General features: G+C 50.2%; 107 protein-coding genes, 5 tRNA genes, 5 pseudogenes and 1 riboswitch (1 of these 118 running past the window's edge). Of the genes and pseudogenes, 87 read left to right on the forward strand and 30 right to left on the reverse strand.

Features of this window, described 5'->3' with window-relative positions; genetic code table 11:
- On the reverse strand, positions 1-302 hold a 302-nt coding region (locus tag Pmgp_RS03355), incomplete at its 3' end, for a transposase (RefSeq protein ID WP_192902760.1).
- A gap of 398 nt (positions 303-700) precedes the next feature.
- Positions 701-935, forward strand: a riboswitch (cyclic di-AMP (ydaO/yuaA leader).
- A gap of 120 nt (positions 936-1,055) precedes the next feature.
- On the opposite strand from Pmgp_RS03355, the gene Pmgp_RS03360 reads away from it, so the two are divergent.
- Complete coding sequence (locus Pmgp_RS03360) at positions 1,056-2,885, forward strand: APC family permease (RefSeq protein WP_134212563.1); 1,830 nt, start codon at positions 1,056-1,058, stop codon at positions 2,883-2,885.
- Between the two features lie 65 nt (positions 2,886-2,950).
- Here the strand turns inward: Pmgp_RS03360 and Pmgp_RS03365 are convergent, their stop codons facing one another.
- Entirely contained in the window at positions 2,951-4,198 is a 1,248-nt protein-coding gene (locus tag Pmgp_RS03365) for a glycosyltransferase family 4 protein (RefSeq protein ID WP_134212564.1), read from the reverse strand.
- Between the two features lie 143 nt (positions 4,199-4,341).
- On the opposite strand from Pmgp_RS03365, the gene Pmgp_RS03370 reads away from it, so the two are divergent.
- Positions 4,342-4,557: a hypothetical protein gene (locus Pmgp_RS03370; RefSeq protein ID WP_134212565.1), complete on the forward strand. Its 216-nt coding sequence runs from the start codon at positions 4,342-4,344 to the stop codon at positions 4,555-4,557.
- Positions 4,558-4,865: 308 nt separating this feature from the next.
- On the opposite strand, the gene Pmgp_RS03375 is transcribed toward Pmgp_RS03370, so the two are convergent.
- Entirely contained in the window at positions 4,866-5,393 is a 528-nt protein-coding gene (locus Pmgp_RS03375) for an HD-GYP domain-containing protein (RefSeq protein WP_134212566.1), read from the reverse strand.
- A gap of 152 nt (positions 5,394-5,545) precedes the next feature.
- Here Pmgp_RS03375 and Pmgp_RS19630 point away from each other — a divergent pair, with 152 nt between their 5' ends.
- The 5 genes from Pmgp_RS19630 to Pmgp_RS03395 all read left to right on the forward strand — a co-directional run bounded on the left by Pmgp_RS19630 (position 5,546) and on the right by Pmgp_RS03395 (position 8,948).
- Positions 5,546-5,713 (forward strand): hypothetical protein, encoded by a 168-nt coding sequence (locus Pmgp_RS19630; protein WP_192902761.1) that lies wholly within the window; start codon positions 5,546-5,548, stop codon positions 5,711-5,713.
- Between the two features lie 165 nt (positions 5,714-5,878).
- The gene (locus Pmgp_RS03380) at positions 5,879-6,757 is read left to right on the forward strand and encodes a DNA adenine methylase (RefSeq protein WP_134212567.1); all 879 of its coding nucleotides are present in this window, start codon (positions 5,879-5,881) and stop codon (positions 6,755-6,757) included.
- A 76-nt stretch (positions 6,758-6,833) separates the two neighbouring features.
- Complete coding sequence (locus Pmgp_RS03385; protein WP_134212568.1) at positions 6,834-8,186, forward strand: bifunctional diguanylate cyclase/phosphohydrolase; 1,353 nt, start codon at positions 6,834-6,836, stop codon at positions 8,184-8,186.
- A 17-nt stretch (positions 8,187-8,203) separates the two neighbouring features.
- Complete coding sequence (locus Pmgp_RS03390) at positions 8,204-8,509, forward strand: hypothetical protein (RefSeq protein ID WP_134212569.1); 306 nt, start codon at positions 8,204-8,206, stop codon at positions 8,507-8,509.
- Between the two features lie 244 nt (positions 8,510-8,753).
- Positions 8,754-8,948: a hypothetical protein gene (locus tag Pmgp_RS03395; protein ID WP_134212570.1), complete on the forward strand. Its 195-nt coding sequence runs from the start codon at positions 8,754-8,756 to the stop codon at positions 8,946-8,948.
- A 139-nt stretch (positions 8,949-9,087) separates the two neighbouring features.
- Here the strand turns inward: Pmgp_RS03395 and Pmgp_RS19635 are convergent, their stop codons facing one another.
- From Pmgp_RS19635 to Pmgp_RS03410, 4 genes are read right to left on the reverse strand one after another with little or no spacing between them, the layout of a single operon-like run.
- Entirely contained in the window at positions 9,088-9,258 is a 171-nt protein-coding gene (locus Pmgp_RS19635; protein ID WP_192902762.1) for a hypothetical protein, read from the reverse strand.
- Positions 9,255-10,562: a Ger(x)C family spore germination protein gene (locus tag Pmgp_RS03400; RefSeq protein ID WP_192902763.1), complete on the reverse strand. Its 1,308-nt coding sequence runs from the start codon at positions 10,560-10,562 to the stop codon at positions 9,255-9,257. The genes Pmgp_RS19635 and Pmgp_RS03400 overlap by 4 nt, the downstream gene beginning before the upstream one ends.
- Positions 10,549-11,646 (reverse strand): GerAB/ArcD/ProY family transporter, encoded by a 1,098-nt coding sequence (locus tag Pmgp_RS03405; protein ID WP_243119719.1) that lies wholly within the window; start codon positions 11,644-11,646, stop codon positions 10,549-10,551. The genes Pmgp_RS03400 and Pmgp_RS03405 overlap by 14 nt, the downstream gene beginning before the upstream one ends.
- Complete coding sequence (locus tag Pmgp_RS03410; protein WP_134212573.1) at positions 11,639-13,363, reverse strand: spore germination protein; 1,725 nt, start codon at positions 13,361-13,363, stop codon at positions 11,639-11,641. Before Pmgp_RS03410 ends, Pmgp_RS03405 begins: the two co-directional genes overlap by 8 nt.
- Before the next feature lie 189 nt (positions 13,364-13,552).
- Between Pmgp_RS03410 and Pmgp_RS03415 the strand changes: the two genes are divergently transcribed.
- Positions 13,553-14,050: an HIT family protein gene (locus tag Pmgp_RS03415; RefSeq protein WP_134212574.1), complete on the forward strand. Its 498-nt coding sequence runs from the start codon at positions 13,553-13,555 to the stop codon at positions 14,048-14,050.
- 58 nt (positions 14,051-14,108) lie between these two features.
- Here Pmgp_RS03415 and Pmgp_RS03420 read toward each other — a convergent pair whose 3' ends face one another.
- The 5 genes from Pmgp_RS03420 to Pmgp_RS20510 all read right to left on the reverse strand — a co-directional run bounded on the left by Pmgp_RS03420 (position 14,109) and on the right by Pmgp_RS20510 (position 17,713).
- Positions 14,109-15,245, reverse strand: coding sequence for a geranylgeranyl reductase family protein (locus Pmgp_RS03420; protein WP_192902765.1), 1,137 nt, complete (start codon positions 15,243-15,245; stop codon positions 14,109-14,111).
- 43 nt (positions 15,246-15,288) lie between these two features.
- Positions 15,289-15,861 carry a flavodoxin family protein gene (locus Pmgp_RS03425; protein ID WP_134212687.1) on the reverse strand — a complete coding sequence of 191 codons (573 nt, stop codon included), beginning with the start codon at positions 15,859-15,861 and terminating at the stop codon, positions 15,289-15,291.
- A gap of 221 nt (positions 15,862-16,082) precedes the next feature.
- On the reverse strand, positions 16,083-16,328 hold the full coding sequence (locus Pmgp_RS03430; protein ID WP_134212576.1) for a hypothetical protein: 246 nt from the start codon (positions 16,326-16,328) through the stop codon (positions 16,083-16,085).
- A 707-nt stretch (positions 16,329-17,035) separates the two neighbouring features.
- Positions 17,036-17,356, reverse strand: coding sequence for a DUF1657 domain-containing protein (locus Pmgp_RS03435; protein WP_134212577.1), 321 nt, complete (start codon positions 17,354-17,356; stop codon positions 17,036-17,038).
- A 222-nt stretch (positions 17,357-17,578) separates the two neighbouring features.
- A complete protein-coding gene (locus Pmgp_RS20510) occupies positions 17,579-17,713 on the reverse strand; it encodes a hypothetical protein (RefSeq protein ID WP_282432869.1) in 135 nt (44 codons plus the stop codon).
- A gap of 69 nt (positions 17,714-17,782) precedes the next feature.
- Between Pmgp_RS20510 and Pmgp_RS03440 the strand changes: the two genes are divergently transcribed.
- Positions 17,783-17,956 carry a site-specific integrase gene (locus Pmgp_RS03440; RefSeq protein WP_205077934.1) on the forward strand — a complete coding sequence of 58 codons (174 nt, stop codon included), beginning with the start codon at positions 17,783-17,785 and terminating at the stop codon, positions 17,954-17,956.
- A 97-nt stretch (positions 17,957-18,053) separates the two neighbouring features.
- On the opposite strand, the gene Pmgp_RS03445 is transcribed toward Pmgp_RS03440, so the two are convergent.
- The 4 genes from Pmgp_RS03445 to Pmgp_RS03460 all read right to left on the reverse strand — a co-directional run bounded on the left by Pmgp_RS03445 (position 18,054) and on the right by Pmgp_RS03460 (position 18,538).
- Positions 18,054-18,139: transfer RNA gene (locus Pmgp_RS03445), tRNA-Leu, on the reverse strand.
- 49 nt (positions 18,140-18,188) lie between these two features.
- Positions 18,189-18,264 (reverse strand) — tRNA-Lys (locus Pmgp_RS03450).
- A gap of 111 nt (positions 18,265-18,375) precedes the next feature.
- Positions 18,376-18,451: transfer RNA gene (locus tag Pmgp_RS03455), tRNA-Gln, on the reverse strand.
- Between the two features lie 10 nt (positions 18,452-18,461).
- Positions 18,462-18,538: transfer RNA gene (locus Pmgp_RS03460), tRNA-His, on the reverse strand.
- Between the two features lie 481 nt (positions 18,539-19,019).
- Between Pmgp_RS03460 and tig the strand changes: the two genes are divergently transcribed.
- From tig to clpX, 3 genes are all read left to right on the forward strand, one after another.
- Positions 19,020-20,423 carry a trigger factor gene (gene tig, locus Pmgp_RS03465; protein WP_134212579.1) on the forward strand — a complete coding sequence of 468 codons (1,404 nt, stop codon included), beginning with the start codon at positions 19,020-19,022 and terminating at the stop codon, positions 20,421-20,423.
- A gap of 75 nt (positions 20,424-20,498) precedes the next feature.
- Complete coding sequence (clpP, locus tag Pmgp_RS03470; protein ID WP_134212580.1) at positions 20,499-21,089, forward strand: ATP-dependent Clp endopeptidase proteolytic subunit ClpP; 591 nt, start codon at positions 20,499-20,501, stop codon at positions 21,087-21,089.
- Between the two features lie 13 nt (positions 21,090-21,102).
- Positions 21,103-22,353: an ATP-dependent protease ATP-binding subunit ClpX gene (gene clpX / locus Pmgp_RS03475; protein WP_134212581.1), complete on the forward strand. Its 1,251-nt coding sequence runs from the start codon at positions 21,103-21,105 to the stop codon at positions 22,351-22,353.
- A gap of 108 nt (positions 22,354-22,461) precedes the next feature.
- Here clpX and Pmgp_RS03480 read toward each other — a convergent pair whose 3' ends face one another.
- Entirely contained in the window at positions 22,462-23,052 is a 591-nt protein-coding gene (locus Pmgp_RS03480; protein WP_134212582.1) for an acetate uptake transporter, read from the reverse strand.
- A 374-nt stretch (positions 23,053-23,426) separates the two neighbouring features.
- Between Pmgp_RS03480 and lonB the strand changes: the two genes are divergently transcribed.
- From lonB to yihA, 3 genes are all read left to right on the forward strand, one after another.
- On the forward strand, positions 23,427-25,148 hold the full coding sequence (gene lonB / locus Pmgp_RS03485; protein WP_134212583.1) for an ATP-dependent protease LonB: 1,722 nt from the start codon (positions 23,427-23,429) through the stop codon (positions 25,146-25,148).
- A gap of 337 nt (positions 25,149-25,485) precedes the next feature.
- Positions 25,486-27,903 (forward strand): endopeptidase La, encoded by a 2,418-nt coding sequence (gene lon / locus Pmgp_RS03490; RefSeq protein WP_134212584.1) that lies wholly within the window; start codon positions 25,486-25,488, stop codon positions 27,901-27,903.
- Positions 27,903-28,493, forward strand: coding sequence for a ribosome biogenesis GTP-binding protein YihA/YsxC (gene yihA / locus Pmgp_RS03495; RefSeq protein WP_134212688.1), 591 nt, complete (start codon positions 27,903-27,905; stop codon positions 28,491-28,493). The genes lon and yihA overlap by 1 nt, the downstream gene beginning before the upstream one ends.
- A 273-nt stretch (positions 28,494-28,766) precedes the next feature.
- Here the strand turns inward: yihA and Pmgp_RS03500 are convergent, their stop codons facing one another.
- Entirely contained in the window at positions 28,767-29,387 is a 621-nt protein-coding gene (locus Pmgp_RS03500) for a hypothetical protein (protein ID WP_134212585.1), read from the reverse strand.
- A gap of 123 nt (positions 29,388-29,510) precedes the next feature.
- Positions 29,511-30,593: an ABC transporter substrate-binding protein gene (locus tag Pmgp_RS03505; RefSeq protein WP_134212586.1), complete on the reverse strand. Its 1,083-nt coding sequence runs from the start codon at positions 30,591-30,593 to the stop codon at positions 29,511-29,513.
- A 191-nt stretch (positions 30,594-30,784) separates the two neighbouring features.
- Between Pmgp_RS03505 and Pmgp_RS03510 the strand changes: the two genes are divergently transcribed.
- The 4 genes from Pmgp_RS03510 to Pmgp_RS03525 all read left to right on the forward strand — a co-directional run bounded on the left by Pmgp_RS03510 (position 30,785) and on the right by Pmgp_RS03525 (position 36,805).
- A complete protein-coding gene (locus Pmgp_RS03510) occupies positions 30,785-31,213 on the forward strand; it encodes a TIGR04086 family membrane protein (protein WP_134212587.1) in 429 nt (142 codons plus the stop codon).
- Between the two features lie 377 nt (positions 31,214-31,590).
- The gene (locus Pmgp_RS03515) at positions 31,591-34,251 is read left to right on the forward strand and encodes a valine--tRNA ligase (protein WP_427910008.1); all 2,661 of its coding nucleotides are present in this window, start codon (positions 31,591-31,593) and stop codon (positions 34,249-34,251) included.
- A 127-nt stretch (positions 34,252-34,378) separates the two neighbouring features.
- Complete coding sequence (locus tag Pmgp_RS03520) at positions 34,379-35,680, forward strand: bifunctional folylpolyglutamate synthase/dihydrofolate synthase (protein WP_134212589.1); 1,302 nt, start codon at positions 34,379-34,381, stop codon at positions 35,678-35,680.
- Positions 35,681-35,986: 306 nt separating this feature from the next.
- Complete coding sequence (locus Pmgp_RS03525) at positions 35,987-36,805, forward strand: alpha/beta fold hydrolase (RefSeq protein ID WP_153189181.1); 819 nt, start codon at positions 35,987-35,989, stop codon at positions 36,803-36,805.
- A 103-nt stretch (positions 36,806-36,908) separates the two neighbouring features.
- Here the strand turns inward: Pmgp_RS03525 and Pmgp_RS03530 are convergent, their stop codons facing one another.
- Entirely contained in the window at positions 36,909-37,589 is a 681-nt protein-coding gene (locus Pmgp_RS03530; protein WP_134212591.1) for a DUF421 domain-containing protein, read from the reverse strand.
- Positions 37,590-37,785: 196 nt separating this feature from the next.
- Here Pmgp_RS03530 and Pmgp_RS03535 point away from each other — a divergent pair, with 196 nt between their 5' ends.
- From Pmgp_RS03535 to Pmgp_RS03730, 40 genes are all read left to right on the forward strand, one after another.
- Positions 37,786-37,992, forward strand: coding sequence for a DUF1657 domain-containing protein (locus Pmgp_RS03535; RefSeq protein ID WP_134212592.1), 207 nt, complete (start codon positions 37,786-37,788; stop codon positions 37,990-37,992).
- Between the two features lie 110 nt (positions 37,993-38,102).
- Positions 38,103-38,309 carry a DUF1657 domain-containing protein gene (locus Pmgp_RS03540; RefSeq protein WP_134212593.1) on the forward strand — a complete coding sequence of 69 codons (207 nt, stop codon included), beginning with the start codon at positions 38,103-38,105 and terminating at the stop codon, positions 38,307-38,309.
- A 25-nt stretch (positions 38,310-38,334) separates the two neighbouring features.
- On the forward strand, positions 38,335-39,195 hold the full coding sequence (locus Pmgp_RS03545) for a DUF421 domain-containing protein (protein ID WP_134212594.1): 861 nt from the start codon (positions 38,335-38,337) through the stop codon (positions 39,193-39,195).
- 14 nt (positions 39,196-39,209) lie between these two features.
- Positions 39,210-39,689, forward strand: a complete 480-nt coding sequence (gene spoVAC, locus Pmgp_RS03550; RefSeq protein ID WP_134212595.1) for a stage V sporulation protein AC — start codon at positions 39,210-39,212, stop codon at positions 39,687-39,689.
- 1 nt (position 39,690) lies between these two features.
- Complete coding sequence (gene spoVAD / locus Pmgp_RS03555; RefSeq protein WP_134212596.1) at positions 39,691-40,701, forward strand: stage V sporulation protein AD; 1,011 nt, start codon at positions 39,691-39,693, stop codon at positions 40,699-40,701.
- An 11-nt stretch (positions 40,702-40,712) separates the two neighbouring features.
- Positions 40,713-41,066, forward strand: a complete 354-nt coding sequence (gene spoVAE / locus Pmgp_RS03560; RefSeq protein WP_134212597.1) for a stage V sporulation protein AE — start codon at positions 40,713-40,715, stop codon at positions 41,064-41,066.
- A 15-nt stretch (positions 41,067-41,081) separates the two neighbouring features.
- Positions 41,082-41,540 carry a YhcN/YlaJ family sporulation lipoprotein gene (locus tag Pmgp_RS03565; protein WP_134212598.1) on the forward strand — a complete coding sequence of 153 codons (459 nt, stop codon included), beginning with the start codon at positions 41,082-41,084 and terminating at the stop codon, positions 41,538-41,540.
- Positions 41,541-41,546: 6 nt separating this feature from the next.
- Positions 41,547-42,701 (forward strand): amidase domain-containing protein, encoded by a 1,155-nt coding sequence (locus Pmgp_RS03570; protein ID WP_134212599.1) that lies wholly within the window; start codon positions 41,547-41,549, stop codon positions 42,699-42,701.
- 293 nt (positions 42,702-42,994) lie between these two features.
- Positions 42,995-43,252 (forward strand): DUF4321 domain-containing protein, encoded by a 258-nt coding sequence (locus Pmgp_RS03575; protein ID WP_134212600.1) that lies wholly within the window; start codon positions 42,995-42,997, stop codon positions 43,250-43,252.
- A 1-nt stretch (position 43,253) separates the two neighbouring features.
- A complete protein-coding gene (locus Pmgp_RS03580) occupies positions 43,254-43,832 on the forward strand; it encodes a Maf family protein (RefSeq protein WP_134212601.1) in 579 nt (192 codons plus the stop codon).
- Between the two features lie 119 nt (positions 43,833-43,951).
- Positions 43,952-44,647, forward strand: a complete 696-nt coding sequence (gene radC, locus Pmgp_RS03585) for a RadC family protein (protein ID WP_282432870.1) — start codon at positions 43,952-43,954, stop codon at positions 44,645-44,647.
- Between the two features lie 62 nt (positions 44,648-44,709).
- Positions 44,710-45,741, forward strand: coding sequence for a rod shape-determining protein (locus Pmgp_RS03590; RefSeq protein ID WP_134212603.1), 1,032 nt, complete (start codon positions 44,710-44,712; stop codon positions 45,739-45,741).
- Positions 45,742-46,074: 333 nt separating this feature from the next.
- Entirely contained in the window at positions 46,075-46,932 is an 858-nt protein-coding gene (gene mreC / locus Pmgp_RS03595) for a rod shape-determining protein MreC (RefSeq protein ID WP_134212604.1), read from the forward strand.
- Positions 46,933-47,424: a rod shape-determining protein MreD gene (mreD, locus tag Pmgp_RS03600; protein ID WP_134212605.1), complete on the forward strand. Its 492-nt coding sequence runs from the start codon at positions 46,933-46,935 to the stop codon at positions 47,422-47,424. It begins immediately after the preceding gene.
- 309 nt (positions 47,425-47,733) lie between these two features.
- Complete coding sequence (gene mrdA, locus Pmgp_RS03605; protein ID WP_134212606.1) at positions 47,734-49,689, forward strand: penicillin-binding protein 2; 1,956 nt, start codon at positions 47,734-47,736, stop codon at positions 49,687-49,689.
- 123 nt (positions 49,690-49,812) lie between these two features.
- Positions 49,813-50,259, forward strand: a complete 447-nt coding sequence (gene minC / locus Pmgp_RS03610; RefSeq protein ID WP_134212607.1) for a septum site-determining protein MinC — start codon at positions 49,813-49,815, stop codon at positions 50,257-50,259.
- A gap of 93 nt (positions 50,260-50,352) precedes the next feature.
- Entirely contained in the window at positions 50,353-51,144 is a 792-nt protein-coding gene (gene minD, locus Pmgp_RS03615) for a septum site-determining protein MinD (RefSeq protein ID WP_134212608.1), read from the forward strand.
- 20 nt (positions 51,145-51,164) lie between these two features.
- On the forward strand, positions 51,165-51,434 hold the full coding sequence (minE, locus tag Pmgp_RS03620) for a cell division topological specificity factor MinE (RefSeq protein ID WP_134212609.1): 270 nt from the start codon (positions 51,165-51,167) through the stop codon (positions 51,432-51,434).
- A 323-nt stretch (positions 51,435-51,757) separates the two neighbouring features.
- Positions 51,758-52,903, forward strand: a complete 1,146-nt coding sequence (gene rodA, locus Pmgp_RS03625) for a rod shape-determining protein RodA (protein WP_134212610.1) — start codon at positions 51,758-51,760, stop codon at positions 52,901-52,903.
- A gap of 151 nt (positions 52,904-53,054) precedes the next feature.
- Complete coding sequence (locus Pmgp_RS03630) at positions 53,055-53,804, forward strand: M23 family metallopeptidase (protein WP_192902766.1); 750 nt, start codon at positions 53,055-53,057, stop codon at positions 53,802-53,804.
- 33 nt (positions 53,805-53,837) lie between these two features.
- Positions 53,838-54,719, forward strand: coding sequence for a M50 family metallopeptidase (locus Pmgp_RS03635; RefSeq protein WP_134212612.1), 882 nt, complete (start codon positions 53,838-53,840; stop codon positions 54,717-54,719).
- 762 nt (positions 54,720-55,481) lie between these two features.
- The gene (locus Pmgp_RS03640) at positions 55,482-57,335 is read left to right on the forward strand and encodes a TIGR03960 family B12-binding radical SAM protein (protein WP_134212613.1); all 1,854 of its coding nucleotides are present in this window, start codon (positions 55,482-55,484) and stop codon (positions 57,333-57,335) included.
- Positions 57,328-58,005 carry a TIGR03936 family radical SAM-associated protein gene (locus tag Pmgp_RS03645; RefSeq protein ID WP_134212614.1) on the forward strand — a complete coding sequence of 226 codons (678 nt, stop codon included), beginning with the start codon at positions 57,328-57,330 and terminating at the stop codon, positions 58,003-58,005. Before Pmgp_RS03640 ends, Pmgp_RS03645 begins: the two co-directional genes overlap by 8 nt.
- Positions 58,006-58,065: 60 nt before the next feature.
- The gene (locus Pmgp_RS03650; protein ID WP_134212615.1) at positions 58,066-59,757 is read left to right on the forward strand and encodes an Rne/Rng family ribonuclease; all 1,692 of its coding nucleotides are present in this window, start codon (positions 58,066-58,068) and stop codon (positions 59,755-59,757) included.
- Positions 59,758-60,010: 253 nt separating this feature from the next.
- Positions 60,011-60,322: a 50S ribosomal protein L21 gene (gene rplU / locus Pmgp_RS03655; RefSeq protein WP_134212616.1), complete on the forward strand. Its 312-nt coding sequence runs from the start codon at positions 60,011-60,013 to the stop codon at positions 60,320-60,322.
- Positions 60,323-60,358: 36 nt separating this feature from the next.
- A complete protein-coding gene (rpmA, locus tag Pmgp_RS03660; protein ID WP_134212617.1) occupies positions 60,359-60,628 on the forward strand; it encodes a 50S ribosomal protein L27 in 270 nt (89 codons plus the stop codon).
- Between the two features lie 297 nt (positions 60,629-60,925).
- Entirely contained in the window at positions 60,926-61,060 is a 135-nt protein-coding gene (locus tag Pmgp_RS20775; protein ID WP_427910009.1) for a transposase zinc-binding domain-containing protein, read from the forward strand.
- A 1,271-nt stretch (positions 61,061-62,331) separates the two neighbouring features.
- Complete coding sequence (locus Pmgp_RS03670; protein WP_134212619.1) at positions 62,332-62,907, forward strand: sensor histidine kinase; 576 nt, start codon at positions 62,332-62,334, stop codon at positions 62,905-62,907.
- 89 nt (positions 62,908-62,996) lie between these two features.
- Entirely contained in the window at positions 62,997-64,265 is a 1,269-nt protein-coding gene (gene obgE / locus Pmgp_RS03675; RefSeq protein WP_134212689.1) for a GTPase ObgE, read from the forward strand.
- Positions 64,266-64,403: 138 nt separating this feature from the next.
- Positions 64,404-65,531, forward strand: coding sequence for a glutamate 5-kinase (proB, locus tag Pmgp_RS03680; protein WP_134212620.1), 1,128 nt, complete (start codon positions 64,404-64,406; stop codon positions 65,529-65,531).
- 96 nt (positions 65,532-65,627) lie between these two features.
- The gene (gene nadD, locus Pmgp_RS03685; protein ID WP_134212621.1) at positions 65,628-66,254 is read left to right on the forward strand and encodes a nicotinate-nucleotide adenylyltransferase; all 627 of its coding nucleotides are present in this window, start codon (positions 65,628-65,630) and stop codon (positions 66,252-66,254) included.
- A gap of 100 nt (positions 66,255-66,354) precedes the next feature.
- Positions 66,355-66,627 (forward strand): RNA recognition motif domain-containing protein, encoded by a 273-nt coding sequence (locus Pmgp_RS03690; protein WP_134212622.1) that lies wholly within the window; start codon positions 66,355-66,357, stop codon positions 66,625-66,627.
- A 107-nt stretch (positions 66,628-66,734) separates the two neighbouring features.
- Entirely contained in the window at positions 66,735-67,271 is a 537-nt protein-coding gene (locus Pmgp_RS03695) for a PaaI family thioesterase (RefSeq protein ID WP_134212623.1), read from the forward strand.
- Between the two features lie 77 nt (positions 67,272-67,348).
- Positions 67,349-67,705, forward strand: a complete 357-nt coding sequence (rsfS, locus tag Pmgp_RS03700; protein WP_134212624.1) for a ribosome silencing factor — start codon at positions 67,349-67,351, stop codon at positions 67,703-67,705.
- Between the two features lie 231 nt (positions 67,706-67,936).
- Positions 67,937-68,011, forward strand: a tRNA-Ala gene (locus Pmgp_RS03705).
- Positions 68,012-68,116: 105 nt separating this feature from the next.
- Positions 68,117-69,778, forward strand: a complete 1,662-nt coding sequence (locus tag Pmgp_RS03710; protein ID WP_134212690.1) for an AMP-binding protein — start codon at positions 68,117-68,119, stop codon at positions 69,776-69,778.
- Between the two features lie 353 nt (positions 69,779-70,131).
- A complete protein-coding gene (gene leuS / locus Pmgp_RS03715) occupies positions 70,132-72,615 on the forward strand; it encodes a leucine--tRNA ligase (protein ID WP_134212625.1) in 2,484 nt (827 codons plus the stop codon).
- Between the two features lie 610 nt (positions 72,616-73,225).
- Complete coding sequence (aroF, locus tag Pmgp_RS03720) at positions 73,226-74,260, forward strand: 3-deoxy-7-phosphoheptulonate synthase (protein ID WP_134212626.1); 1,035 nt, start codon at positions 73,226-73,228, stop codon at positions 74,258-74,260.
- Positions 74,253-75,077 (forward strand): prephenate dehydratase, encoded by an 825-nt coding sequence (gene pheA / locus Pmgp_RS03725; protein ID WP_134212627.1) that lies wholly within the window; start codon positions 74,253-74,255, stop codon positions 75,075-75,077. Before aroF ends, pheA begins: the two co-directional genes overlap by 8 nt.
- An 83-nt stretch (positions 75,078-75,160) precedes the next feature.
- Positions 75,161-75,679: a Ger(x)C family spore germination C-terminal domain-containing protein gene (locus Pmgp_RS03730; RefSeq protein ID WP_486644358.1), complete on the forward strand. Its 519-nt coding sequence runs from the start codon at positions 75,161-75,163 to the stop codon at positions 75,677-75,679.
- An 18-nt stretch (positions 75,680-75,697) separates the two neighbouring features.
- On the opposite strand, the pseudogene Pmgp_RS20780 reads toward Pmgp_RS03730, so the two are convergent.
- The 3 genes and pseudogenes from Pmgp_RS20780 to Pmgp_RS03745 all read right to left on the reverse strand — a co-directional run.
- Positions 75,698-76,175 (reverse strand): annotated as a pseudogene (locus Pmgp_RS20780) (Tn3 family transposase); the annotation flags it as partial.
- Positions 76,176-76,535: 360 nt separating this feature from the next.
- A pseudogene (locus tag Pmgp_RS20785) lies at positions 76,536-77,021 on the reverse strand (DUF4158 domain-containing protein); the annotation flags it as partial.
- 36 nt (positions 77,022-77,057) lie between these two features.
- Entirely contained in the window at positions 77,058-77,288 is a 231-nt protein-coding gene (locus tag Pmgp_RS03745; protein WP_134212630.1) for a hypothetical protein, read from the reverse strand.
- A 394-nt stretch (positions 77,289-77,682) separates the two neighbouring features.
- Between Pmgp_RS03745 and Pmgp_RS20655 the strand changes: the two genes are divergently transcribed.
- The 5 genes from Pmgp_RS20655 to Pmgp_RS03770 all read left to right on the forward strand — a co-directional run bounded on the left by Pmgp_RS20655 (position 77,683) and on the right by Pmgp_RS03770 (position 82,942).
- Complete coding sequence (locus Pmgp_RS20655; protein WP_345789122.1) at positions 77,683-77,787, forward strand: hypothetical protein; 105 nt, start codon at positions 77,683-77,685, stop codon at positions 77,785-77,787.
- Between the two features lie 497 nt (positions 77,788-78,284).
- Positions 78,285-79,916 carry a spore germination protein gene (locus Pmgp_RS03755; RefSeq protein ID WP_134212631.1) on the forward strand — a complete coding sequence of 544 codons (1,632 nt, stop codon included), beginning with the start codon at positions 78,285-78,287 and terminating at the stop codon, positions 79,914-79,916.
- A 3-nt stretch (positions 79,917-79,919) separates the two neighbouring features.
- Entirely contained in the window at positions 79,920-81,029 is a 1,110-nt protein-coding gene (locus Pmgp_RS03760) for a GerAB/ArcD/ProY family transporter (RefSeq protein WP_134212632.1), read from the forward strand.
- Positions 81,019-82,317 carry a Ger(x)C family spore germination protein gene (locus Pmgp_RS03765; RefSeq protein ID WP_134212633.1) on the forward strand — a complete coding sequence of 433 codons (1,299 nt, stop codon included), beginning with the start codon at positions 81,019-81,021 and terminating at the stop codon, positions 82,315-82,317. The genes Pmgp_RS03760 and Pmgp_RS03765 overlap by 11 nt, the downstream gene beginning before the upstream one ends.
- Positions 82,318-82,498: 181 nt before the next feature.
- Entirely contained in the window at positions 82,499-82,942 is a 444-nt protein-coding gene (locus tag Pmgp_RS03770; RefSeq protein WP_345789120.1) for a Ger(x)C family spore germination C-terminal domain-containing protein, read from the forward strand.
- A 127-nt stretch (positions 82,943-83,069) separates the two neighbouring features.
- Here the strand turns inward: Pmgp_RS03770 and Pmgp_RS03775 are convergent, their stop codons facing one another.
- The 5 genes from Pmgp_RS03775 to Pmgp_RS03795 form a co-directional block, all read right to left on the reverse strand.
- The gene (locus Pmgp_RS03775; RefSeq protein ID WP_134212635.1) at positions 83,070-84,854 is read right to left on the reverse strand and encodes a sigma-54-dependent Fis family transcriptional regulator; all 1,785 of its coding nucleotides are present in this window, start codon (positions 84,852-84,854) and stop codon (positions 83,070-83,072) included.
- A 200-nt stretch (positions 84,855-85,054) separates the two neighbouring features.
- Positions 85,055-85,600 (reverse strand): 2-oxoacid:acceptor oxidoreductase family protein, encoded by a 546-nt coding sequence (locus Pmgp_RS03780; protein WP_134212636.1) that lies wholly within the window; start codon positions 85,598-85,600, stop codon positions 85,055-85,057.
- Between the two features lie 4 nt (positions 85,601-85,604).
- Positions 85,605-86,432, reverse strand: coding sequence for a 2-oxoacid:ferredoxin oxidoreductase subunit beta (locus Pmgp_RS03785; RefSeq protein WP_134212692.1), 828 nt, complete (start codon positions 86,430-86,432; stop codon positions 85,605-85,607).
- A 9-nt stretch (positions 86,433-86,441) separates the two neighbouring features.
- Positions 86,442-87,584, reverse strand: a complete 1,143-nt coding sequence (locus Pmgp_RS03790; RefSeq protein WP_134212637.1) for a 2-oxoacid:acceptor oxidoreductase subunit alpha — start codon at positions 87,582-87,584, stop codon at positions 86,442-86,444.
- Positions 87,577-87,798 (reverse strand): ferredoxin family protein, encoded by a 222-nt coding sequence (locus tag Pmgp_RS03795; RefSeq protein ID WP_192902769.1) that lies wholly within the window; start codon positions 87,796-87,798, stop codon positions 87,577-87,579. The genes Pmgp_RS03790 and Pmgp_RS03795 overlap by 8 nt, the downstream gene beginning before the upstream one ends.
- A gap of 210 nt (positions 87,799-88,008) precedes the next feature.
- Here Pmgp_RS03795 and Pmgp_RS03800 point away from each other — a divergent pair, with 210 nt between their 5' ends.
- Positions 88,009-88,677, forward strand: coding sequence for a DUF421 domain-containing protein (locus Pmgp_RS03800; RefSeq protein WP_243119717.1), 669 nt, complete (start codon positions 88,009-88,011; stop codon positions 88,675-88,677).
- Positions 88,678-88,694: 17 nt separating this feature from the next.
- Here Pmgp_RS03800 and Pmgp_RS03805 read toward each other — a convergent pair whose 3' ends face one another.
- Both Pmgp_RS03805 and Pmgp_RS03810 read right to left on the reverse strand, forming a co-directional pair.
- On the reverse strand, positions 88,695-89,153 hold the full coding sequence (locus tag Pmgp_RS03805; RefSeq protein ID WP_134212638.1) for an HIT family protein: 459 nt from the start codon (positions 89,151-89,153) through the stop codon (positions 88,695-88,697).
- 15 nt (positions 89,154-89,168) lie between these two features.
- On the reverse strand, positions 89,169-90,236 hold the full coding sequence (locus tag Pmgp_RS03810; RefSeq protein ID WP_134212639.1) for a helix-turn-helix domain-containing protein: 1,068 nt from the start codon (positions 90,234-90,236) through the stop codon (positions 89,169-89,171).
- Between the two features lie 137 nt (positions 90,237-90,373).
- Here Pmgp_RS03810 and Pmgp_RS03815 point away from each other — a divergent pair, with 137 nt between their 5' ends.
- From Pmgp_RS03815 to Pmgp_RS03920, 22 genes and pseudogenes are all read left to right on the forward strand, one after another.
- A complete protein-coding gene (locus Pmgp_RS03815) occupies positions 90,374-91,633 on the forward strand; it encodes a purine-cytosine permease family protein (protein ID WP_134212640.1) in 1,260 nt (419 codons plus the stop codon).
- A 208-nt stretch (positions 91,634-91,841) separates the two neighbouring features.
- Positions 91,842-93,320 (forward strand): annotated as a pseudogene (locus Pmgp_RS20790) (stalk domain-containing protein).
- Positions 93,321-93,324: 4 nt separating this feature from the next.
- Complete coding sequence (locus tag Pmgp_RS03830; protein ID WP_134212643.1) at positions 93,325-94,569, forward strand: hypothetical protein; 1,245 nt, start codon at positions 93,325-93,327, stop codon at positions 94,567-94,569.
- A gap of 27 nt (positions 94,570-94,596) precedes the next feature.
- A pseudogene (locus Pmgp_RS20795) lies at positions 94,597-94,674 on the forward strand (hypothetical protein); the annotation flags it as partial.
- 75 nt (positions 94,675-94,749) lie between these two features.
- Positions 94,750-94,809, forward strand: a pseudogene (locus Pmgp_RS20800) (zinc-ribbon domain-containing protein); the annotation flags it as partial.
- 15 nt (positions 94,810-94,824) lie between these two features.
- Positions 94,825-95,307, forward strand: a complete 483-nt coding sequence (locus tag Pmgp_RS03840; protein ID WP_134212644.1) for a hypothetical protein — start codon at positions 94,825-94,827, stop codon at positions 95,305-95,307.
- A gap of 47 nt (positions 95,308-95,354) precedes the next feature.
- Complete coding sequence (locus Pmgp_RS03845; RefSeq protein ID WP_192902771.1) at positions 95,355-96,389, forward strand: TolB family protein; 1,035 nt, start codon at positions 95,355-95,357, stop codon at positions 96,387-96,389.
- Positions 96,390-96,556: 167 nt separating this feature from the next.
- A complete protein-coding gene (locus tag Pmgp_RS03850) occupies positions 96,557-97,198 on the forward strand; it encodes a ComEA family DNA-binding protein (RefSeq protein WP_134212646.1) in 642 nt (213 codons plus the stop codon).
- A gap of 39 nt (positions 97,199-97,237) precedes the next feature.
- Positions 97,238-97,909, forward strand: a complete 672-nt coding sequence (locus tag Pmgp_RS03855) for a lytic transglycosylase domain-containing protein (RefSeq protein WP_134212647.1) — start codon at positions 97,238-97,240, stop codon at positions 97,907-97,909.
- 64 nt (positions 97,910-97,973) lie between these two features.
- A complete protein-coding gene (locus Pmgp_RS03860) occupies positions 97,974-100,442 on the forward strand; it encodes a DNA internalization-related competence protein ComEC/Rec2 (protein ID WP_134212648.1) in 2,469 nt (822 codons plus the stop codon).
- Between the two features lies 1 nt (position 100,443).
- A complete protein-coding gene (locus Pmgp_RS03865; RefSeq protein WP_134212649.1) occupies positions 100,444-100,785 on the forward strand; it encodes a hypothetical protein in 342 nt (113 codons plus the stop codon).
- A 610-nt stretch (positions 100,786-101,395) separates the two neighbouring features.
- Entirely contained in the window at positions 101,396-103,156 is a 1,761-nt protein-coding gene (locus Pmgp_RS03870) for a formate--tetrahydrofolate ligase (protein ID WP_134212650.1), read from the forward strand.
- 44 nt (positions 103,157-103,200) lie between these two features.
- Positions 103,201-105,177: an FAD-dependent oxidoreductase gene (locus Pmgp_RS03875; RefSeq protein ID WP_134212651.1), complete on the forward strand. Its 1,977-nt coding sequence runs from the start codon at positions 103,201-103,203 to the stop codon at positions 105,175-105,177.
- A 37-nt stretch (positions 105,178-105,214) separates the two neighbouring features.
- On the forward strand, positions 105,215-105,886 hold the full coding sequence (locus tag Pmgp_RS03880; protein ID WP_134212652.1) for a methylenetetrahydrofolate reductase C-terminal domain-containing protein: 672 nt from the start codon (positions 105,215-105,217) through the stop codon (positions 105,884-105,886).
- Positions 105,883-106,830: a methylenetetrahydrofolate reductase gene (locus tag Pmgp_RS03885; protein WP_192902772.1), complete on the forward strand. Its 948-nt coding sequence runs from the start codon at positions 105,883-105,885 to the stop codon at positions 106,828-106,830. The genes Pmgp_RS03880 and Pmgp_RS03885 overlap by 4 nt, the downstream gene beginning before the upstream one ends.
- Positions 106,831-106,873: 43 nt before the next feature.
- Complete coding sequence (locus tag Pmgp_RS03890; protein ID WP_134212653.1) at positions 106,874-107,725, forward strand: bifunctional 5,10-methylenetetrahydrofolate dehydrogenase/5,10-methenyltetrahydrofolate cyclohydrolase; 852 nt, start codon at positions 106,874-106,876, stop codon at positions 107,723-107,725.
- A 29-nt stretch (positions 107,726-107,754) separates the two neighbouring features.
- Complete coding sequence (locus Pmgp_RS03895; protein WP_134212654.1) at positions 107,755-108,387, forward strand: cyclodeaminase/cyclohydrolase family protein; 633 nt, start codon at positions 107,755-107,757, stop codon at positions 108,385-108,387.
- A gap of 152 nt (positions 108,388-108,539) precedes the next feature.
- The gene (locus tag Pmgp_RS03900; protein WP_134212655.1) at positions 108,540-109,304 is read left to right on the forward strand and encodes an ATP-binding protein; all 765 of its coding nucleotides are present in this window, start codon (positions 108,540-108,542) and stop codon (positions 109,302-109,304) included.
- Positions 109,305-109,377: 73 nt separating this feature from the next.
- The gene (gene cooS / locus Pmgp_RS03905; protein ID WP_134212656.1) at positions 109,378-111,393 is read left to right on the forward strand and encodes an anaerobic carbon-monoxide dehydrogenase catalytic subunit; all 2,016 of its coding nucleotides are present in this window, start codon (positions 109,378-109,380) and stop codon (positions 111,391-111,393) included.
- A gap of 26 nt (positions 111,394-111,419) precedes the next feature.
- On the forward strand, positions 111,420-113,618 hold the full coding sequence (acsB, locus tag Pmgp_RS03910; RefSeq protein WP_134212657.1) for an acetyl-CoA decarbonylase/synthase complex subunit alpha/beta: 2,199 nt from the start codon (positions 111,420-111,422) through the stop codon (positions 113,616-113,618).
- A gap of 36 nt (positions 113,619-113,654) precedes the next feature.
- Positions 113,655-114,992 (forward strand): acetyl-CoA decarbonylase/synthase complex subunit gamma, encoded by a 1,338-nt coding sequence (acsC, locus tag Pmgp_RS03915; RefSeq protein ID WP_134212658.1) that lies wholly within the window; start codon positions 113,655-113,657, stop codon positions 114,990-114,992.
- 44 nt (positions 114,993-115,036) lie between these two features.
- On the forward strand, positions 115,037-115,343 hold the beginning of the coding sequence (locus Pmgp_RS03920) for an ASKHA domain-containing protein (RefSeq protein ID WP_134212659.1). Its footprint extends 1,640 nt past the window's final position; only the first 307 of its 1,947 coding nucleotides appear in the window; it begins with the start codon at positions 115,037-115,039; the stop codon falls past the right edge of the window.

The following is a 115,343-nucleotide window of genomic DNA, read 5'->3' on the forward strand; positions in this document are numbered from 1 at the left end:
GAAGTCTTTTCATATTTGCCGATAATTCTGGGCTCGAATTCACCATTTCGATCCCGGGGGATTTCAATTTCTGATTTGCCAAACTTGGTTTGGATAGTTTTTTTGTTGTAGCCGTTACGGCTATTACCGGTATTATTGCCTTCAATACTGTGTTTTTTATACCCGAGGTGCTCTTCCATTTCAGCTTCAAATATTTGCTGCAAAGTGTCTTTGAATAGGTTTTTGAGCATCTCATGTACGTCTTCTACACTGTGGCATTCCTTTGCTAATTCTTTGATGGTCTTGTCTTTTAAATCTTGCATAAATGGTCATCTCCTTTATTGGTAGTATTAACCATTTACACGTAACTTATTAATTCTGTATAGCGCGTCTGCCGCTGACGCTTTATAAGGCAGAAAAAGCAAAAGAGAGCTTATTAATATAAAGGAAATTACTTTAATCATAAAATTCACCTGTTTAATTGAAATGCTATCCTGTAGCATTGGCTTTATTTTACATTAGTTGAAGCCATTTAACAATATTGGTTTTAAAAGCCTAATGGAGGGGGGGTAAACCCACGGGAGCGAGTGGCACTGGACTGCATCCCGGCCGGCCACGCCAATGTTATCAGCAAGAGTTACACATTGCTTTATAGAAGGAATTAACAGTATAAAATTTATCTTTTCTTTTTTCAAACTAGGAATATAATATAAACAGTTAATTTATATTATCGCTGAATTCCCGTCAGGGAAGCGGGGGACCCAATATTTTGGGGTGAATCAACTTCAGAATTCAGAAGTCAGAATTCAGAAGTCAGAATTTAAGAAGGAATTCGCCAAGGCGAATTCTAATAAAAATCTGACATCCGACATCTGACGACCGACTTCCGAATTGTAGGGCTAAATCTTTCGGCCCGAATCCGTCAGCTAACCTCGTAAGCGTTGAAAGGAAGGGTGTTTCATTATGTAGATATTGAAGCTCAGGTTTGCTTTGCATTTCCTGAGCTTTTTTATTTTGTTATTAAACGGGACAACTGAATTTACTTGTTTAATTGACTTGTTAATGGGGGTTTCGAGATGGCTAATTTTAAAAGGATATTGATCGGTAAGCCATTACACAATGAGGAAATGATCAGGGAAAAACTTCCTAAATGGAAAGCCATGTCTATTTTTTCTTCTGACCCGCTATCCTCCATAGGATATGGCCCCGAACAAATTGTATTGATTCTGACTGTTCCCTGGGCAATTACCTATGGTTTTGCCTGGTATGTGGCGGTCGCCATTGTAGCACTTATGGGAATCGTAACTCTCTCTTATGCTCAGGTTGCCAAAGTGAATCCGGGCGGCGGCGGTTCATATTCCGTGGCTAAAAAGAATTTCGGAGAATTGGCGGCACTTACGGCGGCGGCATCCTTGTTTATAGACTATACTCTCACTGTGGCGGTCAGCATATCCTCCGGCACAGACGCTATTGTATCAGCATTTCCTACTATGACTGACCACAGGATGAGTTTAAACCTGTTTGTATTGTTCGGAGTGCTGATGCTTATTAATCTAAGAGGTGTCAGGGAGTCCTCCAATACTTTCGTTTTTCCAACGTATGCCTTCGTTTTCGGTATCCTGGCCTTGGTTGCCTCGGGTGTTTTTCATATAATCAGCGGCGACACACTGGTTATTCCCCAGGCATCCCTGGAGAAGCAGCCATTAAATTGGACGGTACTCTATTTAGTCCTGCGGGCTTTTGCCAGCGGCTGCAGCTCAATGACAGGTATTGAAGCAATCTCAAACGGTGTTCCCATGTTTAAGCCGCCGGAAGTAAAAAATGCGCAATTAACAACCTATTGGATGTCCTCATTACTGGTTGTTATGTTCGCGGGAATTACACTCTTAATCATGCATAACCACCTGCTGCCTGTCGAGAATGTAACCATGCTGTCTCAGCTTGCCGAGGCGACATTTGGCAGAAGCTTTATGTATTATTATATCCAGTTCGCGACTATGCTTGTGCTGTACTTGGCTGCCAATACCGCCTATAACGGGCTTCCCCCGCTTCTTTCCCTGCTGGCGCGAGACAAGTATATGCCCCGCTACCTGGCAGCCAGAGGAGACAGGTTAACCTTTAACAACGGGATTATCCTGCTGAGTGTCATCGCCGCCGTTTTTATCGTTCTTTACCACGGCAATACGGAACATCTCATTTCCTTATACGCCCTGGGAGTTTTCCTGTCTTTCACTATTTCCCAGGCCGGCATGGTGGTGCACTGGCACAGGGAAAAGGATTCAGGCTGGGTCTTGCGGGCATTTTTAAACAGTCTCGGTGCAATTGTGACGGGTATTGTCGTGCTCATCATTATGGTGGCAAAATTCCTGTACGGGGCGTGGTTAATCCTAATAGCCATACCGCTGCTGATTTACATCTTCAGGCTTATTAACAGCCATTACGAGGATATGCGCTTGCAGCTTGCACTGCCGCCGGATGATTTAATCACTCCCTCCGGGGGCCGCAACATTGTCATAGTCCCGGTGGCAGGGGTCACACGGGTTGTGGCCAGTACGTTAAAATACGCCAAAGAGCTTTCTGAGCAAATCGTTGCCGTATTCGTCGCAACAGACAAAGAAACTGCCAAAAAAGTTGAAGAGAAATGGAAGAACTGGAATCCGGGGGTGCGGCTTATTGTCCTATATTCTCCACACCGGTCCATCCTTGGCCCGCTGTTTAAGTTCATTGAAAAGGTCGAGAGTAAAAAAGGTCCTAACGATTACATTACCATACTCGTCCCGGAATTTGAGACAAAGAAATGGTGGCACCGCCTGCTGCATAACCAAACAGGTTTATTATTAAGAAATTTGTTGGTATTCAGAAGAAATATTGTGGTAACGGTAGTTCCTTATCAACTTGAAAAATAATGTCGTTACTATCTGGTAAAGGGTCAAAAGTATGTCCGGCTGGGGCTGCCCCAGCCGGACGACATTTATTCCGTAGGGGGCTCTGTACGGAGGTGAGCATAGATTTTCTCTATCCTTGAAAAAACCGCCTCCCACGAGTATTTTCTGAACATCTCTTCCCAGCCCGCCATCGGCACACCGGTATACAGTTTCGCCCTGGCCAGCTGCCTGAGGATACCATCCGTCAGCCTTTTTTCGTAGGCCGGCAGATCTTCCTCAAAGGGAATGTCTGTAGAGCGAAGCCGGGGTAAAGACACGTACTCAACGATTCCTGCCTCTTCCAGCCTGGGACCCACCCATTCGCGCATCCCGGGCAGTTCGCTGGCTACCACCCACAGCCCCGAGGCCAGGGCTTCTATAGTGACCAGTGAGAGACCCTCATAAAAAGAAGGGATAATAAAAATTTGACACTCCCTCATCAGCTGTCCCAGCCAGGCCTGGGGAAGGGAACCGGTGAAGATTGTTTCAAAAGGGCAGGCACTGGCCAGGGATAAGATTTCCTCATATTCAGAGCCGCTGCCTGAGCCGGCCAGAATGAGTTGGAAATCTGCCATGGACACAGGCAGTCGGGAAACAGCCCTGAGCAGGGAAGGGACACCTTTGGCCGCGCTGAGCTTCCCCGCGTAGAGCGCTTTAATCCTGCCTCTTGCCCTTTTTACCGGCGGGTAAAAAATTTCGCTGTTAAAGCCGGAGCCGGTAATGTCAATCCGTTCGCCTTCAATTCCATATGCAGCCTCGATCTTTTGCTTCTGAAAAGAAGAGAGTGCGGCAACCCTGTCGACCTGCCTGCATCCCCGGATCACCTCGGTGCTGAATTGAGCGGCGTTGACTAACTGCCTTAATTCGGTGCCATGACATACTGCGATTACCGGGTGATGCGGGAAAAGCTTTCTGACCAGGACAGCCAGGAGCCACAGGTGGTGTACAATAATCAGGTCCGGCTGAAAGGACGCTGACTCCTTTAAGACACGGGTGAACGCCTGCTCCCAGAGGTGGACCATCTCACTGTTCATCTGGCGGTAGCGGGTGCTCGGGTAGGGCATCTCGTCGCTCATTCCCGGCACAGGAAAAGGAAGTTCCTCTGTTTCAAACAGCACCGGCAGAAAAAGAAGGTCCTTAGGCATATCTTTGCGGTAAACCCCGTCCCTGGCGGAAATGCCAGCCACCAGGCACTGCTCGTGACCTCGTTGAGCCGCTACCCGCATCAGGTTCAAAAGATAAATCCCGCTCCCCGTTTGTCCCGGCTTTTGGGCGAGTACATGCAGTATCCTCATGGTTTCTCCTCTAGAAGATGCCTTTCTATTAATAAATTATACCATTTATCATTTTTTATTGGCAAAATACGATCTTTTTATTTTATAGACTAAATTCAATTGACAAGGTATAATTTGTCCAGGTAAAAAGGAGGAGTTTAAATATGGAAGGTGCTAAATTTTGCCCTGTGGCTAAAGCTGATTGCAGAAAGGAACAGTGTGCCTGGTGGGATAAATATTTGAGTGAATGTGCTGTTTTATCAATAATGTTTGCTTTATGGGCGGACGTAGACGAAGACGAGGATGAGGAAGACGAAGCGGAAGAAAGCGGAGAAGAGGGTACTAAGGAATTCAGAGTCAAAATAAAAAGAATGGAATAAAAGATTCCCTGCTTCCATTTTACATAAGATGGTTATGCCGGCGGTTATAAACAATACAACATCATTTCTGCCGGAAATCATCAGCCAGTCCATCTGCCGCTGCCAGGACCAGATCGAGATATGACACCAGTTGATCTTGACTCAGGCCTAAAGGTATCTTGGCCTGCAGCTCTAATGATGAAAGCAGCTCTTCACTGCCGCCGACCAGGTTGAGGGCATTGTTTTTCAGGTATGATCAAAGCTAATATAAGTAGTATCCTCAGCGAGCGCACGGCCAGGCATCTCCAGTCTTCGTTTTTCAAAAAAGATTACTTCCAGACACATTGGGTGAGTGCCTCTACAATCTGCCGGGGGGCAAATTTACTGACTTCCTGCAGAGCATATTCCACAGGCAGTGCCTCGCCGCAGGGATACTCTTTGTTGTGGGTAATGGCGTCGTAAGTATCGCAGGCAGCCACAATCAGCAGTTCCAGCCCCGGTTCAAGCAGCCCGTCAGGGTAACCGCCGCCGCCGGGCCTCTCATGGTGGCCCCGTACAACCGCTTTTACCTCCGCCGGCACCGCCGGAAATATTTCATTCAAGATGTTTTCACTGGCTATGGGGTGTGCTGTGACCAGCGACCATTCAAAAGGCAGCAAAGGGTGTTTGTGAAACAGTTCCGGCGGCCAGGTCGTTTTGCCGAGGTCATGGATATATGCGGCAAAGGCCAGTTGTTTATAATTAGGCAGGTTTAAGATGACAGATATTCCTTTTGCCAGAGACGCCACTCTGCGGCAGTGCTGCTCAACAGCCGGGTATTTGGCCAAAATACTCCCGAAGACTTCATAATAATTCATCTCTACCACCCCCATATTTGATTACATATCTCACATTTTCCATTATATTACTTCGGGGTTTAAAAAATCAATATAAAGAAATTGCATGCATAATATCAGCCTTTTTCTTTTATATATAATAACATCGAGAAAAATAATAAGGGTGATTGATTGTGGGCTGTACTATAGAAAAGGCAAAACAGGCAGCGATACGGAGGAAAGAGCGGGAAAGAGTGCTTAAGATTTTAATCGATCAGGGTTACTGCACCAAAAAACTTGGCCAGCCATGCTGTGATAATTGTTTTGACTGCTGGGAAAAATTTGTGAGCAAAACAAGTTGAATTAACGCAAACGGGAGATAATGATCATAACAACGATCTAGATCAAGGCAGAAGGAGATGATCTGCCTAATTAACTCCTACTGATCAAAAATGATCGAGATCGATCCTTTTTGAAGTTTGTAAAACCCCATACTATGTAATATATTAAGCTGGGGTGTGCGGTTTGTGAGTAAATTATTTGTAAAGCCGGTAGTTAAATGGGCCGGCGGCAAAACAAAACTGCTTAATCAGCTGTCCAGGTATTTGCCTGCTGCTTTTAATAACTACCACGAGCCCTTTTTAGGCGGGGGCGCGTTATTTTTTTATTTATTTCCTGAAATAAAAAAAAGAAATGCCCGCGCTTATCTGTCGGATTCTGTTGAAGAGTTAATAAACCTTTACAAAGTAATCAAAAATCAGGTGGAAGAACTTATCACCATCTCTAAAAAGCATATATATGATCAAAAATATTACTATGAAATAAGATCCTTAAACCCTGCCCAGCTTAGTGACCTGCAAAGGGCGTCGCGTATGCTGTACCTGAACAAAACCTGTTTTAACGGGCTCTACCGGGTTAACAGCAAAGGCCAGTTTAATGTTTCCTTCGGTGATTATACGGACCCTGTTATAGTTAACAGCGAGGCCCTGCGCAATGCCAGTATCGCTTTTCAATCAACACAACTGGCTGCCGGCGATTTTGAGCAGGTTTTAGATAATGCCGGGGCTGGTGATTTTGTCTATTTAGACCCGCCTTACGTGCCTCTCTCCGCAACTTCAAATTTTACCGGTTACACCGCCGGTTCCTTCAGCATGGCGGACCACAGGCGTTTAAGAGAGGTTTTTGAAACCCTCAGCGCCATGGGATGTTACGTTATGCTCAGCAACTCAAATACCGATTTTACTCGGGAACTGTTCCAGGGGTGCAATATCAAGACCATAAACGCCTTGCGCGCCATAAATTCAGATGTCAGGAAGCGGGGCTCGATTAAAGAGCTTGTTATACTTTCATACCCTGACAGGGATATGTTTGGAGCCGGCCAGACATGCCAGGAATTGTCCATTTAAGAGAAGTGTCCGCCTAAGGCTTCTCTTTAATTTTTAGTAACCCTATATAATACGTAGGGGGTCGCAATACAGCAATATGAACAATTTGACTGAAAAACCGGAAGCCGTACAAAACAAGAGCAATGGGATCTTTTACAGGGATGTAAGGTTATCTTTAGCCAATACCCTGCCCTTTGTTATCGGCATTACGGTTTTTGTTGCGTTATACGAGGTTTGCAGGGACAGTTTTTACGCCTATCTTTCCAAGCCGGGTGTCCATATTTTCAGTATCATTTTAATGGCACTGATAAGCTGTGCTTTTATCTTGTGGTTTTACTATTTCACCAAAAAGCGGAGCAATGAGGTCAAAGCTGCCAACGACGAGCTTTTACGCGAAATCATTATGCGCAACCAGACAGAAGAACGGCTGAAATATCTGAGCTTTCACGATCACCTCACCTGTCTCTATAACCGGGCTTTTTTTGAAGAGCAAATGCAGCGTTTTGCAGGCGCTCGCTTCAGTCCGGTCAGTATCATTGTTTGTGATGTTGACGGCCTGAAGTTTGTTAATGACACGCTAGGGCATGAGCTGGGGGACGCCCTGCTGGTGGCGGCGGCAAATATCATCAAATCTTCCTTCGACGAAAGCGATGTGGTGGCCAGGACCGGTGGTGACGAGTTCGCCATACTACTCCCGAATTGTGATGAAAAGGCCGCTAAAAAAGCCTGTGACAGGATCACAGCCGAGCTAAAAAGCTATAACAGAGAGAATAACGAACTTCCTTTGAGTATATCCATCGGCAGCGCGACAAGTTGTAACCAATCAAGTATGAACGACCTTTTCAAAGAAGCGGACAACAACATGTACAGGGAAAAACTGCACCGCTCCCAGAGCGCGCGCAGCTCTATTGTACATACTCTTAAAAAGGCGCTGGGGGCGAGGGACTACATCACCGAAGGACATGCCGACCGCATGCAGGACCTGGTCACAGATTTGGCCAAATCTCTCTCCCTGCCTGAAAGGAAACTGGCGGACCTGCGCCTGTTGGCCCAGTTCCATGACATCGGCAAAGTGGGGATCCCGGACAGCATTCTGTTTAAGCCAGGCCCTCTCTCACAAGAAGAATATACCGAGATGAAACGGCACTGCGAAATTGGTTATATTATCGCCATGTCACCGCCGGATCTGGGCCCGATTGCAGATTTTATCCTCAAACACCATGAGTGGTGGAACGGCAAGGGCTACCCGCTGGGACTGAAAGGAGAGGAAATCCCGTTGGAATGCCGCATACTGGCTGTCGCTGACGCTTATGACGCCATGACCAGCGACCGGCCTTACCGCAGCGCACTGCCGCGCCACCGGGCCCTGGCGGAGCTTAAAAGGTGCTCCGGTGTTCAGTTCGATCCTTTTATAGTTGAAAAATTCGTTAACCTGTTAGCAGCGAGTTAAGGAGACCGGGGTGACAGATGGACGGGGCACTTTTGGTCACGGCACTATTCATATCAGCAGCCGGCCTTTTCACTTTATTTATTATTTTTTTTAAAACAGGTGGTAAGGGTGGTAAAAAACAGTTTGGTGTTTCAAGCAAGGACAAGGATGTTGCCAAAGTAAGAGATATGATCGAAAAAATAGAAAAGGAAAACCCAGATTTGGTAGCCAAAATAAGGAGCCAGCTGGCTGCGGAAAAAAAGGTTGAGGTTATCAGCAAAGCAGAGGATGAAGATATTGGCGGTGCAGTTAAACACTGGTTGTCAGAAAATGAAAAAGAATAAAAATCAATAACCCGGCCTGGCCGGGTTATTTCCGCTTTTATAAGCGGCCTTATATTGTCGGGTAAAGATATACCCTGATCTATCATATGCGGGATTAGTTGATTTTTGCTCCTTTTCGCCAAGGTTTTATAAATGCATTTTTTCATACCTAAAAATTATCCGCTCCTGTTACCTTTGCCGTGTTTTATACATAGCTTATAAGGAGATGAAATACGCATATTTCCAGTGGGAAGGGGTGGAAAAAATGATACGCCTGTTATATCCTCTGATATTTACGATGGCTTTCATTCCGGATTCGGAAAAGCACCTGGAGAATTTGCATTCCATTGCCCAGGTGACTCAGTCTACTATTAAGAACATAAAGGACGGACTTGACGGTTTTCACAGCAACATAATCCAGCTGCGCCAAATTTTTGAACAGCAGAATGTTCAAAAATAGAACTTCCTTTTAAACATAAATATGCCGGGGCCGCATATTTGCGGCCCTCAGATTAATGGAAAGGGTGTATTACAAAAAATAGTTTGGTTCCAACCAGCCCGGGTTTAAATCCCGGGTTCTGTTATGTATGTGCAATTATCTAGAATTCAGGCTTGAAGTAGATGGCGTACAGGGAGATGGCAAGAACCAGGGCAGCCAGAATAAAAACTCCAACACCGCCGCGTTTGTATCCCTTTTGCAGCGCCCACCGGCCATAAGTACAGGTGTAATAACAAACGGTCAGGGGGAAAAGCAGTAGCAACCATTTCATTGACCCTCATCCCCCATTAACATAAACGGTGATGTTTTTAAAAGCAAGCCGGTCCTTCTGATCCTGGTGTGAACCGTGACGTTCACCTGGGCGTCGGGATAGCGGTCCATCCACTTGAATTCTTCCCAGGACGGTATGGTCCAAAAGTTACGCTTGACTTGATAGCCGAAGCCGAAGATATCCGACTTGAATTCTTCCTGGGTGCGTTTGACCAGGTTATTGCACCCCTGCTCGATATATCTTGAAAAAGTCTCTTCCAGGACCGGTTTCAAGTCAGGCCTTTCAAAACTGACAGAGCTTGTGGAAGCGATGATCTCCGGCTCTAGAAAAATTTCCGCGTCAATGCTGACATTTCCCTCCTCGTCAATATGCGTCGTGTATTTCGGGCCGCGCCCCTGGTGGATTTGAAAGCCAATATATGTGGTGCTTTGTTCAGGTCCTTCGGCAAAAGGGTCAAGTATGCTGGTAAACCCGCGCTCGAAAAGGCCTCTCAGCATCAGGTAATACCTTGTTTCCTGGCCGTTCAAGTAGCCGGCCATCTTGTCCCCGCGGAACACCGCCGTGCCAATAGCCTGGACCTTGTTGCCCCCAGAGACCGGCACTTCTCCCGCGATGTATTTGCCCACGGCTATATCTCCTCCCTTGCTTACCCCCGGTTTGGCTGATTCCAGCCCGCCTTCGTGCACGGCTACGAGAGGCGCCGCAGCCTCTATGACTTTGGATTTTATATCATTATAAAAATTCTCGAACCGGACGCTCGGATACAGCCCGTTGCTCCTGGACAGGCTGGCGATAAGTTCAAACTGCTTGGTGGGGTTAAGCTCCAGCGCAGGGTTGTTCTTTTCAATAAAGTCCCTGGCCTTGCCGCGGCAGACAAATACTTGGGCGGTGCCCCTCACCTCGCGGTAGCGGGCGAAGGTAAGAAACCATTTGCCGACACCCTCCCTGGCCAATTCTTCTGAAAACACGAAAGCCCTGGTATGCGACAGGGATATCTGCCTGTCAACCACTGTGTTGAATAAATTAAGCATGGCAGCCGGAGCGTACGTCTCAAGGCTCAAAGTCATGGTGCTCGCACCGTCTCCGCCGCCTCCGCCGCCTCCGCCGCCCCCGCCGGAAATACCCGCGATGGTCCTGGGGTTGGCAATATTCACGGTTACAACAAGGTTGTCCTTTTCCCCCTTGTCGAAACCAGCCACCAGCACGTAGGCGACCTCGTCGGTCTCCCTGCTGCCCCAGCAGCCCGGCAGGGTGAGGAGCAGAAATGCCAGAGCCAGGAGTGCGCATAGTTTAACCGCCCGCACGCTTACCCCTCCCTTTATACCACCAGGCGGCAAGTATCAGCGGTGGTATCAGATAATTGGGTAGCAGGGCCAACGGTCTTAAGAACTCCATATCCAGTTTAATTGCAAGCGGCAAGTCCGGCGGCAGGAGGCTGGTGACAAAAACAGCCAGGCCCAGCGGCCAGATTAAAGGGCGGTAATCCGGCAGTTTCAGCGTCCTGGCCAGGGCTACGGACGCTCCATACAGGGTCATGGCTATTTTCAGCCCACCGACAATGCTCCAGATGATTACGAATAACGCCTCAACCCGCTGAAAAAAACGGCCGAGATAAATGTCCCTGGAGAGATTGTAGAAAGGCAGCGTGGCTTCCGATGAGGCGTTTCTGCCCAGGGTCATTACCGTGGTCGCCATGAGCGCCATTAAAAAAATAAAGCCGATCAGCATGGAGCGGGAGCCGATCCTGCCAAAATTTTCGGCACCCCCGAATGTCTGGACGATCACAGCGGCGAAGATAATCTCGGTAACCGCAGCGGTGCTGTACGTCCCCAGGCCGAAGACATTCAGCGGGCCCATACCCAAAAGAGGGAAAAGTTCGTTAATGTTCCACTGCGGGATTAAGGCGAGAAGCAGGACGGCTATGCCGCCCAGGATATAGAGGTAAGTGAGGCGGGCTGTCCGGGCCAACGCTTCTATGCCGAGGTACGCCCCCAGCAGGCCGACAATGAGATAAGAAGAAGATATGACACTTAAAGGTGTGCTGGGCAGGGCGGCGATAATCAGCGCTTCGCTGAATTCCCTTATAAAAAGAGAGCATACAAACATAAAAAACACAACCGTCACGAGGTTTAAAGCAATTCCTATGACAGGGCCGCAGGCCTGTTCAGTTATTTCGATTATTGTACTCCCGGGTCTTTTTTTTAGAACCAGCGATAAAACGTACACACCGGTAAAGGCAACCGCCAGCCCCCCCAGCGGGGCCAACCAGGCCGCTGAGCCGCATAGTTCGACCAGAGACCTGGGATAAGGCTGAAAGATCCTGGCCATGTTGGAAATGGCCAGCAGGATTATCGCTTCCGCCGGACCTACCGTTCCCTCTTTAACCATTCTTTTCACCGCCCTTCCGCCTGAGCCAACCCCTGGAAACCCTGGGCTGGCGGGTGATATCCTGCGGGTTGACATAGTCTGGCCGCTTCTCATGAAAGAACGCCGGCAGTCTGGTCACTATATCCGGACCTCCCATAGTCTTGGGCCCGGTTGGGGCCAGGTAGGGAACGCCGAAGGATTTAAGGTTGGCCGTCAGAGCCACCTGGGCGAAGATGCCCATGGAGATCCCGAAAAAGCCCAGTGTCGCTCCCAGGGCTATGTAGATAAAGCGGTAAATCCGCAGGGTGAAGGATAGCGAGTAGTAGGGTATGGCAAAAGAGGAAAGCCCTGTTACGGCGACTATAATTACCAGGATGGGGCTGACGATGTTTGCCTGCACTGCCGCCTGGCCGAGGATCAAGGCGCCTACGATGCCTATGGTAGATCCCATTACGCCGGGTATCCTCAGGCCGGCCTCGCGGATTAGTTCAAAGGAGAATTCCATCAGGAGAACCTCAACTACCGAGGGGAACGGTACCTTTTCCCGGTTTCCGGCAATGGCCAGGAGTAGTTCCGTCGGGATCATTTCCTGGTGAAACAAAACCACAGCCAGGTAGAAACCTGGCAGTAACAATGACAGCAAAAAGGCCAGGGCGCGCATCCAGCGGATAAATGAGCCGAACTGCCAGCGGTGGTACATTTCCTCCCCGGTGTGCAGCATCTCGTACATCGTAGTCGGCATAACCAGGGCAAACGGGCTGCCGTCGATCAGTACCGCCACTCTGCCCTCAATAATGTTCGCCGCGACGCGGTCCGGGCGCTCCGTGGCCAGGACCGTCGGATTTAAACTATAGGGGTTGTCCTCGATAAATTCCTCTAAAACCCCGCTGTCGGCGATATAATCGGTTTTAATATTTTCTATGCGCTTTTTAACCTCCGCCACCAGGTCTGGATTGGCCAGGTCCCGCAGATACATGATGGCTACGGTTTTTTTACCGCGAGTTCCCACCACCATGAATTCGGTTGTCAGTTTTTCACTTTTGATAGACTTTCTCAGGAGTGCGGTGTTGGCTCTGATCGTTTCAGAAAAGCCTTCCTGCGGCCCGCGGACAATCTGTTCGGTGGTAGGTCTCTCGATGCCGCGGTGTTCCCAGCCTTTTGTCTCAACCAGCACAACTTCCGCGCAGCCTTCCAGAAACAAAGCGGTATCCCCGTAGTTGACCGCGTCCAGGATATCTTGAAAACCGGATACGATTTTTACCTGATTGCCCGGCAGCAGGGCATCTTTAACCACTCCTGCCAGTTTTCCTTTGTCAGCGGGCGCAGGTTCATCGGCGAAAGCCATTAAGGACTGGAAAAGAAGGTCTTGAAGAGTTTTGTCAGTTATGCCGTCTATGAAAACACAGAAGCAATCAACTGGCACTTTAGTGCCGATGACCAAATCCCTGACAATAATGTCTTTGTTGTCCGGCAGGCCGTATAGTTTTTCAATGATCTTTTTGTTTTCCCGCAGAGATGCGCTTACTGAACTGTTATCCGGCAGATGTTCATCCCGGTTTATCTCGGCAGGCCGTACCGGCTTCTTGAAAGAGCGCTTGCCGCTTTGAGGCGATGTGGTTTTTTTATCTTCAGCTGGTTTGTCTTTTTGATCGTCTTTTGTTTCTTTGAGGACAAAGCCCTCACGGTTCAAGTTTTCCCTGTAGGAGATCACTTCAAGGAGAGTTTTCAGGATATTCATGCCACACCTGCCAATTATCCGTCATCAAAGCATATTGTATCCTGCCGTGGTGGATATATACTCCAGGTAGTTTTATTTTAGTGTTTGTTTGTTCTAAATAAAGGAGATACTATGATATTCCGTCGAAGAAGAAAGGACTGATATTTTACTGGTAAAGAGATAAAATATCTGATGTCAGGAGGGTAACAAATGAAGCAAATCTGGGCGCCTTGGCGCATGGTTTACATCGGCGGGGACCATGGCGACAAGTGTGTTTTTTGTGAAAAGGCGGCGGCGGACCCGGGTGAGGATGAAGCAAACCTGCTCCTTTTGCGCGGGGAAAAGACTTTTGTGCTCATGAATCTTTATCCATATATTAACGGGCACCTTTTAATTGTTCCCAAAAGACATGTCGGCGAAATTGAGGACCTTACCGATGATGAGATGATGGAACTCTTTAAAATGACTCAAAAAATGGTCAAAGTGCTCCGTGCTTTCAACCCGCAGGGCTTTAATGTGGGAGTAAATATCGGCAGGGTGGCCGGGGCGGGCATGCCAGGGCACTTTCACATCCATGTGGTGCCCCGTTGGAGCGGTGACACCAATTTTATGCCGGTATTCGGCGACGTTAGGGTGATCTCGGAATCCTTGGAAGGGACTTATAAGAAGCTGAAACAGTCCCTTGCCGACCTTGAGGGACAAAAATAACAGGTTTTCTGACTGTCCTGAAAACTATATATAGGTGCGGCCAGAGACAACTGGGGGATTAACGCCGGAAGTGCAGCGACTCTTTCAGGCGGCTTCTGAAATACTGAAGGAAACTGCTGTAGGACAGGTTACCCCCGGCTACCTCCATAAAATCTTCAATAAGATCCTGGTGGCGGTGCAATACCCGGTGGATGAGTCCGGAGATAGGGGGTATCCAGCGCGTGAGGCGGAAGGATCCGGCCAGGTCCGGGCCTATTTTTTCCTGTACCAGGGCGGTGTATCCCCGCAGGTCAGGATCAGGCCGGCTGATTTGCCCGGAGATTATTTCAGCTGCCAGTCTGGCGCTGTAGACAGCGGGGTAAATACCTTCTCCGGTAAAAGCGTCCGCCAGGCCGGCGGCATCTCCCAGCAACAGCGTGCGGCTGCCGTGTAAATCATCCGGCTGCGGATTCACAGGTATGAGCCAGCCGCGCGTTTTAACACGGGCTTCCAGGCTGTTCAGACCTTCCGACTGGATATAATACTCCAGTTGGAGGCGTAGTTTTTTAGGCCTTGGCGCGTTGGTCCAAACACCCGCCGAAAGGTGGTCGGCTTTGGGGAACACCCAGGCGTAGCCGTAAGGAACAAGCCCGTATTCTATTTTTATAGCGCTGCGGTATTGTTCCAGTTTCTCTGGAGCGGCGGGGATTTCAGTTTCCAAACTGGCTGACAGCTTTCTGCGCCTGCCGAGGCCCAGGCTGCGGGCCACTAAGCTGTTCGCGCCGTCAGCCCCAACCAGGATGTCCCCCTGCCACTGGGAACCATCTGCATAAACAGAAACCTTACTGCCGGTAACTTCCACCCGCTGCACCCGGATTCCTTCGAGGAATTTTGCTCCAGCTTCTTTTGCCCTTACCGCGAGGAGTGCGTCAAAGCGTTCCCTGGCAACCATATAGGCCAGTGGTTTAGGGGCGGTGAACTCAATCGGCCTGGTTAAACGGTAGGAAAAAATGACCTTTTGGATGGTGTCTTCAATTACCGGACTCAGGTCAAAATCCAGAAGGTTGACAACTTTGGGGGTTATTCCTCCCCCGCAGGGTTTATACCGTGGAAACCGTTCTTTTTCCAAAACCAGCACATCTATGCCTGAACTGGCCAGCAAGTAAGCCAGGTAGGAGCCGGAAGGGCCCGCGCCGATTATAATTACCTGGTTCATACAATAACTCCCCCCGCAAAAACACCGAAACATTAAATCTGCTTCAGCAGATCTTCTTTAAAAGATTTGCCATGTTCAGGCCAAGTTTCTTGAAAGTTACTATCCCTTCCTGATCGTTTAAAACATCACCAGGCATCAGGCCGATACCCACGTTCCAATAAGCTGAGCAGGGGATAACCATCTGTGAGATGCCAAAAAACATGTTAATGGCTGAATATACAAAGGTTGCCCCCGCGCGCCGGACGGAAATTACACCCGCGCCAGCTTTGCCCCGCAGCATGTCATCATTTTGTTTGGCCACCATGCCGCAGCGGTCGATAAAAGCTTTGACTTCAGTAGTAACATTGCTGAAATAAACCGGCGAGCCGATAAGAATACCGTCTGCGGCCAGAGCCTTTTCAATAAAGTAATTCATCTCGTCATTTTTTAGAAAGCAGCGCTTGTCTTTAGTTTGCCCGCATTTAAAGCAGGCCCTGCACCCGGACAGCATTTTACCCCCCAACTGGAAGATTTCGCCCTCAATACCTTCCGCGGACATGACATCCAAAACAGTTTTCAGGGAGTGATAAGTATTGCCCCTGGGGCGGGGGCTTCCGTTAAAGGCTGCGACCCTGATGGACATATAGCCAACCTCCTGTATTTTTTGGGGTAAGTTCGATATTGACCCTCAAAAACCCTTGCTTAGCGAGTTAATTTTATTAGCAACTCAAGCTTAATCCACAGAATTATTCACAGGCTTAAACTTTATGTTGATAAATTATACATTTTTAAAAGATCTCTTTTCAATTAATTTTTTTGTATGTAATGCTGAAAGAATAAAAAAGAGCTGTTAACAGCTCAAGCCAGCATCTCTAAGTAAACTTTTGTTATTGTTAGTTTTTTTGAGTTCACTGCTGCAGCAAAGCCGGTGATATGTTTGGACTCAAAGACTTTATTATCTGTTTTAAAAATATTATATACCAGATTTCTGGCCTCAGGTATGGTAGTATTCCTTAAAGCTTCGGTTTCTAAACTTAAAACAGCGCGCAGGTGCTCTCCCAGGCCAGCGGCGATGTCCCTGTCGGCAAGTATTGTGTCTGACAAAAACGCAGACCGGTCATTAATTTCGCTTTCCAGATTAGTCGCTTCGGGTGGCTCAAAGCCTCTGTCCTTAAAAAATTTCCGGATTGCCTCTAAGATGAGTTTTTATATTATAACCGGAAGAAATCTTTCTTACCCTTTTTATATTAAGTCACATGTAAATATTTCTAATCTTTTTTAGGCTGATTATTAGTCTTGATATCAGTGAGAATATTTGTCCGCAGGCATAGTTTGTTAGGGCTGTGGAAAATATAACAACAAATTTGTCAGGAGGGATCCTACTTGGAACAACAGACAGTGGTGGAAGGTGACTTCCTCCCCTCACTGAATTAAGGGGCATCCAGGTTCGTAGACCATAGGCTTTCGCCAGACTACGGGCGCTGTCACCGCGCCACTACTCCGTGGGTTGCCCCAGGGAGATACGTTATAGGACACAGTTAACCTTTGAGCCAAGAACATTTTACGTATATAAGGACTTGTGTATACAACCCGATATGTTCACTTTTCAAAGAACTGTAGTTCTATTATACCATGAATGGATTTATTTGGGTAGTAACCCGGCTGTATCCCTCGTTTAAAAATGAGGGGATTATCCGGAGTTGTATCTAAATGTAACAGAACTTCGACGACAACAAAGCAGTAATTTATACCGTTCGTAAAGAGCGTTGGGGTGTAAAACCCTAACGCTTATTTTCTAAAAAAATATGGGTTTACCAATTCCGGGGAAATTGCTGTTGTTGCGGCTGCATCCGGAAAAATTGCTGTTGTTGTGGTTGCCAATACTGGGGTTGCTGTTGGAACATTCCCTGTTGTATCATTCCAGGTTGCATCATTCTATACTGGGGCTCTTGCTGTTCAATATAGTTAACACGACTTCTTAGTACATGACAGACGCCTTCTATTTGTTTGTTTAAGCTAAAAAACATTTGTTTAGCTGCTTGATCCTGTGTATCCAATCCAAATGTCATTAAATTTGCAGCCGCTCCTTCAAGACTTGCCAGAGTTTGGTGCATTTTGCTACCTATTGTCATCTAGTTCAACATCCTTATAGTTTTAAATCCCTATATATAATTTTTACCGAATGTCCTTTTTTAAATCTGGAAAATTAATACAGTAAGACCATGGAGGGAAGGCAGGGTGGCGATAGAAAATCAGATTGTTGCACAGAATTTAAGGAGAGAGCCGTAAAAGGCTCTTTTCTTTACCACCTCCAAACCTGACCCGGATAAACACCGAAGGTCTTTTTAAACGCCTCATTCCGGCGTTTTTCTTCTCTCTGGCGCTGCTTTTCTTTTTCTACTTAGCTGCCAGTCTGACATATTCTGGCGCCGCTCCCACTCGTAGAGCCCACGGACGATTTCTTTACCGATAAAACGGCCAAAGCTCATGATGTATCCCCTCGTTAAATTATCAGCCTGTTTAAAAATACTTATATGTTTATGCCTGTGTTCTTGGCAGTGACGACCGGAGCCCGCCGCGCCGAAATATTGGGGCTGACCTGGAGTGACGTTGATTTGAAGAAGGGGATTATAAATATCAGGCACGGCCTGTATGTTACCAAGGAGCAGGGATTATTCTTTAAGGAACCCAAAAACAAAACCAGCCAAAGGGCAGTAACCTATTCTATTTAAAAAGAGGACCTAAAAACAAATGTTACCGAAATGTTACCGAAAACTTTATCAAGGCGAAATAAAAAAGCTCTCCAATCCCTGGAGGGCTTATTTTTCATGGTGCGGGCGAAAGGACTTGAACCTTCACGGGATCACTCCCACTGGATCCTAAGTCCAGCGCGTCTGCCGTTCCGCCACGCCCGCTTCTTTTTAAAATGGGTTGGAACCGCCTAAACTGCTCCAACCCTGAAACTGGTGAGCCATGCTGGACTCGAACCAGCGACACCCTGATTAAAAGTCAGGTGCTCTACCGACTGAGCTAATGGCCCATAACTCGAAGTTCGAAGTTCGAGGTTAGAGGTTCGACCATTGTTGGAATTCGGCTATGCCGAATTCCTTCTTAATCGAATTTCGAACTTCGAACTTCGAACTTCTAAAATTGGCTGGGGCGGCTGGATTCGAACCAACGAAATGCCGGTTCCAAAGACCGGTGCCTTACCACTTGGCGACGCCCCAAAAATGTAAGTGGGGTGGATGATGGGACTTGAACCCACGGCCCCCAGAGCCACAATCTGGTGCTCTAGCCGACTGAGCTACACCCACCACGTTGTAAAGAGCAGCACGGAAATTTACTGAACTTCCCGCACAAGATATGTTAGCAAATATAATGGGTGTTGTCAAGGACTGTCGCGGCAGTTTGAAAACTCTGCCGGCAGCGGGCTGCGGCAGTATCAACTAAGATCATATTAAACGGGCAAAATCTTCATATTTTTATCTATATTTTTATTGATAATTAACTGTCTCCCAGATATAATGAAAAGATACATCAGCGTCGCATTAATTAAAATCAGTTTAATTGCAAAGCCCCATCATGTTAAAAAAACAGTACAGCCAGGGCTTTTTAAAAAGCCTTGGTATTTTTGGTTTTTGCAAGGAAATAAATTCCTGACCTCTAGAATAAATCATTAAAATTGGTTACAATATTAATACGGCGTTGGTTGGGGTTTATTGTTAAAACGGCCGGCACAATGGTTCTTTTAATAATAAATACCGTATATAACCAAACGATACAAGGGGGAGCATAATGAAAGCTAACGCTGAGAAGATTGAAAAAAACACTGTATTACTGGAAATAGAAATTGATGCTGAAAGTTTCTCCCAGGCAGTGGACAAAGCCTTCCGGAGACTGGTGAAGAAGGTTAATGTGCCGGGTTTCCGCAAGGGCAAAGCACCGAGGCAGATTTTTGAGCGGATGATGGGAAAAGGGGTCATTATTGAAGAAGCTATGGAGTCGGTTGTTCCCGATGCTTATTATAAAGCGGTAGAAGACACCGGGATTGAACCCATAGACCAGCCCAAAATAGATATAGTCCAGGCTGAAGAAGGCCAGCCGGTTATATTCAAGGCCACGGTTCAGGTGAAGCCGGAAGTGACCCTGGGACAGTATAAAGGTCTGGAAGTGAGCAAACATCCTGTTGACGTGCCGGAGGAGGAAGTAGACAGGTCGCTGGAGAGGCTGCAAAACAGGCACGCCAAACTGCTGACCATGGAAGAGGGGACTGTTGAGAAAGGCGACACAGCAGTTATTGACTTTCTGGGAAAAGTGGACGGAGTGCCCTTTAAAGGAGGAGAAGGCAAGGAATATTCTCTGGAGATAGGTTCCGGTTCCTTTATACCTGGATTTGAGGATCAGTTGGTCGGGCAGAAGGTTGGAGAGACAAGAGATATTTTTGTTACATTCCCTGAAAATTACCAGGCTGAAGAACTGGCCGGTAAAGACGCTACTTTCACCGTTACTGTAAACACTATTAAGAGAAAAGAAACGGTCGCGCTGGATGACGAGTTTGCCAAAGACGTCAGCGAGTTTGACACTCTGGAGGAATTAAGGGCTGATATAGCGAATAAGTTAAAGGAGAATGCGGAAAGCCAGGCCAAATACGGGTTAAGGCAGGAAATTGTCAATAAAGTTGTTGATAACGCCGAAGTTGAAATCCCTGACGTAATGGTTGAAAACCAACTCAGAGACATGATGGGCAACTTTGAAAGGCGCCTGGCCACCCAGGGCATGACTCTGGACAGTTACCTTCAATTCGCCAAAACCACTCGCGCGGATTTTGAGGAGAGTATGCGCCCTGATGCTATTTGGAGCGCCAAATCTAACCTGGTAATGGAGGCTATAGCCAAGCAGGAGAATATTGAGCCAACTGCTGAGGAAATTGATGCGGAAGCGGCTAAAATAGCCCAATACCTGAACCAGGACCTGGAACAATTTAAGGCGGCGGTAGAGAGTAAAGGGCAGATTGATTATATTAAAGACCAGATTGTCAGGGAAAAGACTTTGCAGTTCCTGGTGGATAACGCCGTAATTATTGAGGGCGCTTCCGGTGAGCCTGCATGGGAGGTTATCGAATCTAAGGAGGAATTCCGCGAGCCTGCGGGGGACACCAAAGAACCTGCCGGGGACACCAACGAACCTGCTTCGGAATAGAGTAATATAATTTATAAGTTTTTTTGCTAGCAGTATATAGTAGCACACAAATATGTTAATAAGGAGCGATTGCACTTGAACCTTGTACCTATTGTCGTAGAACAGACTAATCGTGGTGAACGTTCATATGACATTTACTCCAGGCTTCTAAAAGATCGTATTGTGTTTTTAGGTGGGCAGATAGATGACACTGTTGCCAATTTAATCATTGCGCAGATGCTTTTCCTGGAGGCGGAAGATCCGGAAAAAGACATTCAGTTTTATATTAATTCACCGGGTGGGGTGGTTACTGCCGGGATGGCTATTTATGACACGATGCAGCATGTCCGGCCGCCGGTTGCCACTATTTGTATCGGTCAGGCCGCCAGCATGGCCGCACTGCTCCTCGCTGCCGGTGAGAAGGGCAAACGTTATTCACTGCCTTACTCAAGGATCCTGATTCACCAGCCGATGGGCGGCGCGCAGGGTCAGGCTACCGATATAGAAATCCACGCCAAGGAAATCCTGCGGATGAGGATGTTCCTAAATGAAATACTTTCCCGTCATACTGGCCAGCCTTTAGAAAAAATTGCTCAGGACACCGAAAGAGACTACTTTATGTCGGCTCAGGAAGCTAAAGAATACGGCATTATTGACGAGGTGTATAATGTCAGGAGGCAAAGGTAAAAGAGGTGGGAATATGTTTAGCGATAAAGGGCAGTTGAAGTGTTCCTTTTGTGGCAAACTTCAGGATCAGGTAAAGAAACTGGTCGCCGGCCCGGGTGTTTATATCTGCGATGAATGCATCGAGCTTTGCAACGAGATTATTGAGGAAGAACTCAGCGAGGATCTGGGGTTAGAGGTAGGTGACATACCGAAACCCAAGGAAATCAAAGAGATCCTTGATCAGTATGTCATCGGGCAGGAGAGCGCCAAAAAATCCCTGTCTGTCGCTGTGTACAACCATTATAAGAGGATCAATCTGGGCGGCAAGATCGATGATGTCGAATTGCAAAAAAGCAATATCGTCATGCTGGGGCCGACCGGCAGCGGCAAAACCCTGCTGGCGCAAACCCTCGCCCGCCTGTTAAACGTGCCCTTTGCGATCGCTGACGCTACTTCTCTTACTGAAGCCGGATATGTGGGAGAGGATGTGGAGAACATCCTGCTCAAACTGATCCAGGCTGCCGATTATGATGTGGAGAAGGCCGAAAAGGGTATCGTCTATATCGACGAGATTGATAAAATCGCCCGCAAGTCGGAAAATCCTTCTATTACAAGGGATGTTTCCGGTGAGGGCGTGCAGCAGGCCCTGTTGAAAATACTGGAGGGGACCGTGGCCAGCGTGCCGCCGCAAGGCGGGCGCAAGCACCCGCACCAGGAGTTTATCCAGCTTGACACCACCAACGTCCTGTTCATTTGCGGTGGTGCTTTCGACGGTGTGGAAAAGATTATCTTAAACCGCATCGGGAAAAAGGTAATGGGCTTCGGGGCGGAAATTAAAGCCAGGAAAGAGCAGAAAATCGGTGAGATTCTCAGTAAAATCCTGCCGGAAGATCTCTTGAAATACGGCCTCATCCCCGAGTTCGTAGGCAGGCTGCCGATTATTGTGACCCTGGACGCCCTTGATGACGAAGCTCTTATCCGTATCCTTACCGAGCCGAGGAACGCCCTGGTGAAACAATATGAGAAGCTGTTCGAGCTTGACGGCGTGACGCTGGAGTTTTCTCAGGAAGCTTTAAAGGCCGTTGCCCAGGAAGCGCTGAAGCGCAACACGGGCGCCCGCGGCTTGAGGTCGATCCTGGAAGAAGTGATGCTTGATGTCATGTACGATATCCCGTCCAGGGAGGATATCGCCAAGTGCATAATTACCGGAGAAACCATATTAAAGAAAGAGCCCCCGCGGATCATCGCCATGGACCGCAAGAAGAAAAAAGAAGAAACAGCATAGTGGGATGTGGGACGTGAGTCGTTGGACGTGGGATTCATGCATTTCTTTTGAGCCCTTCAATAAAAAATAAAAATCCTGACCGGTGCGGTCAGGATTTTTGCGTAATAATTACTTTTTGCAGGGGCCGACTGGTAAAACTACCTTGCCGTAAACAGTGTTGAATATTCCGGCGGCGGATGTGTACCAGGCGACGATAGCCGTGGCGATGCCCACGTAACCGCCCCAGGTGTGGGCGGCGTGGTTGCCAGCGGCTCCGATGGTCAGAAGTATAAAGGCCAGTAAAAGTAAAGTGAAAGTAACAACCAAGGCTTTATTGGTGCCAAAGCTGCCGATCCACATATAGAAAGTAAATATAGTCCATGCCAGCAGGAACAGCCAGACGCCTTGAGAAGGCACTGTAACCAGCTTTAATGTGGCAAGAAGATCAAAAATACCGAGGGATATCCAGAAAGCGCCATAGGATGAGAAAGCGGTGGCTCCAAACACGTTGTTCTTTTTAAATTCCCACATGCCGGCCAAAATTTGTGTGGCGCCTCCATAGACCAGCGCCAGGGCAATCACCACGATGGTTGCTGCCTTGTCCACCAGACCAGCGTTAATCATGCTGAGGCAAAAGGTAGTCAGGGCGAAACAGGCCAGACCAAGCGGCCCGGGATCGGCAATGGCCGATTCTTTAATCTCATAAACATTGTTCGACATAAGACTCCACCCCCCCAAAAAAATCAAAATAAACAGGATTAAAAAGACCTAAATTCTAAAAAAACTAACTAGCTTGGCCAGTAAACACCCCCTAATAAGCTTTTTGAATATGCGCATAAACAATTTATAAATTAAATTATATATATATTTACAAGGATTGTCTATGACCATAGGTACAATGTAAATGGATTAGCCATGACCTTAGGTACAATATGGTTGTACTGTATATGACCATGGTACAATATTTTGCCCTTGTTTTTGAACAAGTTTTGTTCTTTTTGCTGCATTTTTAGTCATTTTTGATTGGAATAAGGTTAAAATTTGACAAACTTAGTAATACTAATGGTCAGAACCATCTTTAAGGAGGAGTAAAAATGGGGGAATTTCCTTTAGGAATAGGAAGTTTTCTGACCTTTATTCAGGTTTTTTTCGCGGTAATTATAGGTCTTTATTTCTGGAATGCGCTCAAGTCGCAGCAGGGCAATAAAAACGCTGTTGAAAGGGAATCAAAAAAAGAGATGGAAAAACTGCAGCGACTGCGTTCAATTTCGCTGACCGAACCGCTGTCTGAAAAGACACGGCCGACCTGTTTCAGTGAAATCATCGGTCAGACCGAGGGGCTAAAATCCCTGCGGGCGGCATTGTGCGGCCCGAACCCCCAACACGTGATTATCTATGGCCCGCCTGGTGTGGGCAAAACCGCCGCCGCCAGGCTGGTGCTGGAAGAAGCCAAGAAAAACACCAATTCTCCTTTTAAGGAAGACGCTAAGTTTATTGAGATTGACGCAACCACGGCCCGTTTTGACGAGAGGGGTATCGCCGACCCGCTGATCGGTTCGGTGCACGACCCCATTTACCAGGGAGCCGGCCCCATGGGCATGGCCGGTATTCCCCAGCCGAAAGCAGGTGCGGTTACCAAGGCGCACGGGGGTATGCTTTTCATTGATGAAATCGGTGAACTTCACTCTGTCCAGCTAAATAAGCTTTTAAAAGTTATGGAAGACCGCAAAGTCATTTTAGAAAGCGCTTATTACAGCTCTGAGGACAACAATATCCCGTCTCACATCCATGACATTTTTCAGAACGGCCTGCCGGCTGACTTTCGCATGGTAGGCGCTACAACCAGGGACGCCGATCATATCGCCCCGGCCATCCGCTCGCGCTGTCTGGAAATCTATTTCCGGCAGCTTCTGCCGGATGAAATTGAAATTATCGCGGCCAACGCTGCTAAAAAAATTGACATTCCGCTCGAGCCAGGCGCCCTGGAAGTGATTAAAAAATATGCCACCAACGGCAGGGAAGCGGTCAACATCATTCAGATAGCCGGCGGGATTGTCATTACTGAAGGCCGCGGGGAAATCCGCGCCGCCGACATCGAATGGGTTGTCCAGAGCGGCCAGTACACACCAAGGCCTGAAAAGAAGGTGCCTCCCCGTCCCCAGGTCGGCCTGGTCAACGGCCTTGCCGTTTACGGCCCGAACATGGGAGTCCTGCTGGAGGTGGAGGCCAATGCCATTCCGGCCGGGCGCGGGCAGGGAAAACTCACTGTGACCGGCATGGTGGATGAGGAAGAAATCGGCAGCGGCGCCAGGACGATCCGCCGCAAGAGCATGGCCAGGAGTTCCGTCGAAAATGTCCTGACTGTGCTCCGCCGCACTGTGGATGTTGACCCGCGCGATTACGACATACATGTGAATTTCCCCGGGGGCGCTCCCGCCGACGGGCCTTCCGCGGGTGTCACCATAGCTACTGCTGTTTACTCCGCAATCACAGGCAAGCCTGTTGACAACAGGGTGGCCATGACTGGGGAAATATCTATCCGCGGTCTGGTAAAACCAGTCGGAGGAATTGTGGCGAAAGTTGAAGCGGCCCGCCAGGCCGGGGCGGTAAAAATACTGATTCCGGCTGAGAATTACCAGGAGCTTTTCAAAGAGCTGCCGGAAGTGGAAGTGATCCCGGTAGAACGCCTGGAACAGGTCTTCCGGGTTGCCATGAAGTCGCGTCCAAAAGGAAAGAAGGTGGAACTCAACACCTCGTCGCCCCTGGATGTACTGAGTGCTGCCGGGTTCGGAGCCGGGCACAGCCTATCAAAATAGCTCGATGTGCCTGTTAAACAAGCCGGTAAAAATAGAATTTGCCTGGTTGGACGATATTTTTTGAATTTAGTGTTATAGGGCTTTAGAGTATGCGCGGATATATCTGCTGTTCAGGTCCCTGCCGCTTCAAAATTTGAGCTGGAATGAACTAAACGGCGTAAAACTTCGCATTTGATATCCATTTCTTCTTAAACAACCCGGCAGAGGCCGGGTTGTTATGTTCCCGGTAATTATTGCTATGGCGGTGTTTTTAATATTTGTGATAAAATAAATATATATATGTTTGTACTAAAACTTGCCATTAAAAGCAACACAATACAGAAAAGGGGGTGCAGCTTTGAGATCTGAATTTAAGGTATTGCCCTTATTGCCTTTAAGAGGTATCCTGGTTTTCCCTTACATGGTCATACACCTTGATGTAGGCCGCGCTAAATCAGTGCAGGCTATTGAGGAGTCAATGATCAGGGACAGGGTGATTTTTCTCGCCACTCAGAAGGAAGCGCAGACCGATGAACCAGGAGAGAATGATATTTTCCAGATCGGCACCGTTGCCGAAGTAAAGCAGCTTTTGAAGCTGCCCGGCGGCACCATCCGGGTCCTAGTCGAAGGCATAGCCAGAGCCAAAGTGCGCAGTTTTATATCTGACGACCCGTACTTCCTGGTGGAAGTTGAACAATATTCCGAAGAATTTGAGAAAGACAGCGAGATTGAGGCGTTAATGCGCAGCTTGGTTTACCAGTTTGAACAGTATGTCAAGCTGTCAAAGCGTATCCCTCCCGAAACCGTTGTTTCTGTGGTTAACCTTGAGGAGCCGGGGCGGCTGGCCGATATAATCGCCTCCCACCTGGCGCTGCGCATAGAAGATAAGCAGAGTATCCTTGAGGCCGCGGATATTGTTAAACGTCTTGAAAAACTTTGTGCTATAGTGGCCAAGGAGCTTGAAATTGTTGAGCTGGAGCGCAAAATCAATATACGTGTGCGCAAACAGATGGAAAAGACCCAGAAGGAATATTACCTGCGCGAACAGATGAAAGCCATCCAGCGGGAACTGGGTGAAAAAGATGAACGTATGGCTGAGGGCGAAGAACTCAGGGAGAAAATCGCCGAGGCTAAATTCCCTAAAGAGGTGGAGGAAAAGGCGCTTAAGGAAGTAGAGCGGCTGGAAAAAATGCCGCCAATGGCTGCGGAGGCGGCGGTTGTGCGCAACTACCTGGACTGGCTGCTGTCACTGCCGTGGAATAAGAGCACGCGGGACCGCCTGGACCTTAAGACTGCTGAAAACATTCTGGAAGAAGACCACTACGGTCTGAAAACTGTAAAGGAACGCATCCTGGAGTACCTGGCCATCCGCAAGCTGGCTAAAAAGATGAAGGGGCCGATTATTTGCTTTGTAGGGCCGCCTGGTGTGGGCAAAACATCACTGGGAAGGTCCATCGCCCGTGCCCTGGAGCGGAAATTTATCCGGATGTCCCTGGGTGGTGTGCGGGATGAGGCTGAAATTCGGGGGCACCGGCGCACTTATGTCGGCGCCATGCCGGGCAGGATTATCCAGGGTATTCGCCAGGCCGGTTCCAAGAACCCGGTTTTCCTGCTTGACGAAGTTGACAAGATGAGCATGGACTTTCGTGGAGACCCCTCAGCGGCCTTGCTGGAAGTGCTGGACCCGGAGCAGAACAATACTTTCAGCGACCACTATATTGAGGCTCCTTTTGACCTGTCCAACGTAATGTTCATCACCACCGCCAATGTGCAGCAGAACATACCCCGTCCCCTGCAGGACAGGATGGAGATTATTTATCTCTCAGGTTACACGGAAGAGGAAAAAGTTCAGATAGCCATAAGGCATTTGATCCCCAAACAGATTAAAGAGCACGGGCTGACCAAGGATATGCTTAAGTTATCGGAAAATACCATCCGTAAGATTATACGTGAGTATACCCGTGAATCAGGCGTGCGCAACCTGGAAAGACAGATCGCCTCAATCTGCCGTAAGACCGCCAGGCAGGTAGTGACTGACAAAGTGAAAAAGGTGCAGGTTACCGCTCAGAGCCTTAACCAGTTTTTAGGGACGCCCCGTTTCCGCTATGGCGTAGCCGAGATGGATGACCAGGTGGGTGTTGCTACAGGTCTGGCCTGGACGGAAGTAGGCGGAGACACCCTGGCGATTGAAGTTTCGATTTATAAAGGCAGCGGCCGGCTGACCTTGACCGGCAAGCTGGGCGACGTGATGAAGGAATCGGCCCAGGCGGGTTACAGCTATATCCGCAGCCGGGCTGCTGAGCTGGGCATTGATGAGGATTTGTACGACAAACAGGACATCCACATCCATATTCCGGAGGGAGCGATACCCAAGGACGGGCCATCGGCGGGTATAACCATGGCTTCGGCCTTGGCCTCAGCCATTACCGGCCGCAAAGTGCTCCACAATGTGGCCATGACCGGTGAAATCACCCTGCGGGGCAGGGTGCTGCCCGTCGGGGGAATCAAGGAAAAGGTGCTGGCGGCCCACCGGGCAGGTATTAAAACTGTGATCCTGCCCAGTGACAACAAAAAGGACATGGATGAAATACCGAAAAAGGTGAAGGATAAGATCCACTTTATCCTGGTTGATCATATGGACCAGGTCCTGGAGTCAGCTTTGACCGCGAAGCCGTATGTGCCGGTGACTCTGTCGGCTGACACTCCTATTGTCCCGCCCACGCCTCCTTATCAGCCCGCAATTGTTAACGAGGAAGGGACCCACATACCCTCATGATCAAAGTTACCAGTGCTCAATTTGTGACCAGCGCGGTTAAAGCCGCTGACTACCCGGCCGGGGAGCTTCCAGAAGTAGCCCTGGCCGGGCGTTCTAATGTGGGGAAATCATCGCTTTTAAACAGGCTGATGAACAGGCGGGGTCTGGCCCGCACCAGCAATACGCCGGGCAGGACCCGCCTGATCAATTTCTTTTTGGTAAACGGTCTGTTCCACCTGGTCGATTTGCCCGGCTACGGCTATGCCAAGGTTCCGGCTTCCGAGCGGGAAAGCTGGCGCAAGATGGTGGAAGGCTACCTCACCACCAGGAAGACCCTGAAAGGGGTTGTGCTTTTGGTCGACAGCCGGCACCAGCCCTCAGCCCTGGACCTGCAGATGTACGGCTGGCTCAAACACCGCGGCATCCCAGCCGTGGTGGCAGCCACCAAGGCGGACAAGCTGCCCCGCATGCGGCTGCTGCAGTCCGTCAAGGTGATTCGCGCAACCCTGTCTTTAACTGAAGGAGACCGCCTGATCCCTTTTTCCGCCGAAACCGGCCTGGGCCGAGAAGATCTGCTCGAGGTAATAGCGGGCTGGGTCAACGGGACGTGAGAATTGAGACGTGAGACGTGGGAAGTGGGCCGTGAGAAAAACCATGCTGTAAGCCATAAGCCGTAAGGCGTACGGCGTAGGTATGCATGTGATTTTCTTAGCTCGAAGACCTGTTAGGAATGCAGGATATACCTACAGCCAACGACTTACGGCCAACGACTAATAGGAATGCAGGATATACCTGCGCCCTACAGCTTACGGCCTACAACTAAATTGTAGTAATAAGTGAGACAAGAGAACCGTTCTCTTGCCTCACTCTTTTCAATATGTATGTTATTGTTGGGTCTTCCGCTCCGTTCCGTTTGAAGGGGTTTGTTCTTTTTTCGCCGGCGCCGGTGTGGTTTTATTTTCTGTTGTTGGCGCCGGTGTAATTTTAGGCGCCGGCGTCACCGGAGCGGGTGTCGTGGGCGCCGGGGTTGGCGTGGTTTGAGTGGTTCCCGTGGCTGCGGTTTTGGTAAGCTCAAACCCGACACCATTGATAGTCTTGTTCTGGAGGTTGAGGCTGATTACTGTAACCGGGCTGCTTTTTTCGCCTTCTTTAAGGCTTGTGTATTTACCCGCTACCTCAATCCAGATGAAATCCTGCGCCGGGACTTTCTGAATGACGTCACTGATCTCCACTTTGTTTGTTGCGTTTTTGCCTACACTGACCAGAATGTAATTAACACCGTTGACCTGAGCCCAAGTTGCCGCCTCTCTGTCTGAAATAGCCGAGGCGATATTTTTGATCACATCCGGCGCCTTGTTTAAGTCGACCGGGCTAAAGCCCACTTTGGATGTTTCCGGGATTACCGACGGCGCCGGCGCGGGTGTGGGCTCTACTTTTCGCGCCGCCGCGCAGCCTGCGCCCAGGCAGAAGAAAACAAGCAAAATGAGGATTAGAATTTTACGCAACTAAAGAACCTCCCATCGAGTTTTTCATATTGTTTTCTGCTGCGGTTCAATTAATACATTGGGAAAACCAGTTTGAATTTTGCACATAAAGAAAACCTCCTGCTTTGGAGGTCTCAAAACATTTTACCGGCTAAAAAGGTTGAACAGCGTTTTTTTCTTTGGCTGTTCATCGTTACGGACGTATGTCACAGTTTCTATAGCCTGACTGGCGAAACTGGTAACAACTGCTGACTCATAAGGGATTGCGGCGGCAATTTCGCCGGCTCCTTTGGCCGCGGACTGGAACCTTTCATATGATTCCCTGGACAGCAGCGGGCTGCAGTTCCATACCCCAAGCGACCGGTAGCGCTCAATGGATTTTTGCAGGATTATTTTATCCAGGCTGGGGAAGGAAGGAGCCGCGGCTTCCGCAGCTTCTTCCGCACTGTGCTGGCTGAGCCAAAGCTGGGCTTTATAGATGGCGTTGGTGAAGCGCTGAATAACCTCCGGGTCTGATTCGACATAAGCGGGCAGGGCGGCGTAGGCGGTCACTACCATGTCACCCGCGGCGCTTCCTACCGATGCCACCACATGTCCGTAGCCTTTTAATTCCGCCAGTGAAGCGTCCGGCTCCAGCAGTTGAATATAATTGCCGGTGCCGGTGCGGAAGGCGCCCATACGCAGCGTGTCGGGGATATTGTTATAAATAGTCACCTCCCGGTAAGGCTGCAGGTTATTGCGCCTTAAGACATCCTCCAGAGCTATTTCGGAGCTGTCGTCATGCGACCCGCCAATAATGGATTTTCGCTTCATTTTTTGCCATTGGAAGTCTTCCGTATCTTTGCCTTTGCGGGCTAAAAGCAAAGACCCGTCTCTGGCTGCCGCCGCCGCAAACACAACCGGCCGGGGCGCCTTGTTATCGGGGTTGAATATTACCTTCTGCATGCCGCAAATTACTATGTCCGCCCTGCCGTCCGCTAAAGCGGCGCGTATCGCCTCCGGGCTGGTAGTGCTTATGCTGACCTGCAAATGCTCTTCTTTGAAGAAACCAAGGTTTTGCGCCAGGTACTGCGGCAGGAAATATGGTGAGCGGACCGATTCTAGCACGCGGACCGAGACAACCCGCTTGACCGCGGCCGGCCTCATTAATCTTGGTGCGGCGGCTATAGCCGCTCCCAATAAAACTACTATCAGCACAACCAGAGCTAGTTTAACCCGGTAACGCAAGTTCCAGACCCCCAGTAACTTGTGATCTTTTTATTTCTATTTAGAGCAAAAGGTTTTCATACTAGAAAAAAGTCCTCCTTGGCCACTCAATCTGACAGCCAGGCAGGCAAATATTGCATAAAATGGCAGCCGCGGCATAGTAATTAATTAAAATTTTTGCAGGGGGTGTTGGATTGAGGGGGTTAACATTTATGATCTGGCCGGGGCAAGCACCAGCGTTTAGGAGGTTAAAAGCAGGGGCTGTATTTTGGGGACTGGCCTGGGCTATGGGCTCGGCACTGGCTGTTTGCGTCCTGATGTTTGCCTGGGTGGCTCTTTCGGCAGGCCCGGTTTATGATGTCAGAGTCTTTTTGGCAGCCGGTTCAATAATCGGCGCTGTCCTCGGCGGGGCGGCATGCGGCCGGGCGGCAGGCACAATGGGGCTGCTGCATGGTTTTCTAGCAGGTCTTTGTTATGGCCTGCTCCTGGCCGGCTTGTTTTTAGCCGGCCATATGGAAAGCATCGCGTTTGGCGACCTGTTTTGGCGCATGTTTGCGCTGGGTGTGGCGGGTTCAATCGGCGGGTTGGCCGGAGTGAACTGGCGCGACCGTAAAAAAGCCCGTTCAATGATGGGAAAGTAAAAATTGCAGCGGTTGACACCAGCCCATAAAATCTTTATTATATTTTTTGTAAGTTATATTTAAGAAGCAATGAAAGGGAGGGGAGGGTTCCCCGGGCAAGGCCGAATGCCGCTAGAGAAGGAAGCCCCAGGCTGCAAGGTTTCCTGCCCGCGCCTGTCACCGTCGCCCCGGAGCTCCCGCGCAGAAATAGAAGTAAGCTCGGGCGGGTCAGCCCGTTACAGCGAATTAGAGCGGCCAGTATGAGACGTGGGACGTGGGATGTGAAGATCACATCTTGCGTTCGTTTGCGTTCTTTCTGGAATCAGGGTGGTACCGCGGATGAACCCCTCGTCCGTCCTTGAAGACGGAGGGGGTTTTTTTGTAATACTTTACGAGGAGTGAAAGCATTGTCCACAGCAGAAATCCCATCCACATACGATCCTCGCCTGGTGGAGGATAAATGGTACAGCTTCTGGGAAAAAAGCGGGTTTTTTCACACTACTGTCAATGCGGAACAGGAGCCGTTCAGTATTGTGATGCCACCGCCCAACGTAACGGGCCAACTGCACATGGGACATGCCCTGGACAATACACTCCAGGACATTTTGACCCGCTGGAAAAGGATGCAGGGTTACAACGCGCTCTGGCTGCCGGGTACGGACCATGCGGGAATCGCCACGCAGGCCAGGGTTGAGGAGTCACTGGCCAAAGAAGGGTTATCCCGTTACGAACTCGGCCGGGAGGAGTTCCTAAAAAGGGTCTGGGTCTGGAAGGAGCAGTACGGCAGCCGCATTACAACTCAGCTGAGAAGGCTCGGGGCGTCCTGCGACTGGCGGCGGGAGCGCTTCACGATGGACGAAGGCTGTTCGGAAGCTGTCCTGGAAGTGTTCATTAAACTTTACCAGAAAGGGCTTATCTACAGGGATTATTATATTACCAACTGGTGCCCCAAGTGCCACACCACCATTTCAGACATTGAGGTTGAACACCTTGACCAGCCCGGGCATTTTTATCATATAAAATACCCGTTTAAGGACGGCGGCGGCCATGTTACCCTGGCTACTACCCGCCCGGAAACAATGCTTGGCGACGTGGCTGTTGCGGTGCACCCCGGTGACGAGCGCTACCGGGACCTGGTGGGCAAGATTTTGATCCTGCCTCTGGTGGGAAGGGAAATGCCCATTATTACAGACGAGTATGTGGACCCCTCCTTTGGCACGGGGGTTGTGAAGATTACTCCCGCCCACGACCCCAATGACTTTGAGGTTGGCAGGAGGCATGACCTGCCCCAGGTCATAGTCATTGACAAGGAAGGCAAAATGAGCGAGGAGGCCGGGCCGCGCTACCAGGGCCTGGACCGCTACGAATGCCGTAAAAAGATCGTGCGCGATTTGGATGCGCAGGGCTATCTCTTAAAAACGGAAGACCACGCTCACGCGGTGGGACATTGCTACCGCTGCAACACTGTTATTGAGCCGATGCTGTCCCGGCAGTGGTTTGTAAAGATGAAGCCCCTGGCCGAGCCGTCCATTGAGGCTGTGAAAAACGGGCGGATCAGGTTTATTCCCGAAAGGTTCACCAAAATCTATTTAAACTGGATGGAGAACATACGTGACTGGTGTATTTCACGCCAGCTGTGGTGGGGGCACCGGATACCGGTATGGTACTGCCGGGACTGTGAAGAGATGACAGCTTCCAAAGCGCCGGTAAAAAAATGCGCCCGCTGCGGCAGCTTAAATGTTGAACAGGACCCGGACGTCCTGGATACCTGGTTTTCCTCGGCGCTCTGGCCGTTTTCCACCCTTGGCTGGCCCAGGCAGACCCTGGACCTGGCTTACTATTACCCCACAACGGTCATGGTGACGGGCCGCGATATCATCTTTTTCTGGGTAGCCCGGATGATTTTCTCCGGCCTGGCCTTTATGAATGAAGTACCTTTCCGCGATGTTTTTATTCACGGGCTGGTAATGGACGCGCTGGGGCGTAAAATGAGCAAATCACTCGGCAACGGTGTCGACCCTATTGACGTGATTGAGTCGCACGGGGCGGACAGCCTGCGTTTCATGCTGGTCACCGGCAATACTCCGGGCAATGACCTGCGCTTTCATTTTGAGAGGCTTGAAGGCGCCCGTAATTTTGCCAACAAGCTCTGGAACGCTTCCCGCTTTACCCTGATGAACCTGGAGGACTTCGACCCTGAGGGCAGGCCCGGCGCCTATACTCTGGCCGACCGCTGGATTATCAGCCGTTATCAGGCTGTGATCAACGATGTCACCGGCTACCTGCAGGCCTATGAACTGGGCGAAGCGGCCAGGGTCCTCTATGAGTTTATCTGGAGTGAGTTTTGTGACTGGTACATTGAATTGGCCAAGCCACGCCTCTACGGCAAAACAAACCAGACGGACAGGTATACGGCGCAGAGCGTCTTATCTTCCGTTTTAAAAGGAGCTCTCGAACTGCTTCACCCCTTTATGCCTTTTATCACTGAGGAAATCTGGCAGCACCTGCCGGGTCACGGGGTGACAATCATGCGGGCGCCCTGGCCGGCAGCCCGCGGGGAACTGATTGACCAGGATGCTGAGCATGAAATGGGTGCACTAATGGATGTGATCAAGGCCATCCGGCATATCCGCGGTGAAATGAACGTGCCGCCGGGGCGCAGGGCGGAAGTACTGCTGGTCGCGCCTGACAAGGCGGTCAGGGCAGTTCTGGAAAAAGGAACCGGATATATTGAGGCGCTTGCCGGAGCGGCAATAAAAACGCACAAGTCGCTTGAGCAGCCGCCGGAGCAGGCTGCCCATGCCGTAACCAGGGGTGTTGAAATTTTTGTTCCGCTGAAAGGCCTTATTGACGTGGACAAGGAAGTGGCCCGCCAGGAAAAAGAACTGGCCGCCGTGGAGAAGGAACTGGCCCGCGTGCAGGGCAAGCTCAGCAACCCCGGATTTTTAAGCAAAGCCCCGGCGGACGTGGTGGAAAAAGAAAAAGCCAAAGAAGAAGAACTGTCCAGCAAGCAAACGGCCATTAAAGAAAGGCTGTCTATGCTGACCGGAGGCAAATAATATGACGTGAGCCGTGAGAAGCGAGACGTGAGCATGAAAGACAGGCTCAAGGGTTAAAATCTCAAGAGGAATGCCTGAATCCCACTTCCCACGTCCCACTTCTCACTTCCAATTGTGAGGCGAGCAGATGAACTTTAATGAGGCTATAGCATTCCTGAACAACCTGACTAAATTCGGTATTAATCTGGGATTGGGACGTATTGAAGAGTTGCTTAACCGGGTGGGCAACCCGCATCGCAAGTTGAAGATTGTGCATATCGGCGGTCCCAGCGGTAAGGGTTCCACTACCGCCATACTGGCGTCAATACTGCAAGCAGCGGGTTACCGGGCGGGTGTGTTTACTTCGCCCCACCTGCACTCTTATACCGAGCGGTTCCGGATCAATGGTGTTGAGATAAGCCGGGAACGGCTCGCCGGGTTGATCGAGGAGCTTCGCCCCCACCTGGAAGATATGGTGGCCGGCGGTTTTGAACATCCCACCGAGTTTGAAGTGGGTACCGCCCTGGCGTTTTTATATTTCAGCCGGGAAATGTTGGATTTTGCGCTGATGGAAGTGGGTCTGGGAGGAGCCATCGATTCAACCAATGTGGCTCCTTCCATGCTTACGATAATAACCAACATAGCTATGGACCATATGGATTATCTGGGCCATACGATTGAAGAAATTGCCCGGGTGAAAGCGGGTATCATCAAACCGGGGGTTCCGGTGATAACCGCCGCTTCCGGGGAAGGACTGAGCGTGCTCGAGGAGACCTGCCGGCAAAAAGGCTGCCGGCTGACACAGGTAGGGCGTGATGTCACCTGGGAGCACATTTCGCACTCTCTGGCAGGTCAAAATCTAACCATCCGGGGGGTCAGGGCGACTTACCATGACCTGGCGCTTCCCTTACTGGGCAGTCACCAGCAGGTGAACGCGGCGACCGCGGTTGCCGCGGCTGAAGTTTTGATGGAAATGGGTGTGGATATAAGCGCCGCTGCCGTCCGCAGCGGTCTGGCGGCGGCAAACTGGCCAGGCAGGTTGGAAATCATGCGCCGGGAGCCGCTGGTAATCATAGACGGCGCCCATAATTACGAAGGCGCCAGGAGCCTGCGCCTGGCGCTTGAAGAATATTTCCCGTCCAGGGGTATAATCCTGGTTATTGGCATGCTTGGAGATAAGGAGCGGTCTAAAGTCGCCGCGGAACTTGCATCAACAGCCAGGGCGGTGGTGGTGACCAAACCTAACAGCCCCAGGGCGGGCAACTGGCGTGAATTGGCCGGGGCAGCCGGGCTTTACGCGCCTGAGGTGCACCTGGAGGAGGATATTGGAAAAGCGGTGGAAAAAGGCATCTCCCTGGCAGGCCCGGAGGAAATTATCTGCGTCACCGGCTCCCTCTATATGGTGGCCGAGGCGAGAGAATATCTGCTAAAACTAAGGAATGCGGATTAAGGATAGGCGCCTGATGACGGTTTTGTCCATTAGGCGTCTTTTTTATCTTATGAAAAAATGTGTAAATGTTGTATTTTGATGTACTGAAGTATATTTAAGGGATAATTACAAAAAATAAGATTATTTCATAATAATTTAGATATTCCATTAAAAAAAATTTTAGTCAAAGAGGTAATTTTTATACTGTCTCTAAATAAACGCCTGTTAGCTTTATCTGTAGTTTTGGTAAATATTTTTATAATAGTGTACTTAATAGCAACAATAAATCTAAAATCAGATCCGCTGATTCCATTTGAGAAATTGGCATTGCCGGTTAATGAAAAAGAAACTTATGTTATTTTCCTGTCTGGACTTGATTCCCATTGTGACGGCACACCATATAACCAGATGGGATTTGAATATATTCGCAGTAAATTTAACCAGGTAGGACTCACATATAATGATGAACGTTTTTTAATGTATAGCTATACCGGCGGAAAAGTAGAAGCAGGCCGGTGGGATCCAAATCCATATGAACCGGTAGATACCGGTCAACCCATTCAGTTTAGTGTTATGCACTTAAAAAACATGATTGACGAATTTACCCTGCATCACCCGGACGCCCGGTACGTACTGGTGGGTCATAGCCTCGGTGGCAGGATTGCCTTTGATTACGTTATAAAGTACCATTTGGAGAAACCGGAACCCATTAAGGGGGTTATAACTCTTAACTCTCCTCTGATCGGTATATCATATTATCGGATTGTTAATATCCTTGCAACTTTCCGGAGCGTTTGGGGTTCTTCTGTGGTCAAACAATTAGCGGCCGAATACCAATTGAGAAATGAGCTGGGAATAGTAGAAAAAAGAATTGAAGCTGCCCGCAGGATGACTGAGGCAGGTATTTATCTGGCTACATTCGGAACCAGACAGGATATCGTTGTTAACCCGCTGTTGTCCTGTCTGACAGATGAGTATGGATATACGTTAAACAGGGGATATATAATATCCGCCAATTTATTACGCGGGGTTTTTAAAGATTTGGGGAGTCATATGCAAATATTATGCTTTGAAAAAGTGGCAAATTATATAATTTTAGTTTATTGCTGTCCGTCTGATCCAACCCGCACAAATAATAACCATTGATACCCCTGCCGGAGAGGAGGTAACAAAATTAAACCCGTTCTTACAATATATTTTTGAGTCTTATGGCTTCAACCTCATAGTCGAAACTCCTTTGGAGGAAATTTTATATCGCTTTTGACTTGACCTGATAGAATAACTTCCCTTCGGTGTCGAGACTTGCATAAAGTACTTCCTTAAAGCTGTTTACACCAAATTTTTGCAGTTCTGATTTTAACCAGCCCTCATTAAGGTTGATTTTAGCCAGATTTTTGTTGAATACATAGCCGTCAATAATAAGTGTAATAGGCAAGCCCTCATACCTCGTAGGCAAACTCATATCCGCCGGAACTATGGGCCTTTTCTGGGATTTTGGAATAACACTCAACTCACCGCTGGTTTCCAGAATAGCAAATTCCACGTCGGCAATATTGGGCATGTTTTTGGCTCTCAACTGCTCCAGTAAATCGTTAATATTGTAGCGAATCCGGGCCAGTTCTTTTTCGATAATTTTTCCGTTTTCAATCAGCACACTGGGAATACCGCAGATAACCCCCCTGGCCCGCTCGCTTTTTAAGGAGACATACGATAGTGCAACCTGAGCCACTAACAAAGTAAAAATCGGAAAAAGGCCGCTGGCCAGGGGCACTCCGGTATTTTCCATTGGAATTGCAGCCAACGCTGAAAGCATAATGACGATTACCAGTTCGTATGGCTGGAGCTGACTTACCTGCCTCTTTCCCATTAACCTCAAACCAATAACTACTACAGCAAACAAAATTATTGTGCGTATAATCCCAAGGAGCATATTATCCTTCCTTTGCAAATTAATCTCTATAATTATTCCCCGGCGTTATTAATTATATTTTGTCTGTTTCTACCAATGCTCTTCATATGTTCTTACTATTGGCTCCTTTAATACCATTAAAAATCTATGAATAAAATTTTATTGTGGGGAGACCATTATATTTGCAAAAAAGTCCGTAAACGGGGAGGTAAACGCAATGACAGTCGGAACCCAGGTAAAGCAGACACTGGCCAACCTGAAAAGTTGCCAGGCAAACCTTGAGACATTTGCTCTCCAAACCCAGAATCAGCAGGCAAAACAGCTTTTTACCAGCGCCGCCCAGCAAACTAAAGCAATTGTTGACTCCCTGGAGCCAAGGGTTACCCAAATCGAAAATGAAGAGCCCCAGTATAAAGGGTTTTAACATTAAGGGTATCCAGCCCGGAGACCGGATCACCAGGATCCGGTTTCGGTTTTTGTATATAAACTTATTTAGATATACAGAATACTGTCAAGGCAGAGGTGTAAATAAGTATGACAATCAGTGCGCAGGTCAAGCAAACCCTGGCCAGCCTTAAGGGCGTTCAGGGCACATTAGAAACCTTTTCTTCATCCGGGGGAGACCCGGAAGCAAAGGAAATACTGAACCGCAATTCGCAAAAGATTGCTATTATTATAAAGAATTTGGAAAAGAGACTCGGTGTTTTAGAATTTGAAGAGCCGCAGTACAAAGGCTTCTAGCCAATACGTTGAAGGAGTAGCCCAAATGCCTGAATGGTTAAACATTTTGCTCCGCACGACCGGTTTATTTATGCTCACCTTGCTTCTTGTCCGTCTTATCGGAAAAAGGCAAACCTCCCGGTTGACCTTTTTCGATCTGGTTACCGGCATTGCAATCGGAGTGATAGCCGCCGCCATATCTTTGAATCTGGCTGTTAACCTGACCAACGGTCTTATTGCCCTGGTTGTTTGGACCGGGTTTCCTGCGTTAATCTACCTTTTATCAATAAAGTACAAAGCGGTTAGGGACATAGTTCAGGGAAAGGAAACAGTCCTTATCAACCACGGGAAAGTCCTGGAAGATAAGCTGTTGGAAGCCCGTTTTACACCTGAAGATTTGTTGAGTCAGCTGCGAAAAAAAAATGTATTTAATTTCGCTGACGTGGAATTCGCCGTGCTTGAACCTACCGGAGAGGTAAGCGCGCTTCTTAAGAAAGATAAACAACCTCTCACCCCCAAGACCGCAGGATTAAACGTCGGGCAGGAGAGCGTACCCCAGACGGTTATGCTTGACGGAACTATAATGGACGAGCCGCTCACGGCAATGGGACTGAACAGGCGTTGGCTGCATACAGAACTGGAAAAAGCCGGGGTGGCGCCTGAAAACGTCTTTATTGGCCAGGTGGATTCCGTGGGACAGTTATATCTTGACCTTTTTGACGATACCATTCAGGTTCCCAAACCCAAAGCGAAAGAGTTGGCTTTTGCTACCCTGAAAAAATGCCAGGCTGATTGTGAACTATACGCTTTGGGTACAAAGCAGCCGGAGGCTAAGAAGATGTACGGGAAATCTTCCAAGATATTGTCAGAAGTAATCCAGGAATTAGAGCCTTTGCTAAAAAGGTAGAGGGGTGTTTAAGATTGTCCAATAAGAAAAAGAAGAAATTAACTCCGGTGCAACAGCAGTATCATTCCTTTTCTAAAGCGAGGGAGCCTCAACGACCGGTTCTTCTAAATGTTGTCAGGGCTTTTTTAGCAGGAGGGACAATTTGTCTTCTCGGCCAATTTATTCAGGATTTTTTCCTCTGGAATTTTAATTTTACTGAAAAGACGGCAGGAGATCCGACTGTTGCTGTCCTGATTCTACTCTCAGTCATTCTAACGGCTTCAGGTGTGTATGATCATATCGCCCAATGGTCCGGCGCCGGAACAGCGGTGCCGGTAACCGGGTTTGCCAACTCCATTGCCTCGGCGGCTATCGAACACCGAAGCGAGGGGTTTGTGCTTGGTGTTGGGGCAAGTATGTTTCAACTGGCAGGTTCAGTAATTGTCTTTGGTGTTTTTGCCGCCTTTGTGGTTGCCCTCATTAAAACAACACTGGCGCTGTTAGGGGGATCCTAGTATGTTGCGCGGGCGCCAGACCTGGGTTTTCCCCAACAGGCCCACTATTATATCCACGGCAACCGTTGGAGGACCCTTTGAAGCAGAGGGGCCACTGGCGGAGGATTTTGATCTTCTGCACGGCGACTTATGGCTAGGGCAGGACAGTTATGAAAAAGCAGAAAAAAAGATGCTGGAAGTGGCCTGCGAAATGGCTGTTCAAAAGGCCGGTTTACAAAAACAGGACATTCAGTTCTTTCTAAGCGGGGACCTGATGAACCAGATTATTTCCAGCAGCTTTACCGCCAGAACACTGGCGGTACCCTATCTTGGGCTTTACGGAGCTTGTTCCAGTTCGATGGAGAGCCTTACTTTAGGTAGCTTGATAGTAGACAGCGGGTCCGGCAATTATGTTCTCTGTGGCACCTCCAGTCACAATGCGGCAGCTGAAAAACAATACAGGTATCCCACTGAATATGGATCTCAGAAACCTCCCACCGCCCAGTGGACGGTGACCGGCGCCGGTGTCGCCCTCCTTGGCTCCAAGGGGGAAGGTCCAAAGGTTACCTCTGCCACCATCGGTAGAGTAGTGGATATGGGAGTGACCGACCCTTTTAATATGGGGAGCGCCATGGCGCCGGCCGCGGTGGATACTATTACAGCTCATTTCAGGGACTTGCGGATTTCACCCCGGGATTACGATCTTATAGCCACCGGGGACCTGGGACGGGTGGGGCACAGGATTGCCGTCGATCTGTTGAAAAAACACGGCCTGGAGATACCGGAAGACAGATTTACAGACTGCGGCATACTTATTTACAACCAAGACCAACCTGTGGTGTTGGCCGGGGGCAGCGGTTGCGGCTGCTCGGCGACCGTCGCCTACGGGCATATATTAAACAGGATGAAAAAGGGGGAACTGAAAAAGGTTTTGATTGTCGCCACCGGGGCACTTCTTTCTCCCTTGTCCTACCAGCAAAAAGAGAGCATTCCTTGCATCGCCCACGCTGTTTCTATTGAATATGACCATTAGAGGTGATTTTTGTGGAAGCTTATTTTTGGGCTTTTGTGGTTGGCGGGCTTATCTGTGTTATAGGGCAATTGTTATTGGACGTTGGAAAGTTCACCCCGGCCCATACCATGAGCATCCTTGTAGTGTCAGGCGCCGTCCTGGACGGCCTGGGTTTATACGAACCCCTGATTGATTTTGCCGGAGCCGGCGCCACTGTTCCCATAACTAGTTTTGGGAATGCTTTAGTCCACGGGGCCTTGGCTGAAGCCCAAACAACAGGAATCATTGGGATTCTCACCGGAATTTTTGAAGTTACCAGCGCGGGGATATCCGCGGCCATAATTTTTGGCTTTCTCGCCGCTTTGCTGTTTAAGCCTAAAGGATAGAAGAAAGGTGACACCGTGAAAACTATTCTGAGAGTTATTGTTTTTTCTCTTATCTTATTAATAACGGCGGGTTGCGGCACGCAAAACCATTCTTTTAAAAAGCCGCAACCGGGACAGCAGTTAATCCAGGATGAAAAACAAATCCAAATCAACACCGATCTTGCCGAAAAAGCAAAGAAAACAGCTGAAACGGTTAAGGGTGTCAAGGAGAGTACGGCTGTGGTTATTAATAATGAAATATCGATTGCTATTAAAGTAAGTGGTTTTGACAGGTTGCGTTTAAAGCCAATTAAGGCCGAAGTACATGATAAAATCAAAGAATTTAATAAGGATTATAATGTCTATATTACTTCTGACAAAAAGCTTTTTAAGCAGCTGCGGCAAATAGAAAACCAAATTAGAGGTGAACAGGATAAGCCGCTTATAGATTTACAAAAGAAGGTTAATAAAATTAATAAAGATATGCAGGGGTAAGTTTTTATGGATTTGCGAAAAATAGCTGTAACATTAATGATTATTACTATAACAGGAATTGTTGGAATATCAAATTGTAAAGCCGCTGGCTCACCTTCCATGGAAATAGAACTGGAAAAGGAATTACAGACCAAGGTCAATGAAATTTTCGACACCTGTGCCCTTGCCATTATTACCGACGCTGATCCTGGACCGGCCCTTGCCTGTTATGACACTACGGCCGAACTGGGTCGCTGGGCCCTTTCTCATGAGCAAACCAAGCTAAATTATATACAATTATGGGCTAAAAAGCGGGGAGTACGTTTCACTGAAGCCAATTCCTCGCTAGACATTCCCTGGTCGCGGGTACAGGGAGATACCGCCGAATTTATCGTCTACCAAACCCTCCAACTGGGGTATGTTTATCCCGACGATCCTACCGTAAACCGTTTTGGTATCGGTACCCGGCATTGGATGAAGCTGGCGCGTAAGGATGAAAACTGGCTTATCAGGCAAGATTTTTATACCGATGGCCTGTTTGATGATGCCAAAGCGCCCGACCCCTCACCGGCAGACGGTACTGCCTTTATAGAACCGGTGGAAAAAAACGCTTCTACACAAAACGATCCCCCAGGTATTTTTGACCGGGAGGGGGCGGCCCGGTATGCGGATGAATATGCCGGCCTGGCCTGGGGGGCCGGCAACAACCATAATTATAATCCGCGTTACCTCAACCTGAATGGCAATGGGGGGGACTGTACAAATTTTGTATCCCAGTGTCTGGGGGATAAGACAGGAGGCAAACTCCCCATGGACGGCGCCTGGTACTGCCGCTATGACCGGGAAGGAGGTTCAGGAAGTCGGGCCTGGGTACAGGCAGAAGCCTTTGCTGATTGGCTCTTATCTAACGGTTGGGGGCAGCTGTTAGCCCGGGGTGCCTTCCCGGAAATGAATCAACCCGGCTCGAAATTTTCCCGTGGAGCCGTTCGGGAACTGCTGAAAGGGGATGTAATCGGTTATGAAGAGAAGGGGTATATAGAACACTTTGCTATTGTAGTTGGGACCGACTCGAAGGGATATCCGGTTGTAGACGCCCATACGGTGGACCGCTATCATTGCCCCTGGGATATGGGTTGTGATAAAACTACCATTTTTCACCTTTTTCAAATCAAAAACAGGTGATTACCAACGCATACCGACACAAACGTGTGCCGGTTTTTATTTTTTAAGGAAAAACGTCAAGGTCACTCCTGCTAGCCCAGGCACAAAGCCTCTGTAAGTCAAATTAAGAGAAAGGGGAGTTGTGCTCCCAGCAGGACAATGAATGGCAGTAAATGGTCGGCATGCGGATTGCGTCAAATTTTTAAAATTTTCACCACAGCTTGTCATAAAAAACTTAAAATGATAAACTAACATAGTAATATCACTCTTTTTTTCCAGGCGGAGAATCTATCTCATATCCGGGAGAAGAAGCTATGGCTAAAAATTTTAAAAGCTACGGCAATACCTGGATTTTGGTTCTTCTCATATTGATCGGGGGACTGACAGGCAGTGCCGTTGGCGACACCCTGACACCTGTCCTGCCCTGGTTGAAGTCTACTTCCCAGATAGGGTTGAAGCCCTCAACACTGGACCTGGGGTTTCTCAACCTGACCTTTGGCTTTACCTTTTCCCTCGGGCCGCTAACCGCGCTCGGCATGATTCTGGGCTATGTTGTCTATCGCAGGATTTGAAATGAACAGAGAAATTATTCTTGCATCGTCATCACCACGCCGGGTGGAATTATTAAAACAAATAGGTTTACCTTTCCGGGTTTTTTGCTGTGAAGTGGATGAAACGCCGCCCCCGGGCTTAAATCCCGGCCAGTTGGTCGAACTGCTGGCTGAAAGGAAGGCTGCGGGCATTGCAGGTAAGGTTGACAGAGGGATCGTGCTTGGCGCTGACACTGTGGTCGTATGTCAGGGGCAGCTGCTGGGCAAACCATTGGATGCGGAGGACGCTGCCAGGATGCTCGGCAAATTGCAGGGCGGCGCTCATGAAGTATATACCGGGGTGGCCCTGGTTGAGGCAGAGAGCGGCAGACGTTCGGTTACTCATGAAAAGACAGTGGTTTATTTCAGGCCGCTGGGGGAAAATGAAATCAGACGCTACGCAGCAACGGGGGAGCCGCTGGATAAAGCCGGCGCCTATGCGGTTCAAGGTTTGGCCGCTGTTTTTATTCACAGGCTGGAAGGCTGTTACACCAATGTTGTCGGTCTTCCTTTAGCCAGACTTGCGGTAATGCTCAAAGAGTTTGGCTACGAGGTACTATAAGGGGTAGAATACAGAATTCAGAATTCAGTAGTTAGAATAAAAGTTTTTTGTATTCTGACTCCTGACTCCTGTATTCTTAAAGAATGCCTCCTGTATTCATAGGTTCGGAGTTGGTTATCTTGGATACCGCTGGTTACCGGCCTACCATGAAGGATCTTCCTGAGGATATGCGGCCGCGGGAAAGGTTGGCAAAGGAGGGAGCGGATGCTCTTTCTGAAGTGGAACTATTGGCGATACTCCTTGGGACAGGTTCCAGGCAGGCGACCGCACTGGATTTGGCCGCGCTGATCATGGCGCATTTTAAGAGCCTGCGTTCTCTTTTGGGCTCCACAATAGAAGAGTTGAGCGGGATCAAGGGTGTAGGGCCGGCCAAAGCATGTCAGATCAAGGCCGCACTGGAGTTTGCCAGAAGGATTTCTCAATATTCCGATAGCCCGCGCCCTGTGATTAAGTCGCCCGAAGATGCCGCAAACCTGCTGATGGAGGAAATGCGTCACTTTGACCGCGAGCATTTCAGGGCGGTTTTGTTAAATACCAAAAACCAGGTTATCGGGACCGATAAGGTTTCTGTCGGCACACTTAATTCATCAGCAGTACACCCGCGTGAATTATTTCGCAACGCCATCAAAAGGAGCGCCGCGTCAGTGATTCTGGTGCATAACCACCCCAGCGGCGACCCGACTCCCAGCAGGGAGGACCTGGATATTACCGAAAGGCTCCGGGAAGCCGGAAAGATTATTGGGATCGAAGTCCTAGATCACATTATTATTGGGGATAATAGATTTATAAGTTTTAAGGCCAAAGGATTCATATAAGTAAAGGCTGTTGGTTGGTTTTATGACAGCCGCAATATTAATTTTAAGAGAGGGGCCGGTAAATGCGCGTCGGTCTGTTTTCAAAAGATATGGGGATGGATTTGGGCACTGCCAACTCCCTGGTTTATGTCAAGGGGAAGGGGATTGTAATCCGAGAACCATCTGTGGTGGCGATCCAGAAGGATACCGGGCAGGTTCTGGCTGTCGGTGAAGAGGCTAAAAGGATGATCGGCCGCACACCAGGCAATATTGTTGCCATCAGACCTTTAAAGGATGGTGTGATTGCTGATTTTGACGTAACCCAGAGCATGATCAAATACTTTATCAATAAGGCTTTACGGGGACGCACCTTCCTGGTGCGGCCGAGGGTTGTCGTGGGGGTCCCGTCCGGTGTTACCGCCGTGGAAGAAAGGGCGGTGCGTGAAGCCGCCCTGCAGGCGGGCGCCAGAGAGGCTTACCTTATTGAGGAACCCATGGCGGCTGCGATAGGGTCAGGGTTGCCTGTGCACGAGCCGACCGGCAACATGATTGTCGATATTGGCGGCGGGACTACCGAAGTTGCTGTTATTTCCCTCGGAGGAGTTGTTACCAGCCGGTCGATCAGGATAGCCAGTGATGAAATGGACGAGGCTATTATCAGCCACGTCAAACGGACTTACAATTTAATGATTGGTGAACGCACAGCGGAACAGATTAAAATTCAAATCGGCACCGCCTATCCCACTGACAATGTGGAAACTGACGAAGTGCGGGGGCGTGATCTTGTCACCGGACTGCCTAAAACGGTTCAGATCACGTCAGTGGAGATTTATAAGGCGCTTTCAGAACCGGTATCCAGTATTATTGAAGCGATTAAGGCAACTTTGGAGCATACCCCGCCCGAACTGGCGGCTGATATTATGGACCGCGGCATTGTCATGGCCGGCGGTGGTTCCCTGCTGCGCGGTCTGGACCGCCTGGTCAGTGAAGAAACCGGAATGCCTGTGCACCTTGCCGACGAGCCTCTGCTGGCCGTGGCCTACGGGGCCGGCAGGGTCCTGGAGAATATCGACGTGCTGCGCAAAGTGCTGATCCAGCCAAAAAAACTAGCCTAGTTAGACGTGGGATATGAGACGTGAGACGTGAGGAAAAACGGGGCTATACGCTTTCTATAGGATATAAGTAAGATAAGTCGTAAGCCATAAGGAGTAAGGCGTATGCCAAAAACGGTTAAAACCTTAAGCCCAAAGGCTTTATCCAAAATAAAACGTAAGCATTAAAATAGTTTGACAGGTATAAGACCTATTAGGAACGCAGAATATACCTACGGCCTACAGCCTACGACCTACTACCTGTATCGCAACGGCTTGCTACCTGCTACTAAAACTATAGATGCGAATTGCTCGCATAAAACACCAAGAATATTTTTTGTGGGAGTGAGGTACGGGGTGCGTTGGGTTACTGCCAAAAGACTGCTTTTCCTGATTGTGCTGATTGCGGTCACCCTGGCGGCAATGCGCTCTACAATTCCTGAGCGGACCCGGCTGACACCCCTGGGATCAAAATTCAGGGATGTTATTGAGCCAGTGCAGACGGGATTCACCTGGGTGGGCAGGCAAGTGCATCACTTGATCTCTTTCCCGGTTTCCATGATCGGCGCAACAGCGCGCAGCCAGGCTCTGGAGGAAGAAGTAGAGCGCCTTAAGAGTGAAATTATCCAGTTGAATGAGTATAAAATGGAAAACCAGAGGCTGACCGGCCTGCTTAACTACAAACAGGTAATGGCCCAAAAATTCAACCTGATTACAGCGTCTGTGATCAGCAGGTCCCCGGGCAGCTGGTTTGGTATGGTGACACTAAACAGGGGCGCAAACGACGGAGTACAGGAAAATATGACCGTGCTTACTCCCGAGGGTCTGGTGGGACGGGTTGTTTCCGTTACTGCTTCCACCTGTCAGGTCCTTTTGATTACAGATCCAAGCAGCGGAGTCGGCTCTTTAGTTCAGGACACCCGTACGCCCGGCATTGTTGAGGGCGTAGACGGCAAAACGATGGTAGCCAGAATGATCCATATCCCTAATAATGCTCCAGTAGAAGTTGGCCAGGCGGTGGTTACTTCAGGCAGCGGCAGCGTTTACCCCAAAGGCATACCGGTCGGTGAAATTACCGCTATCCGGAATGAGCCTTCCGGCCTGTTCTTAAGTGCCGAAATACGTCCTTATGCAAGTTTAAGCAATTTGGAAGAAGTGTTAATCGTGACCTATGCTCAGCCTGAGGCCAATACCCCGCGCGTGGGAGGTCAGTAAATGCACTTGCCTTTTTACCTGCTCCTGCTGGTTGTCATAATTATTTTTCAGACAACCATACTCAATATCGTGGCTATTGCAGGGGTTACACCCGACCTTGTAATGCTTCTGGTGGTGTTGAGCGGCTTCCTCCTGGGTACCAGAGAGGGGGCTTTTTTGGGTTTCATCGGAGGAATTGTAGAGGACTTGTTTTCTGGCTGCTACATTGGTATAAACGCCCTCTCCAAAATGGCGGCGGGGTACCTGGCGGGCGCGGCAGGCGACCGGTTGTACAGGGAGAACATTCCTATTGCCACTGGAGTAACTTTTTTTACCTCATTGGCCGGTTTAATAGTAAATTACCTGCTGCTTTTATATCTAAAAATTCATGTCTCACCGTTATACGCTTTTCTAAGGGTGGCCCTGCCCACAGCCGCTTACACGGCAGTACTGGCGCCTTTTATTTTCAGGCGCATATTCCGTTACATCCAGCTTCGGGGCAGGGATCTGTAACAGCCGTGGGCCGTGAGAAGTGAGACGTGAGTATCCAGGTATTCCTTGCAGGATTTTTCTTTTTCACCCCAAATCATTTTTTATAGCCTAGAATCGGGTTCCTCATGTGTTACTTCCTGTAGGTTCGGATTTATCCGAACTAATTTGTGCAAATAAATTCGCACCTACAGTTTCGGTTGCCGATTATCTTACTGTAGAAATAGGATTGAACTGTTTTTTAATAGACCCAATTGGAATACCTGAATCCCACGTCCCACGACTAACGGCTCACGTCTCAAATCTCACATCCCATATGGGGGAGGGAGAGAAATGGAAAGAAATTATCTCGAGAATAAGATGAGAGTTTTCCTGATTATTGTCGGCGCCATTTTTATTATCCTGATCGGCAGGCTCTCCTACATGCAGCTTGTGCAGAATGACAAGTTTTCCACCCTGGCCCGGGAAAACCGGATCAGGCTGATCACGATTACCGCGCCTCGCGGGGAGGTTTTTGACCGGAACGGGATTAAAATGGTCGGCAACCAGCCGGTTTATACAGTTTCCCTGGTCAACCTCGGGAAAAAGGATACTGGCGGGGTGGCCGAAAGGCTGGCCGGCATCCTTGGCATTGACCCGCAGGAAATTCAGCAGAAGATAGACCAGCAGAAACGGCTGTACGAGCCTGTGAAAATAGCTACCATGGTGCCGCCGGAGATTGTCACCAGGATCGAGGAGCAGCGCCTTGAGCTGCCAGGTGTCGCCATCGATATTGAATCGCTGCGGGAGTACCCCAATGGGAACTTATTGGCCCACGTCATGGGTTATGTGCGGCAGATTAACGAAGAGCAGCTGGCTGCAAACAAGGATAAGGGTTACAAGCTGGGAGACAACTACGGGCAGTCGGGTCTCGAAAATACTTATGAACAGTACCTGCGGGGCCAGGACGGAGGCCGCCAGGTGGAAGTGGACTCGATGGCCAGGCCGGTAAGAGACCTGGGTGTAAAGGAGCCTGTGCCGGGCAACAACCTTGTGCTGACCATAGACCAGAGAGTACAGAAGGCGGCTGAGGAGTCTCTGGCGAGGGCTTCCCAGCAGGCTATCAAGGAAGGGTACGGCGAGGCCAAGGCCGGGGCGGCCGTGGCCATTGACGTGCGGAGCGGGGCGGTGCTGGCCATGGCCAGTTATCCCACCTACGACCCGGTCAAGCTTTCGGGTAATCTCTCGCAAAAAGAGTTTAACGAGATTTTCAACTCTCCCTTTAAGCCGATATTGAACCGTGCTTTATTGCCATACGCCCCGGGTTCAACTTTTAAAATGATTGTGGCTATGGCTGCCCTGGAAGCCGGTAAGGTAAACGTAAAAGATACCATTTTTGATCCAGGCTATTTTTTCCTGGGCAGAACATTCAGCGACTGGAAGCCGGACGGCCACGGCCGCGTCGATTTGATCAGAGCCATCAAGGTATCCTGCGACACCTATTTTTACCAAATTGGTTTAAAAGTGGGAATCGAGGACATCAGTAAGATGGCCCGTCAGTTCGGGCTGGGCCAAAAGACCGGCATAGAGCTGCCGGGTGAGGAAGAGGGTGTGGTACCGGGCCGGGATGCCAAGGTTGAACAAAGATTATTTGATAAAAGTGATGAGGACACGGCCAAGGCCAAGGAAATAGTAAAGCGTTATAATGATCTGCTGAGCAAGGCAGTCGATGAGAACGAGCGCAAGTCCCTTCAGCAAAAAGAATACGACGAGCTGCTGGAAATCGATTGGGAACTGGCCTGGCATGACTATGACACGATCATTTCCTCTATTGGCCAGGGGGACAACAGGTACAACCTCCTGGAACTGGCCAACTATATAGCTGCCATCGCCAACGGAGGGACCCGTTACAAGCCTTACCTGGTTCAAAAAGTAGTGGATATCAACGGCAAGGTAATAAAAGAAAACGGGCCTGTCGAATTGGGCCGTGTCAACGTTTCACCCCAAACACTGGCGGCAGTCAGGCAGGGCATGCGAGAGGTAACTCTGCCCCCTGACGGTACCGCTTACGGCTTTTTCGTGGGCTTCCCCCCGGTGGCGGCGAAAACAGGGACAGCGGAAGTGCCTCCCCATAGCCCGCACGCGCTGTTTGTGGCGTTTGCCCCGTATGACAACCCGGAGATCGCTGTAGCAGCTGTTTTAGAGTATGCCGGCCATGGCGGCACCATAGCGGGCCCGGTAGCCGAGGACATGCTCGCGGCTTATTTTGGGCTGCCCATCCCCGGCGAAAAACAAGTAAAAACTCCTTAACATTTATCATGATTTTCTGGCATAAAACGGGGTTCTTTTTGCCCTGTTTTTTGCTTTATATTAGCAGGATTTGGTTTTTAGCTGTAGAATTAACTGGTAATCATAGAACAGGAGGAGATAGCTTTGGCTTATTCCAGAGGAAACAGTCACAGTGATATCCTTTCAGGATTCGGTCAGGGCCTGCCCTTGGACCAGGAAGATCTGGTTGATGAAAATACTATTCTGGTTCAGCGGACCCTGCGCTCCGGCCAAAGCATCCGCTACAACGGAAACGTGGTGGTTCTTGGGGATGTAAACCCCGGAGCCGAAATATCGGCTGCCGGAAACGTTATTGTGATGGGGGCTTTAAGAGGTGTGGTGCACGCCGGCGCCGGCGGGGATGAGAAAGCGGTTGTTTTGGCTTTCAAGCTGCAGCCTACACAGCTCAGGATCTCCAACCACATAACCAGGCCGCCGGATAACGAAACCCCGGATGCCGATCACCCTGAAATGGCCAGGATCCGGGACGGGGTTGTTACCATAGAAGTGTTCCAAACCGGGCTGAACGATAGGGCCGGCGTAGGCAAGTAACACCAGGCAGCACATCTATCCGTTTTTATTCCTGTCTTGCAGGTTGCCCGTTTTTCCACATTCCAATGACTATATAAGAGGGGAGCTTAAATAATGGGTGAAGTATTCGTTATAACTTCCGGTAAAGGAGGGGTGGGCAAAACCACCACAACCGCCAATATCGGTACAGGCCTGGCTTCCGCAGGCAAAAAGGTAGTTCTGGTAGACGCGGATATCGGGCTGAGGAACCTGGATGTGGTTTTAGGCCTGGAAAACAGGATCGTCTTTGATATCGTTGATGTTACCAGCGGTAACTGCAGGCTGCGCCAGGCGCTGATCAAGGACAAGCGCCTGGAAGGGCTGCACCTTCTCCCCGCCGCTCAGACCAAAGATAAAACAGCGGTCAGTCCCGACCAGATGCGCACTCTGTGCACGGAACTGAAAAAGGAATTTGACTATGTGGTTATTGACTGCCCGGCAGGTATTGAACAGGGTTTCCGGAACGCCATAGCCGGAGCGGATAAGGCCATAGTGGTAACCACACCCGAGGTTTCAGCAGTGCGGGATGCCGACCGGATTATCGGGCTGTTGGAAGCCGCCGAGTTGCGCGACCCCAAATTAATCATCAACCGTATTCGCCCCAAGATGGTCAGGCAGGGAGACATGATGAGCATAGAAGACATTATTGATATCCTTGCCGTAGATCTGATTGGCGTTATTCCGGAAGATGAGATGATTGTGATTACCACCAACCGCGGCGAACCAGTGGTTTTGGACCAGCATTCACGCTCGGGGCAGGCTTACCGCAATATTAACCGGAGGATCTTGGGTGAGGAAGTGCCCATGATGAGCATGGAAGAGGATGGTTTTTTCAAAAAGCTGCGTAAGATTATCGGCCTGAATTAAGCCGGAAAGGGGGAAAAGCCATGTTGGAATTTTTAACTAAACTGTTTGGCAGGGACAGCGGGAGCAAAAACGTGGCTAAGGAGAGACTTCGTCTGGTCCTGGTACACGATCGCACCAGCATATCGCCCCATATACTGGAAGCCCTGAAAGCCGACATGATTCAGGTAATCTCTAACTACATGTTAATAGACGAAACTAATTTGGAAGTAAGCCTGGATTCCAGCGGCAATACAGTGGCCCTGGTTGCCAACATACCGGTAAAAGGGATGAAAAGGGCGTCGGGAGCATAAAAGAATAGGACGTGGGACGTGAGACATGGGACGTGGGATTGATATGAGACACGGGGACGGTTCTCCTGTCTCATTATAACTGCAGTACATACTTAAAGTCCCGCAGCAGGCAAACTCTGCACAACAAGTTGAACGTTACTTTTTAGGGGGCATTTCACTTAATGAGTGATCTGTCCCCTTTTCAATAATAAGGGGTAATTTCGTTATCTTTATTTATCCATTTATACCAGGGGTTTTAGGTCTGTATTTAAACAATCAGTTGTTATATAATAAGGGAGTGCGCTTAAAAATTTTAGAATGTGCAGACTGGAGTTCGTTAAACTGTGTTTAAGCAAAGCAGGTTGTTCAAAAAACTTGATCATACTTTACTTGCTGCCGCAGCTTTAATTATTATTTTCAGCCTGGTTATCATTTACAGCGCCACCAAGGGCGACCCGGATCTGAGCGGCGATTTCAGCAAACAGATCATTAACATATCAGTGGGCTTGATGGCGATGATCTTCATGCTCTATATCAACTACGAAGATTTGGTTAAGCGTATGAAAGTGCTGTACGTTGTAAACCTGCTGATGCTGGGTGCCGTATTGTTCGCCGGTGACGCTGCCATGGGCGCGCAGCGCTGGATAGAACTGGGGCCTTTCAGGTTTCAGCCTTCGGAGTTTTCCAAGTTGATTATTATTGTATGCTTTGCCGCTTACTTAAGCTCGCGAAAAGGCAAGTTGTACAGGTTTAGGGATTTAATTCCCAGTTTCGCCTTTATCGGCCTACCCCTGCTGTTTATTTTAAAACAGCCCGATCTGGGGACATCCCTGGTGTTTATGGCCATCATGTTCGGCATGCTGTTTGCGGCGGGGGCGCGCCCGCTGCTGCTGGTGGCTTTAATCGTGGGCGGGCTTTTGGTGGCCTCAGTCTGGATTTGGGCGCACTTTTGGTTTGAGGCCAACAGTTCCTTCAACCTATGGATACCCCTGCAGGACTACCAGTTAAAACGGCTGACTATATTTATTAACCCCTGGAAAGACTGGCTCGGAGATGGTTATCATGTGATTCAGTCCCAGATCGCCATTGGTCAGGGAGGGCTTTTCGGGCGCGGCCTGTTTCAGGGCAGTCAGACCCACGGCGAGTTCCTGCCCATTCGTGACACCGACTTTATCTTTTCTGTCGTTGGGGAAGAAACTGGTTTTATCGGGGCGGTTGTCCTTTTGTTCATCTATTTCATATTAATCTACCGCTGTATTTATGTGGCAATCAACGCCAAAGACTGTTTTGGCTTTCTGTTATCGGCCGGGATAATTTCTATGATAACTTTTCACGTACTGGTCAATGTGGGTATGACCACAGGCATCATGCCTGTGACGGGCATTCCCCTGCCGATGTTCAGCTATGGAGGCAGCAGCATGATTACTAACCTTGCCGCGCTGGGACTCCTCCTGAATATCAACATAAGGCGGCAGAATATAATGTTTTAAATAAAGCGGAAGAGGGGACATGCCTCCTGAAGTGAAGGAGGCATGTCTCTTTTGGTTTCTAAGTGAGCTTGTCTCAAGGATTTTTATAGACATATTACCTTATAAAGGAAAATATAATGAAGCAGACAATCTTTTACGGGGGGTAGTAACCTTGAAGGGTATCGATGTAAAAAACGGACCGTCTTTCAAACAGGACGACTGGGGCCCTTACTACCGGCAGCCACAGTGGAAAAAGCCAATGCGGGACGGCGTCGGCAGAAAAAACCTTTACCGGATCTCGATCGCCTTATTGATACTTATGGTTTTTCTTGCCCTGAGGGGGAGCAACAGCACCTGGGGGAACGGGGTCAGAGAAAACCTTAGGAGCGTCCTGACAACTGAATGGAACTACCAGCCGGTTATGGAAAGAGTAGTCCAGTTTGGCCTCCAGCTGGCCGATGTGGATTGGAACTTTTTCAGCAGCCCCCAGCCGGTAACCACAAAGTCGCAAAACAGCAGCACATCCCACTCGGCGCTGCCTCTCCCGGTATCAGGGAAGATTGTACGCGGTTACGGGATGGTCATCGATCCTGTTGACAATATGGAGCGGTTTCACGCCGGTATCGATATCGCCGCGCCGGTAGGCAGCCCGGTCAAAGCTGTATATGACGGTAAAGTGGCGCGAGTAGGCGACAGCCCTGTGCTGGGCAAGTATGTTTTAATTGAGCACGGAAGCGGCTTTTTCACACTGTACGGTGAACTGGGCAAAGCCGCAGTGGCGGAGGGGCAGCAGGTTAAGGCCGGGCAAGCTGTGGGTGAGGTTGGTAATACAGGTGATATAAGCGGCGGCGGCCTGCATTTTGAAATCAGGGAAAACAGCAAGCTGGTTGATCCTGTGACTAGACTGCAGCTGAATCAATAATATTTTTGCGAAACAATCGGAGGTGGCCGCGTCTTGAGATTATGCCGTATATCTGGTGTGGAAATCCATCTTAATAATGCTTTTCTAGCCCTGCTGGGGCTGTTCCTGGTAGCGGGTGTTTTAATGAAGGGTGTTATAGCTTTTACGATCGTTTTGCTGCACGAGCTTGCCCACGTCGCTGCCGCCCGCCACTTTGACGTGCATGTGTCGGATATCGAGCTTTTGCCTTTTGGAGGCGTCAGCCGTATCGGCGGGGAAGTGGTGCTCAACCCGTCTAAAGAAGTGTTTGTGGCTGCTGCCGGACCTACCGCCAATCTTATGCTGGCCGGATTAGGGACGGCCCTGCAAAGATATGGCCTGTGGGACGCGGACCTCGGGCCTTTTTTTCTGCAGTGCAATCTTTTAGTCGCTTCATTTAACCTGCTGCCCGCGCTGCCCCTGGACGGCGGCAGGGTCTACCGGGCTTTTTTGGCGCGGCGGGTCGGCTTTAAACAGGCCACATATAAAGCGGCCTGGCTCGGTCAGTTCTGGGGTGTTTTAATTGTGCTGGGCGGGACCGCCGGGCTGGCGCTGGGCGTGTCCGGGCTGGATGTCCTGATCACCGGCTTGTTTCTCCTTTATGCCGCCACCCGTGAGAAGAGCCTGGCGCCGTTCCATTTCATCAGGCACCTGACCCAGAAAAAAGAAGAACTGGCCGCTGCGGGAGTCCTGCCAGGCGAACCCCTGGTGTCACTGGATACCGTCCGTCTAGGTGATGTGCTGCGTTCATTTTTACCGCAGCGTTTTCATGTTGTTCTGCTGCTGGACCGAAACTGGCAATACCGGGGCGTAGTCAGCGAGGCCCAAATAGTCGACGCTCTCCTCAATCAAGGCATGGATATCCCCATTGGCAGTTTAATTAAAAAAAAGTCGTAAGCCGTAAGCTGTAGGGCGTAGGTATTAAGTCGTTGGCCGTAAGTCGTTAGCCGTAGGTATATCCTGCATTCCTATTTAGTTGTGGGATATGGGCCGTGGGCCGTGAGATTTAATTATATCCTGCATTCCTTTGGTGTTTTAATTTGTAGGTTCGGATTTATCCGAACACTCCAGTGGGGACATTCCTTGTCAGTAAAAGGAATACCATCGGGGACATTCCTCGTCCTAAAAGGAATACCCAAAATAGAGGTGTGTCCCCATTCCTCTGACGGTGTGTCCCCTGACCTTAGCCGACTGAAGTCGCACCTACAATTTTCCCACTTCCCACTTCCCACTTCTCACGTCTCACGTCCAAAAAGGGCTAGCAACTCTGAGAAGAAGGAAATCGCAAGTTGAATGTAGAACATTCTGTAACAAAAACTTCATTTACATCTTCTCACTTAATCATCACAAAAATCAGCGACTTCCATCTTCTCAGGCAATCAAAAATTTTGCGCCACTTAGTATAATTAACAGACTTTACTCTTATTGATCAGGTATTGCTCTCACTGATCATGTAGTTGTATTTGGCGCAAAACTTTTGATTGCCTAGTCAGAACCGTCCCCCTGTTTGGTCCCCCTGTTTGATAGCTGCGTCTGTTATCTAGATAATGCAGGTTTGTTTGGCCTGTTGTATAATGAAAGATAAGGAATATCTTGCCGTTGTTTTTTGGTTATACTATAATACTAGGCATTTGTTGCGGGGAGAAAGAGATAGAAAATATGGATTTGCTGGATCAAATTTTGCCTTTGGTGAAAAAACCGGCCCGCTATGCGGGCGGCGAGTGGAATGCTGTGTGTAAAAATTGGGGCGAGGTTGATTTGAAAGTTGCCTTTGCCTTTCCCGATGTATATGAGGTGGGTATGTCTCACCTCGGGCTTCAGATTTTGTACGGGATTGTCAACAGCCGGCCGGATGCTTTGATGGAGAGAGTGTTTGCCCCGTGGCCGGATATGGCTGAAAAAATGCGGGAACATGAAATTCCCCTTTTCGCACTGGAATCAAAAAGGCCGCTCAGGGATTTTGACGTAGTGGCTTTCACTCTCCAGTACGAGCTGAGCTTTTCAAATATTCTTTACATGCTGGACCTCGCCGGGATCCCGCTGCTTTCTGCAAGCAGAAGCGAGGAATACCCGCTGGTCATAGCGGGAGGTCCCTGCGCTTTCAACCCGGAGCCAATAGCTGACTTTATTGACCTCTTTGTGATAGGTGAGGGGGAAGAGGTAATAAATGAGCTGTTGGACGCGGTTGCCGGGGGAAAGCGTGACAAGCTGTCCAGAAAAGAGCTCTTGCGCAAAGCAGTAGAGATCCAGGGAGTTTATGTCCCTTCCCTTTACCTGGTCCACTATGGGGAGGACGGCGCATTTTTAAGGGTCGAACCTGCTGACAGCAGTGTCCCGGCCAGAGTAAAGAAAAGGGTTGTTAAAGATTTCGACCAGGTTTCTTTTCCGACCAGCCCGGTGGTGCCGTCAACCGAGGTGGTGCACGACCGGATGATGATCGAGGTCCTGCGAGGCTGTACCCGCGGCTGCCGCTTCTGCCAGGCGGGCATGATCTATCGCCCGGTGCGGGAGAAAGAGCGCGGGACGGTCCTCCGCCAGGCCCGCGAACTGGTAAGAAACACCGGCTATGATGAGCTCTCCCTGGTGTCTTTGAGCACCAGCGATTACACGCCGGTGCAGGAGGTTGTAAAATCCCTGCTGGACGAGCATGCCGCCGGCGGGGTAAGTTTGTCCCTGCCGTCGCTGCGGGCGGACCAATTTTCTGTGGACCTTGCCAAGGAAGTACAGCGGGTGCGCCGCTCCAGCCTTACCTTCGCGCCTGAGGCCGGCACCCAGCGGCTGAGGGATGTTATTAACAAGGGAGTTACTGAGGAAGACCTGTTAGCGGCAGCCGGAGCTGCTTTTCGGGAAGGCTGGCTGGCAGTTAAGCTGTATTTCATGATCGGCCTGCCCACTGAAACGGATGAAGACCTGGACGGAATTAACCGGCTGGCCAGGGAGGTTTTGTCCCTGGGCCGGAAAGCGGGTGTGCCGCGCGGCCGCCTTAAGGTGACGGTCAGTGTCTCATCTTTCGTGCCCAAAGCCCATACAGCGTTTCAGTGGGAGCCGCAGGCGCCTTTCGAAGCCCTGAAAGAAAGGCAGGCATACTTGTCCGGGAAGGTGCGGGACAGGGGGTTGACGCTTAATTACCACGACGCCGGGGCAAGCTTTATTGAGGCGGTTTTCGCCAGGGGTGACCGGCGTCTGGGGCAGGTCCTCAGCAAAGCTTTTGAGCTCGGCTGCAAATTTGACGGCTGGACGGAGTATTTTAACCTTGAGAAATGGCTGGAGGCTTTCAAGTCGGCCGGCCTTGACCCGGCCTGGTACGCCTACCGCAGCTACGGCTATGATGATGCCCTGCCCTGGGACCATATTGATCCCGGGATTTCCAAACGTTATCTGGCCCGTGAGCACCAGCGGGCTATGGAGGGCATAACCACTGGTGACTGCCGCACCGGTGACTGCCCTGGCTGCGGCTTGTGCGGCGCGCTTGAAATTGAACCTGTTTTAGCCGGGAGTGAGCGGGATGTTTAGATATAGAATAATATACGCCAAGGTGGGGCCTGCCAGGTATATCTCCCACCTTGACCTGCTCAGGGTGTTTGACCGCTCGGCAAGGCGGGCCGGACTGCCGGTTGCCTACACCCAGGGGTTTAACCCTCATCCTAAAATGACTTTCGCGGCGCCGTTGTCTGTAGGCACAGCAGGGGAAGCCGAATATGCCGATATGGAACTTGCCAGGGATATAGATCCAGCTGTGGTGAAAAGCGCCCTGGCCGGGGCCATGCCGCAAGGACTGCGCTTAATCGAGGTCGACAGAACGCCGGAGGCTGCCGCCTCCCTGATGGCCTTGGTGGAGCGCGCCACCTACAGCGCCCGGGCTGAACTTGCCTCACCCCTGCGGGACGAGGTGCTGGCCAGGGCTATTGACTCATTTTTAGCCAGGCCGCAGATTATTATTGAGAGACAGGGCAAAGCCGGCGCAAAAAAAGAGTACGATATCAGGCCAGGTATTTTTGCCATGTCCGGCTGCGTGAATAATGATATAATAAAGATCAAAGCAGAATTAAAAACGGGGAGCAGTGGGAATGTCAGGTTCGAGGAACTGCTTGCCGCTTTTCTAAAAGAAAGCCGCCTGCCTCTGCGGGGAAGGTTATCGCTGACCAGAACCGGCCTTTTGTTCCGTGGAGCTGAGCAAGGCTAGAAAAGAAAATGGACCAAGGGTAATGTTTTAATGTTTATACAATGAGAGGAAAGATCTTTTATGCTGAAGGAAATTGTTGTTAATGTAGGTGAAGAAGAAACCAGGGTCGCTGTACTGGAAGATAAAATACTGGTAGAGATATATATAGAAAGGTCTATTAACCAGCGACTGGTAGGCAACATCTTCAAAGGGAAGGTTGAAAACGTGCTGCCCGGCATGCAGGCCGCCTTCGTAAACATTGGGTTGGAGAAGAACGCCTTTTTATATGTTGAGGATGCTTTGCCTTCAAATGCGCCGGAAGCGAGCGGGCCATCGGGCTACACGCTTGGCGCCAATATCTGTGATATTTTAAAACAGGGCCAGGATATAATGGTGCAGATAGTTAAGGAGCCCATCGGCACCAAAGGGCCGCGGGTTACTACCCACATAACCTTACCGGGCCGTTTCCTGGTGCTGATGCCTACCGTGGATTATATCGGTATCTCGCGCCGCATCGATTCTGAAAAGGAGAGAGAACGCCTGAAGGATTTGGCCAACAGGGTTAAACCTGAGGGTATGGGTGTAATTGTCCGTACAGTCGCGGAAGGCATTGAGGAAGAAGAACTGCGCCAGGACATCGCTTTGCTGACCAAGTTATGGCGCAAAATTTTAAGCAGAGCCGCCCATGGTACGGTACCCAACGTGGTGCACCGCGACCTGGAACTGGTGCAGCGTATTCTGCGGGATGTTTTTACCGAAGATGTCGACCGCCTGATTCTGGACTCACGCTATGAATATGAAAAAGTACTGGAGCTTGTTGATATTTCTGACCCCCGCCTGAAGCTGAAAGTATTCCTGGACGAGCGGGAGAATATCTTCACGGAATACGGCATCGAGCAGGAAATTGAAAAGGCGCTCAAACAGAAGGTGTGGTTGAAGTGCGGCGGCTACCTGGTCATAGACCAGTCTGAAGCTCTTACGGCCATTGATGTTAACACCGGCAAGTATGTGGGCACCACCAACCTGGAAGACACAGTACTTAAGACCAACCTTGAGGCAGCTTGTGAAATTGCGCGCCAGCTGCGCCTGCGTAAAATCGGCGGTATCGTCATTGTCGATTTTATTGATATGGCGCAGGAGGCACACCGCCATGAGGTGCTTCAGAAGCTGGAAGAAGAGATTAAAAAGGATAAAACAAAAACCAATATCCTGGGTATCACCCAGTTGGGCCTGGTTGAGATGACCCGGAAAAAGGTGCGGCCGAGCCTGTCCGAGGTGCTCCAGAAGCCATGCCCCTACTGCGAGGGCAAGGGAAAGGTGCTTTCTGAAGAGACCCTGGGTATCAGCTACAAAAATCAGATATACAATGTGGCCCGCCAGACTACCGCCCAGACCATCCTGGTGGAGGCCCACCCGGTGGTGGCCGCGCGGCTGATTGGCAGCGGCGGGGCAAGCCTGCGCGACCTGGAGAGCAAAACCGGCAAGAGCCTTTATATCCGTGGATCTACCAGCCACCATATCGAGTCAATCACAATCCGGCCGCTGCAGGATAACGAGGAAATCCACGCCAATACGCTTCCGGTGAAGCCGGGTGAGGTACTGGAGGTAAGGGTGGAGGAGCCTCATGTTACCAACTACCACGACGGTATTGCCAGGGTAAACGGGTTTATTCTGGATATTGAGGGAGCGGGAGCGCTGGTGGGGGAAACTATCCCGGTGGAAGTCAGCAAAGTTTACCGCACATACGCCAAAGCCCGGCCGGTAAGGATTTAGGACAAAAGAAGTCAGAAGACAGAATCCAGAATAAAAAATCAAAAAATCTAATTCTGATTCCTGACTACTGAATTCTGAATTCCTGAGGTCTACTTTGATTGTTCTTGACAAATTAGCCGTCTATGTTTAAAATACTGTATTGTAGGTGCTTGTGCACCTTTTTAGACACCGCGCGGGACTGGTTTATCAAGAGGGTTTGAATCCCAAACCCCACCTGTTTTCCGGCGAGTCCCAAATCTATGGGGGTGAGAACATGTATGCTGTTATTGAAACCGGCGGCAAACAATACCGTGTTCAGGTGGGCGACACTTTCAAAGTTGATAAGCTGCCCGCTGAAGCAGGTGAAACGGTAGAAGTGAACAAGGTCCTGGCTGTGTCCGATGGAGAGAGTTTGCGGGTAGGTACACCTCTGCTGGAAGGGGTAAAAGTAATCCTGAAAGTGCTAAAGCATGGCAAAGGCAAGAAGATTGTTATCTTCAAGTTTAAAGCCAAGAAGAATTACCGCCGCAAGCAAGGTCACAGGCAGCCATTTACCCAGGTTACAGTTGACGCAATTGAAGTTTAAACCAAAATTCTGATTAGAATAGAGAGGTGAATTACTTTGGCACACAAGAAAGGTGTAGGCAGTTCCCGTAACGGTCGTGACTCAAAACCCAAAATGCTTGGTGTGAAGAGGGCGGACGGCCAGTTTGTGTTGGCCGGCAGCATTCTGGTCAGGCAGCGCGGCACCAAGATCCACCCGGGCCGTAACGTCGGCATAGGCGGCGACGATACCTTGTTTGCTAAAATCGACGGGGTGGTCAAGTTTGAGAGGTACGGTCGTGATAAGAAAATGGTCAGTATAATTCCTAATCTGGCGGTTGTACTATAAAAAGAATAACATTAAGTAAGAAAGCGGTCTGACTTAGGCCGCTTTCTTATTGTTTAGGAAAGTATACTTTGACTTAAGAGAGAATATAGTCCACATTATGGTTAATATATGAGAATGAGATATTCGTCGAAAATCAAAGAAATACTCAAGTTAAAATGGTCCGAGTATGAGACAAAATGTTCAGTAGCTATCCGTGAATACGAAAGAGAAGCAGTCACTAAAGTTCTCAGATGTGGAGATCCTAAAAACGGATTTGCCAAATACTGATGCTTGGATTGCGGTAAGGAAAAGAAGATAGTGCCATTCACATGTAAAAGCAGATTTTGTCCCTCATGCGGCAAGGTCTATACAGATAAATGGGTTGAGAAGATGTTAAAAGAGATGGTCGATGTTCCACACCAGCTTGTTGTCATGAAATTGTCGAAGAACTGAGGCCATTCTTTTGCGAGTATCTTCTATAAAAATTAATGGAAAAATAAGGTGATAATTAGAGAGACTATAATACAAACAAATATGCCTAATACCCAATACAGGGGGTTCCGAATTTGTCTAAACCGAAAACAATAAATCGAAACGGATATTGATAATACTAAAACGATAAAAAAAAGTACTAAATTTGGTTCAGGATAAAAAAAAGTGTGTGAAGAATATCTCAAATTATCACCTACTTAAAAACTTTTAACTAAATATACCATTATATAGAGATATCTGCAAGATAAAAAATATTTATAAGTATAGAAGCTATATTCTATATGGTCGATTTTTCAGTATTTCATTAACCTCTTTTTAATCTACGAATAGCTCTTAATCTTTCAAGGTTTAAATAATAGAAGCTTGTTTTACAATAGTGCCGATGTCAAAATACCTACTATTTTTTTGTAGAAAAATAGTAGTATCTATCGGATTATGATGTAAAATTATGCATGATATAATAATTTTTACCATATATACTTATTATAAGGTTTTTTTATCTTGAAAAAAATTTTATTAAGACCTAATAAATAGCAGTAATTTCATAAATGCTTTGGGCTATTAAGATGTACCGGGAAATTGGAATGCTGTCAAATTGTGGAATAGAGGGCGTATGTAGGGAATAGAAACCCTGAAATTGCCCTCTAAGCCTTATTAGTATTAACTATTATCATGGGGGAGATGAAATCCAATGTGCTTTAAAAGTGGTTCATGACCAAACCAAGGAAGTCACATAACATCAACGTCACCTTGAATACTCACATAAGATATAATGACTTACCCTGCTACTTATTGTCCGTATATGGATGCTACATCATATTTGTGGAGGGACTCGGAAGGGGATCTCCTTGTAGCTAGTAGGTATGAATATGACTATAATTGTTATAATATATCGGCAGTAGGGGTATATGTCGCTGGAACTAGAGGTTATTATGTGACAACTGGTTTTCATTACATACAAGCTCCTTCTGGTTATACACCTCCATCCGCAATCGGTATAAGTAGTAGCGACACGATTTATGTTGACTGGTAATACACTAGAAAAAGAGCATATTGATATTTTTTAATTTATTTTGAAAGCCTGTGGAAAATAAATTTTTTCACAGGCTTTTTTATCTTCCAGGAAGATATTGTCAGTTTAAATTTAGGTGGATGTTTTGAGTTTTAAAGGGATAAAAGTCTGTTTTGTCGAATGTTTGGAAGCGACTGGCAAACGGGAGGTGATAGATTCAATGGATTTGGAAAAATTACTGGAGGTTATTCAGGTGCAGAGGCATGATTTTTTAAATCACATCCAGGTTATTTCCGGCTTTTTACAGTTGAATAAGTTTGAACAGGCACACGAGTACATAAAAGAAGTCAGCAGAGAGATGGCGGTGTTGAGTAAAACGTCCCGGATTAAAAATCCGGAAGTGACCGCCGCCCTTTTGACGGGTCTTAATGAAGCGTCAAAGTATCAAATAATGATAGATGTAGCGGTTGATTCCAGCCTGGCGGATTGCACGGTGCCGGGATCAGTGCTGGGCGTGGCCCTGGAGAATTGTTTTAACAGTTTTTTTGAAGTTATGTCGTCTCCCGATATAAAGGACAAAATAATTGAGGTTTTATTTGCACAAAGTGATAATAAATACACCTGCAGGTTTTTTAGCCAGTTTCCCCAGATATCAGATCAGTCCAGGTTTGAGCAAAGTCTTGCTCAGGCCGGGGAACTGCTGGCCCGGTTTGGCGGCCAGGCCAAAGTGACGTTTAAAGACGGAGGTGTGGAAATATTTTTTATCCTGCCGAGCCGGGAAACAAAAATTGGTTAAACTATTCTTAAGAAGAATACAGAAGTCAGGAGCCAGAATAGAATTAAGATTTTTATTCTGCCTTCTAAATAAAATGGCAGGTGATCCTTATTTTTTTTGATAAAGCTAAGATTTTTGTCAAAGGCGGTGACGGCGGCAACGGCTGTATTGCCATGCGCAGGGAGAAGTACGTCCCGGAGGGCGGCCCCTGGGGGGGGGACGGCGGCCGGGGCGGCAATGTTGTCTTTCGGGCTGACGAAGGCCTGCGCACGCTGGTTGACTTTCGCTATAAACGCCATTATAAGGCGGAGCGCGGCCGGCACGGTGAAGGCAAAAATATGCACGGCGCCTCGGGTGAAGACCTGGTTGTACGACTGCCCGCTGGCACTCTGATCAGGGACGCCGATACAGGAGAACTGTTGGCCGACCTGGTAGCACACGACCAGGAGGCGGTAGTGGCGCGGGGAGGGCGCGGCGGCAGGGGCAACGCCCATTTCGCTACTGCCAATCGCAAGGCTCCCAAGCTGGCTGAGAAGGGGGCGCCGGGTGAGGAGCGCTGGCTTGAACTGGAGCTCAAACTCCTGGCCGACGTTGGCCTGATCGGCTTTCCCAACGCGGGCAAATCAACTTTAATTTCCAAGGTATCAGCGGCCAAGCCGAAGATTGCCAACTACCACTTCACTACCATTACACCGAACCTCGGCGTGGTAAGGGTTGAGGAAGGACGGAGTTTTGTCATGGCGGATATACCAGGGCTGATCGAGGGAGCCCATGCCGGCGCCGGCCTGGGCCACGAGTTTTTGCGCCACGTGGAGCGGACCCGCCTGCTGGTCCATGTCCTTGACGTCTCAGGGAGTGAGGGCAGGGACCCGGTAGAAGATTTTCTTGCTACCAACCGGGAATTGATTTTATATAACCCGGTTATTGGCGCCAAGCCCCAGGTAATAGTGGCCAACAAAATTGATTTGCCTGGCGCGGCTGAGAACCTGCGGCGTGTTAAGGAAGCTTACGGGGAAGAGTACGAGGTCTTTCCTGTTTCGGCAGTTACCGGCAGCGGTCTAGAGCCCCTGGTTTATAGGGTGGCCGCGCTCCTGGCCGGCCTGCCCCCTGAAACACCGGTCCTGCTGGAGGATGCCGGCCCGGTGGTGCACCAGGCCGAGCCGCGTTTTACCGTATTCCGGCAGGAAGGGATCTTTTATGTTAAAGGTAAAGAGATAGAGCGCCATGTGGCTATGACCGACATGGATAATGAAGAAGCGGTAGAGCGGTTGCAGTGGATTATAAAGCGCATGGGGATTGAAGATGATTTAAAGGCTGCGGGCATAAAAGAAGGGGATACGGTTAAAATCGGGAATTTTGAGTTTGAATATGCGGAATAGCACGCAAATCATCGACCTCCCGGCAGTGTATGTCGGTTTACTGTCGCTTAAGTGATATCACAGGCACAGTTCTGCTTTGATCTAGAATATTCAGGTATGATATACTTTTCCCAGGTCATATTTTTAAGGTGTTGATATATGAGCGAAAAAAGAAAATTTAATTCCATCAAAAGGATCGTGGTGAAAGTCGGTACCAGTTCAGTTGCCCATCCCACAGGTAAACTCAACCTTTTTCAGATTGAAAGCCTGGTCAGGCAGTTGGCCGACTTGCATAATCAAGGCCAGGAGGTGCTCCTTGTTACTTCCGGCGCCATTGGCACCGGCGTCGGCCGGCTGGGCCTCACGGCACGGCCGAAGACCATCCCGGGCAAACAGGCTGCTGCCGCGGTCGGCCAGGGTATTTTGATGCACATTTATGAGAAGTTTTTTTCTGAGTACGGGGTTACCTCGGGCCAGGTCCTGCTTACCAGGGAGGACTTTTCCGACCGACGCCGTTTCCTGAACGCAAGAAACGCGCTGCACGCCATGCTTCAGTATGGGGTAATACCGGTGATTAACGAAAACGACACCGTGGCGGTTGATGAGATCAAACTTGGTGAAAATGATACACTCTCTGCCCTGGTGGCAAGCCTCGTGGACGCTGAACTGCTGATTTTACTGTCTGATATTGAAGGGCTGTATACAGCGGACCCGCGTAAAGACCCCGGGGCCCGGTTGATCCCGGAAGTCAAAGAAATAGACAACGAAATAGAAGCGCTTGCCGGCGGTGCAGGCAGCAAGATGGGCACAGGAGGCATGACCACAAAAATTCAGGCGGCCAAGATTGCCGCGCACTCCGGAGTGTACACGGTCCTGGCCCACTCGGGCGAAAAAGATATCATCCGGCGGATTGCAGCCGGAGAGCAGGTCGGTACGGTTTTCTGGCCTTTAGCCAATAAACTGGAAAACAAAAAGCAGTGGATTGCATACAGCTCGGCTGTATGCGGAAAAATATTAGTTGACGAAGGCGCTGCCACGGCTCTGGCCAGACAGGGCAAAAGCCTGCTGCCTTCCGGCATCACGGGACTGGAGGGTGCGTTTGAAATGGGCAATACGGTAATTATCACCGGGCCGGACGGTAAGGAAATCGGCAGAGGTATAACCAATTATTCCTCAGCCGAGATAAACCTGATTAAAGGAGCGCAGACCAGGGATATTGCCCGCGTCCTGGGCTATAAAGACTATGATGAGGTAGTGCACCGGAACAACCTCGTACTTGACCTTTAGCTAACCGTTTATTCTGGAGTCTGACTCCTGAATTCTGTATTCTATAGTTCCTGGTTTTACCTTGCTTTTATTTTAGACAAACAGTACAATTTTTCTATGAATAACGAAACTAGAAAAGAACACCGCCTGGGTGTTATGGGGGGGACCTTTGACCCGATTCACTACGGGCACCTGGTCGCCGCCGAAGGAGCCAGACACTCGCTCAGCCTGGAAAGGGTTATTTTTATACCCGCGGGCAGCCCTCCTCATAAGCCGGGCTATTTTATTTCAGAACCGAGGGACCGCTACACCATGACCTGTCTGGCCGTGGCCTCCAATTCTTTTTTCGAGGCCTCGACGCTGGAGGTGGACAGGCCTGGCCCTTCTTATACTATTGACACAATCCACGCTTTAAAACAGCTTTACCCGGAGCATCAAATTTATTTCATCACCGGCGCCGACGCATTGCTGGAAATTTTGACCTGGAAAGCCTTTGAAGAACTGCTGACAATTTGCCGTTTTGTGGCCGCTACCCGTCCAGGCTACCGTTTGTCCGAGCTGCAAAGCAAACTGAACCAACTGCCAGGTAATTTGAAACAAAATATTTTATGTATGGAAGTACCGGCCCTTGCTATTTCTTCCACCGACATCAGACAGAGGGTGCGGGAGGGCAGGCCAATAAAGTACCTCCTGCCGGAATCTGTTGAAGAATATGTTCTAAAAAAACATCTTTACAGGACATGAAATCTGGAAAATCTTTGCCTGGTTAAGATTGCATTAGGAAATTTCCTTCTGTAAATAATAGATTAAATCAAAGTATCTTGGAGAAAGAGGTGATTGGTGAATGGCGCGTACCTTGTATGTTGGAAATCTCCCGTGGGCTACCAAGGCCGAGGATTTAGCCGACGCTTTTTCAGCGCACGGTGAAGTATTAAGCAGCCGCGTTATAACTGATCGTGAGACCGGTCGTTCCCGGGGTTTTGGCTTTGTAGAAGTCCGGGATGAAGATGCGGATACCATGATCGCCGCGATGAACGGTACCGAACTGAACGGAAGGGTTATAACAGTAAACGAGGCTAAGGCGAGAGAAGATAGGGCAAGCGGCGAAATATCATAATAGAAGCTTACCAAAAATCTAAAACTTGACGCAGGTGTAAAAAAGTTTGAGCAATAAACAGCCGGTGATGGAATAATATTCAATAATAACCCGTGTAGAATAGACCTATGCGGGTTATTTTATTACACATAAAAAGGACACCGAAAGACTGTTGGCGAATAATTCTATTAGAAGGGAAAATATTTTCTGCCGGCTGGGTTTTTTACAAACCCACAGCCGTTGGAGCGGAGGGAAGGAAAATAGACAAGAATGTTGAAAGTTGCAGGCAGCGTTTAGATAAGGATAATTTTGCCCGTCACCTGGGCATTAACCTTCTGGAGATCAAGCCTGGTTACGCGCGCGCCAGTATGCGGGTTACTTCAGAGTTGCTTAACGGCGCCGCGCTGACGCACGGCAGTGCTGTTTTTGCCCTGGCGGATATTGTTTTTGCCGCGGCCAGCAACTCACACGGCTCCCTGGCGCTGGCTCTGAATGTAAGCATCAATTTTCTAAAGGCTACTTCAGAGGGCTCTTTGCTGACCGCTGAGGCGCGTGAAGAAAACCTGACCAGAAAGACGGGACTGTACCGTCTTGAGGTAAGAGAGGAAAGCGGTGACCTAGTGGCCCTGGCGGACGGGATAGCCTACCGCGTGGGGAATAAATAAGGAGATACCCGCTTAGAAGGAACTTTACCTTAAAAGAAGAATATAAACCTAATTACATAAATTGAGGGGGAGTGGCCTTGTCATTAAGTCCACAGGCAATTACCAACATTGCTGTGCAGGCTGCGAAAGACAAAAAGGCTTCAAACATCACCGTACTTGATATCCGTGAACTGACCGTAATAGCTGACTATTTTATAATCTGCAGCGGTTTTTCCAGTACCCAGGTCCAGGCTGTTGTAGAAAACATCCAGGAAAAATTGAAGGAAGCGGGGATGCCGGCCCTTCGCCGGGAAGGTTTTCGGGAAGCCAAATGGGTGCTGCTGGATTATGGTGATGTCATAGTCCATGTCTTTCAGGAAGCGGAACGGCAGTTCTATAATCTTGAACGCTTGTGGGGGGACGCCCCGGTGGTGGGTGTGCCGGTAAACATCTAGAATTAATTACTTTTTCTCTCTGTTGACAGATTAAAACGTATGTCTTATAATAAATCTCAGTTTTAGCTGACAAGGCAATGATGAGGAGCAGTAAGCAGTGCAACTCCGAAGAGAGCCGCCGGGTGGTGCGAGGCGGTGGGCCAAACTGCCGAAACTCGCCTTTGAGCCGTCTGGAGGAAGTATTAGTACTCCGGACCGGGTGCGCCGTTATCGCTGTAAGAGGGTAAAGATGGGGCTGTGGCGCAGTGGGAGCGCGCTTCCTTGGCATGGAAGAGGCCGCGGGTTCAATCCCCGCCAGCTCCACCATGATATATCTTTGCCAAAAAGGGTGGTACCGCGGGTTAAACCTCTCGTCCCTAAAAAGGACGAAGAGGTTTTTATTATTTTAGGGGAGGGGAATATGTGAGTGTAATTGATTTTGGAGGAATTACATTAGGCGAGCTGGTTGACCAGATTACTGAAGCCTGTCCCGACACGGAGGCGTTGGTTTACCCGGACCGCGGCTTGAGGTACACTTATACAGAGTTCCGGGAAGCCTGCAACCAGATTGCCAAGGGGTTAATGAAGCTGGGTGTAAAAAAAGGTGACAGCACCGCGATTTGGGCCACCAATGTGCCCGAGTGGGTGATCACCCAGTTCGGCAGCCCCCGGATGGGTGCGGTGCTGGTAACAGTCAATACTAATTACAAGGTGTTTGAGCTTGAGTACCTGCTCAAGCAGTCAGACAGTACTACCCTGATTTTAATAGAGGGCACTAAAACATCTGATTACATAGGCATGGTCTACGAGCTTTGTCCTGAACTGAAGGAATGCAAACCGGGCGAACTGGTATCGGAAAGGCTGCCTTATTTAAAAAATGTGATCCTGATCGGTGATAAAAAACTCCCGGGCATGTTCACCTGGGCTGAGGTCATGAAAATGGCCGAAGAAGTTGCGGACGAGGAACTGGAAGCCGTCATGGCTTCGCTGAAGCCGGATGATGTGATCAACATGATGTACACCTCGGGGACTACCGGTTTCCCCAAAGGGGTTATGCTCACCCACCGCAACTTGATCTTAAACGGCCTAGGCATAGGGGACAGCATGAAATTAACCCCGCAGGACAGGTTGTGCATACCGGTACCGTTTTTCCACTGCTTTGGCTGTGTGCTGGGTACAATGGCCTGCGTCACGCACGGGACCACCATGGTGCCGGTCGAAGTATTTGACGCCAGGCAGGTGCTGTGGACTATTGAAAAAGAGCGCTGCACCGGAGTGCACGGGGTGCCCACGATGTTTATCATGGAGCTGGAGGTAATGGAGAAGGAGAAATTCGACACTTCCTCCCTGCGCACGGGGATTATGGCCGGCTCGCCCTGCCCCATTGAAGTCATGAAAAAAGTTGTGGACGTTATGACTGCGGACCAAATAGTAATTACATATGGGCAGACCGAGTCCTCGCCGGGGATTACCAACACTACGACGGATGACCCGCTGGAACTCAGGGTTTCCACAGTGGGGCGCACACTGCCTGATGTGGAGATGAAAATTGTCGACCCGGAAACCGGGCAAGAAGTAGGCCCCCATACCCAGGGGGAAATTTGCGCCCGCGGCTACAACATCATGAAAGGGTACTACAAAATGCCCGAAGCGACCGCGGCCGCCATTGACAAGGACGGCTGGCTGCACACCGGCGACCTGGGTACGGTTGACGAAAACGGTTACCTGAAGATTACCGGACGCCTCAAGGATATGATCATCCGCGGCGGTGAAAACATTTACCCCAGGGAAATCGAGGAGTTCCTCTATACTCACCCCTGCGTCAAGGACGTGCAGGTGGTTGGCGTGCCGAGCGTCAAATACGGCGAGGAAGTTATGGCTTATATCCAGCTGAAGCCAGGAAGCCAGTTGACGGAGGAAGAAGTGAAAAAATTCTGTGGCGGGCAGATTGCCCGCTATAAAATCCCGAAATACGTGGCTTTTGTAGACGGCTATCCCATTACCGCCAGCGGCAAAATCCAAAAATTCAAGCTGCGTGAAATGGCTGTCGAAATGCTGGGCCTGCAGGACGCTGCCAAGATCGAAACAGCGTAACTGAGACGTGAGAAATGAGACGTGGGACGTGGGACTTTAGGGCTTGTCTTTATGGTCATGTGAGACAAGTGAACAGTTCCTCCACTTATGTGTAAGTACTTAGATGTAAGATCTGGGAAACTATATAAGCATTGTGCAAAGAAGTTTAAGCTAATACGTAGAAGTACAGAAGGTGGGACGTGAGGAATGAAGGATAGACTTTTGGGTATAAATGCTCAAAAGGAATGCCTGAACCAAACGTCCCACTTCCCACGACCAACATCCAATTTAATTTGCACAAATTGTTAAGATGTGAGATATTAGACTATGGAGTTAGACATTTTGGGTGCTGAGCGAATCAAGGGGGAACCAAATTGAAAGAAAAGTACAATTTTGATGAAGTTGAGAGAAAGTGGCAGGAGCGATGGGCTGAAGAAGACCTATACGCAGTACCGGACTTTTCCGACCGGCCGAAATACTACTGCCTGGAGATGTTTCCCTACCCTTCGGGCAAACTGCACATGGGTCATGTGAGGAACTACTCAATAGGTGACGTGGTGGCGCGCTTTAAAACCATGCAGGGCTTTCACGTGCTCCACCCCATGGGCTGGGACGCTTTCGGGCTGCCGGCAGAAAACGCCGCTATCAAACACGGCGGGATTCACCCGGCCCAGTGGACCATCGATAATATCAGCAATATGCGCGAGCAGTTAAAACAATTGGGTATCAGCTATGACTGGAACAGGGAGTTCGCCACCTGTGACCCGGAATATTACCGCTGGACAGAGTGGCTTTTTCTCCAGCTTTTCCACAGCGGACTGGCTTACAGAAAGCTCTCCGCAGTGAACTGGTGCCCCGGCTGCGCCACGGTGCTGGCCAACGAGCAGGTTGTAAACGGGGGCTGCGAGCGCTGCAAGTCAACAGTAGAAAAGCGCGAGCTGGCCCAGTGGTTCTTTAAAATTACAGATTACGCCGACCGCCTGCTGGGCGACATGGAGCTTTTGGATGGCTGGCCTGAAAAGGTTAAAATCATGCAGGAGAATTGGATCGGCCGCAGCGAGGGTGCGGAGATCGATTTCAAAATAGATGGCTCACAGGAGACTATCACTGTGTACACCACACGGCCGGACACGGTGTTCGGTGTTACTTACATGGTCCTGGCACCGGAACACCCGCTGGTGGAAAAACTAATTGCCGGCAGCAAGGACGAAGCAAAGGTCCGGGAGTTTGTCCGCAAAGTGCGCAACTTAAGCGAGATCGATCGCACCTCCAATGAGGTGGAAAAGGTCGGCCTGCCTATCGGGGCCTCCTGTGTAAACCCGCTGACCGGAGATAAGGTGCCCATCCTGATTGCCAACTATGTCCTGCTGGAATACGGCACAGGCTGCGTGATGGGTGTCCCGGCCCACGACCAGCGTGACTTTGAATTCGCCAGGAAGTACGGTTTCCCGATCAGGGTGGTAATCCAGCCGCCTGGTGCCGAGCTGGAACCTGACACCATGGAAGCAGCTTACGAAGAAGAAGGCCTGCTGGTAAATTCCGGCCGTTTTAACGGCCTGCCCAATCAAGAGGCGATCAAGGCTATTACCAGCCACCTGGAAGAAAAGGGGCAGGGCAGGTTCAGGGTAACTTACCGCCTGCGGGACTGGCTTATTTCCCGCCAGCGCTACTGGGGCGCGCCCATACCCATCATTTATTGTGATCACTGCGGTCCGGTGCCGGTCCCGGAAAGCGACCTGCCGGTGCTGCTGCCCATGGAAGTTGAATTTAAACCTACCGGCCAGTCACCCCTGGCCGAATGTCCCGAATTTGTAAACGCGGTTTGCCCGAAATGCGGCGGGCCGGGCAAAAGAGAGACCGACACTATGGATACCTTTATGTGCTCTTCCTGGTATTACTACCGCTACACCAGCCCGGGGGAAGACAGCGGGCCCTGGGACAAAGCCAAGACCGACTACTGGCTGCCGGTAGACCAGTATATCGGCGGGGTGGAGCACGCCATCCTGCACCTTCTGTACTCGAGGTTTTTTACCAAGGTGCTGTACGACCTGAAGCTGATCAGCAATCTTGAGCCCTTCACCAACCTGCTCACCCAGGGTATGGTCTTAAAGGACGGGGCGAAAATGTCCAAATCCAAGGGCAACGTGGTGAGCCCGGAAGATATTGTGGCGCGTTACGGGGCGGATACCGCCAGGATGTTCATCCTCTTCGCCGCACCCCCCGAGAGGGACCTGGAATGGAGCGACCAGGGTGTGGAAGGGTGCTTCCGCTTTTTGAACCGGGTCTGGCGCCTGGTTGAGCCCCTGCAGGATGTAATTAAAAATACAACCGGACGGCCTGCGGAGAACCTGGTGGGAGTGAACCGCGAAATGCGGCGGATTACCCACAAAACTATTAAGAAGGTAACCGAGGATATAAGCACCCGTTTCAACTTCAATACCGCGGTCAGTGCCATCATGGAACTGGTCAACGCGCTTTACCAGTTCAAAGAACTGCCGGAAACCGACCGCGATCAGGCTGTGCTGCGGGAGTCTGTCGACGCTCTGCTGCTCCTGCTGGCTCCTTTCGCTCCCCATATCACCGAGGAAATCTGGGAAGCGACCGGGCACCAGGGGAGCGTCCACATGCAGGCCTGGCCGTCATATGACCCGGCTGCCATTGTTGAAGATGAAATCACCATAGTGGTCCAGGTTAACAGCAAAGTGCGCGACCGCATGCTGGTCCCGGCAGGCCTGACAGCCGCCCAGATGCAGGAACTGGTAATGAAGGACCCCAAAGTCCTCAAGCTTACGGAAGGCAAAAAAATTGTAAAAATAATACCCGTACCAGGTAAACTGGTCAACATAGTTGTAAAATAACACCAGGCAAATCAGGAACCGTCCCCATTTGCTACAGTTTGCTACAGTTTGCCAGATTAAAAAAACTTTTTCATGCGTCAGCTCTGAAAATATATATTGGCCCTTGCAGATTTTTTTGCCGGGAGTTATAATACATTTAATTTTATATCCTAAAGTCTATGAAGGAGAAAAGTAAACTGGCCCCAGTCCTCCAGGGAGGGAGTGTCACCGACTGGAAGCATTCCCAGGGTATGACCTGTTGAAGTTCTCTCCGGAGACGCCGGCTGAAACCGCCAGGTGCGGCAAGTAGGCTTGGACGTATGCTCCCGGCGTTAAAAGGGAGGGGGTATCGGAATGATTGTTCCTGTACTCTTACCGAGGGGGTGCCATGGCATTTTGCCATGGACCAACCAGGGTGGTAACGCGAAAAGCTGAGCTTCTCGTCCCTGCGGGGCGAGGAGCTTTTGTATTTGCAGACGTGTTTTTCTGGTTATGATCCCCCCGCTAAGCATTCCCGTACCTTGTCAGAGAGGGCCGTTTTCGGCCAATTAGGGTGGTACCACGGAAGCCTGCTGCTCCGTCCCTTATTAAGGGAGCAGCAGGCTTATTTATATATTTGGAGGGAAAAAGAATGGTAGTGGTGATGAGTTTAACGGCTGAGCCGGAACAAATTAAGGCTGTGCAGCAAAGGCTGGAGCAATACGGCTATGAAGTCCATTTCATTCACGGGGTCAAGCGCCTGGTCATAGGAGCGGTTGGAGACCGTAAGGAAATCGCTTCTCTTGGTTTGGAAGCCATGCCCGGCGTGGAGAAGATTGTGCCGATTATGAAACCGTATAAACTGGTAAGCCGGGAGTCCAAAGGTAAACACAGTATGGTCAGGGTGAAAAACGTGAATATAGGCGGCAATGACCTGACGGTAATTGCCGGCCCCTGCGCGGTCGAAAGCAGGGAACAACTGCTTGCCGCCGCCCGCAGGGTGCGCCGGTCAGGTGCGAGGGTCCTGCGGGGAGGGGCATTCAAGCCCAGGACATCCCCTTACAGCTTCCAGGGCTTGGAGGAGGAAGGTTTGAAAATACTGGCTGAGGCATCTGAGGAAACCGGTCTGGTTACGGTAACCGAAATTATTGATGAAGCCAGCCTGGAACTGGCGCTGAAATATGTTGACATGGTCCAGGTGGGAGCCAGGAACATGCAGAACTTCCAGCTGCTGCGCCAGGTAGGCCGCTCAGGCAAGCCAGTGTTGCTGAAAAGGGGTTTGTCTTCAACCATTGAAGAATGGCTGATGGCTGCCGAGTATATTGTTTCGGAAGGCAATGAAAACGTGGTGCTTTGTGAGCGGGGAATCCGTACTTTTGAAAGCGCCACCCGCAATACGCTTGACCTCAGCGCCGTGCCGCTGGTTAAAGGGCTGAGTCATCTTCCAGTAATAGTAGACCCGAGTCACGCCACCGGAATGCAGAGGCTGGTGGCACCCATGGCCAGGGCTGCTGTGGCGGCGGGGGCGGACGGCCTGATTGTCGAAGTCCATCCTGACCCCTGCAGGGCGCTGTGTGATGGCCCCCAGTCCCTGACACCTGAAGATTTCGACTCCCTGATGTCGGAAATAAGGACAGTGGCGGCCGCAGTCGGGCGTGTTGTGAGGGAGGCTGTGTGTAGTGTATAGGTTAGGATATCTCGGCCCCAAAGGGACATTTTCAGAAGAAGCCGCCATCCTGTACCAGAACGGAAAAGAGGGGGAATTGCTTGCTTGTTCCTTTTTAGAGGAGATTTTCAACGGGGTTGCGGCCGGCAGACTGGATGAAGGTGTGGTCCCGGTGGAAAATTCGATAGAAGGTTCTGTCGGCGCCGTGCTGGACCTGCTGGCGGGGCCATATTACCTTTTTGTACGCGGGGAAGTGTTTCTGTCTGTCAGGCAGTCCTTAATGACCCGGCCTGGTGTGCAGCTCGAAAGGGTGAAAAGGGTTTTCTCCCACCCGCAGGCCCTGGCCCAGTGCCGCAGCTTTCTCCAGCGGGAATTGCCGGGCGCTCAAATGACAGAATGCACCAGCACAGCTGCGGCCGCCAGGCGGGTAGCCGCCGGCAGCCGCCCCTGGGCTGCGCTTGGGCCGGCTAGAGCTGCTGAGGAATACGGGCTTGAGGTGGTTGTACCGGCAGCCAACGACTACCAGGACAACGTTACGCGCTTCTGGGTGGTGGGAAAGGAGCAGCTGCCCGGAAATTTAGAAAAAAAGTATAAGACATCTATTGTTTTTGGTGTTGGGGACCGTCCCGGAGCTTTGTATGACATATTGCGTGAATTTGCAGTTCGCGGCATCAACCTTACCCGTATAGAATCCAGACCGGCGAAAAAAAATCTGGGTGACTACTTGTTTTTCATAGATTTTTTAGGTGGGCAGGTGCAGCAAGAGGTGCAGGAAGCACTGCGCCAGGTGGCTGCCATTACTCTGGGTTTAAAAATTTTGGGTTCATATCCCGCATAGAAGAGCCGACACGAGACAATTATATGGCTTCGATTGACCCATAACACAGGTTGCTTTGTTATGGGTCGTTTTATGGATAAGGTATTTATTATACAAATTTTTTCTACCGCGGGCCGCATCCCCGGGAAACCATGTCAGTCTTTGTGGCCAAAGGGGAGGCCAAAGACATATTGGAAACAAGTTCTCAACTCGAATATAGTTCAGCACAGGCCACCGGGTCATTGACCAGGGGGAGGACAGGTTTCTACGTTAACTTGAAAGAGATGGTTATTATGCGTGCAACCCCCGGGACTAACATAACCTTACCCCGGGTCGAAGTTGTCGAAAGCGGGGTCTCCCCCGGGCCGGGCAGGGAGAAGCCCAACGTTAACAAAGGAGTGGCGCTCAACGGGTCGGCCGTATTCAGAAAGGTCAATATGCTGGGATGGCTGGACGAGTCAGAGACACTGGGGCTGCTCTGGCTCAAAGGGAAAAACCCTAAGGGGATTATCACCATACCCTCTCTGACTGACCCTAATAGGGGTCACGGTACCAAAAAAAGAAAATTGTACGCTAAGCCAATTTTTGGTAATAGAATTCAATTTTGCTGTACGTTAGGATAATGATTTTAAACAAATATAGGCCAGTCGTAAGATATCGTCCCAATGCTCACGAATCTTTTTTTCTTTGATTCTATCACCTATTAAGGGTTCCAGATATGGGTATGTCGAAGGCTTCTCAAAAACATACATTTTCTTGTCGCTAAGATCTCGAATACGGGGAGCAAACCGGAAGCCCAACAGATGGAACATAGCGAACACGTGGTCAGTATAGCCCGAGGTATCCGTGTAGTGTTCTTCTATCTTCAGCCATTTTTACAAGCCCCAGGTTGATTCCTTCTGCTAAGATTGCCGCAAATAAAACGATTTTATCCTTGGCTTCCGACCTGGTATGCAGGTGCGTAAAATGTCTGCTGAACCCGGTCCAGGTGTCCACTTCCACGAGTAAATCAGTCAGTTTTATTCGAGGCAGCAGGCCATACGCGCGCCGGATTAGTTCTTCTACTTCATCAGGGACTATTTTTTGTAGGGGTGCTATTCGAAGCTTTCCATCCTGCAGGGAGGCGTCGGGGAGTTTGTTCTTTTTGATCAATTTAGAAACCACTTGCAATTGGTCGTGTAATTGCTGCTTCCGGCTCTCAAGATATAAATCAATATTGGTAGGCACTGCCACCGGCAAGTCACCCGCCTGGCACATTGCATCCCACGCTTCCGCAGTTAAAAGGTACTCTTCGAAATTCTTAAATTGTCGGCTCCCGGTTACCCAGACGTCACCGGAACGCAGATGGTTGCGCAACTCTGACAAAGCACAGATTTCGTAATAACGTTTATTAATCCCGTTGTCCTGGAAGACGTATTTCTCCCATCTTGGTTTAACAAAATCAGTTGGGGCCTGTGCTCGTTTGCGAACAGTCCAGACTAAGCGTTCCACCGCGTACATGGCGGGTATAACGATCTTGCGGGCCCGCATTTCCTGAACCAGCGCGTCAACCAGAACCATCGATTTATCTGTAATCATCGCAATCGGCAACAAGTAATCGCTAAGCTCTTTGTATTCTTGACGATCAAAAGAACGAAACCCAAGGGCTTTTCTAATTTCAGCAAGGTGTTCCCGGCGTGTTGTATCCCGAATACGAGCGTAATCCTTTATTAATACGGGAGAAACTTTTAACTGACCGGCTATATAGGACAAGACTCTATCCGGGACTTTTTCTTCCGCATTATAAGGTCTCCCAGGAAAATGCAGATAACCTATCTGAACTGCAAATCCCAGTCGGTTATGGTCACCGCGGCGGAGATTGGCGATTTCGATTTCCTCCGGGGACAAGGTAAAATAACGAGCGATATCTCGATCACTCATATCATTTGGTATCTCGGTAAACTGTTTCCTCTGTATCGGTGGCAAATCCGCTTACGGCTGACTTAACCCGCAAGCGGTGGCTCACGCTGTACCCGGAGGTTTCCAAGTGCTCCAGGTACATTTCCAGGGCCGCCTTGGTAAAATGCTCGGGATGAAAACGGCCACAGCTTCCCGGCCCTCGGCAATCCAAGAAGTGAATTGACGCAGGACTCTTATGTACGCATCCGTTGTTCTTTCGGATTTGCCGGCTAAATACTCTTGGTACTCGGCTAAAAGAGATTGATCCGGGTACAGATTTACCACCTTATTCATTGCTCATTCCTCCGTATAATATTTTCTGTTACGAGATTTTGGGGCTTATTTTGCCCTTTTTTGATAGTTATACCTACCATACCATAATAAACAAGTAACAGAAACCATAATCTATTACAAGTTTTCTGTTACTATTAAGTTTTTACGGTTTTTTACATCACGTAAAATGATCAAAAACATCTGAAAAATTTAGAAGGTCGAATATCCGAAGTGGTGCTTATTATAGAATGCGATCAAGACCAGGTGAAAATAGTGGAACATGTCCTTTGGGATAACCTTGCTATAGGGGTTAGCTAGCAGTAAGGCTCGATGAGGGCCAGGGGATGGATTCCAAAATACTTGAAAAATAGGCACCCCATTTATAACCACCAAGGAGAACGGTACCGGCCTGGGCCTGGCGGTCTGCTACAGCATTGCCGCGCGGCATAACGCTAAAATAGAGGTAGATACCGGTCCTGTCGGTACTACGTTCTATGTAAGGTTCAGGTGTGGACATTAAATGTTGCTGTAATAAGGGAAGGGTTTTTGATGTTGTGTCGCTGTTAGACGAAAGACTCAAGCAAAAATTGTAGATCGCTACGTAAAGAAGAATTTTCCTTAGCGTCTATTATTGTCAAAATGTTGGTGGTACAACAAGCTAACGTATAAGTAAACAGATTTTTTTATCGTTAACAATGTTTAGCGTATGAAACCGCGTTTTGTTAGCGGGGCTCCAAGGATAAGTTCTTAGATGAGGGGAGTAGCACATTTTTTTAATCGATGCCCAAAGACGATAATAATAATTCTAATTAATGAGACCGAAAGAGATTATTATCTTTCCTCCTGACAATACAACAATGTCTGAATTATCTGACGTTTGCCCCTGGTTTAAGATATGCTGGTATTAACCCTAATCGGTAAGGAGAGGGTCGGGAAAAAGCCCCCTCTTTTTTGATTGAATGCATATTTTTTAAGTATTTGTTAATAATACAATAAATTGAGAGTAGAGGTAAATATATGTTTAAATTGTTTTTAACGATATTACGACGAATTAATGGCAGGAAAACAAAGATAAAGGAAGGAGCCCAGTCCCATTGGGAAACAACGTTTGAAACGGAAAGGAGGCCCATTTCCTCCAGCCTTGAGAAGAATAAAGCGATCGTAAAAGAAATATTTGACCGCTGCGACGACCTGGTAATACGTGAAATAATCATCAGTAGGAAAAGTCCGGTTAGGGCACTGGTCGTTTATCTTGACCCGATGGTCAACCCCGACCTGCTGCAGCACAACCTGCTGCGCGCCCTGCTCAATGTGGACGAGGCGCCTTCCAATGGAATAACCATAGCTTGGCTGAAGGAAAAAGTTATCCCGGCCGGGGACATACAGGAAAAAAAACGGTGGGTAGAAGTGGGCAATGGTATTGCCAAGGGACTGGTGGGAATTTTCGTTGAGGGTCAGGGCAGCGTTCTTTTAACCAGCATCTTTGAGGATGTCAGCCGATCCATTTCCCAGCCCACGGCCGAACCTTTGATTAGAGGACCCGCGGATGCTTTTAACGAGGACCTGCGTACTAACATCGCCCTGCTGCGTAAGCGCCTGCACACCACCCGCCTGGCAGTGGAAAACCTGGAGATTGGTGAACTATCTAAGACAGCGGCAAGCCTGGTTTATTTAAAGGGCTACGTCACTGACGAACTGATCCATGAAGTTAAAGAGCGTATCCAGCGTATAAAAATAGACGGTGCTCACGCTGGCGGTTATCATGAAGAGTTTCTTCAGGATAACCCCTATTCCCTGTTCAACCCCATCGAGCCGACAGAGCGACCGGATAAGCTTTACGGCCACCTCCTGGAGGGCGCGGTCGGATTGATGTTCGAGAATACGCCTTTTGCCATAATCTTCCCGGTAACCCTTCCTTCCCAGATCCAGAGTCCCGAAGATTACTACAACCACTACTGGTTTGCTTCATTTATCAGGCTATTCCGATGGGCAGGGTTCTTTTTCGCTATTTTTCTGCCGTCGTTTTACATCGCGATCACCACTTACCACCAGGAACTGGTGCCCACTCCTTTGCTGATATCCATCATCGCCTCCCGCGAGGGGGTGCCGTTTCCTGGCTTTTTGGAAGCCCTGCTCATGGAACTGGCTTTTGAATTATTAACGGAGGCGGGGGTTCGCCTGCCCAGGGCTTTTGGCCAGACCATCAGCATCGTGGGGGGGATAGTGATCGGGCAGGCGGCGGTCAACGCCAGCCTGGTGTCGCCGATACTTGTGATAGTAGTGGCGTTGACGGCTGTTGCCACCTACACCATCCCCTCGATAACTTTATCGAATACCGTCCGCATGCTGCGGTTTCCCTTCATGATTGCTGCCGCCTTCATGGGGTTGTTTGGTGTGGTTGCCGGCAGCATGCTTTTAATCTTTCATTTATGCTCCCTGCGCTCTTTCGGGGTACCCTACCTCTCACCGCTGGCCCCGTTAAGCATGGGTGATTTGAAAGACACCTTTATCCGGGCGCCGGCCTGGATGATGATTATGCGGCCACGGCTGACCGGCTACGTTGAGCCTCAACGGCAGCCCCGCGGTCAAAAGCCCCGCCCGCCTGCCCCCGAGGGCAATCGCAGTCTACGCTGGGGAAGGAAGAAGTAATAAATGCTTGACAAAGGCCGTATAAGCAGCGTGCAACTGATGCTGGTTTTGTTCATGGTTGAGATGGCCACCGCTTTTCTCCTTGTACCGTCTATAGTAGCCCAGGCGGCAGGACCGGACAGCTGGCTATCCGTTCTGGGGGTCGCCACTGCCTACGGTTTAGCTGTGGCCCTGATTTGCGTGGCCCTGGGAAAAAGGTTTCCATTTCAGGTATTTACCGAGTACCTTCCCGAAGTCTTGGGGCGGGTGCCGGGCAAGCTTTTAGCCGCAGCCTATACAGTTGTTTTTATCCACCTTACCTCGGTGGTGGTGGGCGAAAACTCCATCTTTATTCATACCGTCTTTCTTCGGGAAACCCCTCCCCTGATTATCAACCTTATGATGGTAGGTGCCGCTGTTTATGGGGTATATCTTGGGGTCGAGGTGCTTGCCCGGGCGAACGAGATGGTATTTCCCATATTTATACTGTCGATCACCATATTATTAGCCTTGGTGGCCAGAGAGATAGACCTCGACCACCTGCGCCCGGTTCTGGCCAACGGCCCCCTGCCGGTGTTGAAGGGGGCTATGGTACCCGCCGCCTGGCGGGGGGAAGTATTCTTTCTCCTTCTGCTCTACCCCTACCTCAATCAGAAGAACGAGGCTCTGAAGTCAGCAGCGGGGACGGTTTTAATGTCCGGGGTTTTCGCGGCAACAGTTACCGCAGTAACGATAGGGGTATTCAGTGACCTGGTCGCCTCCCGCCAGATCTACCCGGTTCTCAACCTGGCCCGCTACATTTCGGTAGCGGGAATTCTGGAGCGCCTGGAACTGTATCTCATCATCATCTGGATGGCCGGGGTGATTATCAAGCTGGCGGTTTTCTACCACTCCTGCAGCGTTATGGCCGCCTCTACCTTGGGTCTCAAGGATTATCGCGTAACCGTTTTCCCGATCGCCCTGGCCACCATTGTCATAAGCGGAAGATTATACGAAACGGACTATCTAAAACTGGTGGAGTTTTTATCCAAGTTCTGGCCTTTCTATGGCTATACTGTAGAATTATTGATTCCCGGCCTGATTCTACTGGTGGCGGTGATAAGGAAAAAGGGAGGTAATCGGGTTGACTTTTAGAAAAAAATTTAAAATTAAAACTATAGTTGGCCTCTTTCTGCTGGTTCTGATTTCCTTAACCATGACCGGGTGTTGGAACCGGCGGGAAATGAACGATATAACACTCAGTACCGCTATTGGCATAGACCGGGTGGTGGTGGACGGCCGGCCCATTTTCCTCTTTTCCGTGCTCGCCGCGAGGCCAGCTGTACCAAGCGGAGGCGCCACGGCCGGGGGCGGCGGCGGTACTACTGGGCCAAGGGTCGCCGGCGTGGGAACGGTTATCTCTACTGAGGGGGAGACTGTTTACGACGCGATAAGGAACTACTCCATGCGCACCTCCCGGCAGCTTTTTTTGAGCCACAGCTTGGTAATAGTCTTCGGGGAGGAGATGGCCAAGGAAGGAATAGGCGAGGTGCTCGACTTCTGCAATCGCCAAAAGGATATCCGTGAGCGTACGTGGGTAGTGGTCTGCGAGGGTCTGGCCCGCGACGCCCTCCAGTCCCAGCCCGAGATGGAATCGATAACCTCTGTAGAGTTGAATAAGATGATACCCCTAAATCAATCCCGGGCCTCCAAGGTGGCAATAGCCAACCTGTTCCAAGTGACGCGTGACCTATTGACCCCGGGGAAAGAGGCGGCGGTTAGCAATATAAAACTATTCGTGCCGCCGGAAACCAGTTCGCCCATCCGCCCGACCGGACCAGCCCAGACCCCCGGTTCTCCAAGCGGGAAAGGCGGTGGTGCCGAAATTCAGGCTCAGAACAAGACCTTTGCCCTAAGCGGGGCGGCGGTGTTCAGGGGCGATCGGATGGTAGGCCGGATGGACGAAGAGGAAACCCAGGGTATGTTATTTATCAAAAACCAGGCTGACGGCGGTATTATACCCATTGCCTTCAGCGCCCCGGAGAAAAACGCCTCATTTCTTTATCGGGACGTGAAAGCAAAGGTTAAGCCGGTAATTAACGAGGACGGCAGTATAATGTTTGAAATCCGCATCAACGGCAAAGTAGAACTGCAGGAACAAAAGAACGCGGCAATCGACATAGCCGAGGAAGACATAAAACATGCCGAGGAATTGATAAACCAGGAGGTTGAGCGCCGCTGCATCAAGGCGGTGGCCAGGAGCAAGGAGTTAAAGTCGGACGTTTTTGGGTTCGGAGAAAAGATTTATCGATCAAAACCTAAAGCATGGGAGGAGATTCAGAGCCAGTGGGGAGAAATCTTCCCAACAGTTATAGTAAGCGTAACAGCAGATTTTAAAATCGAGCACCTCGGGTTAATAAACAAGCCAATAGTTATTCAATAAATACTCTTAAACCGTTGGCCGTTACCCGAAAATGAGAAGTAAACCCGATTTACTTGTGGGAGAAGACGAGCGGGCTGGTTCGACAGATATTTACGCACCTGCATACCCGGGCAGGAACTAAGGAATAGATCAATTTTATCTGCTGTAATCTCATGAGAAAGGAGCATTATTTACTACAAATTTGCTTAGCGTACATTTTTCTTTTTTTGGTACGGTCCCCCCTAATAAGAAAATGTCCATCGACATAACCCGCAGCAGCACGGAAGTGGAACCGCAGTATGACGGAGATTCAGTGTGGTTTAATGTAAACATCGATCTGGAGGGGGATCTGCTGGAACAGCAGTCGGCAGAAAATATCCTTGAGCGCGAAGTGCGAAAAGCAATTGAAGAAAAAATTGCCGGGGAAGTGGAAGAAAAGGTGGGAATAGCACTAGAGAAGGCACAGAGGGAATATGGGGTCGACGTCTTTGATTTTGGGGTGGCTTTTCACCAAAAGTATCCCGGAGAGTGGAAGGAATTGAAAGGCCATTGGGATGAGGTGTTTTCAAACGCCGAGGTTAATCTTACAGTGGAAGCTCATTTGAGGCGCAGCGGTTTGCAGGGCAGGAGGACAGCCGAAAAATAAAGCCTAAATAAGGCAAGGTGAGACAAGGGGATGAGACAAGGGGACGGTTCCGAACCGACAATTTGCGGATGACTTGTGAGGAATGCAGGATATACCCACGTCCAATGTCTCACGACCCACGTCCCATTTATGCGGGTTTTAGGCCGTACCGCTGGATCTTCCTGTAGATGGTGGCCCGGCTGATACCCAGAGCCCGGGCGGCCTTGATCTTCCCTTCGTCGGTCCAGCCATACCGGTCCAGGGCGGCGGCAATTGCTTCCTTTTCCAGTTGAGCCAGCTGCAGCAGCCGTCCGTCACCCGCGATGCCGTCCCTGGTCCTCTTTTTCGTTTCCTCACGCAGTTCCGGAGGCAGGCTCTCCAGCGAAATCATAGAGTTTTCTTCAAGATTTATGGCATATTCCACAGCATAGACTAATTCCCTGACGTTCCCAGGCCAGTAGTATTTGACGCATGCTTTTAAGGCTTCGCTGTCAAAGCCCTGGATATCTTTGTTCAGGAGCTTGCAAAATCTTTTCATATAAAATTCTAACAGTAACGGTATATCCTCAGGCCTTTCTCTCAAAGGAGGTATGATCAGGGGGATAACACTGAGGCGGTAGTAAAGCTCATCCTGGAAGAGGTTTTTACGCACCATTTCCTGCAAGTCGCTGTTTGAAGCCACGATAACCCGGACATCAACCGGGATCATCCTGGTGCCGCCAACTCTTTCAATCCGGCGGTCCTGTAAATATCTTAAAAGCTTTGCCTGCAAGTAGAGGGAAAGGCTGCCGACTTCATCGAGGAAAATTGTCCCGCCGTTGGCCAGCTCAAATTTTCCCTGTTTGCCGCCCCGGCGGGCGCCGGGAAAAGCTCCTTCATCGTAGCCGAAAAGCTCGGTCTCAAGCAGGTTCTCCGGGATGGCCCCGCAATTGATCGAAACAAAAGGTTTGTGGGCAAACGAGCTGGCGGCATGGATGGCCCGGGCGAAAACTTCCTTGCCGGTGCCGCTTTCCCCCATGATTAGAATTGTCGAACTGCCGCCGGATATTTTTAAGGCTTTGGCCTTTACCTCAGCAAATGACTTGCTGGTGCCGACCAGGTCTTCAAAATCAATCATTTCCTGGTTGCTCATGATTTCGTAAGCCAGTCTTTGTGTTTCTTTAAAATCACGGAATGTGGCCACTACCCCGGCAATATTGATATCATCTGCCTTGATCGGCCTGGCTGTGCTCAGAAGGTGAAGCTTCCGCCCTTCATAATTTATGAATACCTCCCGTGAGTTAAAGCCCTTGCCGTCATGCAGTACTTCCGTCAGCGAGGGCAGTATTTGTTTCGAATCAGTGCCAATCAGGTTTTCTTTTTTTGCCCCGAAAAGCCTTGCCGCCGACTGGTTGAAGTGGGTAATCAGTCCCTCATGGTTAACTGCCACGACACCTTCGTAAACAGCGTCGATTACCGCTTCAAGGCGGTTGACCATAACCATCCGCTCAGCCATGATTTCCCCTTCGAGCGCCTTGCTGCTGATCAGATCCGCCATACGCCCGATAAATTCAATCAGGGATTCCGTGTTTTTGGAAAGGGTTTCTTTTTGCTCGTCATTAAAAGCGATCAAGCTTACTGTTCCGATTACTTCACTATTAGCGGTTATGGGATAGACGATAGATGCCCGGTAAAAACAGCGGCCGGTGAGCGGGCAGGACAGGCAAATAGGGTGGAAGCCGGCCTCGCTGATAAAAATGTGGCTGCCGGTTTGCAGGACATGCTTGTTTACCAAGCCGCGCAGCAAACGGGAACCGACATCGTTCCTTACAATCCCGGTGCCGGCCACCCGCACCAGTTCGGTATCTATAAGCTCCACCTCGACCTTTAGTACGGTAGCTATGGCCTCGGCAATTTTCTGGCCGTTTTCGCTGACCTGGGCAAGCCTCGACATTATCAACAACTCCTAAGAAACTGTTGTAATTAATGAACAAAACAAAAAGCCCGCAAGGGCTTAATTGTAGTAAACCACCTATACAAATTAGTCATTAAGCCCGGAACAATACCGGACTTATTGGCTTCGCCGCCCGTTTCACTCGTTAGTTGTAAAGTTTTTGCCAAAAAGGTTTATTGGCGTGAATTTTGCCATTTACACTATGCTGCTTCCTTTAGAGCGCTTTCCCAACCTATTTCCAGCGCTTTTTGGTTTAATGCCTCTGTGCCTTTGGGAATACGGGACAGCAGGGCGGATTTTAAAGATTCTTTTGAAACGACACCTGAAATAGCCGCAAGCGCACCAAGCGCTATAATGTTGGCAACCATTTCTTTGCCCAGGGATTCTCTGGCGATTTGGGTGTAGGGCATTTTAAATGTCCTGGCCGTTGTGGCGGGTATTTCCTGAATGAATGTGCTGTCAACAATAAGCACGCTATCCTCGCCAAGCTCGCCGATATACCGCGCCAGAGCTTCCTGGCTCATAGCCAGAAGGACATCAGGCCTGGTAACTTTGGGATAGTCTATTTCTTCATCACTGATAATTACTTCGGCTTTGCTGGCTCCACCCCTGGCTTCCGGACCGTATGACTGGGTCTGGACAGTGTTCTTGCCGTCCCTGATTACCGCGTCAGCCAGGATCAGTCCCGCCATAATCAGTCCCTGGCCGCCTGTGCCGCTTAGTAGGATTTCGCTTGTTTGTGACAAAACATCATTCCCCCTTTATTGGTCCCCGGACCCTGTCTATTAACTGCTGATATACCTCGGTGTATTCAGGAGCCTCCGATTTATGGAGTTCTCCAATCAGGAATTTACCTTTCATCTCTTCCGGTTTTAAGTACCTTGATTTTTCTATCGGGACTCCATGCTCTTTCTGCCACATCAGCATGTCGTAGCCGCCTCCCATTTTATTGCGGCGCCCGTATGAAACCGGGCATGCCGTCACAGCTTCAATAACGCTGAATCCTTTATGGGAGGCGCCGGTAATAATCAGTTTGGTCAGCATGGCAGAGTGGTAGGTCGTCCCCCTGGCAATATAAGTGGCGCCTGCCGCTTTAACCAGTTCGACCAGGTCAAAGGGCCGCTCAAAAGTGCCGTAAGGAGCGGTGGTGGCGCGGTTGTCCTGAGGGGTGAGAGGGGAATACTGCCCGCCTGTCATACCGTAGATACTGTTGTTGAAAATTACCACGGTCAGGTCAATATTGCGCCTGGCCGCGTGTATCAAGTGGTTGCCGCCAATGGAGCTGGCATCCCCGTCTCCCATTAAAACAAAAACATTTACTTCAGGGCGGGCCAGCTTGATCCCGGTCGCGAAAGCAAGGGCCCTGCCGTGGGTAGAGTGGAGAGTATTGAAGTCGAGGTAGCCGGAAGCTCTGGAGGAACACCCGATCCCGGAAACTATCACGGTTTGATCCTGGTCATAGTTCAATTTATGAAAAGCGCGGACCAGCGCGCTCAGCACGATTCCGTTGCCGCAGCCGGGACACCAGATATGGGGCATTTTCTCCATGCGCAGGTATTTTTCAGCGTTTGATGGCATGTTGTTCACCTAAATCTCCGATTTTATTGCGTTCAAGATCTCATCTGGAGTTATCATTTCTCCAGTTACCCTGTTGATACCTGAAACTTTTGTTTCACTGCGCACAACCCGCTCGACTTCACCGATCAGCTGGCCCAGGTTCATTTCCGGTACAATTATGGAGCGGGCTTGGCGGGATAATGCTTTTATTTCTTTGTCGGGGAAAGGCCACACACTGATCAGGCGGAAAAGGCCGGCCTTTATGCCTTCTTTTCTGGCCTGCTTGACCGCTCTCCGCGCGGAACGCGAGACAGCGCCGCAGGCGACTATGATAATTTCCGCGTCTTCGGTCATTAAGGATTCGGTCATGGTTATTTCATCAAGATGGTCCATGATCTTGTCATTTAAACGCTTAATCAGGCGCTCGGCCTGGTCGGCTTTGGTGGTGGGGCCGCCGCTTTCATCATGTACCAATCCGGTAACATGGTAGCGGTACCCTTCACAAAAATTAGCCATGGGAGGGACGCCGTCCTCATCGGGTTTGTAGGGATAATACCTGGTCAGCCCGGCGGGAGGCTTTTTCCGGTCGATAACATTTATATCTGAGGCATCCGGCATGACGAACCGTTCCCTCATGTGGCCGATAACTTCGTCGGCCAGAAGGATCACCGGTGTCCTGAACCTTTCAGCCAGGTTAAAAGCCTGGACTGTCAGGGAAAAGGCTTCCTGCACCGAGGCCGGCGAAAGTGCGATTGCCGGGTGGTCACCGTGGGTGCCCCAGCGGGCTTGCATTATATCCCCCTGGGCAGACGCGGTGGGGATGCCTGTGCTGGGACCGTAACGCTGGACGTTTACCACCACGCACGGCACTTCTGTGATAGCAGCGAAGCCGAGGTTTTCTTGTTTCAGCGAGAAGCCCGGACCGCTGGTGGCGGTAATTGATTTGAGCCCGGCCAGGGAAGCGCCGATTATCGCGGCCATGCTTGCTATCTCATCTTCCATTTGAATAAACTTGCCGCCGACGGCAGGTAACTTTTCCGCCAGTATTTCAGCAATTTCAGTAGACGGGGTAATCGGGTAGCCGGCAAAAAAACGCGCTCCGGCAGCCAGGGCTCCTTCAGCTATAGCTTCATTACCTTGCATTAAGCGAGTGAGCGGTACAACGTTATTCATCTGTTTCCACCTTCAAAGATATGGCAAAGTCGGGGCAGTGACTTTCACACCTGCGGCAGCCTGTGCAGAGGGGCTGGTTAACTACAATGGCTTTGCCGCCGTTGCTCATGGCCAGGACCTTGGGGCAGAGCCCGGCGCAAATGCCGCATCCTTTGCACCATTTTTTATTGATTACTATTTTTTTGGGATAAGCGGCTGATACTGTTTCGACCATTGTCTTCACCACATTATTCTGTATCACATTGAGATTTATGCCTGCATAACTTACGGCTTTATCGTGTCTCATATTGAGATATATCTCAAATTAATACATCTTTTTTTATCTAATACATATTTTACTCCATTTGTACCCAATGTAAAGTAATTTTTTTTTTCAAAATCGGTAAATCATAAAATAAATCATCAAAAGAGGCTGGTGTCAGGCTTGATCTGGGAATATGTTTACCGCACTACCTTTGTATATTTCCTGGTTTTAGTGGTAATCAGGATGATGGGGAAAAGGGAAATCGGCCAGCTTTCACCTTTTGATTTTGTGGTGGCTATTATCATAGCCGAATTGGCCGCCATACCTATGGAAGCAAGTGAAATACCGCTGTGGCATAGTGTCCTGCCGTTGGTCATTCTGGGCGCCCTGGAAGTGCTTGTTTCCTATGTGACCCTGTTCAGCCGCAAGCTGCGGGGCTTCATCTGCGGGTATCCCCAGGTCATTATTAAAAACGGTTTCCTGCTGCGGGATGAGATGAGAAAGGCGCGCTATAACCTTGACGACCTGATGGCCCAGATGAGAGATAAAGGCATTGTGGACCTTGACGACGTTGAATTTGCGGTACTTGAGACTTCAGGGAGGTTAAGCGTAATTCTAAAATCGCAGCATCGCCCGGTGACACCCGCGGACCTGGGCATCTCCACGCCGTACGAGGGATTGCCGACTGTGCTGGTAATGGACGGCAATATTATGAACAACAATCTGAAAGAAGTGAATTTAGATGAGAACTGGCTTAGAGAGAAATTGGAAGAGCGGGGTTTTAGCCCGCGAAAGGTACTTCTCGCCACCCTGGGAACGGACGGCAGGCTGTTTGTTAATAGAAAATAGGACTCTTCAAAACAGAATTACCTGTGTTCAGTAGCATGTTCACAAGGTATCACGCCTCTAACTCCACCACGGGGGTTTTTTGTATCACCTTTCCTGCGGGGGATTAAATGAAAATGGGCGTGCATAACAGATTGGCCGGCCGCCACGCCACAGTTTATTCCTATGTTGAAGGCGGCAACAGTGGGATCTTCGCTCATAATTTTATTCCGGAGATGGATGATCAGATCTTCCGCATCGCGCCTTTCTTGTGCCGTCATGGTGAAATAATCCAGGGTGTGTCTGCGGGGGATGATCAGCATGTGCAGGGGGGTTACCGGAAAACCATCTGCAACCGCATATGCTGTTTCATTCGAAGCAATGATTGGCTCTTTTTTTTCAAGATCACAAAACGGACATTCCGGACCCTTTTGCGATTTTAATTCGTAAACCCGAAGTTTTGCTGTGTTCTTATGATCAGTGTGATCTTTGAAATTCACAAAAATGCCTCCTGTTTAAGGTATCTTTTTAGTCCTGCTTGCAGGGGGGCCAAAAAGGTTATAAATTAATTCCGAACGGGATCCGGTGCCAGTTTTTATAAAAATCTTTTTTATATGGGTTTTTACCGTGTTTTCACTGAGAAAAAGCTTACGGGCAATTTCAACGTTAGTATTGCCCCTGGCCACAAGTGCTGCTATTTCGATTTCCCTTCTGGTTAATTCAAACCCTACAGCGAATTTCGGGCTGATATCTCTGTGAGTATATCCTGTTTCAATTATTATCAGAAACGATATGTCTTTTTTCTCTTCTTTCCCCTCCAACAATATTGTTTTAAAGGGATATGACCTGTTTCTCAGGCACAAAAGACTTTTCCGGTAATAAGCGCCAGTGATCGGGCGGATCCTACGGCTTTTCACCAGATCCCGGCAAATCTCCTTTAAATAACTGTAAACACTTTGGCCTGTGGCAAGCTGTTTCTGTAAAATGTCACACGCTGGAATGTTAGCTTCGATAATATTGTACTTACTGTCCAGTTCACAGAGTCCAACCGTGGCCGACGATTCATTGTATCCCAGGAAAGTGTTATTCAAGTGGTCATGTAATAATTTGAGTATATACATTTCTCCATCACTAAAGTTGGATGAACCCGTGCTCCTGTGCAACGAGATTTCTCCTAAAAGGTTTCCTTCCTTCAAAATCTGTAAACAGGCAATATGGTATATCCCTTGGGGCAGTAAGAAATCAGAGCGGTGCTCGTTTTTTGCCCACTTGGCATAGTCCATGTAATCAGAGCTGCGGTCCACAGGTGGGATGTAGCGGTCCGAAAAGACAGCTTTTTTGTAGAGGTCCAAATCCTCGTAATAATCCTCATATTGTTTAAATTTATCTTTGTCAAGTCCAACGCAACAGGGTTCCAAAAAATGGTGTGTTTCGGGTTCCACCAGGAAAAAAGCGGCGCTGTCGTAAGGGACGAGCTGGGGCAGGTGTTCGAGAACAATAGAACGAAGCAGCTCAATGTCACGGTTAAGGTAAATTTGCTTGAGCAGGACATTATAAGCCTCAAATTGTTTATCATTGAGCATAATTTTTGCCCCCTGCCAAGAGGATATGTAAACAAGTATCTCGAATAATTAAAAACATTCGACAGATAACAGTTATTACCTCTAATTTCGCAATCGTTATATTACAAATAGAAAATATATAGAATTGGTTAAAACGCATGGAAATCGAACAACATGGGCTTGATCCCGTACCCGAGACGGAAAGAACAGCGACATGGGCTGATTTATTCATTATCTGGGGTGATATAAACCTCTGCCTCCCATCCTTTGTTGTCGGAGCCCTGCTAATCCCGGCTTTATCCTGGGGAGAGGCGGTGTCCGTAAATTTTTGGGGCAATCTGGTGGTGGGGGTACTTATAGTACTTGGAGGTTATTTCGGGACCAACACCGGCTACCCTGCAGTCATTTACGGCAGGAAAGTTTTCGGTTACCCGGTGGGGCAGTGGTTTTCCACTGCTTTATTGCTTGTTTCGACGCTTGGCTGGTATGCCGTTATGACTGCCATGACAGGTGAAGCGCTGGATATGATCATCAAGGAATTCACTGGTTTTTCCTCGCCTATTTTAATGATAATATTAGTTGGCATTTTAAACTCTTCTACAGCCGTGATGGGATATCAAAGGATCCGCTGGCTGGACTGGGTGTGTACTCCCCTGCTTAGTCTCCTTTGCGTCTGGCTAACATTTAAGGTGCTGGGCCTGATAACTCTACCGGTTGCCTTTCAATATCATCCCACAGGTTCCATTGGTTATGCTCAAGGGATGGACCTGGTGATCGGCGGGTTCATTTCGGGAGCGTTTGTTGCTTCTGATTTTTCCAGGTACGCGAGAAGCAACCGGGATAGCTGGTTCGGCACGTTTCCGGGGGCTTTTCTGGTATCTTTTTTGTTGGGGCTGCTTGGCATGATGTCAGTTGTGGCGACAGGTGACTGGAACCCGGTCACGGTTGTCCAGGACTTAGGCATGGGTATTCCAGCGCTGTTCTTCATCCTTATGGCAAACTGGACCACAAACCACAGCGTGCTGTATTCTTCGGGCCTTGCCCTGACCAACATGCTTCCTCGTCATGCCCGTTGGAAGAACACCTTCATATGCGGGGTAGCCGGTATTGTTTTAGCGGTAGCCGGACTGACAGATGTGCTCCAATCATGGCTTATGCTGCTTTCTTGTGTTTTCTCTCCTCTTATAGGTGTCGTTTTAACCGACTTTCTTATAATAAAAAGGACGGCCGGTCATACCTCTGTAAACGTGCAGGCTGTTATCGCCGTTGGAGCAGGGATATTTCTGGCTAAAATGACCCCGCCGCAGTATATCGCGTCTGCGGTGGGGCTGGTTTCAAGTTCTTTAATTTATATCATCCTCAAATCCCCGGCTTCCGAAAAACAAACAGGCCAACGTAAAAATCACCCGATCGGGTGATTTACGTTTTTAGGTCGAAGGTGTTATGTTTCAAGTATAATGCGGTGAAGGATTTAACTGACGATCTTTCTGTAATTTTGTAGCTAAAACACAGATTAAAGTAAAACTAAAAATGGGCGACTCTTGCAAAAGAGCAGAAAGGGGCAGGAAAATGCGGGCCAGATTGATAGTTACAAGAAGGGTAATATTGGCAGGGATAGTCTTTTTGATGGGTTTTGTACTTCTGAGTAATGTTCAACCAGTTCTAGCGGAGACTATTCTTTTCCAGGACACCTTCCAACGCCAGGAATCTTCTACGGTTGGACCACAGTGGCAGGAATATACCGTACAGGGGGGGCAATTAGGAGGTGCTGTTCCCCAGTCCGGAGACACACCCTGGTGTATCCGGGGGAATACGCTGTATTTCGAGGCCACCGGTCACAACAGCTACATCGAAGACTTTATCGAGACCACGGAAGAATTTTCGGTGGAAAACACAAGGGTTGAATTCGAAATTCGCGCAAAAGCCGGCACCAGCAAAGGGTATGTCGGGCCTACGGCGTTCTGGGCACCCAGCGCCAAAAATCGTGCCGGAGCTACAGGCGTTACAGGCGGTCCCGGCTTAATCGGGGTACAGGCCTGCTATCGCTGGGAAAACTCCGGCACGAAGGGTCTCGTGCTTCATCTGGGAGGCGGTTATCAGGATTATCCTGATGCGGTCTTCTCGGGGCTGAACCAGCAAGAATTTGCCAGGCATGTAATTACCATTAAAGACGGCAAGGTGACCGATGAATCTCCGGACTGCGGTTCTCTGACCAGCACCCTGGCACAGGCTATTGAACCAGGGGGCAAGAGGCATTTTAGTTTTGGCGCCCGTCTATACGACGATGGGGTGCCCCAGGTCATTGAAATCCGTAATCTGAAAATCACGTCCCTGGAAAACGTTCCTGAGACTATAGGCAATCAGGAGTATTATGGGGATAACAATATCCAAAACGGAAATAACGGTACATACAACGGAAATGAAAAGCCGTCGCAAACAAAAAATTTAATTAGTATTGTGGTAGATGGGAACAGCTTGATATTTGATGTGCCGCCTGTCATTGAAAACGACCGGATCCTTGTACCCGTACGTGCCATATTTGAAGCACTGGAGGCTCATGTCGACTAGGATGAAGCCACCCAGACCGTCACGGCCACAAAGCCCGGTACGGAGATCAAGTTGATTATCGGCGGGGGCGCCTATAAGAATGGCACACCTGTCATTCTGGCGGTACCGGCGAAACTAATCAATGGCCGTACAATGGTGCCCCTGCGGTTTATCGGAGAGTCCTTCGGGGGGCAGGTTTTATGGGATGATCCGGCTCAGACCGCTACAATTATTTCTCCGGCGAACTACGCCAGTAATATGGATGACTATTATCAGAAATCTTTTGTTTTTTTACAAAATCTTGTTAATGGTAATTTCAACGAAGCGCTTGAAGTTACAACAGATGATTTTAAAAACCAAGTCAGTACAACGGAGCTTTCAGAATTCCGTGGTTTTGTCTTAATGAATGGAGTAGGCCGGCTTGTTTCCAAAACCTGCGTCGATAAAGGCGGGGGAATTGTAGAAACGATAGGTGTGTTAAAGTTCACCAATGGTAATGCTATAGCGGTTCACCTGACTTTCAAAGATGGCAAAATCGATAACCTGGTTGGGAGGTAAGGATATGAAGAAGCTTTCATTCACGATAACAAGCATTTTATTCTTGAGCCTTTTCTTAGCTTTTTCTTTCAATGTTGATTTTGCAGTGGCTGTTGCCCCGGATATTGGTATCCCGGGAGCGAATGTGACCTTTGACGGTTTTATTGAGACGCCTGGTACGAACCCGGCAGAAGCTGCGCTGCCCGTATACAAGGAACTTACTGCTGAAGAGTCTGCTCATGTTCAACAGCTTATTTCGAATCTAAAAAGCAAAGCTGAAAAGTTGAATACGCTTAATACCTTATACCCTAATAAAGGGTTTGATCAAGTCGCAGCACAGCTTCTCGGGGAAATTAATGCTTTGAATGGTAAAAAATTTATGAATTATTGCCCCGAGAACGACCCGCTGGGTAAAATATCGGGCGCAGATAGTGCCACAGCTTCGGTGGGATTATTGAACACAGATACGATTAACCTCCACCCGGATTTCTGGAAAATGGCCAGTTCATCAAGTCCGGCAGATTATGAAACAGAGCAGGAATTGGTATTATTGCACGAGTATGCCCATACTAACCAGAATGCGTTGAGAAAAGTGTGGTTTTTGGACAACAGTTATATATATGGGGAAAACTCTGGCGAAGGGCTTTCTTATAAAAAAGAATATATGTGGGCGGTCATTTTAGGGGTAAATAAAGGTTTTGAATTTGAAAAAGTACTGGATCAGTTATCAAAACGTGGCCTTGTCACCTTTCAGGGTTGGAGCAAGCCGTACGAGACGGGCAATTTAGATGAAGCCCTGGGCTTGAAACAAATGAAAGAGATTCTAAAAGATGGACTTGACGCAGCCCTGCAGCAGAAACCGGGAGAGAAGCCGCCTGTCGATTCCCAGGTTAATTTTAATCTTCCTGAAGAACCAAATACCGGCGCCGACAGCCAGAGCATAATTAAATGGAAAGATGATTGCATTGCTCTTCTCAACAAAGAGATGGACGAAGATCCGGAGCGGGTTAAAAACAGAGATGAGTGCCTCGCCATTCCAAGGGAAGACAGGGTTATGACCTGTTCCAATTGCGGCACAACAGTATTGCACTGGTGGATCGAAAATTCCTGGTGCTGCCCGGTTTGCGAGAAGTGGACCTATCCAATCCAGCTGAAAAGGGCCGACGGAAAAACTTACGAAGAATACGCGAATGAGAGGAAAAAAATATACCAGGACAAGATGAATGAAATAGAAAGAATAGCTCAGGAACGATTGAGTTTGAGTCGATAACCTGTTCTTTGAAGGCACCAAGGGTCGACACCCGGTAAAATGTTAATCGGCCTCAAGGTTGTAAAGACAGACGGGAGCAAATGCGATATCGGTGCGGTGCTTTGACGAATAATTCTCAACAAACAACACAAGGTAGGTGGCATTTTTTGTAAAGATCTGCTTTTTAAAGGAGTGCAAAAGATGTTTTGTAGCCAATGTGGAAACAAAGTTAATCCCGGAGACCGCTTTTGTGGGCAGTGCGGCTTGGGGGTGGCAATGACGGCGCAGCCTGCTCCGGCCGGAGCCAGACAATTTCCGGCGGGTAGCAAGGAATCCCTGCTACAGGCTGTAGAGCAGGAACTGGCGGCTTTCCCCCAGCTTGTTGTGGAGCGCAGCAGTAAGACGGACCTGGAAATAAAAAGCGTGCTCGCCGACGCCCATTGGGGTGTCGGCAAAAAGAAGGTAGAGTACTCGGCCTGCTTGCTGGCCAAGGAAACCGAGCGCAAGGTGGTTTTCTGGGAGATGATCAAGGAAACCGGCGCCGGTATGGGAGTTTTCGGTGGATTCAAGGTGGAGAAATATAAAAGCGACGGCAGTACCAGATCCGGAACGGTACGGGAAGCGGGTTACGGTCCCGGAGGGAAAATAATCGATTATAACTGGGACTATGCCCAGACCCGCAGTATTGTGGAGGGTGTGGTCAGGGCAGGCGGCTGGAAATTTACCACGTCATTGCTGAAAGGCAAGGCGACATATTGACCAAGGGAATATGATCGGTAAGAATTTGAATGCGGGGCCAGGCAGATATGAAATTTTTCAGTCAAAAGACGTTTACCCCTATTATTTTGATGATTCTTGTTCTCTTTTTGGCCAGCCAGACCGGGTGTACGGAAAAGGCAGGCAATCCAACGAATGAGGCCAATCCTGCTACAAGATCCGGAAGTTCTGCCAAAGATGAAGGAATCAAAGCAGGGAAAATTGTTTTTGTGGACCAGGGAGATATCTGGGTGATGGACTTGGGTAGCGGTGAAAAGAAAAATATCACCTGCTCCCCGGAAAATGAGACGCGCCCCCGCTGGAGTCCCGATGGTAAAAAAATCGCCTTTACCCGCCAGGAGAGGCTTTTAAATGTTTATATAGTGAATGCTGATGGGTCCGGCCTCACCCGTTTGACCGGAGGCACCCCCGGTAGTGACTTTGCCCCTGCCTGGTCCCCCGACGGGAAAAAGATCACCTTTCTCTCCAGCCGGGACCGGCCTGACAGTAAATTTCCCAATGCCGAAATTTACCTCATGAACCCCGACGGGAGCGTCCAAACCAGGCTGACCGGAGGATTCGAGCTGGAGAACCCCGACTGCCTGTGGTGGTCTTTTGACGGCAGCCAGATTGCAGTCCATGAAGAGGGAACCGGGGGCGGCACGGGGATCTCCCTTGTTAACGCAGCTACAGGAAAAGTAGGGAGAATTGAGGCGCTGCGCGAAGCCATGAAAAAAGAGGGGATAAAGTTCAGCTTAATCAATTTTTACCTGTTCAATCCCCGCGACACCAATCTGATTGCCTGCTCCCTTTATGACATGAGTAAAGGAAAGGGCGACTCGAAGAACGGCGTGTATATATTTGATCAGGGTAGCGGCAGTTTAAAGAAAATCTGCAGTTATGATGCCGGTGCTCTGGGCTGGCTTAGAGACGGCACGGCCCTGGTATATTTGGAGAAGGGAAGGATCTATTCGATCCAAAAAGACGGGGCCGGGCCGGTTATGCTTGAGGATCTGACCGTGCAGGGACCCGGTACGGATTACAGCGAGCTTGACCTGTACTGGCCGGGAATGGCTCCCAAGTAAAAGGGGAGACAATGGTGCGGGAACACTCTGGGGTGACAAAAATGTTTTATTAAAAGGAGACTCACTTATGGGGTTTTTCTTTTTTTATATAATTAAGGAGGATAAAGTCGCTTTTGGTAGAATTAACCTAATAACTTTTCACTGGTTCAAATAAAGGCGGTGGTGCTGTGATCCAGCTTGATCGCAGGCAGCAGTTAATTGTTCTCCTGCTGGTGGGAGTGATCCTTTTTAGTGGTGGTTACAGGTTAGCCCAGATTAAAGAGAAATCCTCTGAAAAAGTAAAACCGGCGCTGGACTCGGCTGAACAAAACAAGGACAAGGAAGTGACTGTTCATGTTTTCGGGGCTGTGGCAAAGCCCGGCGTATACAAAGTATCGCAGGGCGCCAGGGTGATTGACGCGATCAATATGGCCGGGCCGACCGGTGAGGCGGACCTGGATTCGATAAAACTGGCAGCCAAGGTTACTGACGGGCAGGATATTTCTGTCCCGTCGAAAGCCGGTCTTGACCCCGCGGCGGTGGGAGTCACTCCGGGCACTTCAACTTCCACCGGTACCGGACGAAATGTTTTTACCGCCCCTGCAGGCGCGAAATCCGGCGCTGCAGCGGCCAACGGGCTTGTCAATATTAACACCGCCGGCCAGAGTGAACTGGATACCCTGCCGGGCATCGGACCCGCCCTCGCCCAGAGAATTATCCAGTACCGGGAGGCCAACGGAGCATTTCAATCAATTGAAGACCTAAAGAATGTATCAGGAATTGGCGATAAGAATTTTGAGAATATGAAGGACAAAATCACGGTCAGGTAGTAATAACACAAATATACTTTGATTTTGAGGTATGCTTCCATGGAAATCAACCCTTTGGTAAGAATACTGCTCATGGAGTACCTGACGGAAGCGCAGGGCAAAGAGAAGAAGACAGGCGGCAAACAGGACGGTGATTTTGCTGTCCTGCTGGCGCTGACCCTGGCTGGCGGCGGAATGAAAATGCCGCCTATAAGCCCCGGGGCGATTGGCAGCTATGGAACAAAGACTACCCGGTCATCGGCTGGCGCGCAAAACCGGAAAGTTTCAAGCGTGGCGGCGTCCAGCGGGCGTGTGCAAAGCGGCGGCGTGCGAGGCGGCGCCGCTGCGGCCGGCCTGGAAGGCTTGATTGAGAGTATTGCCGGCAGGTACGGGGTCGACCCGGCGCTGGTGAAGTCTGTGATCAAGGCTGAGTCAAATTTTGATCCCGGCGCCACGTCGCCCGCGGGAGCCATGGGCCTGATGCAGCTGATGCCGGGCACAGCGGCCTCCCTGGGTGTGCAGAACGCTTATGACCCGGTCCAGAACCTGGATGGAGGCGTGCGCTACTTAAAGCAGATGCTGGACCGCTACGGCGGGGATGCCAGCCTGGCCCTGGCCGCGTATAACGCTGGCCCGGGAGCGGTAGACCAGGCCGGGGGCATACCCAACTATAGCGAAACAAGAGATTACGTAAGAAAGGTCTTGGCCAACAGGATTGATTTTACAGTTTAAAATTGACCTCAAGCATTTCCCGATGGATGAGCTGTCAGTGATTGCGCATTGAAATGGAGTGCCCATGAACAGGCCCCTGGTTATTTTGACAATTTGTTTTATCGCCGGTATCCTGGCAGGGGAGTACACCCATCTTAATGCAACCATAGCATTAGCCCTGGCGGCTTTTTCTTTTTTGGCCGCCGCAGCCGGCCATGTGCTGGGCTGGCGGGAGAACAGGCTGTTAATTTTACTGCTTTTTCTGAGCCTGGGGCTGGGGTTATCCCGCCTGTGGGTGGAAGAGAGCAAGCCCCCCCTGGTTGACTATGCCGGCCAGCGGGTCGTCCTGGTGGGCTGGGTCTCAGAAGAGCCGGACGTGCGCGCGGACAAAGTCTATTACCTGCTGCAGGCACAGGAACTGGTCAGAGGTGAAGAGCGCATCTCTATCTCAGGGACGGTGCGGCTTTCAGTCAAAGAGGCCAGCCAGGTTTTCGCTTACGGGGATTTACTGAAGATATCCGGCCTGCTCAGCCGCCCTGATCCGGCCGGCAACCCGGGAGCCTTTGACTACAGGACCTACCTGGAGCGCCAGGGCATCATGGTCCAGCTTCTGGCCCGGGGCGACAGCGCGGTGCAAAAGATCGGCCTGGCCGGCGCAAGCCCCCTGCACAGCATTGCCTTAAAAGTTAAACATAAACTTGCTGACACGGCGACGGCTTCTTTGACCACTTCTCAGGCGGCAGTCCTTAACGGCATAATTTTCGGCACCCAGGGGATGATCGACAGGGAAACAAGGAGGACATTTTCCGAAACCGGAGTGGTGCATATCCTCAGTGTTTCAGGGCTGCATGTGGGGCTGGTGCTGGGCGGCCTGCTCGGGCTGCTGAGACTGTTGCGGCTGCCGCCGGGCTTTATTGCCCCTCTGGCCACCCCGCTGCTGGCTTTCTACGTTTTAATGACCGGGCTTAACCCGGCTGTGCTGCGCTCGGCCATCATGGCCCTGCTCCTGATCTGGGCCCACCACCTTGGCCGTGACCGGGACTGGCCTACCACCCTGGCTCTGGCCGCTCTGCTGATTTTGCTCTGGAACCCGCTGCTGATATATCACCCGGGCTGCCAGCTTTCGTTTGCCGCAACCTGGGGGATACTATATCTGGGTCCGGTTTTAACCTCCGCCTGCTCCGCATTATTAAAGGGACTGCCGGATAAAATGGCGCGGGCGGTCTCACTGGCCCTGGCGGTTCCTCTCGCCGCCCAGTTGGCCACCATACCGCTGGTGGCATGGTACTACAACCTCCTGTCGCCTGTTTCTATACCCGCCAACCTGCTGGCAGTCCCGCTGGTGGGTTTAATCATGGGCCTGGGCCTGTTGGCTACAGCCCTGGGCCTGATCTGGCTGCCGCTGGCCTCCCTGGTTAATGTTGCAACCGGGCTGTCCCTGGATCTTTTCTTGGCTCTGGTGGGCGCCTTCCAGCAGCTGCCGGGCGCGGTGATTTACCTGGCCACCCCGCCGGTTATTCTAATGGCTGCCTGGTATGCCGGGCTCCTGGCAGCGGTGCGGGCGCGCTCAGCCGGGAGGATAGCCGGGCTGCGGCAGGGCATAGCGGGCTGGCTGCCGGCGGTGGTCCTGGTTGTGGCGCTGGTCCTGATCTGGTGGCCCTGGTCAGGCGGTCGCTTCCTCACAGTCCATTTCATTGATGTAGGGCAGGGAGACAGCGTTCTGGTGCAGACCCCGGGTGGGCATAGTATTCTGATTGACAGCGGCGGCATGACAGGTGAACTTACGACAGGCACCGGTGTGGGCGATCAGGTTGTGGAGCCGTACCTGCGCAGGTTAGGCGTTAACAGGATTGACGTTTTAATCCTTACCCACCCCCATGAAGATCACTGCGGCGGCGCAGTGTCGCTGGTAAGGCATTTTCCTGTGCGGCTGGCAGTGGTTTCACCCGCGCTTGAAACGCCGGGCGGCAGTGAGCGGGACAAAAGCAGCGAAGGAGGGACGGTCAGCTCCGCTTATACAGAGCTGCTTCAGAAAATGCGCGACGATGGTATCCCGGTGCGCTGCGCCGCCGCCGGCGACAACCTCAGGCTGGAAAATGGTATAGAAATTGAAGTTCTGGCGCCACTGGAAACAGCCGAAGGGACAAAACCCGACCCCAATAACTGCTCGCTGGTATTAAAGCTTTCCTGCGGCGGCAGGTCTTTCGTTTTCACCGGTGACGCGGAGTTGGCTGAGCAGAAAGAACTGATTTTGCAGGCGGCGGACTTGAAGACTGACGTTTTGAAAATACCCCACCACGGCAGCCGCTTCTTGCTGCCTGAGCTGGTCGAGTTGGCGGACCCCGAGGCGGCGGTAATCTCAGTGGGCGCTCACAACACTTTCGGCCACCCGGCCCAATCCACGCTTGAACTGCTTGAGCGTACAGGCATCAATGTTTACCGGACCGACCGGGACGGTGCTGTAATAGTGCAGACAGACGGGTATAATCTGGAGGTGAGGACAGGTAAGAAAACTGGCTGGGATGTTAAGACTATAAATAGGAGTGACTTATAAAATGGCATTTATTCTAGTCCTGCTGGTATTTGGCTCTGCGGTGCTCGCTTTTATGATTGCCTGGCAGGTCAGGTACGTCCAACCGGAGTTTCTTTCTGTTACCCGTTTCAACCTGTACATGCTGCCCCTGATACTTGCGGCCAATATTGCCCTGGCCACTGCTTTTATCCGTGCTAACAGCCTGTTGAAGAACCTCCCCCTGCTGGCGGCGGCCCAGTCCTTTTTTTACTACATGTTTGTAGTGGGTTTTTCCATCCTCATAGTAGGGGAAAAGATTTCTCTGGGGCGCGCGGCGCTTGGTTTCGGGATGATGGCGGCTGGTGTGTGGGTGCTGAAAAAGTGATGCCTTGGCCCGAATCATGAACTTGAAAAAGAATAAATTCGTATTATATAATTAACATCATTTTTTCGCTAGTGGTATTAATATTGAAGAAAAAGTTTGGTCATGTCCGGCAAAGGCATGGTCACTTTGTTTTATGCGGGTAAACCTGCAAATGTGATTTAATATTATGAAGATTCATTATCTTTTTTAAAAACGAAATACTTTGACACTTAGAAGCACTGGGAGAAAACAACCTCGACTATAGCCGCAACCATTTAATCTTCTATTATGCTTTTTAACTTAATAATCTTGTAATTAAAACCAAAATTATTAAGTTTTTAAGAATAATGATATATTATTAGAGCATTCGTAATTGTATAATTTTAGCAAATTGATGGAATTTTGCAAATATTTAAATAATCTATGTGAAAGCACTAAAATGCAGAACATAATGAATGTTCAGAAGAAATTAAATAAAAAGTATATAATTAGTTAAAAAAATAATAAAGAAAGGAGTAAAATGTCCTGAAAACCATTGTGGAGATGAGGTTCACAAATGGTTTGCGAGAAGGAAAAGTTAAAAGGACTACCTGGAAGATCAAAATAAACCAGAAGGAGAAGATAAGAAACCATGCCCTACGATGCAACTAAATTAAAAGATTATCAAATTGCAGAGTTAGCTGAAAAGAATATGCCAACACCGTCATACTGGCAGGAAAAGCTTGGTTTGGAACAAGGCGAAGTGATCCCCTACGGGCGGATCTGCAAGCTTGATTTCATGAAAATCATTGACCGCCTTAAAAACAAACCGGACGGCAAATACATAGAAGTTACCGCTATCACACCCACACCGCTGGGTGAGGGTAAGACCACCACCACCATGGGACTGGTGGAAGGTTTGGGTAAAAGGGGCTTGAACGCAGGCGCCGCCATTCGCCAGCCATCCGGCGGTCCCACCATGAATATCAAGGGGACGGCTGCCGGCGGCGGCAACGCCCTGGCCATCCCGATGACAGAGTTTTCCCTGGGACTAACCGGGGATATCAATGATATAATGAATGCACACAACCTGGCCATGGTGGCGCTCAATGCCCGCATGCAGCACGAGCGGAACTATGACGACGCAGAGCTGGCCAAGCGCGGCTTAAGGCGCCTGGATATCAACCCAACCAACATAGAGATGGGCTGGATTATCGACTTCTGCGCCCAGGGACTGCGCAAGATCATCATGGGTATCGGCGGCAAAATGGACGGCTACATGATGGAATCCAAGTTCGGCATTGCCGTCAGCTCCGAGTTGATGGCCATTCTCGCCGTCGCCACCGACTTGAAAGACCTGCGGGAGCGGATCGGCAAGATTATAGTTGCTTACGATAAAAAAGGAAACCCCGTCACCACCTCGGACCTGGAAGTCGCGGGCGCCATGACGGCCTTTATGAGAAACGCCATCAACCCGACCCTGATGAGCACAGTAGAGTACCAGCCCGTGCTGGTTCACGCCGGACCCTTCGCCAATATCGCCATTGGCCAGTCTTCCATTATCGCCGACCGCATTGCCCTGAAGATGTTCGACTATAACGTGACCGAGAGCGGTTTTGCCGCGGACATCGGCTTTGAGAAGTTCTGGAACGTAAAATGCCGCTTCAGCGGCCTTACCCCCAATGTCTCCGTAATCACCGCCACCATCAGGGCCCTGAAGATGCACGGCGGCGGGCCGAAGGTAGTCCCGGGCCGCCCCCTGCCGGAAGAATACACCAGGGAAAACCTGGAGCTGCTGGAAAAAGGCATCGCCAACCTGCAGCACCATATTGCCACGGTCAAGAAAGCCGGCATCAACCCGGTCGTGTGCATTAACGCTTTCTATACCGACACCAAGGAAGAAATCGCCATGGTGCGCCGCTACGCCGAGCAGGCCGGAGCACGCTGCGCGCTTTCCGAACACTGGCTGAAGGGCGGAGAAGGCGCCCTCGAGTTGGCGGACGCGGTAGTGGACGCCTGTAACGACAAGGTTGACTTCAAGTTCCTGTACCCGCTGGAGATGCCGCTGCGGCAGAGAGTGGACGCCATAGCCAGAGAAGTTTACGGGGCCGCCGGAGTGTCCTGGACGCCGGAGGCGGAAGAGAAAGCGAAGCGTTTCGAATCCGACCCCGCTTTTGCCGGCTTTGCCACTATGATGGTGAAAACCCACTTGAGCCTGACCCATGATCCCACTTTAAAAGGCGTGCCCAAGGACTGGATCCTGCCTGTACGCGATGTCCTGGTCTTTGCCGGGGCCAAGTTCCTTTGCCCGATGACCGGCGCCATCAGCCTGATGCCGGGCACAGGCTCCGACCCGGCTTTCCGGAGAATAGACGTGGATGTGAACACCGGAAAAGTGATGGGGCTTTTCTAAAACATAGATCAGTAACTAACCAGTATTTTGGAGGTAATGTTGGAATGACCGAACTTTTACCGCCATGTACCAATGCCTGTCCCGTCAACACAGACGTGCGCGGCTACCTGGCAGCCATAGCCAGGCGGGACTACAAGGAGGCCTACCGCCTGATCCGCGCCAGCAACCCCTTTCCTTCCGTGTGCGCCTGGGTATGTCCTCACCCGTGTGAAGATAACTGCCGCAGGGCTGGTGTGGATGCTCCCTTATCCATCCGCAGCCTGAAAAGATTTGCGGTCGATGCTGCCGGCGCAAACCGGCAGCCGGACGAACGAGCCCAGCCAACCGGCAAAAAGGTGGCCGTGGTGGGCGCGGGGCCGGGCGGGCTGACCGCGGCCTACGATTTGGCCCGCCTGGGCCACCAGGCAGTGGTTTACGAAAGAAACCAGTCACTGGGCGGGCACTTCCTGACCTCACTGCCCACCTACCGCCTGCCGCGGGAAATGCTGCAAAAGGACGTCGAGGAAATCCTGGCGGCGGGGGTGCAGGCCCGCACCGGCATCAATGTAGGCCGGGATGTGACCATTGCCAGGCTGAAGGAAGAATATGACGCGGTCATTATCGGGGTAGGGCTTTCGGAAAGCAAGGGACTGCCCCTGCCCGGCTTTGCAAACCCCGGGGTAATGAAGGCGCTGACCTTTTTACACGAGGCCAACACAGGCGGTAAGCCTGCTATTGGCAGCAGTGTTATTGTCATCGGAGGCGGCGACGTGGCCATGGATGTGGCGCGTACCGCCGTCAGGCTGGGAGCCGGCGCCGTAACAGTTGTCTGCCTGGAGTTCCGTGACATAATGCCCGCGCATAGCTGGGAGATCGAAGAAGCCCTGGCCGAGGGGGTAAGCCTCATACCCGGCTACGGGCCGGTGGAGGTTTTGACGGAAGACGGAGCAATTACCGGGCTGAAAACCCAAAAGGTAAAATCAGTCTTTGACCAGGAGGGGAGGTTCAACCCCACCTACGAGCCAACCACTTTTCAAACTATTCCATGCGATACGGTAATTCTGGCCATTGGCCAGGGTGCGGACAACTCATTTTTATACGACAGCGGCCTGGCGGTTAATGCTAGGGGAAGCCTGGAGACAGACAGGAAATACCTGTCCACCAGCCTGAGCGGTGTCTTTACCTGCGGGGAAGTAGTCACCGGGCCGGGCCCGGCCATTGCCGCGGTAGCTTCGGGGCACCGGGCGGCCGCACTGGTAAATGACTATTTAAATGGAAACAAAACAGCAGCATGCGAAAAGGAAACGCAGGCCATAGGCGCTCTTCCTGAAAAAGTGGCGGAGCGGGTGCCCAGGCGCAGCCGGCAGGAAATGCCGGTGCTGCCCGCGGGCGAGAGAAAGAAAAACTTTAAGCCGTACGAACTGGGCCTGGATGAGGAAGCGGCAGTGCGCGAAGCCGGCCGCTGCCTTAACTGCGGCCTGGGCGCGCAGGTAATCCCGGAAAAGTGCGCCGCCTGCCTGACCTGCCAGAGAGTATGCCCCTACGACGTGCCGGTGATTGAGGGAATGGCCGGCATGCCGGTGGAAGGCTGCCAGGCCTGTGGTATTTGCGCGGCTTTCTGTCCCGGCAATGCCATTACCCTGGAGAACCTTGATGAGAAGGGCGTGACAAGCGCCATAGCATCTCTTGGCGGCGCTAAATCCCTGGTTGTATTTGCCGAACGCGGCACATGCGCTGATTTAAAAAAGGTTTCCTCCCTTGAAAACGTTCTGGTAGTCAGTTTATCCACAGTAAGGGCCCTGCAGCTGCAATGGATCCTGAGCGCGTTTGAAAACGGCGCCGCCGGGGTTGTGGTAGCCGGCTGCAGGGAGGGTGAATGCCGTTATGCAGGTGGTGACGAACTCCTGAAAAGTTTGATTGGCCGCGCTAAAAACCTGCTGGAGTCGATTGGCTTATCCCCGGGACGACTTTATTACTGCCTGCCGGAAGAAGGGGAAGACCCGGCGGGTTTAATAGCGGGTTTTTTAAAAGAGTGTTTATAAAAGTTAGAAAATATTCTTTTTAAAGGAGCGAGCAGGCTTGATTATAGCTCAGCAGAAAAACATACAGGATATTGCGGCCATGGTCGGTGACTGTAAGAAAGTGCTGCTGGCGGGCTGCGGCGGCTGCGTCACCGTATGCCTGTCCGGCGGGGAAAAAGAAACAGAAATCCTGGCTGCAGCCCTGCGCCTGATGAAAAAACAGGCAGGCCAGCCCCTTGCCACCGTGACCTATACAGCCACCAGGCAGTGCGAGCCGGAGTTTATCCCGCCCATGGATGAACTGGTGCGGGATGTGGACGCGGTGATTTCACTGGCTTGTGGCGTAGGTGTGCAGTACCTGGCGGAAAGATACAAGGATAAATGGATAGTCCCCGCCATGGATACAATGTTTGCCGGTGGTGCCACAGGGTTTGGCAGCTGGGAAGAAAAATGCGGGCTGTGCGGCGACTGCGTGCTGCATAGGACCGGCGGCATTTGTCCGGTCATCCGCTGCTCCAAGAGCATCATGAACGGCCCGTGCGGCGGCTCACAGCATGGCAAATGTGAAATCAGCAAAGAAGTGGACTGTGCCTGGCAGCTGATTTATGACCGGATGAAGGCTCTGGGCAGGCTGTCAGAACTAACTGTTATCCAACCGCCGAAAGACTGGTCGAAAGCAAGGGACGGCGGGCCACGCAGGATATTGAGAGAGGATTTGATCAAAGGGTGAAATATTTAAGCAAGCTGCAAAAAATGCTGGACAGCGGCCACTTTGCCGTTACTGCTGAAATAGGGCCGCCCAAGCATGCCGGCGCGCACAGCATCAGGCACCATGCCCAACTTTTAAAAAACCATGTGGACGCCACCAACATTACCGACAGCCAGACCGCCATCGTGCGTCTTTCCAGTATAGCCTCAGGCGTGCACATTCTAGATTGCGGCATAGAGCCGATCGTCCAGATGACCGTGCGGGACAGAAACCGCATCGCCATCCAGGCCGACCTGCTTGGCGCCTACAGTTTGGGTATGCGCAACCTGCTCTGCCTGTCCGGCGACCACCAGCAGTTCGGCAACCACCCCACCTCAAAAAACGTATTTGATATTGACTCCATGCAGTTGATTTACCTGATGAGCAGGATGCGGGATGAAAAGAAATTCTTCTGCGGTGAAGAGATCAAAGAATACGAGCCGCGGTTCTTTATCGGCGCGGTGGCGAACCCATTTGCCGATCCCTTTGAGTACAGGGTGGACCGCCTGGAAAAGAAAATCGAGGCCGGCGCGCAGTTTATCCAGACCCAGTGCATATTCGACATGGAGCGGTTTGAGCGCTTTATGGAAATGGTGCGGGCAAGAGGACTGGACCAAAGGGCGCATATCCTGGCCGGGGTAACTCCGCTGAAAAGCTGGCGTGCCGCCAAGTACATCCAGACCGGAGTGTCCGGCATGATCGTGCCCGACTCCCTGGTGGAAAGGCTGAAAAACGCGGCAGACCCGAAAAAAGAAGGAATCAAAGTCTGTATCGAACAGATCAAACACATCAGGGAGAATATCAAGGGTATCCATGGTGTCCACGTCATGGCCATCGCCTGGGAAGAGGTCGTCCCCGAGATTGTGGAAAAGGCCGGGCTGTACCCGCGGCCGCAGGTTGAGTTTAATCCGGAAGAAAATGATTGATAATTAATAAATATGATTTGCTGTTTTGGAAGGGGGTAGAGATATGTCGGCAGAACTCCTGGACGGAAAAAAAATAGCTGCTTCTTTAAGGGAAGAGGTTAAGGCAGAAGTGGCTATGCTAAAGGAGAAAGGTATTTATCCAAAACTGGCTGTTATTTTGGCCGGTGACGACCCCGCTTCGGTGGTATACGTCGGCTCCAAAGAAAAATCATGCAGAAACGTCGGCATCGAATTGGTCCTGCACAAACTGCCGGAAGCAGTGGCCGAAAGCGAAGTGCTCGACCTGATCAGCCGGCTGAATAAAGATGACAGTGTCCATGGCATCATGATTGAACTGCCGCTGCCCGCGCACCTTAACAAAAAGAAGGTGCTGGAGGCGGTGCTGCCGGTAAAAGATGTCGACGGCGCTCACCCGATCAACCGGGGTTACATATTAAGCGGGGGAGACGGCCTTTTCCCGGCCACTCCTCAGAGCTGCATTGAGATTATGCTGCGCAGCGGTGTGGAGATTAAAGGCAAGCACGCGGTCATCGTCGGCCGCGGCGAGACAGTGGGCAAACCGCTGATGTTTATGCTTTTGAACCAGAATGCCACCATCACAGTGTGCCATACGAAGACCCGGGATCTGGCGGAGGAAACCAGGCGGGGCGACATCCTGGTGGCAGCGGCCGGGCGCCCGAAGATGATCACGGCGGACATGATCAAGCCGGGCGCTGTCGTGGTGGATGCCGGCATCAATGAAATTGAAGGTGGTATCTGCGGCGATGTCGACTTTGAAAACGCCCGTGAAGTAGCCGGCATGATTTCCCCTGTGCCGGGCGGGGTGGGCAGCCTTACCACCGTCCTGATTCAGAAGAACGTCTTAAAAGCAATCAAGCTCCAGAACAAGTTGTAAAATAATTTGTTATAAGGAAGTGACCTGACATGAGCGATATGTTTGATTATGGCTTCAGAAAAATACTGGCTGTCGCGGCATCCGACTCGCCCACTCCCGGCGGCGGCAGCGTATCGGCCATGGTAGGCGCCCTGGGAGTTTCAATGGCGGCCATGGTAGGGAACCTGACCGTGGGGAAACCGAAGTACGCTGAAGTGGAAGCCGAAGCGGCGGAGCTCACCGGCCGGGCCTATTATATCATGGCCAGGCTGGAGAAACTGATGGCTGCCGATATTGCGGCCTTCGGCAAGTTCATGGATACCTACCGGATGCCCAAAAATACCGATGAGGAAAAGGCCAGGCGGGAAGAGGCCGCCCAGAAGGCCTTAAAAGCCGCGACCAACGTGCCCCTGCAAGTCGCTAAAATGCTGCTTGAAGCATTGTCGGTTACAGAAAAGCTGGCCCGCATCGGCAACAAGACCGCAGTAAGCGATGCCGGGGTCGCCGCCTATGTTTGTGAAGCCGCCTGTCGGGCCGTGCTGCTGAATGTGGATATAAATGTGCCGCTGATCAGTGACCCCGGTTTTGTATCCGGGGTTCTGGCGGAAAAGAAAAAAATTGCAGACGAGGCCGCGCGGATCAAAAAGCTGGCCGTAGCCGTGGTAAAAGAAAGGATGCTCTAGGAGTCATGATTCAGCCGGCCTCTTAGTTCACGGTTAATGAAAGAGAATTTTGCTTTTTTATCGGGTTCGGCACATGCTTCCTTGCTTTATTAAAGTACCGGACCTTCCGGATCGCTGCAGCGTAATATTACAATTTTAGACGGGGTGATTAAATGAAGTTAGCGGTTTCCGGCAAAGGCGGCGTTGGCAAGACTACCATCGCTGCCGCCCTGGTCCAGTTGTTTTCCGAGTCACACCGTTTGGTTTATGCCATTGATGCGGACCCTGATGTTTGCCTGGCAGCCGCTATAGGTGTCCCTGATGATATAGCGGACGAATTAAAGCCGCTGGTGGAGAAAAAGGATTTGATCAATGCCAAAACCGGCGGCGAGGGCGCTTTTTTCACTTTGAACCCCAAACTCAATGACGAACTGGATGATTATTGCATCAGCTGCGGCAACATCAAGTACCTGCGCATGGGAGGTATAAAAAGAGGCGGTTCCGCCTGTTACTGCCGTGAAAATTCGTTTCTCCACGCGGTGGTGTCCGCCCTTTTGCTGGGGGAGAAAGATATTGTCATTATGGACATGGGAGCTGGCATAGAGCACCTATCCCGCGGCACGGCCAGGGGTGTTGATTTAATGCTGGTTGTGGTGGAGCCGAGTCTAAACAGCATTAAAACAGCAGCCCTTGTCAAAAAGCTTGCCACGGACTTGGGCATAAAGAAAATACGGATCATCGGCAACAAGATAGGAAGCCAGGCAGAAAAGGACTTTATTTTAAATAATTTTAAGCCTGAAGAAGTTTTAGGCTTTGTAAGCCTGGATGCTGAAATAAGGGAGGGTGCGATGAAAAAAAGGTCAATTAAAGAAGTAAAAGGGGATTTCATTAATGAAATGACCCGGATCTATCAAAAAATGATAGCTGAAAGCAACTAATTATAGCTTATAAAATCAAATAACCTTTCAGATAATCAATAATTTTAAGATTCTTAACCAAGGAGGTTCGATAATGCCCAGATTCAAAGACCCCAGTCATACTTGCAGGCCGTCGGGCGCACCCAGGGTTGTTGATCCCAAAACACTTGGAAGAAGCGCCGACCCGGCAGTCCTGGAGATGATTGACTATGCAAGAGAAAAGGGAGTAATAACTTCATTTGACCGCTTTGTAGCCCAGCAGCCCCAGTGCCAGATTGGCTACAAAGGGTTGTGCTGCCGCTTCTGCATGGCCGGCCCTTGCAGGATTAAGGCTGAAGAAGGGCCAGGCAGCAAAGGAATCTGTGGCGCTTCCGCGTGGACTATCGCCGCCAGGAGCACCGGTCTGATGCTTCTGACAGGCGCCGCATCCCATAGCGAGCACGCCCACGTTATCCTGGAAACGGTACATAAAACGGCGCACGGCAAGGCGCCTGACTACAGCATCAAAGATGTGGATAAGCTGCGCCGCGTCTGCGCCCGTGTCGGCATAGCCACCGGCGGCAAGGATGAACTGACTATGGTTAAGGAATTATGTGAGCTTGCTTTTAAAGAATACAGCCGCCTCAAAGGAGAAGGTTTCTCCAACTGGGTGCGGACAACAGTCACCCCGGACCGCAATGAAAAATTCACCAGCCATGACATTATGCCCAGCGGTGTCTACAACGTCATCTCCGAACTGGTTACCCAGGCCCACGTCGGCATGGACAACGATCCGGTCAACATTATTTTCTCAGCCCTCCGGGTCGCGCTTGCTGACTATATCGGGATGCATATAGGCACCGACTTTTCCGACATCCTCTTCGGGACTCCCAAGCCGCTTCTTTCTGAAGCAAACTTCGGGATAATTGACCCCGACAATGTTAACATAGCCATGTACGGCCACAACCCGGTCCTGAGCGAACTCATCTGCGACGCCGCTGAATCCATGCAGCAAGAGGCAAAGGCCGCCGGGGCGAAGGGCATCCAGTTGATGGGCATCTGCTGCACGGGCAACGAAGTGATCATGCGCCGCGGGGTGCCTATTGTAACTTCCTATGCGTCAGCCGAACTGCCGATTCTCACCGGGGCGCTAGACGCCTATGTGGTGGACGTCCAGTGTATCATGCCTTCCATCCGCACGGTGGCTGAATGTTTCCATACCAGAATTATCACAACCTCACCTATTGTAAAAATACCCGGTTCTTATCATATAGACTTTCAGACGGAATACGCCATGGATAATGCCAGGACCGCAATACAGTATGCCATAGAAGCGTTTAAGCTCAGGGACAAAAGCAAATATCACATCCCCCAGGAAAGGCACAAGGTCATCGCGGGCTGGAGCCTGGAGGCGCTGTATGAGCTGTTTGGCTCGGTTAACCCCGACAACCCGGTCAGCGTGCTGACAGATGCCATTTTAGCCGGTGAAATCAAGGGCGTGGCCATGCTGGCAGGGTGCAACAACCTGAAGCGGTTCCAGGACGACAGCCATATTACAATCGCCAAAGAAATGATTAAAAATGATGTATTTGTCATAGGCACCGGCTGCGTGATGCAGGCCTGCGCCAGGGCCGGCCTCCTGGCGCCCGAGGCAATGGAGCTGGCCGGAGACGGGCTCAAGAAGTTTCTGGCCAGAATCAGCGAAAAAGCCGACCTGAAGGTGGGCCTGCCGCCGATGTTCCATATGGGTTCCTGCGTTGACAACACCCGCTGCAGCGACCTGATGATGGATATGGCGAAGCAGCTGGGCGTGGCAACCCCGAAAGTGCCGTGGGTGGCCTCCGCGCCTGAAGCCATGAGCGGCAAGGCCGTGTCAATCGGCTGCTGGTGCGTGGCCATGGGCATGCCGGTGCATGTCGGCGCGATGCCGCCGCTGGAAGGCAGCGATTTGATTTACAGCATCGTCACGCAGGTTGCGCATGATGTTTACGGCGGCCACTTTATATTTGAAATGGACCCTGCTATTGCAGCTCAGAAGATGCTGAACGCGCTGGAATACCGCACCTGGAAGCTGGGCGTACACCGTGCGGCTGCTGAGAGATTTGAAACTGCTCTTTGCCAGAACTACTAAGCGGTGGATCGAGAGGAGGAAAAGAGATGTCCGAGCAAATTCATTTTAATCAGATTTACGAAGGGTGCGTAGAACCGGGCAAGGAGCCGAAAAAGCTTTATCGCTCAATGTATAACGGCGCGATTACCGCTGTAAGTTACGCGGAAATCCTGCTCAGCCAGGCCATAAGAGAATATGGGGCGCAGCAGCCGGTTGGCTACCCGGACACTGCTTATAATATCCCGGTCATCCGCTGCATGAGCGGCGAGCAGGTCACCAAGCTGGGTGATCTGCCGCCGATTTTAAACCGGATGCGCGCGCAAATTAAGGAAGAAAAAACATTCGAAAATATGCTGCTCTGGGGTGAATCCACCTGGTACGCCGCCGATATCATCGAGGCGCTGCGCTATCTCAAGCATACTCCGGAAAACCCGATTGTGCAGCCGCCCTGGACCGGGTTTATCGGTGACCCGGTGGTGCGCCAGTACGGCATTAAGATGGTTGACTGGACCATTCCCGGCGAAGCCGTCATTGTAGGCCGCGCCAGGACCAGCAAAGATGCGAAAAAGATTGTTGACAGCCTCATGGCCAAGGGCCTGATGCTGTTCCTTTCAGATGAAATTATCGAGCAGCTGCTCGAAGAAAATGTGAAATTAGGGCTAGACTATATCGCTTACCCCCTGGGCAACTTTACTCAGGTAGTCCATGCCGCCAACTACGCCCTGCGGGCCGGCATGATGTTCGGCGGGATCCCGCCGGGGGAACGTGAAGCGCAGCGTGATTACCAGCGCCGCCGCGTTCTGGCTTTTATTATGTACCTGGGCGAGCGGGACATGGTCAAGGACGCCGCCTGCGCCGGCGCCATCTTTACCGGTTTTCCCGTAATAACTGACCAGTCGCTGGGGGAAGACGAGCAGATTAAAGACTGGTTTGTTTCAGAGCCGGACTATGAAAAAATCGTCCAGACCGCCCTGGAAATACGGGGGATCAAGATTACCGCCATCGACATCGACGCGCCGATTACCATCGGCCCGGCCTTCGAGGGTGAGACCATCCGCAAGAGCGACATGCACTGCGGTTTCGGCGGGCAGAAGACCCCGGGCTTCGAGCTGGTGCGCATGATGGGGCCGGATGACATTGAAGACGGCAAGGTCACGGTGATCGGCCCTGATATTGATACCATTGAGCCGGGCGGCATGCTGCCTATCGGCATCCTGGTCGAGGTTTACGGCCGGAAAATGCAGGAAGACTTCGAGCCGGTGCTGGAACGCCGCATCCACTATTTCATTAACTACGGTGAGGGCATCTGGCACGTGGCCCAGAGGGACATCAACTGGCTGAGGGTGAGTAAAGACGCCTTCAGCAAGGGATTCAGGCTCAAACACTTTGGCAACATTCTCTACGCCAAGTTCAAATCCGAGTTTCCTTCCATTGTCGACAGGGTCCAGGTGACAATTATGACCGACGAGGCCAAAGTACTGGAAATGCGTGAAATAGCGAGGGAATACTACGCCAGGCGCGACGAGCGGCTGAAAGAACTGCGGGACGAGGCGGTGGACACTTTCTACTCTTGCACCCTTTGCCAGTCCTTCGCGCCTACTCACGTTTGCGTGGTAGCGCCGCAGCGGGTAGGTTTGTGCGGCGCGGTGAGCTGGCTGGACGCCAAGGCCTCCTACGAGATCAACCCGCACGGGCCGAACCAGCCCATTCTCAAGGAAGGCATCATTGACGAAGTCAAGGGACAGTGGAGCAGCTTTAACGAATTTACTTATAAAAACTCACAGCGCACCATCGAGGCAGTGAACTTTTACACCATCATGGAATACCCGATGACCTCCTGCGGCTGCTTTGAGTGCATCCTGGCCATGGTGCCCGAGTGCAACGGCTTTATGGTGGTCAACCGCGAGCACGGCGGCATGACGCCGTCCGGCATGACATTCTCCACCCTGGCCGGCACCATCGGCGGCGGCGCGCAGATGCCGGGCTTTATGGGCATCGGCAGGTCTTACCTGTCTTCTCCCAAATTTGTCCCGGCTGACGGCGGCCTGGCCAGGCTGGTCTGGATGCCGAAAGAGCTGAAAGAAGCTCTCCGGCCTCAGTTGGAGCAGGCTGCTGAAGATGCCGGGCTGGGAAGAGACTTTATCGATAAAATAGCCGACGAGACGATCGGTATTGAAGGTGAGGAAATACTGCCGTTCCTCGAGGAAAATGGTCACCCTGCTTTGACCATGGACCCTCTCATCTAAGGAATTAAAAGAAGGAACCAGAAAGGAGAAAAAAGTATGGCACTATCGGGATTACAAATTTTTAAACAACTGCCCAAGACGAACTGTAAGGATTGTGGTCAGGCCACCTGCCTGGCATTCGCCATGGCCCTTGCCACCGGCAAAGCCAGCCTGGATCAGTGCCCGCATGTCAGTGACGCGGCGAGGGAGGTCCTTGATTCCGCGTCCGCGCCGCCTGTTGCGCTGGTGAAGATTGGTGTTGGCGATGAGCAGGTTGAGCTCGGCAATGAAACTGTGCTCTTCCGGCATGACAAACGCTTTGAGCACCCGTGCGCCATAGCCATACCGGTTTGCGACACTATGGGCGACGCTGAGATAGTCAGCAAGGTTGACGCCATCAACAAGCTGGTATTCGACCGGGTGGGGCAGACTCATAGAGTAGATATGGTACTCGTCTGCGCCTGCTCCGGCAGTCCCGAACGGTTTGTGGAAGCAGTCAAGCTGGTTGCCGGCCGTACCGCGTACCCGTTGATTCTGAAGAGCGAAGACCCGGCGACTATTGAAAAGGCGCTGGAAGTTGTCGCAGCCAAGAAGCCCCTGGTTTACAGCGCCAACGCCGCGAATTATCAGGCCATGGCCGCCCTGGCCAAAAAATTTGAAGTTCCTTTGGTGGTGCAGGGCGCAGGTTTGGATGAACTCGCCTCGTTAGTTGAAAAGGTTGCGGAACTGGGCTGCAAACAGCTGATCCTGGACTCCGGGACGACCGAATTGGGCCAGGTCCTGACCGACCAGACCCAGATCAGGCGTCAGGCGTTAAAGAAATTCCGCCCGTTCGGCTACCCGACCATAGTCTTTGCCTCTAATGAAGACCCATTCCAGGCGGTGATTGACGCCGGTGTATATATCGCCAAATACGCGGGTATAGTTGTCATAGACAGCGTAGACCCGGCAGACATCCTGCCCCTGATCACACTGCGCCTGAACATCTATACCGACCCGCAAAAGCCGATTGCGGTTGAATCAAAAATATACGAGATCCTGACCCCGGGTCCTGATTCGCCGGTATACCTGACCACCAACTTTTCTCTTACTTACTTCTGCGTCGCCGGTGATATAGAAGCGTCCAGAGTGCCCGGCTATGTCCTGCCTGTGGATACCGACGGCGTATCTGTCCTTACCGGCTGGGCCGCCGGCAAATTTACGCCGGAAAAGATATCGGAAATGATGAACACCTGCGGTATTGCCGGCAAAGTATCGCACCGCAAGGTGATTATACCAGGCGGCGTGGCGGTTTTAAGCGGCAAGCTGCAGGAAATATCAGGCTGGGAAGTGCTGGTAGGACCCAGAGATTCTTCCGGCATACCGAGCTTTATCAAACAGCGCTGGAACGCCTGATTTAACCCGTCCCTCACTCATGATTTAGAAAGGATTAACCGGTTATGCCGAACTTCTCAATAAATATTATTCCTGACCATAAGCAGGTCACTGCAAATGAAAAAGAAAGCCTCTATCACGCTATGGTAGTGGCGGGCATTCCTCTCAAAGCTTCCTGCGGCGGAAAAGGGACCTGCAGTGATTGCAAGGTGCTGGTAAGAGAAGGAAAGGTGGAATCACTGACAACCGGCATGCTGACTGAGGAGGAACAAAAGCAGGGGTATATGCTTGCCTGTCAATGTTTCGCACAAAGCAATCTGGTGGTGGAGGTCCCCGAGGAATCAAAACTGACTGAGCACAGGATTGTGCTTA

Origin of the sequence: Pelotomaculum propionicicum (genome assembly GCF_004369225.1) — a bacterium.
In the GTDB taxonomy this organism is placed as follows: domain Bacteria; phylum Bacillota; class Desulfotomaculia; order Desulfotomaculales; family Pelotomaculaceae; genus Pelotomaculum_B; species Pelotomaculum_B propionicicum.

Bases quoted from the DNA above. Each gene is read 5' to 3' on its own strand.
- Pmgp_RS03535 (WP_134212592.1), top strand. From the start codon at position 37,786: ATGACAGTCGGAACCCAGGTAAAGCAGACACTGGCCAACCTGAAAAGT.
- Pmgp_RS03890 (WP_134212653.1), top strand. From the start codon at position 106,874: ATGTCGGCAGAACTCCTGGACGGAAAAAAAATAGCTGCTTCTTTAAGG.
- Pmgp_RS03855 (WP_134212647.1), top strand. From the start codon at position 97,238: ATGGAAATCAACCCTTTGGTAAGAATACTGCTCATGGAGTACCTGACG.
- Pmgp_RS03575 (WP_134212600.1), top strand. From the start codon at position 42,995: ATGGCTAAAAATTTTAAAAGCTACGGCAATACCTGGATTTTGGTTCTT.
- cooS (WP_134212656.1), top strand. From the start codon at position 109,378: ATGCCCAGATTCAAAGACCCCAGTCATACTTGCAGGCCGTCGGGCGCA.
- minD (WP_134212608.1), top strand. From the start codon at position 50,353: ATGGGTGAAGTATTCGTTATAACTTCCGGTAAAGGAGGGGTGGGCAAA.
- Pmgp_RS20510 (WP_282432869.1), bottom strand. From the start codon at position 17,713: ATGAGCTTTGGCCGTTTTATCGGTAAAGAAATCGTCCGTGGGCTCTAC.
- Pmgp_RS03415 (WP_134212574.1), top strand. From the start codon at position 13,553: ATGAAGCAAATCTGGGCGCCTTGGCGCATGGTTTACATCGGCGGGGAC.
- Pmgp_RS03580 (WP_134212601.1), top strand. From the start codon at position 43,254: ATGAACAGAGAAATTATTCTTGCATCGTCATCACCACGCCGGGTGGAA.
- rplU (WP_134212616.1), top strand. From the start codon at position 60,011: ATGTATGCTGTTATTGAAACCGGCGGCAAACAATACCGTGTTCAGGTG.
- Pmgp_RS03815 (WP_134212640.1), top strand. From the start codon at position 90,374: ATGGAAATCGAACAACATGGGCTTGATCCCGTACCCGAGACGGAAAGA.
- Pmgp_RS03695 (WP_134212623.1), top strand. From the start codon at position 66,735: ATGCGGGTTATTTTATTACACATAAAAAGGACACCGAAAGACTGTTGG.
- Pmgp_RS03785 (WP_134212692.1), bottom strand. From the start codon at position 86,432: ATGCCATCAAACGCTGAAAAATACCTGCGCATGGAGAAAATGCCCCAT.
- acsB (WP_134212657.1), top strand. From the start codon at position 111,420: ATGTCCGAGCAAATTCATTTTAATCAGATTTACGAAGGGTGCGTAGAA.
- Pmgp_RS03860 (WP_134212648.1), top strand. From the start codon at position 97,974: ATGAACAGGCCCCTGGTTATTTTGACAATTTGTTTTATCGCCGGTATC.
- Pmgp_RS03830 (WP_134212643.1), top strand. From the start codon at position 93,325: ATGAAGAAGCTTTCATTCACGATAACAAGCATTTTATTCTTGAGCCTT.
- Pmgp_RS03840 (WP_134212644.1), top strand. From the start codon at position 94,825: ATGACGGCGCAGCCTGCTCCGGCCGGAGCCAGACAATTTCCGGCGGGT.
- Pmgp_RS03790 (WP_134212637.1), bottom strand. From the start codon at position 87,584: ATGAATAACGTTGTACCGCTCACTCGCTTAATGCAAGGTAATGAAGCT.
- Pmgp_RS03645 (WP_134212614.1), top strand. From the start codon at position 57,328: ATGTTTAGATATAGAATAATATACGCCAAGGTGGGGCCTGCCAGGTAT.
- Pmgp_RS03510 (WP_134212587.1), top strand. From the start codon at position 30,785: ATGATCTGGCCGGGGCAAGCACCAGCGTTTAGGAGGTTAAAAGCAGGG.
- Pmgp_RS03670 (WP_134212619.1), top strand. From the start codon at position 62,332: ATGGATTTGGAAAAATTACTGGAGGTTATTCAGGTGCAGAGGCATGAT.
- Pmgp_RS03760 (WP_134212632.1), top strand. From the start codon at position 79,920: ATGCTTGACAAAGGCCGTATAAGCAGCGTGCAACTGATGCTGGTTTTG.
- Pmgp_RS03875 (WP_134212651.1), top strand. From the start codon at position 103,201: ATGACCGAACTTTTACCGCCATGTACCAATGCCTGTCCCGTCAACACA.
- Pmgp_RS03870 (WP_134212650.1), top strand. From the start codon at position 101,396: ATGCCCTACGATGCAACTAAATTAAAAGATTATCAAATTGCAGAGTTA.
- minE (WP_134212609.1), top strand. From the start codon at position 51,165: ATGTTGGAATTTTTAACTAAACTGTTTGGCAGGGACAGCGGGAGCAAA.
- tig (WP_134212579.1), top strand. From the start codon at position 19,020: ATGAAAGCTAACGCTGAGAAGATTGAAAAAAACACTGTATTACTGGAA.
- Pmgp_RS03420 (WP_192902765.1), bottom strand. From the start codon at position 15,245: ATGAACCAGGTAATTATAATCGGCGCGGGCCCTTCCGGCTCCTACCTG.
- nadD (WP_134212621.1), top strand. From the start codon at position 65,628: ATGAATAACGAAACTAGAAAAGAACACCGCCTGGGTGTTATGGGGGGG.
- Pmgp_RS03405 (WP_243119719.1), bottom strand. From the start codon at position 11,646: ATGGTTAAAGAGGGAACGGTAGGTCCGGCGGAAGCGATAATCCTGCTG.
- Pmgp_RS03590 (WP_134212603.1), top strand. From the start codon at position 44,710: ATGCGCGTCGGTCTGTTTTCAAAAGATATGGGGATGGATTTGGGCACT.
- proB (WP_134212620.1), top strand. From the start codon at position 64,404: ATGAGCGAAAAAAGAAAATTTAATTCCATCAAAAGGATCGTGGTGAAA.
- Pmgp_RS03900 (WP_134212655.1), top strand. From the start codon at position 108,540: ATGAAGTTAGCGGTTTCCGGCAAAGGCGGCGTTGGCAAGACTACCATC.
- Pmgp_RS03385 (WP_134212568.1), top strand. From the start codon at position 6,834: ATGAACAATTTGACTGAAAAACCGGAAGCCGTACAAAACAAGAGCAAT.
- mreD (WP_134212605.1), top strand. From the start codon at position 46,933: ATGCACTTGCCTTTTTACCTGCTCCTGCTGGTTGTCATAATTATTTTT.
- Pmgp_RS03865 (WP_134212649.1), top strand. From the start codon at position 100,444: ATGGCATTTATTCTAGTCCTGCTGGTATTTGGCTCTGCGGTGCTCGCT.
- Pmgp_RS03375 (WP_134212566.1), bottom strand. From the start codon at position 5,393: ATGAATTATTATGAAGTCTTCGGGAGTATTTTGGCCAAATACCCGGCT.
- clpX (WP_134212581.1), top strand. From the start codon at position 21,103: ATGTTTAGCGATAAAGGGCAGTTGAAGTGTTCCTTTTGTGGCAAACTT.
- Pmgp_RS03390 (WP_134212569.1), top strand. From the start codon at position 8,204: ATGGACGGGGCACTTTTGGTCACGGCACTATTCATATCAGCAGCCGGC.
- Pmgp_RS03395 (WP_134212570.1), top strand. From the start codon at position 8,754: ATGATACGCCTGTTATATCCTCTGATATTTACGATGGCTTTCATTCCG.
- spoVAD (WP_134212596.1), top strand. From the start codon at position 39,691: ATGTTGCGCGGGCGCCAGACCTGGGTTTTCCCCAACAGGCCCACTATT.
- Pmgp_RS03520 (WP_134212589.1), top strand. From the start codon at position 34,379: ATGAACTTTAATGAGGCTATAGCATTCCTGAACAACCTGACTAAATTC.
- Pmgp_RS03545 (WP_134212594.1), top strand. From the start codon at position 38,335: ATGCCTGAATGGTTAAACATTTTGCTCCGCACGACCGGTTTATTTATG.
- Pmgp_RS03845 (WP_192902771.1), top strand. From the start codon at position 95,355: ATGAAATTTTTCAGTCAAAAGACGTTTACCCCTATTATTTTGATGATT.
- Pmgp_RS19635 (WP_192902762.1), bottom strand. From the start codon at position 9,258: ATGAAATGGTTGCTACTGCTTTTCCCCCTGACCGTTTGTTATTACACC.
- Pmgp_RS03360 (WP_134212563.1), top strand. From the start codon at position 1,056: ATGGCTAATTTTAAAAGGATATTGATCGGTAAGCCATTACACAATGAG.
- Pmgp_RS03775 (WP_134212635.1), bottom strand. From the start codon at position 84,854: ATGTCGAGGCTTGCCCAGGTCAGCGAAAACGGCCAGAAAATTGCCGAG.
- Pmgp_RS03755 (WP_134212631.1), top strand. From the start codon at position 78,285: ATGTTTAAATTGTTTTTAACGATATTACGACGAATTAATGGCAGGAAA.
- Pmgp_RS03810 (WP_134212639.1), bottom strand. From the start codon at position 90,236: ATGCTCAATGATAAACAATTTGAGGCTTATAATGTCCTGCTCAAGCAA.
- Pmgp_RS03530 (WP_134212591.1), bottom strand. From the start codon at position 37,589: ATGCTCCTTGGGATTATACGCACAATAATTTTGTTTGCTGTAGTAGTT.
- lonB (WP_134212583.1), top strand. From the start codon at position 23,427: ATGGGGGAATTTCCTTTAGGAATAGGAAGTTTTCTGACCTTTATTCAG.
- Pmgp_RS03690 (WP_134212622.1), top strand. From the start codon at position 66,355: ATGGCGCGTACCTTGTATGTTGGAAATCTCCCGTGGGCTACCAAGGCC.
- acsC (WP_134212658.1), top strand. From the start codon at position 113,655: ATGGCACTATCGGGATTACAAATTTTTAAACAACTGCCCAAGACGAAC.
- Pmgp_RS03745 (WP_134212630.1), bottom strand. From the start codon at position 77,288: ATGAATAAGGTGGTAAATCTGTACCCGGATCAATCTCTTTTAGCCGAG.
- Pmgp_RS03370 (WP_134212565.1), top strand. From the start codon at position 4,342: ATGGAAGGTGCTAAATTTTGCCCTGTGGCTAAAGCTGATTGCAGAAAG.
- aroF (WP_134212626.1), top strand. From the start codon at position 73,226: ATGGTAGTGGTGATGAGTTTAACGGCTGAGCCGGAACAAATTAAGGCT.
- Pmgp_RS03410 (WP_134212573.1), bottom strand. From the start codon at position 13,363: ATGAATATCCTGAAAACTCTCCTTGAAGTGATCTCCTACAGGGAAAAC.
- Pmgp_RS03895 (WP_134212654.1), top strand. From the start codon at position 107,755: ATGAGCGATATGTTTGATTATGGCTTCAGAAAAATACTGGCTGTCGCG.
- Pmgp_RS03365 (WP_134212564.1), bottom strand. From the start codon at position 4,198: ATGAGGATACTGCATGTACTCGCCCAAAAGCCGGGACAAACGGGGAGC.
- Pmgp_RS03540 (WP_134212593.1), top strand. From the start codon at position 38,103: ATGACAATCAGTGCGCAGGTCAAGCAAACCCTGGCCAGCCTTAAGGGC.
- mrdA (WP_134212606.1), top strand. From the start codon at position 47,734: ATGGAAAGAAATTATCTCGAGAATAAGATGAGAGTTTTCCTGATTATT.
- Pmgp_RS03795 (WP_192902769.1), bottom strand. From the start codon at position 87,798: ATGGTCGAAACAGTATCAGCCGCTTATCCCAAAAAAATAGTAATCAAT.
- Pmgp_RS03480 (WP_134212582.1), bottom strand. From the start codon at position 23,052: ATGTCGAACAATGTTTATGAGATTAAAGAATCGGCCATTGCCGATCCC.
- Pmgp_RS03640 (WP_134212613.1), top strand. From the start codon at position 55,482: ATGGATTTGCTGGATCAAATTTTGCCTTTGGTGAAAAAACCGGCCCGC.
- Pmgp_RS03570 (WP_134212599.1), top strand. From the start codon at position 41,547: ATGGATTTGCGAAAAATAGCTGTAACATTAATGATTATTACTATAACA.
- Pmgp_RS03650 (WP_134212615.1), top strand. From the start codon at position 58,066: ATGCTGAAGGAAATTGTTGTTAATGTAGGTGAAGAAGAAACCAGGGTC.
- Pmgp_RS03435 (WP_134212577.1), bottom strand. From the start codon at position 17,356: ATGACAATAGGTAGCAAAATGCACCAAACTCTGGCAAGTCTTGAAGGA.